The organism is Bacteroides oleiciplenus YIT 12058 (genome assembly GCF_000315485.1).
Lineage (GTDB): Bacteria > Bacteroidota > Bacteroidia > Bacteroidales > Bacteroidaceae > Bacteroides > Bacteroides oleiciplenus.
In genome coordinates this window covers 288,356-403,299 of sequence record NZ_JH992946.1, presented here as the reverse complement: position 1 = coordinate 403,299, position 114,944 = coordinate 288,356, and the positions used below count along the sequence as shown (strand labels likewise).

Here is a 114,944-nt window from a genome sequence, read left to right as displayed (position 1 = left end):
ATCTACACCCTTCAACGGACTATTCCGTCAGTCCGCGGCACTATCACGCCTCCGTCTCCACGTCACTCTTTAAGGTAGTACAGGAATATTAACCTGTTCTGCCATCGGCCTCACCGTTCGGCTGAGCCTTAGGACCCGACTAACCCTGATCCGATTAGCGTTGATCAGGAAACCTTAGTCTTTCGGCGAGGGGGTTTCTCACCCCCTTTATCGTTACTTATACCTACATTTGCTTTTCCACACGCTCCAGCAAAGCTCACGCTTTACCTTCAACGCAGAGTGGAATGCTCCCCTACCGATGTTTACACATCCCATAGCTTCGGTAAATTGCTTATGCCCGATTATTATCCACGCCAAACTCCTCGACTAGTGAGCTGTTACGCACTCTTTAAATGAATGGCTGCTTCCAAGCCAACATCCTAGCTGTCTTAGCAATCTGACTTCGTTAGATCAACTTAGCAATTATTTGGGGACCTTAGCTGATGGTCCGGATTGTTCTCCTTTAGGACATGGACCTTAGCACCCATGCCCTCACTCCTGATATAGAACTAATACGCATTCGGAGTTTGTCAAGACTTGATAGGCGGCGAAGCCCTCGCATCTTATCAGTCGCTCTACCTCATATTAGTATAAATCAAGGCTGCACCTAAATGCATTTCGGGGAGTACGAGCTATCTCCAAGTTTGATTAGCCTTTCACCCCCACCCTCAGCTCATCCGGAAGCTTTTCAACGCTTATCGGTTCGGTCCTCCAGACAGTGTTACCTGTCCTTCAACCTGGCCAAGGGTAGATCACTTGGTTTCGCGTCTACTCCTTCCGACTATCCGCCCTGTTCAGACTCGCTTTCGCTTCGGCTGCAGGTCTCAAGACCCTTAACCTTGCCGGAAAAAGTAACTCGTAGGTTCATTATGCAAAAGGCACGCCGTCACAGTTTAAACTGCTCCGACCGCTTGTAGGCGCATGGTTTCAGGGACTATTTCACTCTTCTATTCGAAGTACTTTTCACCTTTCCTTCACAGTACTGGTTCGCTATCGGTCTCTCGGGAGTATTTAGCCTTACCGGATGGTCCCGGCAGATTCACGCAAGATTCCTCGTGTCCCGCGCTACTCAGGATACCACTAGGGTTAAATTAGCTTAGTATACTGGGTTATCACCGTCTATGACTGAACTTTCCAGATCATTCTACTCACTAACTGTCTTCCCACAACGTGGTCCTACAACCCCATTTATGCCGTAACATAAATGGTTTGGGCTATTCCCCGTTCGCTCGCCACTACTAGGGGAATCATTATTTATTTTCTTTTCCTACAGGTACTAAGATGTTTCAGTTCCCTGTGTTAGCCTCCATCTAAGATGGATGATACGTCTTCAACATACCGGGTTGTCCCATTCGGAAATCCGCGGATCAAAGGTCATTTGCACCTACCCGCAGCTTATCGCAGCTTATCACGTCCTTCATCGCCTCCGAGAGCCAAGGCATCCGCCATGCGCCCTTGCTTACTTTTAGTCTTACCTAGCCGTATGGCTCGATATATACTTTCAGCTTGTTAATAACTTTACTTTTTTTTGTACATCATGTCAAAGAACGGTGCTTCAATTATTAACTATTAATTATAAACTATTAATTAACAATCAAAACGGAGTGGAGAATAACGGATTCGAACCGTTGACCCCCTGCGTGCAAAGCAGGTGCTCTAGCCAGCTGAGCTAATCCCCCGGGAAAGAAGCAAAGCTTCTTCTCGAAGTAGTCCCAGGCAGAGTTGAACTGCCGACCTCTACATTATCAGTGTAGCGCTCTAACCAACTGAGCTATAGGACTGTCGAGTTCAACCTCGCCTTGCGGCTCGGCTTCTTCTTTCTCATTATATCTTTTAAATAAACAATTACGCGTAGTCCAAGAGGTTCTTATGGTAGCATTTATGAAAGAACCAACTTTTAAATCATTTAATTAAGAAAGGACTATTATTTTTAATCCGCAATTCTCAATCTAACAAAGCGTCGCTCCAGAAAGGAGGTGTTCCAGCCGCACCTTCCGGTACGGCTACCTTGTTACGACTTAGCCCCAATTACCAGTTTTACCCTAGGCCGCTCCTTAACGGTTACGGACTTCAGGTACCCCCGGCTTTCATGGCTTGACGGGCGGTGTGTACAAGGCCCGGGAACGTATTCACCGCGCCGTGGCTGATGCGCGATTACTAGCGAATCCAGCTTCATGGAGTCGAGTTGCAGACTCCAATCCGAACTGAGAGAGGTTTTTGGGATTAGCATCACGTCGCCGTGTAGCTGCCTTCTGTACCCCCCATTGTAACACGTGTGTAGCCCCGGACGTAAGGGCCGTGCTGATTTGACGTCATCCCCACCTTCCTCACATCTTACGACGGCAGTCTCTCTAGAGTCCTCAGCATGACCTGTTAGTAACTAAAGATAAGGGTTGCGCTCGTTATGGCACTTAAGCCGACACCTCACGGCACGAGCTGACGACAACCATGCAGCACCTTCACAACTGCCCGAAGGAATAGATGTTTCCACCTACGTCAGTTGCAATTTAAGCCCGGGTAAGGTTCCTCGCGTATCATCGAATTAAACCACATGTTCCTCCGCTTGTGCGGGCCCCCGTCAATTCCTTTGAGTTTCACCGTTGCCGGCGTACTCCCCAGGTGGAATACTTAATGCTTTCGCTTGGCCGCTTGCTGTATATCGCAAACAGCGAGTATTCATCGTTTACTGTGTGGACTACCAGGGTATCTAATCCTGTTTGATACCCACACTTTCGAGCATCAGCGTCAGTTACAGTCCAGTAAGCTGCCTTCGCAATCGGAGTTCTTCGTGATATCTAAGCATTTCACCGCTACACCACGAATTCCGCCTACCTCTACTGCACTCAAGAAACCCAGTATCAACTGCAATTTTACGGTTGAGCCGCAAACTTTCACAACTGACTTAAGCTTCCGCCTACGCTCCCTTTAAACCCAATAAATCCGGATAACGCTCGGATCCTCCGTATTACCGCGGCTGCTGGCACGGAGTTAGCCGATCCTTATTCATATGGTACATACAAAACAGTATACATACTGCACTTTATTCCCATATAAAAGAAGTTTACAACCCATAGGGCAGTCATCCTTCACGCTACTTGGCTGGTTCAGGCTCTCGCCCATTGACCAATATTCCTCACTGCTGCCTCCCGTAGGAGTTTGGACCGTGTCTCAGTTCCAATGTGGGGGACCTTCCTCTCAGAACCCCTATCCATCGAAGTCTTGGTGGGCCGTTACCCCGCCAACAAACTAATGGAACGCATCCCCATCGATTATCGAAATTCTTTAATAACAAAAAGATGCCTTCTCGTTATACTATCCAGTATTAATCTTTCTTTCGAAAGGCTATCCCGGAATAATCGGTAGGTTGGATACGTGTTACTCACCCGTGCGCCGGTCGCCAGCAATGTATTGCTACATCCTGATGCCCCTCGACTTGCATGTGTTAAGCCTGTAGCTAGCGTTCATCCTGAGCCAGGATCAAACTCTTCATTGTAAAAGTATTATTAATCGGTATTACTACCGGTTGTTGCTCTGTTCAGGACGCTCGGTTTATTAAAAGTTTTCAAATCACCTATATATATAAGTTACTTGACGGTTCTTTTTTTATACCCAAGATTAATCATTTGACTGAGTAATCTTGCTCTTGTACTACTTGTATTGTTTATGTAAATTATTCAAAGATCGCTTCTTTTGGAATTGCTTTTCTTTTCAGAAAGCGGATGCAAAGGTAAGAACTTTTAAGTATATCCTCCAAATATTTTCGGAAGTTTTTTTCTTTTTTTCTTTTGCTCGTCGTCTCTCTTTGCGAAAGGGAGGTAAAAGGAAAAGAGAAAGGAGTTCTTAACAACACCGGTTTCTTAATCAAAAAGTCAATCATCGATTGCAGTCCTTTCGGAAAGCGGGTGCAAAGGTAAGAACTTTATTGCATTACTTCCAAATGTTTCCGGAAGTTTTTTTTCTTTTTTCTTTTCCGGAAGCGTAACTCTTGGTTAAAAGAGCAGCAAAAGGAAAGAAAAACGTTAGAGTTCTTACGCCGTTTCTGTCAGAATGTCAATTGCAAGGCTTACCATCTCTTGGAAAGCGGATGCAAAAGTAGTCGATATTATGATTCGCTCCAAATATATCTACCATTTTTTCACTATATTTCGGAAACTAATTTGTAATGCGCTGAGTGATAAGGATGTTGTAGAACATAATTTTAAGGAAGGGCGTGAACGGACACAAGGCACTACACATAATTATATTATGCGCGCGTGCGAAAGGCGGAAGTAGCTACTTCCCCTCATCCGGGGAGAAAGAAAATGAAGATAGACATAAATAGAGAGTGAGAAAAAGAATGCGAAGCCCTAAAAAAAAGGACTCCGCATTCACGAGATGAAAAAAGGATTGAAAAAGAAACGGTATATATATTGGTTAGATGAGGCATTTATTCTTTTTCCAAGTGAACAGACTACAAAGGAAAGACCATATGCCTTCCTTTTCAGAAATCAGACTCTTATAATTGCACATTATTTTGGTATGCATCAAAAGAACCTCATTGGCAAGATCAGTCATTTTCTCCAAATCGGCTATTAACTTCTCTTCCCGTTGAGTATGCACATAGTTTTGTTCCAGCAAATCATCGTTGAATTTCTCCAATCGGGCATTTTCCTGATAAAGCCAATTCACATGCTTTATCGGAAGACGCTCAACTGTGTCATCATCAGGATAAGATTTTATCGAATTAAAAACAAGGGCTCTATCAAGCTCTTCGGTATCCACCATCGGATTGGTGTCATCATAAGGCTCCTTATCTAAAGACGAGTACGTTAGATAACTAAGCCTGATCCATTCAAGGATTCGCTCCTCAGAAATGCCGTATTTTTCGGCTGCTAATTTCATAGATACCCAATTAGCCATATAGTGTTTGATTATTTAGTTTAAAATCAACCCTATACGGCTATAATGGTATATTATAAAGGTACGGGGTCTTACATCCTCCCTACCAGTAGGCATGTGGATACCCGCAACAAAGGAGGAGTAAGCCCGTACCAATAACTGATACAGGCTACGCTCATCCGACAGTTGCCAAAATTTCCACATTTTACTGATATCGGAAGAGGACACATAATATATTATGATACTACATGTCACTTGTTCAGTTGCAAAGATACGTTTTTTCTCTTATTCAACAACAAAAACATTCATTTGTTTTGACTCCCACCCAAAATATATTCTAAATAAGCCTCTTTCAAACTACTTATCAATAGATAAACCACTTCATAATAAAAAGCTCTCTCACCCCTTCCACAACATTGAAACTACTTATTCATCGGCATTAACGGGTGGAAGGGGTTGTAGATAGGGAAACAACTGAATAATAATTACCATAACGGCTGCGCGAACGAGGAAATCCCAATGGGGCAAGCTGTTGCGCAAATGCATTCGGATTTATTCCCCGCATGGCTGCCGGGTTCTGCTTCTTTAAGACTTTAAAAATGTCGGCAGCCGAAAGATGCAACACCACTTCATTTTGATCTTCGGTAGTGGAAGGACGGAAACAGGAACGAAGAAGTTCTTCCATCAAATTGCAACGCTGGAATGCCCGGTTATGCTCCTGCAACTCACATTCTTCCTCTGCCGTAAACCAATAACGACCGCCAGCCAGAAGTTCCTGCTTCAACTGGGCATAGATTTGTTTATGTTCGATATGGGCACAATCTATCTTGTCTTTTACCTCAATGCAGAGAAAACGTCGACTGCCGGTAGGGTCAGAAAGCAGATCGAAGCGATTGCTCGTACCAATGAAAGAGGCGATGCGCGGCAGGTTGCGATAGTTCCGCTGATAGGCTTTACAGAGGTTCAGATTTGCCATCTGCATCAGATTCTTCAGCAAAGGCATTTTCGACGCCGAGTATTTGTCGAACTCGTCCAGGTTCAGCAGTCCCATTTCCGACATCTTACGGGTGACGTTCCCTTTCGAAGTTAGTTCCACTTCGTCAGAATAGTAGCGGGACAGGCAATCGGGCATCAGGCATTTGCAGAAAGTGGATTTCAAAAACCCCTGTTTCGCACTGACAAGAACGGGTGCCACACTATTGGCATGCTTCCCCGTCATCCCCAGCCATTGGGCGGTGAGGGCCAATAGCCATATATGAAAATCTTTCAGCCATAGCGGGTCGGGAGAAACACGACGGGCAAGCGCTTCGAGGCGGTCGATGCCATCCCAGGCGGGAAGTTCATCCATGTAAAGGTGGAAAGGGTGATAACCGGGAACGCAGGTAGAGTAAAGATAACGGCTGATGTCCTTGTCCCAGCAGGCAATGCCTTGCGCATGGGCTTCGAGGCAAAAAGTGTTCAGTTCCCGCTTGCCGACGGGCGAAAAGCCCTCTCCCACTTTACCCGCCGGACGGTATTCGGTTTCTTCCGTGAGCAGGTTATAACGGAAATCATAGGTGGATTGCAGGAAAGTGTTCACATGTTCCGTCAGGCTGACCGGGGCGGGCTTGGTTAGGGCGGGCGACACAGGTTTTGTCTGTTGATCTATGGCGGGCGCGTTCTGCGCCGGGGTAACTTCCGGCCGGTTCTCCGGTAGTTGTTTTTCGTCCCTCCAATTCTCTAAAAGAGAGGCGATGAATTGCATGATTTTTGTCTTCATAATTTCATTGTTTATTTAGTGACTAATGGCACGAATTTACTACATGGGGATAGCGGTTTGCAAGTATTTGGCAGAATTAATCATCAGTTTCTTTCTTAATAAAGAAGGGGCTTTCTTTACGTCTTTAGGACTAAGGGAGAACGTTTTTAAGGGGCAGTATTATAAATGAACGACTGGAGTTGGTCGAAAGAATGACTGGAGTTAATCTATTGGTCAACTTCAGTTGTTCGATTAGCCGATTCCAGTCGTTCTTCAGTAAGAGTTAGGCTAAAGCGCGTTCTCCTTATATATGAAAGGTGATTTCGCTCTATTACTTAATAGAACGTTATTTGCAGGTGGAAACAGGAGTTGAGAACATTGAGAAGGGACAAAAGAGAAGCACAAAGAACCCTTCCACACGTTAAGGCCGATGAATCAGGGGATAGAAGGGTGTGGAAGGGGGTATAGTAATTGTTTATGTATACAAGCAAAGGGATAATTATAAGGTCTGATAAAGGTAAAAAAAACAATGTTATTAAAATGAGAAATATTGATGTATATGCTTCCATATACGGAAAATAATGCCTACCTTTATAGAATAATAACCAACATTTATAACGATGGAAAATAAAGGAGAAATTATCATTTACCAAACACCGGACGGACAAACGGAGATTGATGTAAGAATGGAGAAAGAGACTATATGGCTAACTCAGAAGCAAATAGCCGAATTATTTGGAACAAAGCGTCCAGCTATAACCAAGCATCTGAATAATATATATAGTAGCGGCGAATTGGAAGAAAGTAGCACATGTTCCATTTTGGAACATATGGGTAATGATGGCCAACAGAGATACAGTACTAAGTTCTACAATTTGGATGCAATACTATCAGTTGGTTACCGTGTAAACTCCAGTAATGCGACTAAATTCCGCCAATGGGCAAACAAAGTCCTGAAAAGCTATCTGATAAAAGGATACGCCGTCAACCAGCAAATGAAAGAGCAACAACTGGTAGATTTGAAGAACACCGTCAAGCTACTGTCAAATGTCATTGCCAACAAAGAACTGACTTTAGATGAAGCCAACGGATTGCTACATGTCATAACCGACTATACATATGGGCTGGACACTCTGGATAAATATGATTACCAGCAATTGGAGATAGAAGCAACCACTCCTAAAACTCCATTCAGGGCTACGTATGACGAAGCAATGGCAGCTATCCATTTACTTCAGAAGAAATTCGGAAGCAGTGACTTGTTTGGCAATGAAAAGGATCAGTCTTTCCACAGTTCTATAAATACGATTTATCAGACCTTCGGAGGTGATGAACTCTATCCCAGTATCGAAGAAAAAGCCTCCATGCTGTTTTATCTCGTTGTGAAGAATCATTCTTTCAGTGATGGGAACAAGCGGATTGCAGCTTTCCTGTTTCTCTGGTTTCTTGAAAAGAATGGTATTCTCTATAAAGAAGACGGTTCACGGCTCATTGACAACAATGCCCTGGTAGCTCTCACATTGATGATTGCAGAGAGCCGGACAGAAGAAAAAGACATTATGGTAAAAGTGGTGGTGAATCTGATTAACAAAAACAATTAAACCAAGCTATATCAGCAAGTTGCGTCAAAAGCCAGATAAGTTTATCAGTCTTTTGACGCAACACTTATTTCTATCATCTTCGTGACCTCACGAAAACCATCATAAACATCACCTCTTCTTATCCCTCAAAGTCAAGATCACAATAATCGCCACAGCAGTCATATCCCCTGCCGCCACCGCGAGCCAGATGCCAGTGACTCCGAACAACAAAGGCAACACGAAAAAGAACAGCACTGGCAACATGCCCCGCAGCAAGGTGAGCCTCATCGCACGATTTATCCGTTCGATACTGGTGTAATACCCGATAGCGATGACATTGATTCCGAAGAAAATATAATCGACGGCAAACAGGGGAAGGCCGACCACTGCATACTGCCAGGCATGACTTTCCCTGTCCGGCAAGAACAGCGAAACAATGTCTCCGGAGAAATACACGAACAGTCCGCTTATCATCAAAGCAAAAATAACGGCAGAGGTCACTGATAAACGCAATGCCTTATTGGAACGCGCAATCTGTCCGCAGCCATAATTATAGCTGATAATGGGTTGTGCCGACTGAACCATCGCATTGAACACCATGAAAATAATGGGGAACAGATAGCAGACGATACTATAAGCCGCCACCCCATCAGTGCCCAAGTGACTCATAAACACGTAATTGCCCGCAATAGCCATTACGGCAATGGTGACTTCACTCAAACAAGACGACACGCCGAGTTTCAGCATATACCACGTGTTCCTCAGTGTCAGCCGGATACTCTTGACGCTTACCTTCAAACGGGCAAACCGGACAGCCACAGACGGACGGAACAAATAAACCAGCAACATGAAGGTTCCAACCAACTCACCCAGGTCGGTAGCAATGGCAGCACCGAAAAGCCCCCATCCGAAAATAAAGATGAAGACATAATCGAGCAGGATGTTGACAAATGTAGCCGCCAGCATGGCCCACATGGCAAAATTCGGGTTCGTCAGGCGTACAAAGAAAGGCAGCGCCACCAGCAACACCGTGGACGGAATGGATATGGAGAACCAGAACAGGTATTCCGCCGCCAGTTCCGTCAGATGCCCCTCGGCTCCCAACAAGGCTACTGCCGTTTCCGGAAAAACAGTCAGCAATATTCCCATGGCAACACTAACAATCGTCAGCATGACTACCGCCTGTGTAACATTGATATTAGCTATCAGCCGCTTGCCACGTGAGAGGTTGATGGATGCAAGAATGCCTCCACCCATACCAAACATCAGTCCCAGCCCGGCGGCAATCATAAAAACAGGTGCTGCGATATTCACTGCCGCAATCGCATCGCTGCCTATTCCACGCCCCACGAATATCCCATCGACCACGGTAAACAACGCGGATGACACCATACCCAACAACGTGGGGAAGAGTTGTTTTGTATACAACTTACTCACACTCATGTTTTTGAAATCCAGATTATCCCTTTGCATATCTCATTGTTTTTTAAAAAAGCGGGGCAAAGGTAGGACTCATAAAATTGTTGATACTTAACAAATGGTAATTAAAGCAATTTCTTTATCTTTGTCCTTTAGAATATTATAAATCAACCGGATTATGAAAACTTATCTCAACATTTTCTTTCTGTTCCTGATTCTCTGCACTGCATGCGGGAATCGTAAAGCATCTGACAATCAAGCAGAAGATATAAAAAACGACAGTACAAAGACATTTGCCCTGCCCGTTATACCGGCTATGCTGAATACCCCCGAATCACGTGCAGATTATCTGGTGCGCCACTACTGGGAAAATGTGGATTTCGCTGATACCACCTATCTCGACCATCGGGAAGTGATGGAGCAGGCGTGGGTGGATTATATCGACATTATGAAACTCGTGCCGGAGGAGACTGCTATCAGTGCCATCAAACAGATGTATAAGGATGCGGGAAAGAAGAAGAAGGTTTTCTTCTACTTTACGGATTTAGCCGAAAAATACCTGTACGACCCGAACTCGCCCATGCGGAACGAAGAACTTTATATTCCGGTGCTGGATGCCATGCTGGAAAGCACCGTGCTGGATGATACGGAGAAGATACTTCCGAAAGGACGCCGGGAGCTGGCAGAGCAGAACCGCCCGGGAAGACAGGCGGAAGATTTCACCTACACGCTGGTATCGGGAAAGAGCGGTACGCTATACGGAGTAAAGGCAGACTACACGCTGTTGTTCATCAACAATCCGGGATGCCATGCCTGCGAGGAAGGCATTAAGGAGTTGAAGCAAGCCCCCGCCATCAATAAGGAATTTGAAGCGGGAAACTTAAAGATACTGTCTGTTTATCCGGATGAAGATAAAGAGGAATGGGAAAGACATCTATCCGATTTCCCGAAGGAGTGGATAAACGGGTATGATAAGAAATTAATGATTAAGGAAAAGAACCTGTATGATTTGAAGGCGATACCTACTTTGTATTTGCTGGATAAGAATAAGAAGGTGTTGCTGAAAGATGCGGTTGTGGGACAGATAGAACAGTATTTGCAACAAAGATAGAAATGGGAATCCCCTTTTCCCGATTTGCCGGTGATGAAACCAGCCAAGGAGAAAAGGGGATTGGAAGAATATATAAGCGCTTCAACACCTCATCTGCTACAGCAAAACCGTATTCAAGCTGTTTCCACGTAAAAATACGTATTCATCTTCCATACCAGACCGTGTGATTCTAATCCAACGATCGCGTCCTTCCAGTTCTGCCATGACCACGGCAATCCGCCCGTCCGGATTTAAAAAGGTGAGCGAAAGTGACGTGCCGTCACCCGAAGTTCTAATATAGCGTGCCCCGGGGACAACAAAATGCGAGACATGCTTCATCAGGTAAAACTCCGGTGTCCAACGATAAGAATGATTCACTGAATCAACTACTACAAGGGAGTTTTGTGCCCATCCCCAACGACTCACCCCTCCTTCGAGCAATGCCATATTCCAGTAATCATACACACTTACACCATTATCAATGAAATGTTTCAGCAAATTCCACGAATGTACCAATCCCTTCCGGTCGTTCTTTCCGTCTCCACATTCCTGTTCGGTTTGCAGTAAGCGCATATGGGGATATTGCGTACGTACAGTAGCTATAGCACCGCGTCCGGCCCATTGAAAGCCCACACCTGAAATGTATTTTTTAGCATGCACATCCTGCAATACCGTATCTACAAGCAATGCATTCGCCCGCTCCACTGTACCGAACATAACCTCTACCCCTTCCTGCTCCATCACAGGTCCAAGATATTGTCCGACAAACCGTGCCAGACTCCGCGCTGTCCAGACACAGCTCGGAAAGACCTGTGCACTATTAAACTCATTCTGAGGCATTACGGCAAAAATGTCAATGCCGGCATCCCGATAGGCACGGATAAATTTCTGAAAGTAAGTGGCATATGCTTGTAAGTGAAGCGAATCCATACGAAACATATCAGAACCTTCATGTCCCTCTTGCGACTCAAGCAATCCATTCCGAAACCTATCATCCCGGCAATTACGCTGATAACGCGAAGCATAATGCCCATTAAGCTTCATCCATGCCGGAGGACACCAAGGAGAAGCCCAAATGCTAAGTTGCGGATTCAGTTTTTGGGCACTAAGGATAAATGGTATCAGCGTTTCCCGATCATGGTCGATAGAGAAATGCTGCATGGCAAAGTCACCCGGAGTTTCGGCATACGAGTACCAGTCTCTGGAAAAGTCATTGGCACCAATGGGCATACGGCAAACTGTAAAGTTTGCCCCATGATCAGGAAGGAACAATTCCGACAGAATATTCTGCCGGTCGGTATCAGAAAGCAATGCCAAAGCATCCCATCCCAATTCGTTGAAACAAGCACCAAAACCCTCAATAACCTGGCAAGTATCTCCTGAATCGATATGAAGCGTAAGGACATCAGCGGCCTGAGAATTCTGCAATGTAGTATCGGCAATGGACTGCCACGGAGAGTCTGCTGTAGTACAGATATGTACGCGGGATACTTTAGAGCAGCCAACCAGCATAGAAAGAGTAGTTATACTCACGATAAGTAGACTTTTTCTCATATTTTCAATCAATTAATAGATAACTAAAATCCATTTAATATATGGGCATTCATTTCTTCTCCTCAAGTGACCGGAAATACATGTCTCCCGACTTCATTGCTTGTTCCCAACGGGAGTCATAGGTCTGATGTCCCGGTGTGCTTTTCATAACGTCCACGGCGTAGACGTTCAGATATGAGCAATGAATGCGTCGGGCGGCATCCATTACTCCCTGCAAAGTCCCGGTATTTGCAGTTTCAGCAGCATGTACCATTTCAAAAAACAGTTTCGTAGTTTTCGCCCAACGTTCAAAAAGTTCTTTCCGCTCGTTATCCCCTTTTTCGTAACTACCCTCCTTTATTCCGTTTTGTCCGACATACATGCCGTGGTCAACCGCACACTGCCCGAAATCCGGAAAGTAATTGGTTCCTTTCAAACTGCCCACATTCAGCGTGACCAAACAAGGGAGGTCGCTGACAATCTCAGCCGTCCGGTTAATCCAATCCAGAACGGTCTCACGCCACAACTCATCCGTATATGTGCGCCCGTCACTGGCTTTTGTAGCTTCATAAACAGCCTTGTAGTCGGGGTCTCTACGATGAATCGTTCCAAATCGATAAGGGTTGGTCTCAGCACCGGGAGTTACGTCTATAAATAAAATGTCCTTATTGGCACCAAAGTGCGAATTAATCTCACAAAGCAACTCCATAGCACATGAACGATAAACCGGATCCCAAAATAAGGGGATTTGAGTGTCACTACCTTCATGGTAGGCATATCTGGCCCCCTCATCCCATACCCATTCAGGAGTCGGTCTACGTGCGGCAGGATTATTCCAATAACCGCTGGTACTCCATATAATGCGTAAAGCGGTTTTCTTTCCGGAACGTGCCCAGCGCTCAATAAACGCATCGGCAGCACTCCAATCATACTTCCCTTTTTCCGGTTCAACCTCACTCCAGATAAGTGTATACAACCCTCCTATGATATAAGGATTATCAATAACCTCTTGCGTCGCTTCTTTACCATAACTGGCAAAATAGAGCATCCCCGCACCTTGGGAAGCCATGCCACTGGAAACACAGCAGCTTAAAAGTAGTACAGATAAAATCAGATATTTCATACTATAATTATCGTTTCAGTTTATTACGCTCTTTCAGTGTCAACGGATATAGCTGGTTCTGCACATGAGACTCATCCATATACTTCAATGCCTTCGCTACCAGTTCCGGGTGGTTACCGGCCAAATCATGGTCTTCAGCAGGATCATTCTTCAAATCATATATTTCTATTTTATCCGTATCGATGTATTTGATTACTTTCCAGTGATCAAATACTACCGATTGCTTGAATTCCTTGCGTGGCCGTATCCGGTCAGAGCATTCGTCAAACTCAAAATAGAGATATTCGTGCTTCTTCAACTGCGACTTTCCAAGCAATGTAGGAGCAAACGAGATGCCATCCGTCTGCTGCGGGATAGGAGCTCCGCCCAACTCACAGATAGTAGGCATCACATCCCAAAAAGCACTAAGCAAGTTCGTTTTTGAACCAGCGGGAATTGTTCCTGTCCAACGGGCAAACATGGACGTATGACATCCGCCCTCATACAAATCACGCTTATAACCACGAAAGTCTCCGGTAGAACGGAAGAAACGGTAATCGTGTCCTTCATTGTGTGCTCCATTATCACTTGCAAAGATAATCATGGTTCGCTCTCCCAAACCTTCCCGGTCCACACATTCCATTATTTCACCTACATATTTATCAAGGCTCATCACCATAGAAGCAAAACAACGCTCCGCCTCAGGCCAGTCATTAGCGGGAACCGGAGTATCAGACTGGTACTCCATAGGTGCATGAACCAAGGAGTAGGCAACATAAAGAAAGAAAGGTTTTGCCTTTTCGCGAACAATAAAATCAAGCGCTCTGTTCGTAACGATCCGGTCCATGTTAACCGGGCGTTCCAGTTGATCTTGTTCAGAAAGATTATAATAGTTCCCATTCTCATACATTGGTTCCACATTCTTCTTTGAGTATTCACTATAAGGTATATGTTCTCCTTGTTCATTCCATAGCAAATCAATCATCACTCCGTGCCGGTTGGGAAAGTCAGCGCTCAACTTACCAAAATGATAATCAAATCCGCGGTGAAAGGGAGTCTGATCTGTCAATTCACCCCCTAAATGCCAACGTCCACACATTCCGGTGACATAATCCGTATTCGTTTTTATCGCTTCGGGCAATGTGATATCGCCCGGACTGATGGGAACCACCCCAACTCCGGGAATGGCCTTATTGCCACGAATTGTACTATGCCCGGTATGTTTGCCTGTCATCAAGCAGCCACGTGACGGTCCTGATACAGGTGCACCGGCATAATGATTGGTAAAGATCATTCCCTCAGCAGCTAAACGGTCAATGTTAGGCGTAGGGATTGTTTTTTGTCCCAGGATTCCCAGATCACCGTAGCCTAAATCATCAGCAAGGATATAAATAATATTGGGCTTCGGCGCCTGAGTCACGGCTTGTCCAGAGCAAGCCGTCATTCCCATAGCAGTAGCACAAGAACTTAAAAGTAAAAGCTTATTCATCGTATATTTTATTTTTTATAAATAGTTATCTGAAGATTTTCTTCCGCGGATTTTGAAGTGGCACGCCATAAACCATTCCCAAGAGCAGATAGTTCCGCTTCATCCGAGTAAGGTGTACCTCCACTTATCCAAAAGTCAATCGAGCCACTCTCATGAAGGGTTAATGACAACCTATCCGAGCCATAATTGATATTTGAGACTGTTACCGGAGAGAGGTATTTATCCGTATTTCCCACAACTGCCCAGCCCTCATGGATAGGAAGCAGCAGGAAGTAGCGATCGGCAAATCCATCAATAGAGAAAGTGAAATCAGCAACCAACCTGCACCCCTCTTTATTTGTATAATCATAAAGATACAATCCCTCTTCAGGTACTTTCCATCGCCCCATATAAGGTTGCAGTAGTGTTCCGGTCAGTTCATAATCTTCTACGCACACTTTCCCTTCTACCCTACACGAATCAGCAGTAAGGTTATATGCCACCACTGCCGCCGCATCATTTTCCAAAGGTGCAGACACCATATAGGCCGTCCTGCTTGTCAACGGACAATCGAATGCCGTCCGTTGCAGTACCGTAGCGGGAGCCAAAGGGCGCAGCAGGCTTCCGTCTTGATAGCACAATGGCCAAACCATCTGTGGCGCAATCCTTTCAGGTGCGTCGGAAAGATAAACCGGGCCACCTGACAAGGCTTTGGAAAGCGCCATTATGCGGCCACAAACATCATCGGAACTATGAAACATATCATGATCTCCCCACACCGTCGGGCACATGTATAATGCATTGCCATATGATTGGCGCAAATGTTCTTTCGCCATGAAAAGATTATTCAATTTATAATCGATACTCGTTCGTGTGACATTTACATTATAAGTATTTTGCAATACGACATTATTCATAGCCATACAATTGATAACAGCATCATTAAAGCGTTCATGGGCTATGTTGTCTACCACACGGGAAGTATTAAATGCTCCCCTCGCCCCATTCTCGCTGAAACGTTGCATATAAAGATTTGCCGCCTGCCAGTCCAGTTTTAGAAAATCAAAACCATCATCTGCAGAACGTCCCAAAAAGGCAGAATATACCCGCCGAATTGAGGCCATATCATTCTTGGGCAACACATAGCCTGTTCTCTCGATAGTCCTCAGGCAATTGTTCACATCCGCATCGAAATCATTATCAACTGAAAAGCCGCCCCAATACCCGTTGAAATTGTGCCACACCCCCATCCATCGCAACCGTTCCGGCTCACGCATTTTAAGCAATTCCCTAAAACCTTCCGGAAACTTATCATTAGGAGAAAAACTGGATAAAACACCCTTGGAACGATCGACATCTGAAGTTCTAAAAGACAAATGTCCATCGTCTATAATCGCGTATCGGACAGGCAACGGCACTTGCTTCAGTTTGCGGATTTCAGTAAATAACAGTTCTGCACTAATATCCTTTTTATACTCTTCCCACGTACACCAGCCTAAATACTGAAACATTTCGGGAAAGCACTTCTCATATCTCAAACGAAAAGTTTTAGCATAGGCGGTATCCCGTCTGAGGTTATCAAACAACTGATAGGCAGACTCATTCAGATTTTCACCCAACGCCCATGCAATTACGGGGCACTCAGCGGTAACAGGTTCCGTTCCATAATTAGCAACTTGCAATTCCAGTTCACCTTCCTCATTCACATAAAACCACGCCACAACATCGGGTCCTGCCAGGGGTAAAACGGAAAGATATCGCCCGTCACACAACATCAACTGCAAAAAACATCCATGACGTGAAACAAACCGTGTCTTTCCCCGGAATCCAATATTCTTAAACTGCGGATACAGATTGTCATCCACTCCATAGGCAGGTTGCACAAACAAGTCTGTCAATGTCTCCGGCGTGAAAAACCAAGGTAGAACCCTATTTCCATTCACCTGCCAATAATCATAAAAAGAATCCTGAGCCGAGTAAATTCCCTTTAAATAATCAGGTAACATCACTCGATAGGTACATAGCACACCTGTAGAATCAGGTAGCTGTTCTGTAAGGGTGATTCTAATTACGCCTGAATCTGCGGAATTACGCAAGTCGATCTTATCTAAACCGCCTTTACAGGAAGTCAGCAAACAGAAACTGGTAATCAGAATATTACATATAAACAGATCATATTTCATGCTTTATCAGTATTTTAATGGTTTTTGCCAAGGCACTGAACCGGACACCCGGTAATGATCGATCATGCCTCGATACAACTTCGTGTACATATCATCCTTTTTCATGGAATGTGATTCACACGAGTCTTTTTCTAAATCAAAGTATTCGAGCGCATCAAACGAACGATTCTGCAATAGCTTATAGTTTTTATAACGAACAGCATTCTGTGTTTTACCTCCTAACTCAGCATGTTCGCGTCGCACCCAAAATATCATCCGGTCATCCGTACACTGCTTTTCACCAAGAAATAGAGGTAACAGTGAAATACCGTCAATCCGGTGGTTTACAGGTATACTCACCAAATCACACAACGTTGGAAAGATATCAGACATGATTACTAAATCGTCTATACTCCTCGGTTTCAGATGGTTTCTCCAATAAACTGCACAGGGGACTTTGATACCCCCCTCGTACATATCTCCTTTTGAGCCACGCACAGGACCATTATTAGCTTCTGCACCGGCATCTCCACCGTTGTCAGAACAGAATATAATTAATGTATTATCAAGTTGACCCGACTCTTCAAGCGCCTTGTAAACTCTCCCTATATTATAATCCAGATGTTCTATCAATGCAACCAATTTAGCACGCTTCTCCGATATTCCCGGCTCTCTTTCACGAACCCTTTCCAACCACTCCGTTGGAGGTTGCAAGGGTACATGCGGAGCATTATAAGCCAGATAAAGAAAAAATGGAACTTTACTCTTACGCATAGTATCGAAATAATCCAATGCCCAAGATGAAAACAAATCAGTAGCATGCCCTGTAGGCTCAATCACCTCCTCATTGAGGCGCATATAATTGTGTCCGCGACGCAGATGAGTATAATAATTATCCATCATATCTCCCAAAAAACCATGAAAAAAGTCAAAACCACGACTATTAGGCAGATTAGGTTCTTCAAGTCCTAAGTGCCATTTCCCAATAATAGCAGTGTTATACTCGGCTTTCTTCATCATTTGAGGTAATAATATAGCTTCAGGAGATAAGTATCCCCAGCTTGCTGTTGTTTCCGTACGAATAACACCGGGGACTCCAACCATATCAGGATAACAACCAGTGAGCAACCCTGCCCTGCTCGGTGAAGACACCGAAGAATTCGCATAGAAATTATTTAAACGAACACCATCAGAGAATAACTTATCAATATTAGGAGTTTGAAGATCTCTGGCATATTGACAGGAGAGATCCCCCAAACCTAAATCATCAACCATAATCAATAATATATTCGGCTTCTGTTCATCAAGCTTTTGCGGTGAACTTGCATGGGCTACGGAAGATATGGCAACCCCGCCAACTGCAAATAATAAAGGTATCGACTTCATTGTTTTAATAACCATAGTTTTGAATTATAATACCATTGGAAATAGTCACCTCCCGGGATGGAATAGGTAAGAAGATACTGTATTCTTCAAACATGCGTCTCATATATAGGTATTTAACCTCATCATAATCAGAAACATTCACATTTTCTAAAAGCTCAGCACTCCAACCTGAACGTATCATATCAACTTTACGGATTCCCTCGCCCACAAACTCCAGCATACGTTCTTGTAACAAAGCAAGACGGAATTTTTCAAGTTCTGTTTGTGGCGTGATTCCCAGAATCGGTTTTAGTACTGCAGGATCATCCAAATTTTCCCTATTCAAATCAGGCAAAATATTAGCATCGGCAGCCCGCCGTCTAACGTAGTTTATCATACGGTATGCATCAACAGTGGGACCGTTATTTAACTCTGCATCTGCTTCCGCCCAAATCAAATAAATTTCAGCAAGACGGAGTACTACAAAATTATGAGGATGTTCCTGATTGGGGTAATCCTTTACCTTCTCCACAGCATATTTTCCTATATTATAAGTCTTATCAGTTGCCAGTGGAGGCCACAGCGTTCCATTTCCTTTATATTTGAAACTCGTGATATTTTTGTACTTACGCATATCACAATTAGCTTTCGTTGCCGGTGTTGGAAAGTTCTCTCCTATTGTTTTTCCACCAAACGGCATATAAGTATTAGCAATATTTCCTGTAGGTATAGCCCAGTTCCATGAATCCGGTCCCGAAATTCGTCCAACCCATCCGCCTTCCGATTGTGAAAATCCATATTGGAACTGAACATCAAAAATTACTTCAACCGTATTTTCATAAGGATAGAAGCTCTGTTCATAGGGCATGGATAACAATGCGTCTTCTGAAGAGAAACCTTCCTTTATTACTTTATCAGCATAAGTTTTGGCCTGCGTAAATAACTCTTTTTCCATATTACGGGCCCATTCATAGGAATTAATGCCACCTTCTAATGCCAATTCACCAGTTATTCCGGCATATTTACCCATGGTTGCAGCGGTTAAACTTGCACGAGCCAACAACGCAGCCGCAGCAACACTTGTTGCACGGCCAAACTCCTTCTCGACCGCAAAACTCTTAGGAAGTGTTGCATACGCATCTTTCAAATCCTGAAATATCTGCTCATACACTTTTTCTGTCGATGAACGGGGTAGTACAGTCCCAACTCTCTCAGAACCGGGTAATGTAGTGCAAACCACTCCGCCATAAAGCGATACCAAATTATAATAACACAAGGCACGCAAGAATTTAGCTTCTGCCACATATTGTTTAATTGCTGAATTTGGCTCACTAAGCTTATCTGCATTAAAAATTAGAGCATTAGCCTGATTAATCATAGCATACTGTCCTGCATACACAGATTTCACAATCGTATTCTGTCCGGTTGATTTACATTTATCCAGCTCCTCCAAAAACAGTTGTTTAGATGCTCCTGCCGCAGAAGAACACATTTCATCAGTTGCCAGTTCGCCCAATAAAGGAACACCTCCATTGTAATTGCATAGATAATTCAAAATGCCTCCGTCCATGATTGGCAAACTACGTGCCCCGAGCATATCATATACTCCCATCAGGGCCATTTCATAATCCGCCGTTTTTTTGTAAAGTTGATCTTTACTCAATGAAGTAGTCACTTTCTCATCCAGAAAAGACGTTTCACAAGATACTGACAGTATCAGGAATGTCAGCAATAAAACTTGATTTAATAATTTATTTTTCATAATTCTATTGTGCTTTAAATTAGAAACTAAGTGATATTCCAGTAATAATAGTCCTTGAACTCGGATAAGTGAAACGATAAAAACCGCCCATAATCGGATTGTTGGACGCCACCTCCGGGTCATACCATTTGAATTTGGTAAAAGTGAACAAATTCTGACCAGTCAGATAAATGCGAGCCTTACTAATGCCAACAGAGTTCAACCATTGCGTAGGAATAGTATAGCCAATAGTCAGATCTTTGATTTTCAGATAAGAGCCATCCTCAACCACCATACTGGATGCTACGGACTTATAAGAATCAATGGTATAGTCAGGCCATACATTACTATCCCGGTAGGGTCTCCATGCATTGTCATAAATATCTTGCAGAATATTTCTTGTATCATATCCCTGAAGGGGGAAATAATTGGCTACGAGAAATTTATTCCCATAAGAGAATTGCATAAAAAGATTAATATCAAAACCTTTAAACTCGAATTTATTGACAAATCCTCCAAAGAACTTAGGATCGCTGTTTCCTATATAAGTCCGGTCTTCAGGCGTCACATTATTATCTTCTCCAACAATATCACGAAACTTAGCACTGCCGGGTAATGGGATTCCGCCTGCATATTTGGGTTGTCCATCCATCAATACCGCTTTTTCCGATCCACTCTTAATACGTTCATAGATAGCAGTACATTGTTCTTTAGAAACCAGGCCCTTTGACGGATCCTGATCGATATAGAAGTTTTTATAATCACCGTATGTGTAAACACCATCGTAGATAAAACCATACATTGTACCAACAGGCTGCCCCGGTTGAAGGATAAATGCTTCATTATAGAGATTTCCACCATTAAAGGTTAATGCAGCATTATCACCTAAATTTAAAACTTTATTCCGATTAAAGGAAAGGTTGAAAGAAGATGTCCATGAGAAATTGCGATGTGACACATTGACCGTATTCAGTACAAATTCAATACCTTTATTTTCAAGACTACCGGAATTATACATCATAGAAGCAAATCCCATGCTATAGTCCAGTGGCTTAGAAAGTAACAAATCAAACGTTTTCTTGAAATAAGCATCTACAGACAAAGTTATTCTATTGCGAAGCAAACCCAAATCCAAGCCCACATTGTATTGCTCAGTAGTCTCCCATGTTAAATCCGGGTTAGCTATTGACTGAACAATAATACCAGGTTTTAGTGCAGAAGAGGGTTTCATTCCACCAGACTGATTAAACGAATAATACACATTCGCATAAACTTCCTGGCTGCTATAAGGAGGAATACCTTGATTACCTGTACGCCCATAACTTAACCGAAGTTTCAGATCTTCAATTGCTTCCAGAGATTTCATGAATGATTCTTTTTTCATATTCCAAGCTAATGCAACAGAAGGAAAGTAGGAGAATTTCTTGCCCTTCGGGAATTTACTTGAACCATCAGAACGAACACTGGCCGTGAAAAGATACTTCCCCTTATACGAGTAATTGATACGCCCCAGATAAGACACCAATGTACTGCTGAATTCTGACACAACCGGAGCCATAGTAGACAAGCCATGTCCCACATTACCTCCAGGCAACGAAGCAAAAACATCCATATAATCACGAGTTTCAATAGAAAAGTTCCGCCCTGTTTGTTTTTCCATCGTATAGCCAAGTATCGCATTAATACTATGATCTTTATGAATAACCGTACTGTAAGTTAGTAGGTTCTCCCAAGACCAGTTTCTTCGTTTTGCCCAAGCATTAGTTCCCCGACCATTAGTTGCCGCGCCAGCCGCAATGGAAGCCGGATAAAAAATATTCTTATCTGTTTTGGTGTCATCCAGATTATAAGAAGTTTTAAAAAGCAGCCCCTTCATAAATTCATACTCTGCATACGTATTGATTATCATTCGAGTATTATTTAATGTGTTCCGAACCTGCTGCACATAATCCTTTGGATTTGACTGCATATTATAATCATCACTCAATTCACCACTTTCTGCCAAATCTGTTTCGTTCGAACGATAATTTACCGGACGATAAGTGAGTGCTTGCTGAAACACATCGGCTCCTGCATCTTTTGAGCCCCCAGAAGGTACCCCATCTTGTGTGAAAGCTGCATAACTGAGATTTACACCTACTTTAATACGTTTACCAATATTCTGATCAATGCGGGAACGAATTGTAAAACGATTGAAACCGGAATTGTCAACCGTACCTTGCTGATCGGTATAAGCAGCACTCAACGCGTATTTTGTACTTTCTGTACCACCACGAACACCGACATTATAATCTTGTGTGATTGCAGTCTTAAAAAGAGCATCCTGCCAATTTTGGGAAGGAGTATTCATCAGCGAATCATATTTTTCTATATATGTGTTATCCTTACGTTCATGTGCCATATAATTCAAATAATCCGTTCCATTCAAAACGTCAATCTTCTTAGAAACATTGCTAAAGCCTACACTCGCTCCAAATGTAACTACGGGTTTTCCAACCATTCCCGACTTAGTTGTAATCAAAACAACGCCATTTGCACCACGAGAACCATAAATAGCCGTAGCAGACGCATCCTTCAAAATTTCAATGGAATGAATATCATTAGGATTGATGGAAGAGAGCGGATTCACAACGGCCGAACTAAGCCCGTCAATATTACCAACTCCTGTTCCGGCATCCTTCGTTATGGGCGCCCCATCAATCACATAAAGAGGTTCGCTATCCGAATTAATAGAACCGGTACCACGAATTTGAATACTAATACCAGCACCAGGTTCTCCACTCGTATTGGTTATGTTTACACCAGCCATACGCCCTGCCATGGACTGGTCAAGAGAAAGCATATGGGCATTACCGACATCGCTCCCTTTCATCGTAGAAACAGAGCCCGTCAAATCACTCTTCCGGACTGTCCCATAGCCTATCACAACCACTTCATCTATTTGTGTCTGGTCTTCTTCCAACAGAATATCCAAGTTCACCGGAGTCGAGCTTATGACTTTAACTTCCTTAGTCTTCATCCCCAAAAAAGAAACAGCCAATGTAGCAGGAACAGTATTCAAAGTTAAGGAGAAACGTCCTTCCATATCCGTTACTGTTCCTGTATTCATACCCTTAATAAGAACAGTAGCTCCAGCAATGGGTTCTTTGTCAGATGCCAAACGAACCAAACCTTGTACTTTTACTTGCGCTTGCACAGTAAAGCCACACATCAAGAACAAAAAGCATAGTATTAAGAAACTTCTCATAGCATTTAGAATATAATTTTAAATTAAACAATAGGTTGATTTCTGCACAAAAGTAAGCGCTCCTCCCATAGCACACCCGCTCAAAAGTACCTTTTCTTTGCTCAAATCAACCATCGGATTAAAAATATAAAAAACCGAATATATCTATATAAAATAAATAAGTAACTTGCCCCACATAACCATTAAATCTATCATGTACATGATATCAAAAATACTAAAATTTATCTGGCTATTATCATTTATATCTCTTTCGATTCACATATCTGCAAAAGAGACAGATTTCTATAGCCTAAATTCCCGTTTGCAAATCATCTCTGTAAACGAAGGATTACCACAACAAGCGGTAACTTCCATCACCCAAGATAAAAAAGGATTCATGTGGTTGGGTACCTATGACGGACTATGCCGTTATGACGGATATACCTGTAACAATTATCATCACATCAGTGGAGATACAACATCACTAAGCAACAACAGAGTCATTTCTACATTCGAAGATTCCAAAGGAAACATATGGATAGGAACAGAAGGTACCCCTTGCTTAAATCTATATAACTATGATGATGACACATTCAGTATCCCCGAAGGACAAATATGGACAGACTGCAGAGCTTTGACGGAAGGAACTGACGGGGTCATTTGGATAGGCACTTCCAATGGGCTTTTCTTCTTCAATATCCCAGATAAAAGCAAAAGAATTATTCCACATAAAACAGAAATAGCCAGTCTAAATAATACTATTATAAAGAAGATAGTGCACTCTTCCGATAAGCAATTATGGATACTCACTTCAGAAGAAATAATCTGCCTGGATGAAGATAGGAATTTGGTAGAGCGTCATCAGGATGATTTTATACGTACCGCACAAGACATATATTGCGATTCGACCTCCTCTATCCTAGTTTCACATCCACAAGGGCTATACATAAAAGAACAGAATGAGATGTATTTCTATAAAACGGAAATCGCCAATCCGCTAACCACCATCACCCAATTAAAGGAGAACGTATATATAGCGGGGACAGAAGGTGACGGAATCATTCTCATCAACAAAGACGATGGAGAAAGGAAATACTCAATTCTATCTCCCGCTCTAAATTCTCATTCCTTCTTCAGTTCCAATCTGATTAGAAACTTCTATGTAGATAAATCTAAGTGCTTATGGATAGGATCAGGACATGGCGGAATAGCGATAATGAACCTTAATTCCAAGCATTTCCGTACACTAAAAATGCCCAATCGGGAAGCACGCCCCCTAATCCGTTCTATTTTAAAAGATTCGCAAAACAGATTATGGATTGGCATCAAATTAGGTGGGGTCTATATGTTGGAAAATGATAGTTATACAGAACTTAATATTGATAGAAAACAGAATTTCAATGCCATATTTGAAGATGCGGAATACAATATCTGGATTTGTACCAATCGTAACGTTTACATCTATCGTAATAAACGTTTATACAATTTATTAGATATAAATGGCATTCCACACGACATTTATGAAAAAATACACTCCGCCAGTGCAATTATACAAGATAACCAAGGTGCAATTTGGATAGGTGGCACAGGTCATTTACTTCGTTTAAAGAATTTATTTAAACCAGATTTCCAATTCCACTATTTTGAAACACCCTATACACAAGATATCTTTTGCATGAAAAAAGATATAAAAGGAAATTTATGGTTTGGTTCCCGCTCCAAAGGGATTTATATATTAAACCTTGACAGACAATCCAACATTACTGATTATAAGATAATCACAACCAAAGATTCTCCCATTAAAAGTAATCAAGTGTGGAGTATATGCCCTTCAAGTGAAGGACAATACGTATGGATTGCAACAGATTCCGGGATGAGTTGTATTGATTTAATAAATCGAACGATTTTAAATATAGACACTTCTCCAAAATTATCCAATAGTAAAATAATGAATATTATAGAAGATGACAAAGGAGAATTATGGTTAAACACCAGTCAGGGGTTATTACGTTATAACCCAACAACCAACTATTATCGGGAATATTATTATAATGATGGGCTTTGTAGTAACGCTACAACTGAAGCCAGCTTCTTTGATGATAAAAATAACACTCTATATATCGGCACTATCAATGGCATTACATATTTCAATCCACAAGAAATAAAGGATAATGTTTATACTGCCGCTCCACAAATAACGAGCCTGACAATTAACAATTTCTATGAGAAGTCCCAAAACAGTCAACTGATTTCAAACTCTCATAAAAAGAATCTTCTCACGAAAAACCAAATAACAATTGATCATCATAACAACAACTTCACCCTTAATTTCCTGGCACCTGATTTTCAAAATCCAGCACGAGTTTACTATGCTTACATACTGGAAGGAGCAGATTCTGAATGGCATTATTCCACCGCCCAAAATAGAAGTGCGAGCTATAATCAGTTACGGGCGGGAATTTATACCTTCAGAGTTCGTGCTGCAAATTGTGATGGTATATGGAGTAATACAGAGCGAAGTATTTCAATTAAAGTGGAACCTGCCCCTTGGAATACATGGTGGGCCTATACACTTTACGTTCTAACCATAATTGGTATTATTCTCATTATCTTCAGGTATTATGCAATTCAATACAAACTTAAAAAAGATATTCAAATAGAACATATCCAGCGAGAACATGAACGGATACTAAATGATACCAAACTAAAATTCCACACAAACATTTCACATGAGATACGTACAGCCCTGACTCTCATATCAGCGCCACTAAACGATGTATTACTCAATAATGATCCGTCATCAAATTCTACAAAACTCAATATCATCCAGCGTAATGTAGAACATTTGAATAACCTTGTATACCAATTTCTAGACTTACGCAAAATTGATAAGGAGGCTGTGCCATTGCAGGTAAAGAAGATAAATATTGTCTTCATCATTAAGGATATTTTCATCAGATTTGAAGAAGCTGCCAGCCTACATAAGATTGACTTTAATTTATTATATGAAACATCAGATATTATAGGGTATTTTGATCAGGATAAAGTCATCAAAATTATCAGTAACCTCATATCGAATGCCTTAAAGTTTACTCCGGAAGAAGGTTGCGTCACAGTTTTTGTTACACAAGACAAAGAATGGGTGGAATTGGCGGTAGAAGATACCGGATGTGGAATTGCTCCGGATGAGATTGAACACATCTTTGACCGTTACTATCAAAACAAACAATGGCAAAATTCTGGTATGGGAATCGGGCTTGCACTGGTTCAGCACTTAGTAACGCTACATAAAGGAACCATTTCAGTAAAAAATCTTCCAACCGAAGGTGGTACTATTTTTTCCGTAAAATTACCATTAGGGGAGGAATACTACACAGAAGATGAGCTTATTATCGAAGAGCAGGCATCATCTATACCAGAAGATGTTTTTTATTTTGAAAGCAAATTCACAATTATGATTGTAGAAGATAATCAGGATATGCGTGAGTACCTCTATCTGAATCTGACTAAAAAATATAATGTTATTACCGCTTGCAATGTAGATACCGCCATGGATAAAATTCAAAAACATATCCCCGATTTAATTTTACTTGATATCATGTTACAAGAAAAGAGCGGATTAGAGTTATGCACCATGCTAAAGGGGAATTTAATAACAAACCACATTCCTATTTTAATTTTATCCGCCAAAGCCAGTCAAGAGGATATTGAATTGGGATATAGCAAAGGAGCTGAAGATTATATTCTAAAGCCGTTCTCTATCGAAGTACTTTTAATGAAAATAAGCAATATTATCCTATATCGGCAAAAGCCCAGTATACAAGGCAGTACGCCTACCGAAATTGAGCATTCTCAAATTACAACAAATCCTTTTATGGACAAATTATTGGAAATTATACAAGAGAATATACATAATTCCGAATTTGGAGTCGGAACAATATGCGAAAATCTGAATATCAGCCGTACCCAATTATATCGTAAAATAAAGGCAACAACTAATCTCTCAATCAATGCCTTGATTCGGGACTATAGAATGAAACAAGCTTACAAATTACTTCAAGATAAAAATTACAACATTTCGGAAGTTATGTATCAGGTTGGTATCAACAGCAACTCTTACTTTACTAAAACATTCCGTGAATACTATGGTATATTACCTTCAGAGTACATAAAAAAAAGAAATAACAACTAATACATTAATCAGACTCATCATGAATAAAAAAATCATTTATCTCATTCTTGCACTGGTATTCAGTTTCAATGTCCAAGGACAAACTCTAAACAAGGAAAGCAAACCTTTCATTGGAGCACAGATTTTTATTGAGCCCGGACAAACTGACAAACAAATAGAAGAATGGTTTGCCCTTATGCAAAAGAGCGGAATGGAAGTATGCCGTATCCGCATGTTTGGTCTTTACATGAAAACCAAAGACGGTAACTGGGATTTTTCCCTTTTCGACCGCGCTTTCCGTCTCGCAGAGAAATATAACATCAAGGTTTACGCAACTCTCTTTCCTGAAACAGATTTCTCTGATGTAGGAGGGTTTAAATTCCCCCATACCAATGTGCATCAGATGGAAGTAGCGGAATATATACGTCAGGTAGTGACGCACTTCTCTAAATATTCATGTCTAACCGCATGGGTGCTAATCAATGAACCCGGAACACCTAATTTACCATTTGATGAACCATTTACCCAAGATAAATATGCAAAATGGAAAGAAGAACACTCTTTTTCTGCCTATAACCCTCAAGGATATCCTATTTTGAATTTCGAAAAAGAAAAATTCATTGTGGAATACCACAATTGGTATCTCGGTTGGCTGGCAGAACAAGTACAACGATACGATACACACCATGATTTACATGTAAATCCACATAATATCTTCAAACTTTCGAGTTATTATGACTTCCCGACATGGAGAAAATTCCTTCATTCATTAGGGGGATCGGCACACGCAAGCTGGCATTTCACCTATTTCCCACGAGAACGTTATACAGTAGCCATGTCTGCAAATGCCGAGCTAATCCGTGCAGGGGCAGGAGAACTGCCCTGGCTTATGACTGAATTACAAGGTGGTAATAACATATATAGCGGTGCCATCCCTATGTGTCCTACTGCCGAAGAAATCACACAATGGTTATGGATAAATCTGGCATCCGAAGCTAAAGGTGAGATTTTCTGGAGTTTCAATGCACGGGCAACAGGAGCTGAAGCAGGTGAATGGGCCATGATTAACTTTAATGGTGAAGCATCCGACCGCCTCAAAGCAGCGGCTGATGTAGCAAAATTCATTCATACTCACGAGAAACAAATGGCAAAGATACGCACAGCAGAAAGTGGTATAACAATTTTGTATAATCGCACATCCATGTGGACGGAAGCCATACAAAATCAAGGTAAGCCGGGGTATGCGGGACGTGGTGAGGGAGTAATGTGTTCAGCCATATCATATTTTGAAGTTTTATCGGAAATGGGGCTTCAAAGTAAATTTTGCGAATTTGGTGAATATGATTTCACACATGAAAACTACAAAGACCAAGTTATCATACTATCTCACCAAATTTCATTAAGCGCTAAAGAAATTACTAACTTAGAACAGTTTGTCCAAAAAGGAGGTACATTATTAGTAGATGGACTCACCGGATTTTACGATGATACAGCCCATTGCACAATGGTCAGCGGTTTTACACTCGAAAAATTATTCGGAGCACGCCCACTGGAGTTTAAGATGACAAACAATTCATTCAGTCTGGATATTGATGGGCTTTCACTTCCGGGATATTTATGGCGTGGTACTCTAACATTAAGCAACGCAACCAGTATTGGGACATTTGGCAATGAGATAACAGGAGCAGTCAATCACTTTGGAAATGGTCGAGTCGTGTGGATACCTACTCCATTAGGCTTAGGGGCGCGGCAAACCGGAAGTTATGCAGAATTAGCAAAATGGATTACTCGTCAACTTCCACTTGGCATTTTCAATAAAACTCCGTATTTCACCAAACATGAATCAGGAATGCTAATGAAAAGTTTCCAGATTGAAGAAAAATATTATTCATTAATAATCAATAAAACAGATATTGAACGAACTATATCTATAGAGGGAACAAGCCTAAAAGAAGCAAAAGTCTGGTTTGCCGATAAAGCAGTAAAAGCCGCAGGACAGCAGATAACCATAGCACCGGAAGGAACAGTCGTTGTCTGTTGGAATAGTATTTAAATCACTATTTTTCATGTTGGCGAGAGGAATAGAAAAGAATCTGTCTGATTTCCCAAAAAGTGGATAAACTAAATGACAAGAAGGTGTTGCTGAAAGATGCCACAGCGATGCAGATAGAACAGTATTTGCAACAGCAAAAATAATGAAATCCCCTTTTACCACTTCGCCGGAATCAGTCCGGAAAGGATAAAAGGGGATGATGAAACGAAAGAAGAGAGAGTTTTTTATTCTCTACCGCCTCCCAGAGCCTGATAGAGATTAATAATTCCCTGTATTTCATTGAAACGGTCGGCTATCTGCGTCAATTGGGCAGAAAGCAAAGACTGCTGAGCGGTGAGTACTTCCAGATAAGTGGAGTTACCATGCTTCATCAGTAATTGGGTGCTGCGTACGGCGGTTTCCAGAGAAGTGATCTGTCCGTCACGCAACTCCGTTTTGCCACGGGCCACTTGCACTTGCGTAAGAGCGTTGTTCACCTCACTACCTGCATTCAGCAAAGCTTGCTGGAAAGAAAGTTTAGCTTCTTCCTGCTGAGCTTTGGCTATTTTCAATTGTGCCATGTTCAGACCTTTATTGAATAAAGGTTGCGTCAGCGAACCGACAGCAGACAGCAACAGCTTTCCGGGATTGATAATCATACTTCCAGCAGAGTTGGTCCAGCCGGCCGTGCCTCCCAATGTGATGGACGGATAGAATGCCGAACGGGCAGCATTAGTACCATAGAAAGCCTGTGCCAAAGAAAGTTCCGCACTCTTTACATCGGGACGACGGGAGAGCAACTGCAAAGGAACGCCAACGGCAAGTTCTTCCGGAAAGTCCTGTCCTTCCAATTTTCCCCGTTCAATGGCACCAGGCACATCGCCCAATAGGATGGAAAGAGAGTTCTCTACTTCACGAATCTGCTGCCGGATGTCGAGCAAAGAAGCCTCCACCATGTAGCAATTTGCTTCGGTCTGGGCCACTCCAGCCTCATCCGTCATACCCGCAGCTTTCATGGCACGCATGGTCTTCACGCTTTCGCGCCACTTCACGGCGGTTTCAGCAGAGACGTTGTATTGGGCATCGAGCATTAATAAGGTATAATACATATTGGCCACATTGGCTATCAACGATGTGGTGACGGCTTGTTCATACTCCAGACTCTGGAGATAAAGGGCTTTCGCACGACGTTTCGCATTGGTCAGTTTGCCGAAAATATCGATCTCCCAACTGGCGGATGCAATGCCGGTGTACGTCCAGGAGCCTTTGGATTTATCGAAACTGCTGACACCACCTTGCGGGGTCAGCATAAACGAAGGCAAGTACGCCAGACGGGCGGAAGAAAGAGTGGCTTCCGCCTCTTTGATGCGCCAGTGAGCGGACTGCAAGTCGGTGTTGCCTTGCAGAGCGTGCTCGATGAGAGATTGCAGTTGCGGGTCAGTGAACAACTCGCGCCAGGAGAGGGAGGCGATAGAGGTGGTATCTTCCACCGCTACATCCTGCCCGTAAAGTCCGTCGGTCTTGACTTCGGGACGTTCATATTTGGTATAGATACCGCAGCTACTTAACAGACAGCTTGCGACAGCTAAAGTGATGATTTGTTTCTTCATTATTTATATTGTTTATTTCACTTATGTGATTCCTCTATTTCTTTCTTGCTCACTTCCATCTCCTCTTCAATCTGCCAATCGCGTGTCAGCATAGATTGCGCCGGACGAAGACGTTCCTGCAGCCACTGGAAGGTGACGAACAGAGCCGGGACGATAAAGAGCAATGCCAATGTGCCGATAGTCATACCACCTACTACACCTGTACCCAACGAACGGTTACCGTTAGCACCTACTCCGGTAGCCACTACCAGCGGGAATAAACCGAAAATCATCGTCAGCGCCGTCATCAGGATAGGACGCAGACGAGCCTTGGCCGCACTGACTGCAGAAGCGATCAGCCCCATGCCTGCCTTACGACGTTCAGCAGCATACTCCGTCAACAAAATGGCTGTCTTGGCAAGCAAACCTATCAACATAATCAAACCAGTCTGCAGATAAATATTATTCTCCAATCCCGCCATCTTAGCAAACAGGAACGTACCCATCAACCCCACCGGAACAGCCAGAATCACCGCAAACGGAACAATGAAACTTTCATAGAGCGCACTCAGAATCAGGTAAATCATCAGAATACAGATAGCGAAGATAATCACCGTCGTACCGCTTTGCTGGTTTTCCTCACGTGTGATACCACCGAAATCGTAACCGTAACCTTTCGGCAGGCTTATCTCCGCTGTTTCTTTCACGGCACGGATAGCGTCACCCGTACTATATCCCTCGGCAGGCATGGCATTCACCGCAATGGAGTTGTACATATTGAAACGACTCAGCGTCTCGGCGCCATACGTACGCGTCAGCGTAACGAACTGGCTCAACGGAGCCATCTCACCATTTGCCATGCGCACAAAAGCGTTATCCAATGAGCTTTCATCCATACGATACTGCGGGTCGGCCTGAATCATCACCTTATATACTTTAGAGAAACGGTTGAAATTGGACACATACTGTCCACCGTAGTAGCCCGACAGCGTGGAGAGCACCGCATCGGAAGTGATGCCGGCACGTTTGCACTTGGCAGCGTCCACCTCTACCATCCACTGCGGATAGCGCACGTCGAAAGTAGAATAGGCCATAGAGATTTCGGGACGCTGGTTCAAGGCGCCCAGATATTGCTGGGTGGTCTGGAAGAATGTATTCACATCCGTACCCAACTTATCCTGCACATTCAGGTCGAGAGCGTTACCCATACCGTAACCCGGAATCATACCCGGAGCAATGGCGAATACCGTAGCATCCTTGATGTCCGCCGTGCGGGCATAAATCTGTCCGATGACCGCCTGTACCTGGTCTTCTTTCTTCGTACGTTCATCCCAGGGTTTCAGCTTCACCACAATCATACCGAAAGAGTTTCCCTGTCCGGACAACAAGCCGTAACCGGTCACCTTTTGAATATGCAGTTTCTGCGGAATACCTTCCAAGCGTTCTTCAATGCGGAGCATGATGTCGTCTGTAGTCTTCAGAGAACTACCCGGAGCCGTGCTTACATTGACAAACAGTACCCCCTGGTCCTCATCGGGCACGAGACTGGTCTTTGTAGAGTTCATCAGAACCACCAGCAACACCACCGAGCAAGCCAGCAACGACCACGACAGCCAACGGCGTTTGATAAAGAACAACACCGCACCTTTATACTTCTCAACCACCACATCAAAAGCCGCATTGAATGCCCTGCGGAAACGTGCAGCGAAATTATTCTTCTGTGTGCCGTCTTCATTAATATAAGGTCTCAGCAACAGGGCGCAAAGTGCCGGGCTCAGTGTCAAAGCGTTAATGGCCGAGATACCTACAGCAACCGCCATCGTCAATCCGAACTGAGTGTAGAACGTACCGGACGTGCCACTCATAAACGATACAGGAATAAATACCGCCATAAATACCAGCGAAGAGGTGATAACCGCATTACTGATACCCTTCATTGCGTCGATACTTGCCATATAGGAAGACTTGTAACCTACGTCGAAGCGCGACTGTACCGCCTCGACGACGACTATGGCATCATCTACCACCGTACCAATCACAAGCACCAGGGCGAAGAGCGTTATCAGGTTGATACTAAATCCTGCCACCGCCATAAAAGCAAACGTACCAATCAGCGAAACAACAATACCTACCAGCGGAATCAGCGTAGAACGGATGTCTTGCAAGAAAATATACACCACCAAGATAACGAGAATGATAGCCTCTATCAGCGTTTTTACCACCTCATGGATAGAAGCGAAAAGGAAGTCGTTGGAGCTCATCATCTGCGTGAGTTCTATGCCTTTCGGCAGGTCCTTACGTACTTCATCCAGCAATTTGTCGATGTTCTGGTTCACTTCCGTTGCATTGGAACCGGCCGTCTGGAACACCATACAGGATACACCGTTGTGCCTGTCCATGCCGCCTTTGTAGGCATAGCTGTCCTTACCTAGCTCAATGTCCGCTATATCTTTCAGTTTCAGCACTTCGCCATCTTCAGTAGAACGGATAACAATTTCACCAAATTCCTCCGGCGTGATGAGACGGCCTTTATACTTCATGGTATACTGGTAAGTCTCGTCCGAGTTCTCTCCGAACGAACCGGTAGCCGATTCGATATTCTGCTCGGCAAGCACTGCCGACACATCCGACGGAATCAGTTTGTATTGCGCCATCACATCGGGTTTCATCCAGACACGCATACTGTAGTCACCACCCATAATCATCATATCTCCCACACCGGAAATACGGAGTATCTGCGGTTTCAGGTTGATACTGATATAGTTGGACAGGAAGTTTTCATCGTAAGAGTCATCAGGACTGTGCAGCGAAAACATCTGCAAGATACTGGTCTGGCGCTTCATGGTCGTCACACCCACCTGGGTAACTTCCACCGGGAGCTGTCCCGTAGCTTTGGATACACGGTTTTGCACGTTGACCGCCGCCATATCGGGGTCAGTGCCCTGCTGGAAATAAACGGTGATGGAAACCGTACCGGCATTGGTGGCGCTGGAAGTCATATAAGTCATGTTCTCCACACCGTTGATAGCTTCTTCCAGTGGTGCGATAACGCTCTTCTGCAATGTTTCCGCACTAGCACCGAAATAATTGGTGCTTACCATGACGGTAGGCGGAGCAATATCGGGATATTGTTCTACGGGCAAGGTAAACAGCCCGATGATGCCCAGGATGACAATCGTAATAGATATGACTGCCGAAAATACCGGGCGTTCAATAAATGTTCTCAAATTCATGGATTAATCCTCCTTTGTTTGTTGATTAGCAGTGGGTTGTGCAGCAGAAGATGCTGACTTGGGCTGTACCGGCGTACCTTCACGCAGCAATCCCACTCCTTCGGCCACAATGATGTCGCCCACACTCAAACCGTTATCTACTATATATTCTTTTCCTCCGTTCACACGGGTCACATCTACCGGAGCAGACTGCGCTTTGCCGTCTATCACCTTAAATACAAACACTTTATCCTGCAACTCATAAGTGGCCGCTTGCGGAATAACGATACAATTCCGTTTTTGAACAGGGACTACCACATTGCCCGAACCTCCACTCTGCAGCAATCCGTCCTTATTGGGGAATACGGCACGCAGGCTGACGGTTCCGGTCGATGTATCTATCACACCGCTAATAGTCTCAATCTTTCCCTGTGAGGGGTACGTTGACTTATCATTCAGGATCAGTGAAATGGAAGGCATCTCTTCGAGCGCCTTGTTTTTGGAACCGTAGCGGCGGGTCATATCCAGCAACTGGTTTTCCGTCATCGAGAAGTACACGTACATATCGGAATTATCGGAAACCGTGGTCAACGGTTTAGGCAAACTGGCGCTAACCAAAGCACCCACACGATAAGGCAGAGTACCTACAACTCCGTCAGCAGGACTTTTCACTTCGGTATACGAGAGGTTATTGGCAGCACTCACACGCTGCGCTTCCGTCTGCGCCAACTGCGCCTTTGCTGTCAACAGGTTATTGTAAGACGTCTGTAAGTCGAACTCCGAAATTACATTCTGTGCAAACAATTCTTTCTTACTGTCATACGTCAGTTGCGCAGTAGCCACACTTGCGCGGGCTGCTTCCACATTGGCCTCGGCAGTCTGCAAAGCAGCACGGTAAGGCACTTGGTCTATGATAAACAGCACTTGCCCTTTACGGACGGACTGCCCTTCTTCCACACAAAGTTTAGTCAGAAAACCGGATACCTGCGGATAAATGTCAATGTCCTGTCGTCCACGGATACTCGCTGAGTAGGTAGTTTGCAATTCTCTGTCGGAAGTCGTGATTCCCATCACTTCATACTCTGAATTGGTCTGCACGGTAGGAGCCTGTCCGCATGCTGCCAATGTCACACTACAGATGAGCGTCATCATCTGCTTTGTCAATCTCTTCTTTGTTATCATACTACAATCTTTAAATAAAAAAACTTCTTTTTCTAATGTCGGCGGCAAAGGTATGCCGTTTTTGAACAATAACTTGTTTCATTTGTCGCACTCCATTGTTCATTTTCGGAACAGACCACTTAACGTTTGAAAAAGATATCCTACCTTTGTACCATCAAAATTCTCAAAAAGACAAGTATGAATCCATTATTAACTACCAAAGCAGAAACATTCAGAGCCGGAGAGGACAATCTGGACTTTTACCGCAACCGCCTCATCAAACTGACCAACGGTGCACTCCTGTATTGCACCAAAGGGGAAGCGGATTTTAGTATAGATTTAGAGGAATATCACATCGTTCCCAATACGAATGTAATGTTACTGCCCGGTTCCATTCTTTCATTGAAATCGGCCACTAGGGATTTCCGGGTACATTACTTCGCTTATTCAGGCGAAATGATAAAAGTTGCCTGTTTCCGTCTGGACCCGGCTTTCATGCATTTCATGAAAGAAAATGCGTGCTATACCCATACGGATCCCGAAGCGATAAGGGCCATCACGGGATTGATAGGTGCAAGCGCAGCCGTCTATGGTGACAAAGAAAACAGGTTTCAGGAAAGTATTGCCCAAAACCTGCTTCAGATATTCTTTCTGGATACTTATGATAAGGTGCAGCGGTATTTCACCAAAGAACAACTGGAAGGGAGCAACCGGAAAGGGCAATTATTTAAGAAGTTCATCCACTTGGTACATACGCACTGCACCAGCCAGCGGGATGTGGCTTTCTATGCCGAACAACTTTGCATATCCACCCGCTATCTCTCAGCCATCACCAGGGAAGCAGGCAATATTTCCGCCAAAGAAATCATCGATGAATTCCTGACCCTGGAAATTAAGGTGACGCTGCAATCCACCAACCTGTCGCTGAAAGAGATAGCCGACCGTTATAATTTCCCCGACCAGTCGTTTTTCGGACGATACTTCAAAAAGCATACGGGGATGTCGCCTAAGGAATACAGAATGACGAGGGCATGATAACAACAGAAGGAAAGGAACATCCCGCCTTTATTCTCAACACAAAAGAGGAGAATAAAAGGTGGGAGGAAAAAACTTTAGCTTATCTCTTTTCCGGCATTATCCTGCTAATCTATTTGATATTTATTCTTCCTACTGCTTACTTTAACATCTGCTATACGGAAAGAAAACTCCCAGTTATTTGTCGCTCTTCCCAACTTAAGCAATATCTTATTTTTTCCTGCTTTCAGGTTCAGCTTGCATTGATACTCGTCCGTAATCATAGTCTCACTACCCTGTCTTTTAAAGACAGATACTCCGTTACAGACAATTTCAAGTTTTCCGGTAAAACCAAAGCTGGCGATTACTGTTTGCTCTTTCAGAGATTCTAATGTACAATAAGCATAAGATAGCACTTTACCTTTTGCGTCTAAAGGTGTATCCAACGAAACACGATCAGAAAGTGAAGAGGAATATTTCATCCACTTGATACTCTCCCCTTTCTCATTGAAAAATGAGAACCCAGGAAAAGGAGCAGCAGTGCTCTCCCCACCCATTCCTTTCAATAAGTCCGTATCGAATGTCACCCCATTCTCAAGATTGAAAGCCGGAGATATCAACCAGTAGGTAAAGTATGAACCTTTGAGCTCCCGGATATCCAAGCGAATATCAGCTGGAGCAATTAGAGGCAAGCCTTGTTCAAAATATCCAACTGATGTGTTGAATGAAGTAATTATGTCATCATAATCAGCTAATAATCGATTAAAAGACTCCATTTCAAAGTTATTCCAATACTCACGATTTTCTTTTTTCCAAATAGCATCATAATCCTTTTGAACCTTAGCTAAATCGTTCCGGCATTCAGCTATGTTAGTTAAAGCTTTATCTAACAAAGCTTTAGCTTTCGTCTTGTTCTGACATTGAAATTCAATAGCCTCAGCATATAAAGACGCAGCCTCGGTCAATTTCAGCTTGGCTTTTGCCAAATATTTATATTCGGCAGTCACCATACCAAACGCCTTGTATTCACGTATATAATTCTTAGCGGTCGGTTTACTCAAAATAGAATCGATCTCTAAACAGGCTTCAAACACATCTTCCCAATCTGCCAAGCTATATTGAATGTATTTACCTCTTTCAGGAATCATTGTTTTCCAGAAGACAAGTTCACTCATATTATCAAGAGCTCCGATTTCGCTCATTTCAGTCAGCTTGTGAATGGCAGCGAAAAGCTCCCTCCCTTCGCTCTGGTAAATGGCTTTAGAAAGACGAGCATCAAAATCACTGAGCTCCTTTTCATTCGGATTCCATGAATGTTCTGCGCCATAAGCCACTCCATACCAGTCGCGATCGAAAGTCTGTAAACTTCCTTCATCCCACACTGTATTAAGTACTCCCATAGCTCCTTTCTCAACTCCTTGCTTTATAAACTTCTGGAGGTTAGGAATGGCCATTTTGTAATTTGGAGAGATACGAGATGAATTCAACACCCCAGGGCACACAATAAAATCAAATCCTTTCTCTACAAACGGATCAATCCATTTGCTATAAGAATCATAATCACTGTACTCCCAGGTCATCATCACTGTCCCCTTTGCAAGGATGTCCAAAACTTCCGGATATTGTAGCACAATATCTCCCCACATCATCATGCACTTACCATTATCTTTTAATATTGCAGACAACTGGTTCATATAGTCCGTATATACACGTCCTGCACCAAGCTCTTTCACTTTTTCGGCAGATGGACCACGTCCTATATCAAAGGTTTCATCACAATTCACATGAAAGAACTTTGACTCAAACGCAGGACTCATTTCTGTATAAATATCCCGCATGAATTCTAATGTTTCAGGTTTAGTCAAAGCATACATCGTATTGCTTTCAGCAATATTCTGAAATTTAGGGCTAAGCAACACCTTTCCGGCATGGCCAAGTGATTGAAAATTGGGTATTAACTCTATATAATACTCCTTTGCATACTCAGATAATTCTTTCCACTCGGCTATGGATAACGCACCACCAGGAGGTGCAAACTCAGGATGCTTCTCCGTACGCACTACATGCTCCGTATAGTAAGTCAATGTGTTTATTTTCAATTCAGCAAGTCGTCGAATCTGATATTTCATGTATTCCAAGGTCGGAACAGGCCCACGACTTATATCGTCCATTACCCCACGGAATTTCACTGCCGGCTTGTCTATGATGTGCAATCCTTGAAGCTTATTATTCTTTGCACCACGAATCAGTTGAATTAAAGATTGCTTTCCATAGAAAAGTCCCTGAGGAGTATTTGCAGCCAACACAACCTGATTGTTATCTATATGAAGCTCGTAACCTTCATCACCCAATTCTTCCTTGAAAAAGCCCAATTTCTGAAAAAATCCATCCAGTTCACCTCCACGAATACCCATCTGAAACGACTTGATAGATGCATTTCGTTCCATCAAAAGTTTCTCATAGTCAACACCTGTTTCTAAAGAGAACTTTTTATTTGTAGTTTTCACTTTATAAGGTAATGGTACGATATCCACTGCAGAAAGATTAAATACCACTATTACCATCAATAAGCATATACTTAATATACGTTTCATTTTTAATCTGCTATTTATTAAAAAAGTAATACATTTCCGTTCCCAAGGTTAACACAGCACCCATTCCGCGCGGATCACTTTCAAGCGTTTTCTGACGTTTGTAATAATCGGCATCCTTACCCATATCTGTTCCTTGGCATATGCCATACACTACCCCATTTTCACCAATCTGCGCCGAAACAGCTTCCCATATTTTCATTAATTGTGGAACGTATCGTTGTGAGATCCACTTATGGTTGATCGCTCTTGCCAATGCTAATCCGAACATGGCGCTTCCAGAAGTCTCCAGATAGGAGTCCGGCTCATTTAGGACTTGATGCCACAAACCACTCTCGGATTGATAATTAAGTAAAGCCACCAGACGTTTAGTAAACACCTCTTTTATCTTCTTATAGTCCTTATGGTCTGCAGGCAGCCCAAGTAACGCCTCGGACATCGCCCAGACTACCCAACCGTTTGCCCTTGACCATGCAACAGGTGATAACTCCTTTGTTTGATTGTACCACCCATGCCTGCACAGATTGGTACGTGGATCTGTTAGATAATGATTGATGTGCAATATCTGAAAAGCAGCTTCATCATATAATTTACTATCCTTATTCAATTTAGCCATACGCAACAGGAAAGGAACGGACATAAACATATCATCAGCCCAAACTGTTTGTTCAACTGGCTCGGGACGGCATAATGTACCGTCCGCAAGGCGCGATTGCTTGTTAAGTATATGATCAAGGACCCGATCAAGTATTTCCCGGTGCAAAATTTGCGACTCAGCATTCAAAACGATTTCAGCCAAAGGTAAAGCTGCACCTCCCGTATCATCGAGCATGGTAGCCCTGAATAAACGAAAGTATCCTCCCCGCATTACACGCGATGAAAAATATTGTTCTTTAAAAAAATGATAATGGTCGAATACATGCTTATTAAATTTATCGACAAACGCCTGATAAGTATAGGCATTCGAAGCCGTATACAAATTCAGCATTCCCAGTAAGGTGTTCGAATTCGCATAATGCCAATCAGCATTAAAACCTTTTTTATTGTTTGTAAATGGTGAAACCTTTAAGGCTTGCTGGATGAGAGGTTGTTGCATTTGCCATGTAATCATCCGGCCGTTATATACATAATACCTACGTATCATTTGTTCGGGTCCAAACACAGAATCCATTGGGGTAGCGGAAGTAGTTTCAAAAGGTTCTGTCACCAGCCAATTATTGATATGTGAATTCGCAATATTATTCCTTATTTCAATGGAATCATCGAACAATTGATCCGGTCTTAAAGCGCAACAGACAAATTCAAGTCCCTTACTTCCACCAGATGTCTTGACTAAAAGCTGATTCTCTCCTCTATGCAAATTGACCTTCACTTCATGGCTGAACCGAAAACGGTTATAGGTATATTCCTCAAACTGTTCTTTATCGGATTCTCCAGCATAAATCAGATTTCCGTTCAGGTAGAGTTTGATATTACCACGGAAAGAAAATCCGAGTTTTGTTTCTTTAGCTTCTTTTGTATTCAACCTTATCAATCCATAAGCAATCTGACTTAGACGATTCAGCACCTGTTCATTAATTCGCAATCGGGATATATTAGCATTGAAGGTAACTACCTTAGTTTCAAAATCAAAGAGTGTATTCTGTATCAGATAATCTGCTGCTTTCTTTGTCAGTGCCAATACTTTTTGAGCCTCTGAAACCGGTTTTGTAGGAATAGAGGATGCCCACAAGGTAACATCTTCGCCATCCATACTTTTGGGTTTGGCAATAACCGACAAATAGATATTATTCCAAGGCAATTCTTTATCTGCCGTTAGAATAAGTAAACAACTCTCCTCCTGAAGACAGAAACGTTGAAAAGTTATATCATTCAACATGAAATTTCCGGCGTTAATGGTTTGTTCATTCAAAGGACAGGAGAACCATAGTTTCAAGGTGTTATTTTCCACTTTATGTTTCACAATACGGGGCTTTTCCCGGTCGGGTATTTCTATACCTGGATTTACATACCGAAAGACCGGTCCTTCTACTAACTTGCCGTCATCATAAGCACCAATATCCAGTTTATCTCCGGTATAGTAAATCGAAATATCATCCGGTATTATTCCGGCATCCTTACAAGGTGAACCATCTCTTAACAAAAAGTTTCCATAAGCACCATCCATAAACATCGGGTCGGCCACTATACTCGGACATTTACTTGTCCGGACTACTTTATCCGGAAAAGGGATATTGGCACAATCATTCTCAAACTGGTTGTTTTTTCCTAAATAATAGATACCAACCGTATCAGCATTTGAAAGATGGTAAGCATTGTTGAAATGGTAAATGTGGTCACTATGCCAGTATTCTTCATTTATACGCCCCAATACATCCGAGTCAACCTGCCAGCTATTATTGAATATATATAACGGTTTCGTCAAACGTCTTTCTTTCCCTACAAATTTAAAGATCGTCCAACCATCATTACAACCGGGCAATTTGACACCTGTATTTCCATAGAAATAGATCGGACCGCCTCCTACCTCAGTTATCGAAATAAAGGCATGACTGTTGATCATCGTATTATGATAGAAATGAAGGTTCTTACAATAGACTTCGGGTTCAAAGGCATTATCGGCCGAATTCTCTATTACATTTCGATAGACTTCTCCGTTTGTACAAGCTAAGGTATCACTTTCAGCATCGCCCATTATTGACAACCGTATTCCGTTATATACGTTTTTAATATAGTTGTCGCGAATAACAAAGGAACCTCCGATCATTTTTGCTTGAAAGATACTACCGTTGTAATGTTTAAACTCTCCATGATGTAACTCAGACCACGAGAACTTACCTTCCTTTGTCCAAACATGTTCGCCCTGTTCCCAATAACAGTTCTCTACAAGAAAATGGTGACTTTTCCGTCCCTGAGCAAAAAGCGCGCGCCGTCCACCTTTTATGGTACAGTTTATCAATGATATGTAACTTGATTCATGAACCCGCACAACATCTACCCAACAATTTTTGAAGGATAAGTTATCTATCGTAATCCATGAACTGTTTTCAATGAACACCCCATAATTTTTCAAGTTGCTCCCCGGTTCAGGTGCACCACCATCTATCGTAGTATACGCTCGGTCTTCACCCCTTATCACGATAGGGTTATCCTGAATACCAGTTTTGTTTATCAACTTCAGGTTTACACGATAATAGCCTTTCTTTAATAAAAGCGTATCTCCACCTTCAAGAGCGACAAGCTTATCATTGATTGCCTTGGTCGATATTTTATCGTCAACAACAACAGTCTTGCCTGATGCGCAAATACCTGAGAACAAAAGGACTATAGTAAAAACAAGCTGTAATTTATTCATATATTATTTGTTTTAAAGCCTTTTCAGACCTTTTATTTCTGTTTTATCTGAGACTTCTTTAATGCTGATAGCCACTCCGCCCCCCGGGGCTAAATATTGTTTCAGATTTGATTTATGGGTAACAAGCACTTTCCGTACTTGATAAGACATTGGGTTTGTTTTCCAATGTGCAGTCTTTGAATCTTCATAAATGGTTGCAATGTACTGCTTTCCTACTGGCAGATAATCAAAAGTGATATTTGCCATACGGGCATTCTCGTCAGTGATACCACCAATAAACCATTCGTTTTTGCCTTTAGCTTTACGGGATATTGTGATATAATCACCCGGTTCTGCCTCCAAAATATAAGTATGATCCCAATCTACCGCCACATCTTTGATGAATTGGAAAACGTCAGTAAAGCGTTCATATGTTTCAGGAAGGTCAGCAGCCATTTGCAACGGACTATAAATAGTTACATAATAAGCCAATTGTTTAACAAGTGTAGTACCTGCCTGTTTCGTTTTCTTCGGACTATGGTAGCTGAATATGGTTTGCAAAATGCCCGGTGTATAATCCATCGGTCCACCCATTAAACGGGTAAACGGAAGTATGGTTGTATGTTCGGGAGGCAGTCCAGCCATAGCTTCAAACTCTGTTCCACGGGCAGATTCCTGTGCCAGCCAATTCGGATAAGTACGGTGTAAGCCTGTTGGACGTACCGCCTCATGCGAATTTACCATTATTTTATATTTAGCAGCTGTATTTGCTACGTGTATATAGTGGTTCACCATCCATTGTCCATCATGATGTTCTCCTTTGGGTCTGATCCACCCCACATATCCCGTCTTTACGGCATTATATCCATGTTCCTTCATGAACCGGAAAGCATCGTCTAATCTACGTTCATAGTTGGCTACGGAAGCACCTGTTTCGTGATGCATCATTACTTTTACACCCTTATCGGCAGCATATTGCTGTAACTCTTTCACATTAAAGTCCGGATAAGGGGTTACGAAATCAAATAAGTCGGTTCTTACTTTTCCTCCCCAGTCTTCCCAACCGATGTTCCAACCTTCAACCAGCACCTGTTCAAACCCATGCTTCGCAGCAAAATCAATATAACGTTTCACATTTGCTGTGTTAGCGGAATGCGTAGTATTCGGTTTCAATTTCGAGTAGTCAGTAACACTTAGTTTTATATGCGTATCATCCGTGTAGTTCCATGTTCCTTTGCCTACGAACATTTCCCACCAAACCCCGATATATTTTATAGGCTTGATCCAGGAAACATCTTCAAACCGACAAGGTTCATTCAAATTGAGGATGAGTTTTGAGGCTAGAATATGGCGGGCATCATCGCTTACAATAATAGTACGCCATGGTGTCTTAGCCGGAGTATAGATATCTCCTTTTCCTCCCCAAACATCGGGTACCAGATGAGAACAAAGTTTCCAATCATTTATGTCAACACTTAAATGCATAGCCGGATAATCAACCAATGCTGCTTCATGGATGTTTATATATAGTCCATCATCCGATTTCATCATAAACGGAGTCTGCACAACAGCGCCATCAATGGGTACTTGTGTTTTTATGCGCGTAATTGCCCTTTCCCTATTTACGGCTATTTCCGATATCTTGGTCGTAAGATATACATACTCATTAGTCTCATAATCACCCGGTATCCAGAATGCATTGTGATCTCCTGCCAGATTGAACTCTGTTATTTCTTCTTTTACGATGAAATCATACAGTTTTTCCTGCTTCGGAAACTCGTAACGAAAACCCAGTCCGTCATCGAACAAACGGAAACGGATATTCATAAAACGGTCAGCATTTGACAGTTTCACGAGCATCTCATTATAATGATTGCGAATTTCTTTCTCTTCTCCCCAGACAGGATTCCATACAGAATCCTCTGAATCAGTAGTTATACTGATAACAGTAAAATTCCGGGTTAAATCCAGAACTCCCAGTTTGCTTAAAACGATCTCAAAGCCCAGCTTACTGGACTTTATCACTTCTTTATCCTTATAGTTGAGGGTGTAAACAGGCGTACCTTGCTTGTCAAGCGCAAATGCCAGAGTCATGTTTTGATCCGGTGAATTCAGGATCTGAGCGCGAACAGGCAGGCTAACCCCAAATATCCATAAAACAAAAAGTATGTTACGCATATAAGATTATTCTTTAGAAACAGTTCTGATTTTATTTTCTCACAATGAAACTTTAAATTAATCTATAACTAAACCGGATGGTCTCTCTAAAATCATTCTTCTCACAAATTACGTTCAAAATAATCGGATAAGCCTTCAGAGCAGGATAACTCCATTTATATTTTTCCTCATCCGTTCCTAGTTCGAGATTCACATTATCCGATATTATTTTCATTTCTATTGTCTGATCATTCATCTTTATCCATACCGTTTTAGGGTCTATCTGCTTGAACTCCATGCCTGGATAATAAATGATTGGTTCAATAATACGTACAAAAGATTTAGTATCGTGATAAATAAGTTCAATCTCTTTGCACACGCTATTGTCGCTTATCGTATGCTCCAATCGATAGGCAATACCACCTTCCTGTTGCTTGCTGTTTTTCAGTTCACCAAAGCTTGATACGATATACGCTCCATCTTTTTCGTTGTTGGTCATGATAGCATCAAATTCATATAAATTGGTGAAATAACCTAAGTCACTACTAAATTCAATTCTTGGAGTCAATGGTAACGGAGTCGGAATTTCCGGAAAACTCATTGGCTCCCATCTTTTATAGATGGTTTGCGATGATGCCTGAAAATATCCATGTCCATTTAACCAAAGATTGGTTATTGTACCTCCACCAGGACGATGCATATATTTTGTACGATCTCCCGCCGGATCTTTATATGTATATCCTGATATGGTAGCACACCACTGTGATGTTCTCGACACTGTCAAGTTCAATGTAGGAAAATAATACATACCCTTCCTATCAAGAGGCAACTGCTGTACTTTACCCGCATCAGCTTTCGCAAAAGCTATTGCCATTGCCATATTCTTGGCTTTGGTGAAAGTGGGATAAATGCAAGGCTCGTAATCATACATATCATAGTATAAAGGGCCAAAACCAACGATACCGCCTTTCATACAGGTCCTCAGGAATTGTATGTTCCGGATAGCGGCCGTACGGTACTGATCATTTTTATCCATAAACAGGCTGAAAAGCGCCTGACATCCATCTGAAGTACCACTACCGAAGCAAGTCCATTTATTGGAACGAATTCCCCACGAAGCGTCCATTGATCCGTCAGGATAAATAAAGTACAGATGCCGTGCCAATGACTTTTCTACGATTTGCTTTATTGCGTCATCCTTTGCCAATTGAGCAAATAGTGCCAATCCCCAAAGAGACATCTCAAGGTTATAACCCAAATCTATTCCATATTTCACTCCGAATACACGCCCACCTTCGCCTGTCAGGAAATAATCCTGGTCCATCTTACCAACTACCAGATAGGCCAGTTCCCGTGCTTTATACTGATAGGACTGTTTGTTGACGACTTCGTTCACAACCATAAGACTTGCCGTAGTTGTCGCACAATAATTGATACTGGCAAATTGGGGTGACATTACTTTGACAAGGTAATCGCCTGCTTTCTCAATGGATTGCAGCCACGCTTCCTTCTCTTTCTTCGATAAATGCGGCTTCAGAAAGGGATATGCCAACGCCATCATTAACACCTGATCGGTGGTTGTACCTGTCCATGTCTCTGGTGTTTCGAGCCATGACCCGTTATCCTCCTGCTGCCTAATAAGCCAGTTTCCAGCATTGACCGCTGCTTTCAGATAGGCTCTATTCCCGGTTTTATAATACTCGAACGCAAAAGGGTAAACTGCCTCTGCTGCCCGCGTATGATACAATTTGCAATACGGACAGTAAATGCCACCATAATCCGGAGAGTTTTTATCAGGATTAACATACTTCATGACAGAAGCATTCAACTCCGAGAGCATACGCATTGCATGTACACTCAAGGTATCCACTTCCTTTACCGCATGGTATATTTCCCCTACTGCACAGCGCATGTTTCTACAGGAGAATGCTGCCGGCATCAGAAATATAAAATAGACAAACAATAAAATCAATCTTAACTCGATCATTCTAACTTTTTTATAAATCTGTAATCGGTTTATATTTAGGAACCAATGCTTTCATAACCACCCAACCAATCAAGTGAGAGAAAGCACAAACTGAAAATATAATGAAATACCCGGCTTCTTCTCCTTTGAAGCCCATGAAAACCATTTGCGTTTGGTCCGCATAATCAAATAATACGCCCGAACCTTTATTGATGATAAACGCGCCAATACCTCCGGCCATGCCACCGATCCCGATAATCGTTCCGATCGCTTTTTTTGGAAACATATCACTGACGGTAGTGAATATGTTTGCCGACCAAGCCTGATGACCTGCCATTGCGATACCCACGCATATGATCGGTATCCAATAAGATATGTGTCCTAATGGCTGAGCAAAAAGGGCAATCAGTAAAAAGGATGCAAAAATCAACATCGTTTTCATGCGTCCATCATAAGGATTCATCTTTTTCTTGTCCACAAAATAAGATGGCAACCAGCCGCCTACAATAGATATTAGTGAAATCAGATATAACAAAAATATGGCTAATTGCCCCTTTGGATCGGACGATTTAATATCGTATACGGCACTTAGATAAGCCGGAGTCCAAAATAAGAAGAAAAACCATACACCGTCTGTAAGGAACTTGCCTAAGGCAAATGCCCAGGTTTGCTTATATTTCAGACAAGTCAAATAAGGCACTTTCTCTTCTTCCTTCTTCGTATCCTGTCCATCCTGATGAATATATTGCAACTCACTCTCGTTCACTTTTGAATTCATATGTGGCTTTTTATAAATCAACATCCACGCCCCCATCCAAATAAAGCCAAGTGCACCAATCACAAGGAAAGCCATTTCCCATCCCCAGGCTTCTGCTATGGCCGGGATCGTTACAGGAGCAGCCAAAGCGCCGACAACGGAACCGCAATCAAAAAGGCTTGTAGCCAGTGCCCTATCTTTTTTAGGAAAATATTCGGCCGTTGTTTTTATGGCTGCCGGATAGTTACCAGCCTCGCCAAGTGCCAGAATCATACGGGCGATGATAAATAATGTCACACTCACGGTTACAATGAGAGTGGTATCGCCAATTGCAGCAATCGCTTCCCTAGCACCGGCAAACCCAACAAGCCATTGGTCGGCAACAACTCCTGATGTGATAATACCACAAAAAGCGTGCAAACATGCCCCGATAGACCAGATACCAATGGCCCACAAATAGCCTTTCTTTGTACCTATCTTATCAATAAATTTTCCGGCAAACAGCATACTCACAGCATAAAAGATGGAGAATAAAGCCGTTATTGTTCCATAATGGGTGTTTGTCCAGTGGAACTCCGGAGCAATAAAATCTCTCCAAGTAAGTGAAAGTACCTGACGGTCCAGATAATTAATGGTGGTAGCAAAAAACAGCATAGAACATATTACCCACCGATAATTGGTTCTTTTATTCATTGTTACATGGTTAAGTGTACTATTCATTGTTTTCTATTTTTGATTATTCTTTTCCAATTTCATTATCTCTGATCCAGCTAAGAGGAAAGCGCCTACACCATACACGTCTGTTGTGTTCTCATCAGCAGGCTTCGGGTCATGACCTACGGGTTGAATATAACCCATTTTTCCATCTTCATGTATATAATTGCATAACGTAGCCCATGCCCGAAGCATCGGTTCCATATAGGTCTCGCTATCAAGTAATCCGTTCCTTATACCCCATGCCATGCCATAACAAAAGAATGCTGAAGCACTGTTCTCAGGTGAAGGGTATGAATCACTATCCAATAAACTCGCATGCCATGATCCTCTCTCATCTTGTGTTTTCAAAATACCTTCGGCCAAATCCCTGAACAAATCAACATAATATTGTCTATTGTGATAATCTTTAGGTAGATTATCTAAGATTAGCGGAATGCCGGCTAATACCCATCCGTTGCCACGTGCCCAGAATTGTTTTTCTCCGTTTGCTTCGCGAAGGTTAATCTTCGTACAATCCCGAAAATATAGTTTTGCCCCTTTATCGTAGAGCGAGTCAGTACATTCTTTGAATTCTTTATCCATGAAGTCGGTGTACTTTTTATTACCGGTTAGCCTATACAATCCGGCATAAACAGGCGGAGCCATGAAAAGCGCGTCGCACCATGACCAACGTTCATCTCGACCTTTGGGATGATTCTTTTCCAAAGGTGCTTTCGATGGTTTATTTATCACATAGTCGAGCCGCTCTATGGTATGCGCAATAAAGTTTTTATTACCATATCTATTATATAATTCCAAATACATTTGCGAAACACAAATATCATCGGCATGATAAGGTCTGTAATAAACGTTATAGCCATGACGTTCACCCTGTGCTTTTAAGAAATCAAAATAAGTTTCATTGTACGTTTCTTTTGCCCACTCCGACAAACCTTTATACCAAGCTCCGTTTGTCCAATCCAACGCATGATGTTTTACTGAGGATTGGTTTTTAATCTGCCAAGTAGCAACACGGTCACATATTTCCTGTATTTTATCCATACTTTGAGGAAACAGACGCACTGTCAACGTTTGAGTCGTTTTAGGTGCGAGTTTCATTTTGTAACCAATGATACTTACATTCGGGTTAGGCGCATCAAAGTCTCTAATAGGAGCCGCAGATGTAACAAATGGTTCTGTTCCTGCAGGAACAGATACAAATATAGACTTTCCATCCTGTATCAAAAAGAATCCATCACCCACAACTTTCACTTCAGCTTTAGTAAGCATCCGCCAAGTTAAATCTGCAGTTTCAGTATTAGTTCTTACTTCATCCTTTATTTCAATATACTCTTCATTTACAATGGCAATATAGCGTGAAGCATAAGATAGCTGGCCATCATATAACGATGACAGGTCAATCAGGGTTTCCTTTAACTTCGGTGTATTCTTATGTGATTTGATTTCAGCACGTCCTTTTACATCAAAGAGTTTATCATTTATAGAAAATACATTGTGGGCTAAGTTTGTATACCTGAATATTTTCCACCGATCGCTGTTTTGAGTTGTATCCCAAATGGAAAGCCCGTGCTTTTCAAGTGCTCCATAATCTTGTGGTCCCAAGTCGATAGCCCAACGTACTCCCAATGCATCAATCACAAATGAGCCCTGATCCAAATGGTTATGTGTATTATCAGAAGGCATACCGCCTTTTATACCTATATAAATAGCATCTTTTGTACCCCAAGCTGTACGCATTAATGACACGGGTGTCTCATTCCGGGCAACAAAAGTCAAGGGTAATCTGTCGGTTTTCGCTTTATCTAATTTAAAATTATGTCCGAAAAGAAATATGGAAGGCAACATACGACTATACTGCTCATAGTTATATTTTTTAAGGTTAAGCAGATAATTGACTTCGTAATTTAATAAACCGGGATCGTTCATCTTCTTTGCAAACCAAAACATGGATGTATTAAGACGAATACCCGAATCGGAGTCTCCAAAGTTAAAAGGCTGAAGTGTAGGGCTAATCATATGCATAATGTAATATGCACTTTTTGTAAAGCCGGGAATATCCGATAAACCAAAGTCCGTTCCATACATTTGCTCCAATAAGGCCAAAAGCATCACATTATAGGTAGTACCATAATGCCAATATCCATACCCTTCTGGATAAGCCCCATCCGAACCGTATCGTTTCATAGGTTTACGGATACTTTCAATAGAACGTTTAATGATTTCTTTTGCCAGCCTAGGCTGATCTTCCATTATAGCTATAGCAGCATAGGCCATAGCCGTATTACATACCTGATTCCAATTATTTTCCCTTTCCAGGAATCCGTTGTATTTGCTGTCTAAGGAAGGATTGATTCCTTTTTCTAAAATTGCATTTCTTATTATTTTTCGAGAATCTTTGTCTAATATATTATATAACCAGTCGTAACCTATTGAAACAGCTAACGTCATTTCGGCCACGTCCAGAAAATGACTCGGATTCCAATCCGAATATTGCGAAACGGCCAATAACTCGGCTTTGGCACGTTCAGCATATTTGCTTTCACCCGTTGTACGGTAAGCATACGAAAGCATAAAAATACGATATAAAGCTTCCCTTGATGTCCCAAGTAAACGTATGCCTTCTAACCTTCTTTCAAGAGGTGTAGTAATCAAGAGTTGGTCGCAACCCTTCAATGTATTTTGTTGCAACACATTCCAAACAGAATCGTTTGATATATTTTCAACTAACTGCACCTTTTCCTTTTCGGTTAATAGAATACGAGGATGCGGTATTCTCTTATCGGGTATGTTAACTTGTCCGTATAAAGATTGTACAGACAAAATAAAACTAAGAATGAAGGATATTATAATCGTATTTGCTTTCATAGGTTGATATTTTTTTGAAAATTCGATGCCATATTGATTCAATATGGCATCGAAAAATTAGCAACGGCACTTTCCGCTAGAATCTATAGGTAAATCCTCCACGGCCAGTTACACCATTATATTGAAGTTTATACGCACGTTCTTTGTTGCCGAAATACGCATAACTTTCACTGTCAAGTGCATTTACAACTTCTACCCAGAAAGTTAATCCTTTATATATGTTTACTGATCCGTTCAGGTCTAACTGCCAGCGATCATCTTGCCAAATGTCACGTTCCGAATTAGAACCTAAAGCATTGATGAATGACCCCATGTAATTCATAGAAGCTTGCAGTGTGAAACGCTTGGTTGAGTATGCCAAAGCAAAGTTCGCTGTACTTTCAGCTTGTCCCGGCAAACGAGTAACACCTCTGTCTTTGTCTGTTGTAGCTTGTGAAAACACATATGTATAGTTCGTTGTAAGCACCAAGTTTTTCAAGAATGAAGGTAAGAAAGTCAAGGCTGAATTTAATGTTACTTCAGCACCAAATACTTTTGCCGATTTACCATTCTTGGTTTGTATAACTTGCCATCCATTATAATTACTGGTAGGATCATCCAGAATACCTTCATTCAAGAATTGGAATTTCTGTATATTCTTGTGGAATGCAGCCAACGAGATGAGACCTACACTTGGTAAATATTGCTCGATAAGGATATCGAAATTATTAGCATAAGCTGGTTTTAATTCGGGATTTCCAAGAGTCACACGTTCTAAATCCTGAGAGACGCCTTGACTGGGTACAAGATCAAGAATATTAGGACGTGAATATCCAGTGGTCCAAGATATACGAAGAACTGTATTCTGAGACATATCGGCTTTCATCTGAAGGTTTGGCAAGAATTTAGTATAATTCAATTTTTCACTTACAAGTGTACTTTTATAAGCATTAAACGCATCCGGATTGTCGTTCTGTATCGGAGCATTCGGATCTACATAAGGTTCTATTTTGTTTGCCTTGTAGTTTACGCGGGTATGTTCAACACGTACACCGGCCAACAACATCACATTATCAATTTGTGTCTTATTCATCACATATCCTGAAAATACTTTTTCCTGAGTATCATAATAAGTTCCTTCACGGTTCATATTTGAAAAGTACTCATTCACTGTAACATCACCAGCATTCGCCGGATTGTTCATGTATGCTTTTGTCTTATCAAAGCTGGGCGCTACACCAAAATGAAGTTTATTCTTCAGGAATTTTGTATCCAGTTGTTCAGTGTATAATAAGTTGCTCAAATTATTTGCGTCACTTGCCGTATAGGAATATGTATTTGTTCCTACAGGCACTTCTCCAGTATTATTCATGAATTTACCTTTAACCCCAAATGATAATATTGACGCATAATCTTTTATATAGTAATTTTTCGAAGCGTTGGCTCTTACTGTAAAGTTAGTACCTTCAGTAATTTGATTGTTATTTTCCACTGTATAAAGATTATATCTTGATATAGCATCTGGAGCTTCTGTTCCCATATTTCCCGTTGGTACGTAAGTATACTTTCCACTTAGGTATTTAGTATAAATAGTAGGCATTACTCCAACAACTGTCCCTTTAGGAATAGTAACACCATTCACTTTCTTTCCGGCTCTCCATTCAGGAGTCTGGAATCCCATCATCTCACTTTCATAGTTACGCTTTGACAACGTATAGAATAATCCTCCATCAACTTTCCAACTACCTATTGTAGACTCTCCATCCAGATTAATATTGAAATTACGTATTTTCTCGTTTTGAGTTGAAACCTGCGTGATACTACGCATACGTTCCGAACCAATAGAACCGTCTTCCATTAAATAAAATCCATTTCCATTGTCACGGAAACGAAGTCGGTTTCTATATCTTTCAGCATCATCTTTACGTTCATTATAAACGGTACTCAATGTAAATTTAGTATTTACAGTTGGAGCCCAATCGGCAACAAATGTCATACCGTTACGGGTTGTTGTACTGGTTTGGTAACGGTAACGATAATCCGTAGGAATATATGTTTCATCGGAAACGACCTCACCTGTAGCTTTTTCCGTCAGTTTGTATGGCTCCCATGCTTCAGCCTCTAAACGGTCATATCCGCTATTATTTCTTAAGAAACTGTAGTTTGCAGCAATCCCTAAAACCCCATTTGAGTTCTTGCTGGTCGGGAAGAAGCGTTGTGAATAGCCTGCTTTAGCATTATAGTTAACTTTTTCGCGTATGCCGGAGTATCCACTTCCCAAGTCTACAGAGAATTTAGGTTTCAATGAACGTGCAGTGCCAGTACGCATATTAATAACTCCTGCAATAGCATCTCCATCATTAGAAGGCAACAGCGTTTTCTGAACTTCCATCGAAGCCAACAGGTCGGAAGGAATAACATCTAGCGCTTCATTTCGCTTACCAGATTCCTGACTACTCATTATCTGTTCACCATTCATATTGATATTAGTGAAACTGGCTGGAGTACCACGAAGCTGTACCTCTTTTCCGTCAGTCGTAATACCGCTCAAACGTTTCAAAGCATCGGAGACATTCGGATCGGGGAACTTACCCATCTGGTCAGCCGAAATAACCTGCATCAAATTATCAGCCACCTTTTGCTGATTTAATGCACGTTGTTGCCCGCTAACGGCAGCCGAGATAACAACATCACCCAATTCATAAGAATTCTCTTGCATAATAAAATCCTTTAAAACGGTCTTTTCGGCAGTGATGGTTATGATTTCGGATATTTGTTTGTATCCTAAATAATTAACTTCTATGTTTACTTGTCCCACGGGTATTCCCTGCAATACGTACTCGCCATCCATATTGGATGCTGCTCCAAGTGTACTACCTTTGATTGAAACAGAAGCTCCCGGAAGTGTATTACCGGCATTATCTTTTATTGTTCCACGAAGGTTTCCTTTGTCCTGTGCAAACATTGATACTGGAATCAACATTACAACCAAAAAAACGAAGAATTTCAAAGTATCTTTCATAAAATTTAAGGTATTAAATTGCCAATAAACTTGCAGCATCTTTATCTATAAATAAAGTTGCATCATTGTGTATTCTTAGTATTGATGCCGGACAGGCTTCCGAAACCGGTCCATTCAGTGTTTCGTATACGGCTTTTGCCTTGCGAATATCAGGAACAACTCCAATAACTGTTGTACATGACATTAATGCCGGAATCGTTAGCGTCAGGGCTGTTTCAGGAACTTCGTCAAGATGCGAAAACTCCTTATCATTAACCTGTTGCTGACGGCAAACCACGTCCAAAGATGTTTCTCTTACCCATTGCGGATCGTAAAAACGAGCTTCATGCGGATCATTAAATGCTATATGCCCATTTTCTCCAATACCAAGACTGACGATATCAAGAGGAGCCTCTCTCAATAGCTTTTCATACCGTTTGCATTCGGCACTGATATCCTTTGCACTTGGATTCACATAATTCACCGTATGGAAATTCTTCTTGGAAAAGATTCTGTTTTTCAAGAAGTTGCCAAAGTTCTGAGGAGCATCATCACCCAACCCCATATATTCATCCATGTGGAAAGCATCAATACGGCTAAAATCGATCTCTCTGTCATTGGCTAAAGCTTCAAAAAAATCACTCTGAGAATGGGCAGCAGCATATATTGCCCTGATGTTTTCTTTTCTATCAGCCATCATTTGCAAAACTTTCTGCTTGTACAGTTCATAAGCAGATACCCCCATTGCTGCCCGATTTTCATAAACAAAAACCTTCAGGGAATCTACTTTAAATTCTTTAATCAAATCCATCATTTCTTACTTATTGTATTTTAATTGATAATACGCAGCAATAAAACGCAACCCAAACGATGTACCTACGTCGCGACTAGTAAGCCACACCTTTCCTTTCTTTGAACGGTAGCGCGTATTAACCACGGCCCCACGAAGATTAGGATCAGGATGATCTATTGCATATCGATTTTTAAGCACCCAGTTTATACTTCTTTCATAATAGGGGATAAATTCATCATAACCATATCCGGCTAAACGAATCCAAAGTATTCCGGCAAAGGCAACAGCCGAACCACATATAGAACCTTTATCCGAAGGTTTTCCATCTGTATAATTTACATAATAGATGGTTCCGTCTTTTTGCTGTGCCTTGGCATATGTACGAGCTGTTTTAGCAGCTGCTTCAAGATATTTTTTATCTTTTGTCAGTTCATAAGCTTCGAGTAAAGATTCAGCATACCACAAATTGAAGCGGGGATGAAAAGAAGAAACTTCCATATGATTAGGCATATAACGCATCCATATTCCATCTTTATCTTGTTTTTCTATCAGTGAATTGGATAACAGGATATGTGCATCCCTGAACTTCTCATCTTTCGAAAATTCATAAGCATCTTTAAAAGGAGATCCTTCGGTATTTGGACGGGAAACATCTTCCAGCTTCTGATCTTTCTTATTTTTATAAAAAGGACTATTCTGGGTAAGTACTTCACCGGTTTTCAAATCAGCAAGATCATAGCATACACCTTCTTCGGGATAATACATGTTTTCCAATAACCACTTGGATGCCGATGTAGCAACTTTCGCATACTTCTGATCACCCGTCACACGGCTTAATTCAAAAATACCCGGTGTACCATCGCTCGTTGTAGCAAACACTATTTGATCATTACCAATATCATCGCCATGAGTAGCCGCAACCATGCCTGCAAACCGTGGATTATCTTTTATTTCAAGACTTATCCACCAGTCTCCGGCTCTACGAGCAGCAGCCAAAGCGTCCTTATTTCCGGTGACTTTGTAGGCTTCCAGTAAACCTAATATCACTTGCCCCGTGTGCCAAGGCTCTTCGTACGGATACCATTTGCCTTCAATTACGTTGTAATCACAACGCGATTTCCCTTCTTCATCCAATAATACCTTAGTAGCATACGACGTACACTCATCCAAGGCTTTTATAAGTTCGACTTTTGTCGGTTGTTTAACTACCTGGGCATTCAACACACAGCCGACGCACACGCAGCTAATGAGTAATAAAGAAAATAACTTTGCTTTCATTATGGTCTTATTTTAGTTTTAAATCTCTTTCTGAAAATTATTTCAACTCAACCGTTGAATTATCCAATATTCTGATCTCATTTTTCTTCTTTGCTCCTATTGTGGTTATATTCCGAATGTTTCCATCGGTTACATCATCGCAAACAATCGCAGGACGAGAGTCTGGACTTTTCAGGTCAAATACGATATTATCCAAATTGATCTCATTGACGTGTCTTACATATAAGCCATAAGAGGGTAGTGTTCCGAACATGGTCGATTCGGGATATAGTTCTTCAAGTTCTTTTATAACTACATTATCCATATTTTTGGTTATCCCACCGGGACATACAAAGCGGCTGTTCGATAATGAGATTCCTTCGACCTTGCCTTCTGATATTCCAGTGATGGAACAACCAATAGGAGAAGAAGCATAACCTGTTATACCACTGATATTTACATTCGATATTGAGCCGATAGGAGGCTGAGGAGCCTCATCATAGTGTTTACGTGCTCTGTTTCCAAGGCGAACGAACAGCGGCACATAAGGACCATCGACCACAATATTTGAAATATTGATATTTTCCATAATACCACCATCAACTATTTCAAGTGCTATACCACAAATACCTTCGGGAAGTCCCGTTTTTACCTCCTCAGCAGCAGATTTCCGGATCACACAATTGGTAATGGTTATGTTCCGGAATCCGGTTGTACTTTCCGTACCGAATTTTATAGCATTACAATGACTACTAAGGATGCAATTCGACACAACAATATTCTCGCTAATACGATCTGTAGTGCTTTTGAAGGTAATTCCATCATCATCGGCATCGCCAACAACATTGGTAATGACAACATCCTTACAACCATCAATATCCATCAAATCATTGTTTTTATTAGCATGATTAAATACTCTGATTCCATCAATCCGCAGTTTTTCACATCTTATATAAGATTGTAACCACATCGCCGAGCTTCTCAGTTCAATGTTTTTCACTGTTATATTTTTGCAATCAGCTATCCAGAAAAGATAAGGACGATCACGATAACGATCGGGCTTTACTTTTGTCGTTACAGGAAAAGCCTCACCCTGCCCGTCAATAGTTCCTTCACCTTCTATTGTGATATTATTTACGTTATGAGCAATTATTAAAGACTGATACACCCATGTATCACCAAAGAATCTGAATCCAACCGTTGTTTTCGGGTAATCACTTAACTTTTTTGAGCCTAACAACCGTGCATTTTTCTCAATAACCAATGTTGTATTATCTTTCAGAAATAATGTCCCGGTAACAAAATCGCCAGTCGGAATAATAACTCGACCACCTTTTGCTGAACTTTCATCTATCGCCTTTTGTATGGCCTCAGTAGAGACTGTTACACCATCGGCTTTAGCACCGAAGGATGTAATGTTGTGATCCGCTCCATGGACATAAGTGAAGGGAATAATAGTCAAAAGAAAAATTTTAATCAGTTTCATATAAAATGCATTTTTATTATTCATTTAACCGTGCGAATTACATTTAAAACACACGAAAACCGCATTATTTTCACTAAACTATTGACATCCAATATATTAACAAATCCGTGCAATTCCGTGTCTTTGCAAATATATGGGAATTTACAGAGATAAAACAAATTAAATAACATGTTATACAACACATTAAATACTCACAAAATCAGCGAAGTATATCGTTTTTACCATCAAATACCACTCCGTGTATTTGCACGGAAGAGTATTATTATTATCTTTGCACCCAAATAAGATTGTAGAAGCTATGGCTAAGAAATATAGAATTAAGGATATTGCTGAACTGGCAGGCGTTTCAACTGGAACTGTTGACAGAGTTATACACAATAGAGGTGAAGTATCAGCAGATAGTAGAAAAAAAATTGAAGAAGTGTTAATAAAGATTGACTACTCGAAATCTTTCGGTATTCAAGCTAAGGAAGAGAATAAACGATTTCGAATATTGGCCATTCTTCCACAACACGCAGAGGGAGATTATTGGCATGCTGTGAAGAGAGGAATAGAGCATATGATCTATTACTCGGCTCACATTGAGGTAAAGCTTAATTTCCTTTATTACAACCAGTTTAACATTCACTCGTGTCGTGAGGCTTTTGACAAAGCACTATCTATGAAATCGGATGCTATACTTATAGGACCTTCCTTTTTTGATGAAACTTTCATGTTTGCTAATCAGCTCTTTATAAAGAATATCCCCTATATTTATATTGACACGGCTGTTGAAAATACAAAGCCCTTGGCTTTTTTTGGGCCACATCCGTATCAGACGGGGATTGTACAAGCAAAGCTATTAACAACTATATTAGAAGACGGAAAAGATGCCGTTCTCTTTCAACCCCAAAGAGTTGGAGACAAGACATCAATACAATCACTAAGCAGGTCTTATGGTTTCATAACTTACTTGAAAGAACATTTTCCACACATAAAAGTGCATTCTGGGCAATACAATTATGAAAATAAAAAAGAGAATGATAGGCTTCTCGATTGTTTATTTGATGAATACCATGATATTGGCGGTGCCGCAGTTTTCGATACCAAAGGATATCTTATTGCAGAATACTTTAAAGAACGCAATATCACTAACATCAAATTAATAGGTTTTGGAACAAATAAGAAAAATGTCGATTGTCTGAAAAGTGGTAGTATAGATTTCCTTATAGCCGAGCGTCCGGAATATCAAGGCGAAGCAGCCATGAGAGCTGCCATTGATTATTTACTATATAATGAGACTGGAAATGTTGAAAACTATACTCCAATAGATATATTAATCAAAGAGACCATTGACTTCTATAAATAATCAACGAGGATAGTAAGGTTCTGTACCCAAGTTTAGTGTACACTGACCTTGCTTCCATGCAAATAACCTCCTCAATCATAATCAATAGTTAATGCCAAATTTACGAACTTGAGAATATTGTAACCAATGAAGAATATTGTATGACTTCCTGCTTTAATCAGCTTAACTCCAGTTTGTCTAAACCAAAACAAAGCATGCTTCTATATACATATATTACATAAATTCATACTTCAATCAGAGTTGCAAGGGCGGCTCCCATAATCCGACTCTCCGCCAGCAACTAACTAATCCTGCCATATACCGATATCGAATATCCTTAAATCAATTTGCTCTAACAGCAGTTCATAACTCCAGGCTTCAGCACGCCAGTCATCAACATTTTCCAAAAGATAAGAGAAGTCTTTTTTCTGTGGGTGGAAAAGGCGGAAAGAAAAGAAAGCATCAAAGCCATTTTTTGTATACTACAGTATACAAAAATAGTACGATATTGTATTTTGTCCTATACAAAAACCTTATATTTGCAAGGAACTTACTAATACTAATCAATTTTATGATGAGAAAACTTAACCACGCACTCCTCGCGAGTGCTCTCGCCTTGGCATGCGCTTCGTGTAGTACGGAGAAAGAAGCTAACTACCAAGTAATACCTCTCCCCCAAGAGGTAAGTTTAACCCAAACAACTCCGTTCAAACTGAACGAAAACGTTCTTATCGCCTATCCGGAAAGCAATACCTTATTGCAACGCAATGCTGAGTTTCTGTCGGAATACATCCAACAATCCACAGGCTATGCACCGAAAACAAAAGCTATCGCAGCAGGCGAACAAGTGAAAAATGCAATCACACTGGGACTCGCCCCGGGCATTGCAAACAAAGAAGGTTATGTGCTGACCACCACCCCCGAAGGTATCAGCATCAATGGCCAGACCGAAAACGGAGTATTCTACGGTATTCAGACTTTGCGCAAATCGATTCCTGCCGAAGCAAAAGGAGCAACCATCCTAATACCAGCAGGAGAAATTAAAGATGAACCACGATTCTCGTATCGCGGCATGCACCTCGACGTATCCCGCCACTTCTTCCCCCTTGAATTTATGAAGAAGTACATTGACTTGCTGGCGCTACACAACATGAATACTTTCCATTGGCACCTGACGGATGACCAAGGTTGGCGTATTGAAATCAAGAAGTATCCAAAACTGACAGAAGTGGGTTCTCAACGCAGCCACACCGTAATTGGAAGAAATACACAGGAATACGATAATACGCCATATGGTGGTTTCTTTACACAAGAGGAAGCAAAAGAAATCGTGAAATATGCGCAGGAACGTTACATTACGGTAATTCCGGAAGTAGACCTGCCCGGCCACATGCTTGCTGCATTGGCTGCGTATCCGGAACTGGGGTGTACGGGTGGTCCGTACGAAGTATGCCCGCGCTGGGGTATTTTCGAAGATGTGCTTTGCGTGGGTAATGATGAAACCATGCAGTTCCTGGAAGATGTAATGGCTGAAATCGTAGAAATATTCCCGTCGAAGTATGTACATATCGGTGGAGATGAAGCTCCACGCACCCGTTGGGAAAAATGCCCAAAATGCCAGGCACGTATCAAAGCGGAAGGTTTGAAGGCAGATAAGAACCATACTGCCGAAGACCGTCTGCAAAGTTATTGTATGACACGCATCGAAGAGTTCCTGAACAGCAAGGGGCGCCAGATTATCGGCTGGGATGAAATATTGGATGGTGACGTAGCTCCTAACGCAACAGTAATGTCATGGCGTGGTATGGAAGGCGGCATCAAGGCAGCACAACTGGGACACGATGTTATCATGACACCAACCTCTTTCTGCTATTTCGACTATTACCAGACAGCAGATACACAAGATGAACCTCTTGGTATCGGCGGTTACGTGCCCATTGAGAAAGTATATAGTCTGGAGCCAGTGCCGGCAGCACTTACCGAAGAACAAAGCAGGCATATTCTTGGTGCCCAAGCCAACTTATGGACAGAATATATCCACTCTTCCGAACATGTGGAATACATGATATTGCCACGCATGGCTGCTCTTGCCGAAGTACAATGGACACAGCCCGAAAAGAAAGATTTCAAGGATTTCACCAAACGTCTGGCCCGCCTCATGAAGTTCTATCAAAGAGACGGTTTCAACTATGCCAAGCATGTATTCGATCTGAAAGCTGATTTTACGCCTGATACAGATAAGAAAGCGGTTACAATAACATTAAGCACTATTGATGACGCTCCTATTTATTATACACTGGATGGAACAGAGCCTACTACTGCTTCACTGAAATATACAGAACCTGTTGTCATCACTGAAACAGCAGATTTCCAGGCAGCAGTGATCCGTCCGGAAGGAAAAAGTAAAGTAGTAAGCAAAAAGATTTCTTTCAATAAGGCTACTTATTGTCCTATCGAGCTAACATTCCAGCCATCGGAAAAATATAAATTCAAAGGTGCCATTACTTTGGTGGATGGTATGAAAGGTAATGATAGTTATGCCACAGGAGCCTGGTTAGGCTTCGTAGGCGGCGATGTAGAAGCTATCATCGACTTGGGACAGGAAATGGAAATCAAACGGGTGGCTACGAATGCCATTGTTGATATGAGTGCCTGGATTATGGGTAGCACGGGGCTGGTAGTATCAGTATCAGATGATAATAAGGAGTTCCGCCAGGTAGCTTCAAAAGATATTCCGGCAGAAACAAATATTGATAAGAAAGCTGTGGAAAACTACGACATAACCTTCCACCCAGTGAAAGCACGGTATGTGAAGGTAGTCATCAAACGTAGTCCTGCCCTGCCGAAAGGGCATGCAGGTGAAGGCAAAGCGGCTTATATGTTTATTGACGAAATTGAAATAGATTAAAACTGGAAATAGATGAAGGGCTGAATCTCCGTACTCTTCATCTGAATCACCAGATAAATCAAAGCAAGCATTAGTACCGCCTTTCCCGCAAGGGGGAGGCGGATTACTGTTTTACAGCAAGCACTCTCCCAACGGTCGGGACAGAAATGCAGGATGAATCCTAATGCCATCAGGGCAAACACTTCCCAATATCCTGCAATCAACTGCGGGAAAAGTTGCGGGCGGAAAGTGGTACAGATTTGCTTTATCATATCCAATGAAGTGGAAAAATCTGCATTCCGGAAGAATATCCAGCAGAAACAAACAAAATGGAACGTGATAAGTATGCCGAAGAAGCGGCGGATACCGTGGCTTTCTTCTCCCTTTTTCCGTCCGGTCAACGTCATCCAGAACTTATGTGCAGCCAGGCCCACGCCGTGGAATAATCCCCAAACTACAAAATTCCAGGAAGCGCCATGCCACAAACCACCCAAAAACATGGTAATGATAAGATTAGCATACTGCCGTATTTTTCCTTTCCGGTTTCCCCCCAAAGAGATATAAAGATAATCTTTCAGCCAACTGGAAAGCGAGATATGCCAACGTCGCCAAAACTCCGTTATGGAAGCCGATTTGTAAGGTGAATCGAAGTTTTTATTAAAGTGGAAGCCGAGAAGCAAGGCGATACCGATAGCCATATCACTATAACCAGAGAAATCGCAATAGATTTGCAGGGCATACCCATAAACACCCATCAGGTTCTCCACTCCGGAATAGAGCGTAGGGTTATCAAAGATGCGCTCTACAAAGTTCACGCTGATATAATCTGAAATAATCGCTTTCTTGAAAAGACCGCTTGCTATCAGGAATATTCCCCGGCCGAACATCTCATGGGAGACAAACAGCGGACGACGAATCTGCGGAATAAAGTCACGTGCACGCACAATAGGCCCTGCCACCAACTGCGGGAAGAAAGAAACATAAAAGGCATAATCCAGCAAATTGGTCAGGGGAGTTATATCTTTACGATACACATCAATAGTGTAACTGAGCGACTGAAAAGTGAAGAAGGAGATACCCACAGGAAGGAATATATCATAGTGATGAAACGTGCCTCCCACAAGCGAAGCAAAAACATCTCCCAAGAAATTGGTGTACTTGAAGTAACAAAGCAAACCGAGATTAATGAAAAGGCTCACCACTACCCACATTTTACGTTGCCAGCGCACGGTACCGGCTGCCATAAGACGGGCTATGAAGAAGTCCGCCACCGTGACGAGCGCCAACAGGAAAAAATAAGTGCCGCTACTTTTATAATAGAAATAATAGGAGAACGCGGTAACAAATAGTAACCGTGCAGTCAGACGGCGTTGCAACAGCAAATATATCAGAATAAATGCTGCAAACAACCACAAGAAAATGCCGCTACTGAATATCATCGGTGCTTGCGGATCATAAACAAATACATCACGCAGACGGTCGAAGTCAATATCCCACATAATCATTATAGGCTTTTAAAAGGGCTTGATAAAATAATTCTCCCTGCAATACATATCCCTCAGGAAGATAGTGCACATGGTCCGGACGCATCAGTCCGGCTTCCTGCCAGTTCAGACAAGCACGTTGTCTTCCGCCCACAGCTTCGTACATATCCCACACGGCAAGTCCGTTGTCATCGGCAAAGCGCCGTATGGTTTCTACGGCAATGGAAGTGCGGGGATTAACGCTATACATGCGGCGGCGACTTTTCCGAAAACTGTCGTAAGAACCGGGAGGTGTCGTCATTAGCAGAGGGACGTTGGGCAAGCTATCACGGAGCATACGCACCAATTCGTCCATCTGGCGATAGTGAGCCAAGGTATTGTAACGACGGTTATGGCTCTCATTCGTTCCGAAAGAGAGAATAACGAGGTCGGGATGCAAGGCAGCAATTTCTGAAATACGGTCGGGACGGGTGAAGGTGATACAAAAAGCACCATTAATACCTTTATCGATATAGGAAACAGCACCAAAGGTTTCTGCAAGCAGCGTTCCGGTAGTGCGGGGAAGAATATGTCCACGGATATGACTGTCGCCAACGTGTACGATACGGATGGTATCAGTAGAGAAGCCGGAGTATAACAAGCGCAACTTCTCCCAGAAAGGGTTGAGGATGCCGAGGCTATCTGTCAGTTCATTGGCACCGAGTTGCCGGAAGGCAGTCGGGAAAGCGATTTGAGGAATGGAAACGGTGTCCGTACGCTGGGAATAAGAACGGAGGGTGTCACAATCTGCCGTGATTTCACTGATAAGGGGACAGGAAGGAATAGCATCCTGAGCATGAACAGGCAAAAAGCACAATAGGAAAAGAATCATAATAAAGAAATTATTCCGCCTCATACGCCCGCCTCCTGTCATACTGTTCCTTTCCATACACAAGCGCCTCATAAAGCAAGCCTGCCAGGTACTTGCCACCCCGGAAATTGATGTGTGTATAATCATAATTCGCCAAAGAAGGCTTGGCATGCACCAGATTCGCCATGCTTCCCTCTCCTCCCATCGCTTCAAACATATTCCAGAAAGCAATGTCATTGTCGGCTGCGAGGTTCTGTTGATAGCGTACCAGATTTTTGATGCCGGGCATAGTGCGCAGGGTCCCGTCTTCGGTCTTGTAATCACGGTCGCCCACACTCACAATCAATATGCCCGCCTGTGGAAATGCCTCCTTCAGGTGTTCAATGGTAGTCTGCATGCCGGCGATATATTTATCATAATTCCGCCCGCGCTCGGTAGCAACGTTCAGACCATATTGCAGGATGATTAAATCGTAAGGACGCTGGTCATTAAATTCATGCATCATCCATATAGGAACCGAACGCAATGACAAGCCCGAACTGCCGCGCAGAGAGAAGTTATCCAGGATAATTCCCTGCTTGCCATCCATTGCCAGACCATAGAATAAGGTAGAATCCGCCTCATCCACCGTCCAACGAACGGAACCGATGTGACCGTCCACCTTCATTTCCTGCAAGTCTTCTGTAGAAGAGAAAGTGCGGGTTTGTTTCTCATTCCGGTTGACATTAACGGAAAGAGTAACTTCACCTTTACTATAAAAGAAGATAGAAGCCTGCTGGCAAGTATCCAGATGGGAAGCGTATTTATTCTGTCCTTTCAGTTCCACATAAGCACCGGGACGGGGAACGAAGTAATGTCCGGAAATTCCTTGTTTCTTACGGTCGAAGAAAGTGGAATCCATCACGGAATGACTTTGCCAGCCACTGAAAGAGTGGCGTACCGTAGGGCGGAATCCACTGGTCATGGAAGTAATGGTGACGAAGCCGACTCCACAACCACCGTATTTGCTCTGCAACATATCCCGCAAGTCTGCCGTCAGGATGTCCGCTTCAATAAAAGAGTCTCCGAAAACTGCAATGCGCACTTGACGCGGACGCTGGGTCAGTTCATCCAGTGCCCGATAAAAAGGTGTCATTCCCCGCAAGGTAGAATCACTATAATCTTCAATGCACGTCATACCCGCACGACAGGTATCCACAAAAGCCGGTTTCACCTTGGGCGGCGGGGGAAGAAAACTGTCTACTTCTTCAACGGGAGCGGTAGTCGGTACACGCACATCTCCCAGCAGGTCGACACGCCTCATCACATGTTCGCCTACCGTAAATCCTGGCAGGAAGTACATCAGTAACAGGCCTGTCAGTATCACAAATGCCCAAATGCAGGTATATTTCAGATAATTCTTTTCCATGTTGTCCATAAAGGAGCTGCAAAGATAGGGAAAAGACATAAAAAGAAAGGGAAATCTTCACGTTTTGTAAGATTTCCCTCTCTTCGCTATGTAGGGGGCCTGTCCTTATCTATGTAGGATGCCCATTCAGTACAGTCACACTTATATCGTCTTCTCAATGTTCCAGACAAATGCCCGGAGACCGAGTTGTTGGGTCTCCTCGTCTATCCGGTGAAGCGCATCGAGCAACGGGTCTACTTTTGCATCATCCACTACAGTGATGATGGCGGAACACATACTGGGCCATGCATGGCTACCATAATGCGGTTCCCCCGTCTTGCTGCCACGTCCCTGTACTTGCTGCCAGTAGCTGAATCCACGGCAACCCTGGCGGTCGAGCAACGCCATAATGCGCTCAAAGAACGCTTGGTCGAATGTAATAAATACGGATTTCATATCTTTTTGATTTATTGTTTTCTGGGTTTCGTCATTTTCTCCTTATGAGCCTGATAGTAATCGTTCAGTTCACGGTTTTTCTTGTTCTTACGACGGCTACGCTTGATACCAATACCGGCAAATGAACAGTAAAGCACAGGAACAAGAATCAATGTCAGAATAGTAGATACCGTCAGACCACCGATTACAGCCACACCCAACGGACGCCACATCTCGGCACCTTCACCCTGCCCAACAGCCATCGGCACCATACCGAGGATCGTGGTCAGCGTTGTCATCAATACCGGACGCAGACGGCTACGGCCTGCCGTAACCACAGAGTGGAGCACCGCCATGCCTCGTTCGCGGCAAAGCGTAATATAATCGATAAGCACAATACCATTCTTCACCACAATACCAATCAACATGATGCCACCCAACAAACTCATTACGTTCAGGTTAGTGCCCGTAAAGAAGAGTGCCATCAGCACACCGCTGAATGCAAATGGAATGGAGAACATGATGATGAACGGATAACTCAGAGATTCGAACTGGGCCGCCATCACGATAAATACCAGAATGATAATCAACACAGCCAGCGTACCCAAATCGGAGAACGAATCCTGCTGATCTTCGTAAGAACCCGAAATCTGGATAGAAATTCCACTTGGCAAATCCATCTTCTCAACAATAGCATTACCATCCTTCACCACGTCACCCAATGGAACACCGGAAATAACTGCAGATACGGTAACAATACGTTCACGGTCCTTACGCTCAATGGTGGGAGGAGCCGAACGCTCTACTACTTTACCGAGATCCTTTACACGGATGCCCTCACCTGAAGGCGTATAAATAAGGATATTCTCCAAATCTTCAATCTTAGTACGGAACTCAGGAGCATAGCGCACGCGGATATCGTACTCATCACCGTCTTCACGGTAATAAGAAGCCAAAGCTCCGTTCACACGGTTACGCAAATAAGTAGAGGCCGTCGATAAGTTCAGTCCGTGCAACGCCAGTTTCTCGCGATCAAAGTCCACTTGATATTCAGGCTGATAATCCTGACGACTGATATTCACTTCACTCACACCTTTTACTTTCAGCAATTTTTCTTTCAGCTCGGCCGAAACTTTATCCGTAGCAGTAAAATCATATCCATAAACTTCAAAGTCGGCACTGGCCTGGGCACTCATACCACCGGTACTACCACCTAAAATAACCTGTGCCTTGTCCAACTCAGGATAACCCTTCAAGTCTTCACGCATCTCGTCGCAGACGGCTTCCAACGAAATATCACGGTCGGCAGGGCTCACCAAACTGATGTTGAAGCTAATGATATGGCTGCCATTGTCCTGCATCGAAGCGAAAGTATTATCCGAATCGGCTTGTCCCACAGTATAGTTGCAGACCTTCATTACACCCTCGTAACGCTTCATCCACTTGTCCGTCAGTTCCGAAGCCAACGCCTGAGCACGCTCTACACGTGCACCGATGGGCAATTGCAGGTTGACACCGATACGACTGTTGTCGGCTGCCGGGAAGAATTCCGAGCCGATGTACTTGGCACAGAACAAACTTGCCCCAAAGAATATGGCACAACCCACAATAACGGTAGCACGATGGCGGACAGCCCAGTTCAGACGGTTCTGATACCACACGTCCAGATTATCAAGCCCCCGTTGAATAGGTTTATAAAATGCAATGAACATCTTGCTCTGCTTCTTCTGCAAACGCAAAAGCTGCGCACACATCATCGGAGTGAACGACAAAGCTGAGATTGTGGAAACAGTCATAATCACACACATCATCCAGCCCAACTGACGGAACAGCACACCGGACATACCGCTTACCATAGTCAACGGGAAGAATACCGCAATCATGGTCAGCGTCGAAGCAATTACAGAAATAGCCACCTCATTCGTGGCATGCACTGCCGCTTGTTTCGGTTCGGACCCTCGTTCAATATGGGTGGTCACATTCTCAAGTACCACAATGGCATCGTCCACCACATTACCGATAGCAATGGAGAGACAAGAGAGCGAGATAATATTCAGCGAACCGCCGTCAATGATCCCCAGATAAATGAATGAGGCCACCAATGACATCGGAATTGTGATACAGATAATTACCGTAGCACGCCAGCGTCCCAGGAAGATGAATACCACCAGAATTACAAACAGCATGGCGTACATGATGGTCTCCTCCAAACTATCAATGGTATTCAGAATGTTATCAGAAGTATTGACAATGATGCCCAGCTTCACATCGCTCGGCAACGATTTCTGCAACTGCGGCAACATGTCGATTACCTTCTGCGAAATGGCCACAGAGTTAGCACCGGACTGTTTCTGCACTACAATCATGGCACCCTGCACACCGTTACTGTAAGTCTTCTGCGCACGCTCCTCCACAGAGTCCACTATGGTTGCCACATCACGGAGATAAACAGAAGCGCCGTTGTGCGTGCCCACCACGATGTTCGCCATCTCCTTAGGGTCCTTAAACTCACCTTCTACGCGCAACGAATAGGTGTTGTTTCCCACGTCGAACGTACCGCCAGGAGTGTTGCGGTTTTCAGCGCTGATAATAGAGCTGATGGTTTCCACAGAAAGATTATATGCATCCAGTTTGTTGGGGTCGCAATACACATTGACCTCGCGCTTGGGTGCACCGGAAATAGACACCGTACCCACACCCGGCACACGCGCCAACGGGTTCACGATGTTATCATCCAATATCTTATAGAGTGCCGGCTGACTTTCATCCGCCTGTACGGAGAGCAACAGGATAGGAATCATATCCGTGCTGAACTTGAAGATGATAGGTGTCTCCACCTCATCGGGGAGCTGAGAACTTACCATATCCAGCTTATCGCGCACATCATTTGTCAGCACATCGATGTCATATCCATACTCGAACTCCAGCGTAATTACAGAGATATTCTCCGATGAACGGGAGGTGATATGCTTCAAGTTGCTGACAGAATTCAGCGTATTCTCTAACGGACGGGTCACGTTGTTCTCAATATCCGACGCACTGGCACCGGCATAGGAGGTCATCACCATGATGGTGTTGGTCTCAATATCCGGATAAAGGTCCACCGGTAATTTCGACAAAGAGAACAGACCAAATATCGCTACTGCCAGGAAGCAAAGCGAGGTCATAATCGGTTTTTTAACCGCTCCTTCGTATAAACTCATGTTATTAGTGATTAGTTTGTTAGTGAGCAGTGATTAATCAGAAAGCATCTGGTGCTAACCATTAATCACTAATCGTTAATCATTATTTCTCTACTTCCACTTCCACACCGTCGGCCAGCTTCGACTGTCCGGCAACAACCACCTGTGAATTGTTGTCCACACCTGAAAGTAATTCGTATTCAGTGTCCATCCGACGACCCAGTTCCACCTTGTTATAAGACACTTTGCCATCTTTATACACATAAACATAGCGGTCGCCTGAACCGGCACGCTTCACAATAGCCAAATCGGGCACAACCACGTGATCCTGCGTTCCGAAGTTCAACGTCACACGTGCAAACATACCCGGACGTACCTTCTGGTCGCGGTTAGCCAACTGTACTTCTACGGGGAAGGTACGGGTATTCGCATCAATAGTTGGATAAATAAGGCTGATTTTGCCTTCAAATTCCTCGTCTCCGTAAACATCTACCTTTACGGCTACTGAAGCACCCTTCTTTACCTTCGTGAAGTAGCCTTCGGAAACGTTAATCATAAGTTTCACCGGAGTTATCTGCTCTACGGTCAGTACAGGATTGCCACCACTGTACATATCACCATTGTCATAGTTACGGGCTGTCACCACACCATTGATGGGGCTAAGCAAAGCAGTGTTTTCCAATAAATTCTTATAAGTGGTCTGCTGTACGTCCAGCGCCATCTTGGCTGCATCCCATTCGGATTTGGAAGTACCGCCCACCTTATATAATTCATCAGTACGTTTGAACTCTATTTCCTGGTTATCCAGACGAAACTTCGCCTGCTTCAGACTGGCAGCATCCATCTGTACCAGTTTCTGGCCTTTAGCCACGCGGTCGCCCACTTCTACAAAAATCCGATCGATACGTACGGGAGAAGAAGGAGCAATGTTATTCTTCACCTCAGCCTGCACCGTAGCTGTATACTCTTGTATCTGGTCAACAGGACGTGCGGTCACAGAGGCCAGTTTCACTCTTGGTTTTTCTTCCACTTTTCCAGTCGCAGCCTTGTCTTTCTCTCCACCACTACATGAACTCAGTAGTGCAACGGCCACCAGGGCGATTAATTGAAAACTTTTTTTCATATCGTTGTGATTATATATTTCTACTTGTTAATTTAATAATTACGACCCAAAACCTGGTCAAGATCAGCCTTAGCCACCAGATAGTCGTAAATAGATTGGTTATAAGTCAGTTCAGCCTGGGTCAGAGATACCTGGGAGCTATTCAGTTCCAGCACTGTGCCCTTACCTACTTCGTAGCGCTTACCGGCAATTTCCACCGCCTTCTGAGCTTGCATCACGTTTTCCTTGTTACTCACAACCTGCTCGGAGCTTGCCGCCATGTTGTTTTTGTAGCTGGTTACCTGCATATTCAGCTGGCGTTCCGTATTCGTGCGATTCTCCCGCAACTGGTTCATCTGAATCCGTGTACTTTTCAGTTTCGTAAAGTTACTTGCCTTATAAAGAGGAATATTCAGGGTGAACACCAATGAAGAACTTCCGCCCCAATTGTAGTCAAAAACATTCCAGTTGTCATTATACAATGACTGATACTGGTATTGATAACTCATGCCCAGTGTCGGCATAAAATTCGTCTTCAAAGACTTCAAGTTCTGATTAAGCAATTTCAGATTCAGCTCGAACTGCTTCATCGTAGTATTATTAACCAAACCTTCGTCGGTAGTATTGAGTTGATTGGCAAACAAATCAGTTTCATACCCAGCCAGATTATCGTCTATTTTAATATCAATATCTTCCGTAATTCCCATTAACACCTTCAGTTGAAGTTTGGATAAAGTAACGGCATTGCCCGCCGAAATCACATTCGGCTTAACGCTACGCATCTGCACCTCAGCACTAATCTTATCAAACTCACTGACAGCCCCCTGTTGGTATTTTGCATTGACTACATTATAATTGTCTTCCGCCAATTTATAGCTCTTCTGCAAAACTTCATAAGAGTCTTGTGCCAGCATCATCTGATAATAAGCTTTGGTAACCTGATTTATCAAATCCTGCTTGGAAGCGCGGGATTTCTCTACTGCCAGTTCTATGTCTGTTTTCGTCATAGACATTGCTTTGTAGACCGAAGGAGCAAATAACGGTAAGCTGATATTCAAAGCTCCGCTTACGGTATTCGAATTGTCCTGACCCATTTTGAACGACTGACCGCCAAGATTCATCTGGGCTGCCGTAATCGTATGGTTCCATGTTCCGCCAATACTGGCTTCCGGCAACAAATTCTGCCAAGTTTCCTTGTTAGCCACTTTTTTCAGGGCTATCTCCTCTTCAGCTACTTTTATCGTCGGATTATCGCTGAGTGCAATTTCCAGTGCTTTGTCGAGGGTCAAGGTTAGGGTTTCTTTAGTTTCCTGTGCATGAACGGAGCCGACAGCCCACGCCAAAACCACAGTCAACATCATCTTTTTGCCTACTAAAATTAGTTGTCTGTCCATAAAAAATCAATCTATATGTTTAAAGATTATTTGGTCATTCCGTACTGGCTTGTCGTTTCTGCCGATACTCCTGAATGAATTCTTCCAGCTTTCGAGCCCCTTTTTCTGTAGAAATCCCCCGGAGATAGGTGAACATGATGGACTCATATACCTCAAGGAAAGAATGCTCTTTGCAAAGGTCTGTATTCATCAGCAAGTCGAGCTGTTCGCGTACCAACAAGTTTACAATAGCAAAATTAACGTCGTCGCGAAAGTAACCTTGTTTTATACCCAATTTAAAGAAAGCTATTGTTTCCTCGGAATCCCGGTTGCGACGCTTCACTAATGCATCATATACTTTGGGGTATTTCTTGATGTCTTCAAAAAACTTTTTATTGGTGTTATGGAACTTTTCGATACTCCGTTGATAGAGTTTCAATAAAACTTCCAACACATTCGAAGCTTTATCATAGACATCTTTCACATAAGCGTCTCCCTCACGTTGTGCCTTCAACAGGCATTCCATAAGTAACGTTTCTTTATCAGCAAAAACTTCATACAAAGTACGTTTGGAGATGCCCAGTGCTGCCGCAATGTCATCCATCGTAATGCTTTTGATACCGTGGGTAGCAAAAGATTGCAGAGCCGTATCGATGATACGCTCCCGTAACTCCAACCTCGAAGGGGTCTCTTTCATGTTGTCGCCCGTTTTCATTTCTATTTTCTCTTTAGATTTTTAGATTTCAAGCAGAGGAATGTCCACTTTCGGAATAAAACTGGGCAAATATAGAAAGAAAACTCAATTCGCCAATTGAGTTTCCTGACAAGATAAGCTATATTAATATTTATTATAGATATCGCATATTTATTGGGAAGGAAATCAGTAGTCGAACTTAGTCCGATTCAGAAAAGCTACTGTCTTATGAATCTCTTTGTACATGACGATATCATCTTTAATAAAAGGGACTTCCTTGCGATATTCGTTCAGAAAGCGCTCCAAAGCCGGAGAGGTTTTCAGCGGACGGCGGAACTCAATACCCTGTGCTGCATTCATCAGTTCAATGGAAAGGATGTGCTCCAGATTGTCCATAATGCGATACAACTTGGTAGCGGCATTGGCCCCCATACTGACATGATCTTCTTGTCCGTTGGAGGAGACAATAGAATCGCTGCTGGCGGCATAGCAATACATCTTATTTTGGCTGACCATAGAGGCAGCAGCATATTGCGGTATCATAAAGCCGGAATTCAAACCGGGATTGGCTACCAAGAATTCGGGCAAGCCGCGCAGTCCCATGATAAGTTGTGCCACCCGTCGCTCGGAGATGTTGCCCAATTCGGCAAGGGCAATGCCAAGGAAGTCGTAAGAAATGGCAAGCGGCTGTCCGTGGAAGTTTCCACCGGAAATGATACGGTCTTCATCGGGGAAGATCGTGGGATTATCCGTTACGGAATTGATTTCAGTTAGCAGGACGGAAGATACATAGCGGATGGCATCTTTCGTGGCGCCATGTACTTGGGGAATACAGCGAAAAGAATACGGATCTTGTACGTGTGCTTTGTACTGAGCTATGATTTCACTGCCTTCCAGGAGTTTGCGGAAGTTGTCGCCTGTCTCGATTTGCCCCCGGTGCGGACGGATCTGCTGAATGCAATCCATGAAAGGGTCGATGCGGCCATCGAAAGCTTCAAGAGAAAGAGCGGCAATGAGGTCGGCTTTCTTAGAGAGGCGGAAAGCTTTCAGAATGGCAAACACACCGTTAGCACTCATGAACTGCGTACCATTGAGTAAGGCCAGACCTTCTTTACTCATTAGTTTCACCGGTTCCCAGCCAAATTCATCGAGAACACTGATGGCTTCGCGCTTCTTACCTTTATAATAAACATCGCCTACGCCGATAAGCGGCAGGAAGAGATTGGCAAGAGGAGCCAGATCACCGGATGCACCGAGTGAGCCGCGGTCGTAGACAATAGGCATCACGTCGTTGTTGAAGAAATCGAGAATACGCTGTACAGTAATGACTTGCACACCGCTATGTCCCAGAGAAAGAGCATGAGCTTTGAGCAACATCATCAGTTTAACAATAACGGGACGTATTTCTTCGCCTACACTGCAAGCATGACTTTTAATCAGGTTTTCCTGCAAAGTGCCCAGTTCGTCAGGGGATATATTTTTGCTGCACAGGGAGCCGAAGCCTGTGGTAATACCGTACAGGGGGTCTTTGGACTCGGCTATCTTATGGTCGAGGTAGTCGCGACACTTCTGTATCCGTTCCTTGGCTTCGGGAGCCAGTTCCAGTTTCAGGTTTTCGTTGATGATTCGTTCGATGATGTCGAAAGTGAGTTCACCAGACCCTACATGATAAACATTTTTCATACTCTTAATTCTTGGTTAATAGCATCCAATATTTCTTTTTCGCGTTCACAGGCCAGACGCTCCAATATGTCAGCTTCTCTTTGGAGTTCATCGGCAAAGGTTTTATCCTTAATGGACCCCAAGTTGATACGGACATTCAGCAAAGCCCCCAGTACAGCGGTACGGGCGGACATCAGAGCCACACAAGCATCAGTCACAGCATTTTTGTTTCCGAGGCGAGCGACATCGGTAATGATGGACATCAGTTCATAGGCATTGCGGGCCACCTGCATGGGGACGAGGGCAGCATGCTTGGTGGCTTCCTGGATGGCAGCACTGCGGGCAGCTTTTTCTTCATCAGTGGCTTTGGGCATCTTGAAGCAGGCAAACACAGCATCGTAAGCTTCCGAGTCACGGTCTATATCAGCAATGAAAACATCTTTCGCTTTCATAGCAAGGGAGGCAATGTGTTTCATCAGTTCCTCGTGTTCTTCGTAATTCTTCTTACCGATAGTGAGGTTGCCAACCATGGCGGTGAGTGCCGAAGCTACGGCGCCGTTCAGGGCAGCAATACTTCCACCGCCGGGGACGGGGTCATTGCCCGCCACTTTATTCAAAAAGTCTTTTACAGTTAATTCAACTAACATGGTATTTTTCTTTTAATGGTTATAGCACGGGATAAATCACCCCTTCTTTAATGGTAGTGTTGACACAATTCATACCTATATAATAAGGTAAGAAATGATAGTTATCCGTATTCAGCACCACAAAGTCTCCTTTCTTTCCTACCTCGATACTACCAATGCTATCCGCACGATTCAGGGCGGCAGCACCGTTCAGGGTGAGGGCAGTGATGGCTTCTTCAATAGTAAGCTGCATATAGATGCACGCTAGGGCAAAAGTCAGCGGGATGGAACCGGAGAAGCAACTGCCCGGATTGAGGTCAGTGGCAAGGGCTACAGCACATCCGGCATCTATCATTTCGCGGCCACGGGCGTAGTTTTCTTTCAGGGCGAAAGCTGTCAAAGGAAGCAGGGTTGCTACGGTTCCGGCATCCCTCATGGCACGAATGCCTTCATCGGATGCATGCAGCAGGTGGTCAGCAGAGACGGCGAAGAGTTCCGCAGCCAGTTCGGCACCGCCCAGCTGAACAATTTCATCGGCATGAAGCTTCAATCCCAAGCCACATTCCTTAGCGGCTTGTAACAGTCGGCGGGATTGTTCTACGGAGAAAACACCTTGTTCGCAGAAGATGTCGCAGAACTCGGCGAGTTCATCTTTAGCGACACAGGGCAGAACTTCGCTGATGACGAAATCGAGGTATTCGTCTGTACGTCCCTGGTATTCTTCGGGTACAGCATGTGCGCCCAAGAAAGTGGAGACGATGTCCACCCGTTTATGCTCGTCATTGTTCAGGCTGCGCATGACTTTGAGTTGCAGAAGTTCAGTATCTTTATCCAATCCGTAGCCGCTTTTGCCTTCTACGGTGGTGACGCCCATGGCGCTCATTTGTTTCAGGAAGCTTTCGGCTTTGGAACGAAGCTGAATAAAATGGCATTCACGGGTAGCCTTGACAGTACTCACAATGCCACCGCCACGCTCCATAATGGACATGTAGCTTTCGCCTTTCAACCGCCAGGAGAATTCTTCGGCACGTTCGCCACCAAATACAAAGTGCGTATGTGAGTCGACAAAGCCGGGCAACAGGCATTTACCACGGGCGTTATAGTGCCAGTAGCGTTGGTAATACCCGTCGCGAGTCTCGCCCCGGGAAGGGCCGACATAGGAAATAATGCCGTCAGTCACTTCTATCGTAGCATTATCAATAATGCACAACTCGCCCATTTCTTTGCCACAACGGGCGGAGAAACCGATAGGCGTCACAACACGCGCATTAAAGATTATCAGGTTTTCAGTCATATTAAAACTTTATTTGTGTAATTGTATAATTCGTATTCAGTTATTCCTCCATTATCCGCGCTTCAAGTACTTGCTGCATGGAGAAATTCTCCAAACCAAGATAATAAGAAGCCGTATCAATGAGTGCCTCCATCGGAACCAGACCGATAATCTCACTACCTACAATGCTTACTCCGTAACGACGGGCTTCAATGCGGGTTAGTTCGAAAGCACGGTAGAGGGCAGTGCGGGTGTAGTCTGTCATATTGATGGATACTTGTGTGATACCCCGGTCTTTGAGTTCCACTCCCATAGCCTTGCAATAGCGCAGGCCTCCGCCAATGAAACGGATTTTTTTGGCTATGTCATGGGCAATGTCCAAATTTGAGGTGCTGAGGTTGATGTTATAGGCTACCAATGGCATGCGGGCACCGATAGCAACTGCTCCGGCTGTCGGATGACGTTCGGCAAATCCGAAATCGGGTTGCCATTCGGGGAGTTTTATCTTCTCCTCCATGCCTTCAAATTCGCCTTTACGCACAGCGGCAAGGTTTTCGCGATGAGGGGCGGAAGCAGATTTCTCGTATAGGAAGACAGGGAGATTATAGCGTTTTGCTACTTCGGCACCGACTTCTTTGGAGAGGGCGATGGCTTCTTCCATCGTTACGTTTTTGATGGGGATGAAAGGGACTACGTCTACAGCCCCCATGCGGGGATGTTGTCCGGTATGGTGGTTGAGATCGATAAGCTGCACGGCAATACCGATGGCTTCGAGCACAGCGTCACGAAGGGGCTCAGGTTCACCTACAACAGTTACTACCAGCCGGTTGTGGTCTTCATCATTACTATAATCCAAGAGTTTCACACCTTGTTTTCCACGGAAAGGTGATATGATTTGGTCTATCTTCTGCAAGTCACGTCCCTCGCTGAAATTGGGAACACATTCAATGATTTTATTCATATTGGTTTTATATTTTGAGTATTCTTTTTTTTTAGCAAAGTGCCCAAAGGGCGGGGTGGTAGGTTAGAAAAGTAATCCTTATATATTAAGTAATCTGTGGTTTACCTACCACCTCCCCGCATTGGGGTGTAGCCTATATATATTTATTAACCAGTTCGTCATCCGCCACATACGGCATTGTAATATGATACCCATCAGCATGTGTCTTATTGAATTCTTCGCTCGTCTCCATCGCATGCTCATTTCGTGCCCACGAACGGCGCGCCACACCGCCCATCACATCCCACAGCATCGCCGAACGGAGTATCTCATCCACCCGCTCGCTGCCATCGCATACCATACCGAATCCTCCGTTAATCGCCTTTCCAATGCCAACGCCACCGCCATTATGCAATGCCACGAGGCTCATTCCCCGCGCACAGTTTCCTGCGAAACACTGCACAGCCATATCCGCCATCACATTACTTCCGTCTTTTATATTCGAAGTTTCCCGGAAAGGAGAGTCCGTACCGCTGACATCATGATGGTCGCGTCCCAACATAATGGGTCCGACCTCACCATTGCGCACCATTTCATTAAACTTCAATGCTATATTCATGCGTCCCACCGCATCTTGATAGAGAATGCGTGCCTGCGTACCTACTACAAGATTGTTCTTTTCCGCATCGCGTATCCAGTTGTAGTTATCCAAATCCTGTCCGCGACGATTCGGGTCAATGCAATCCATAGCTGCGTGGTCGGTCTTTATCAAATCCTCGTGTCTGCCACTCAGGCATACCCAACGGAACGGACCGTAACCGTAATCGAAAAGCTGTGGTCCCATAATATCTTCCACATAACTGGGAAAAATAAAGCCATTCTTATCATCTCCTTCTTTAGCAATCTCCCTAACTCCGGCATCGTAAATGGCTTTCATAAAGGAATTGCCATAATCAAAGAAGTAAGTGCCCCGTGCCACAAGCGTTTTCACAGCCCGGAAATGACGAGCCAACGACCCATCTACCAGTCCGCAGAACCTTCGAGGATTTTCATGCAACAGGTTCGTACGTTCTTCAAATGTCAATCCCACCGGACAATAACCACCCTCGTAAACAGCATGGCAGGAAGTCTGATCGGATAGCAAATCGATATGTACAGATTGGTCTACAGCATATTCCAGCAAATCTACAATGTTACCATGATAGGCTATAGAAATAGGTTGCTTGCTATCCATCGCCTCACGGGCCAGCGAGAATGCTTCAGGAATGGAGCCTGTAACGTGCCCCACCCAGCCTTGCCTATGTCGGGTTTCGATGCGGGATATATCCACTTCGGCAATGATAGAAGCCGCTCCCGCCATTTCAGCCGCTTTGGGCTGGGCACCGCTCATGCCTCCTAAACCGGAAGAGATGAATAGATGTCCCCGTAAATCACCTCCCTGAGGAACACCGAGTTTCATGCGTCCGGCATTCAGGAGGGTATTGAAAGTGCCGTGCACAATACCTTGCGGACCAATATACATCCAGCCTCCAGCAGTCATCTGTCCATAGTTGGCAACACCCATCTGCATGGCAACGTGCCAGTCTTTCTGGTTATCATACAGCCCCACCATCATTGCATTCGTGATAATAACGCGCGGCGCCTCAGGCTTGGAGCGGAACAGGCCTAGCGGATGGCCACTCTCGACGACGAGTGTCTGGTCCTGCGTCAACACCTCAAGGTATTGTTTGATAAGGTGGTATTGCATCCAGTTTTGGCACACTTGTCCCGTCTCACCGTAAGTGACGAGTTCGTAAGGATAGAGAGCAATATCAAAGCAAAGATTATTGTCAATCATTACCTGAAATGCCTTGCCCTCAATGCAATTCCCCTTGTACGCATCAATCGGTTTTGCTTTGAGGTCGCCCTGCGGACGGTATCGGTAACCATAGATACGCCCTCGGGTACGGAGTTCTTCCATAAACTCTGGGGCAAGGATCTCATGTAGTTCTTTGGGGATATAACGCAATGCGTTCTTCAACGCCGTGGCAGTCTGTGCAGGCGAAAGGGTGAAGCCACGGTCGGGAGCCCGCCGGATTCCCTCAACGAAAGTGGGGTAAGGGGGCAATGTGTTACTTAAGGTTATTTCCATAACATGCAGAATGAAAGGTTACAAAATGTCATCAGTTTACTTCCGTAAGCTGCCGCAATATATAAATAAATCCCGGCATCAACAAGGAATACCGGGATTTATTTATCATTTCGTCATTTCAATTGCAATAAGTACTTGCCTGTGACTTCCGCTCTCTCACTACTTTCCTGTAGGAAGGCTTCCAGAAGTTCCGGTTCATTCTTTAGAAGAAGAAGCATTTTATCTTTTCCTACGAACTCTACTTTTCCCGTCTCCGGATTCAGTTCATAGTAAACGCGGGCGTTCACCAGTCCCGACGCAGCAATAGCTGTGCCTACATCGCCGCCCAGTTTTGTTGCATCGGCAGGTTGCGTGGTGCTTGCCGCCACAGAGCCCACGGGCTGTGCACAGAAATAAATCTTTCCCTGCACCCACATGGCAGGGGCATACCAGCCGCCAAAACGGAAGCGTTTATAGCGCATTTTTTTGCAGTTGACGTACAGCGCCGTGTCCGACCTCACCGCATAACAACGGGATTTCAAGTATCGGCAGAGACCGGGATTATCGTCTACCGAGATGCGATAGTCAGCGCCACCCATCAGCAAAATCTGATTCTTAGAGCGCTTTTCTACCTTCATAGTGGAAAGTGTGTCGCCACGGTCTTCCACCAATTCCTTCAAGTTGGCATATATCACATGCTGGGCGCTCACATGGAAAGCAACCAACACCCCGAATATGCCCAATAACCACCACCTTTTCATACCGCAAGCTTTTCTTTCTAAAACACTTTTATTTGAGCGAAAGTTACATTATTTATCCAAGAAGAGCAAATAAATGAAAGAAAAAGTGGAGGTAACGGAAATAAATATCCCTAGTGATTGCAGTTTCCCACGCATAGTAACAACAGTTTCCATCCTTGGAAACGATAGTTTCTTCCACTAGGAAACGACAGTTTCCTTTAATGGGAATTGGAGTTTCCTTTAATAGGAACTACAGTTTCTCCTTATGGGAACGAACATTAATATATCAACAGGAGAAAGCCGGATAAGCATTTGGTTATAACCCAGGCTTGTTTTACCTTTGCAAGCAAAGAAAAAGAAGATAATGAACACAATCAATGAGATAACTGCCACTTATCAGCATATTGCCGAAGAGGGGCGCCAGAAACTGAATAAAGTACAAAACGAGATTTACTGCATAGGCACTCTGCGACTTCTATTGTTCGTTGCCGGAGTAGCAGGCATCATATACTTCTGGTCGGCAGGCTGGGGAGTGCTGACGGGCATCATTGCCGTAACACTTCTACCTTTCATTCTATTAATAAAGTATCATAACCGTCTGTTCCACCAGAAAGACTATCTGGAGAAGAAAGTAGAAATCAACGAACAAGAGCTTGCTGCACTGAATTATGACACGGCATCCTTCGAGGATGGAGCAGAGTTTGTAGACCCGGCACATCTGTATAGCTTCGATTTGGATGTCTTCGGTCCTCATTCCCTGTTTCAATACATCAACCGGACATGTACGCAACTTGGGAAAAATCTGTTAGCTGCCTGGCTGGACACACATCTGGAAAAGAAAACAGAAATAGAAGCCCGACAGGAAGCCGTCCGAGAACTGGCTACGGCATTGGAGTTCCGGCAGGAGTTTCGCATTTTAGGGTTGCTGCATAAGGGGAAAGCCGCCGACGAGGATGAACTAAAGGCATGGGCAAAAAGTCCGAGCATCTTCCGGAAAAATATAATATTTCGTATGCTGCCATGGTTAGTCGGAGGAACAAATGCCGTGTGCATCGCACTGGCAATTGCGGGCATCATTCCAACCAGCATTTGTGGCGCCGTATGGGTGTGTTTCGTATTTGCCAGCTTCAGTTTCACCGGTAGAATCACCAAGATGCAAGCTGTTTATGGCAAGAAGCTGCAGATACTGGCAACTTATGCCAACTTACTCCGGCTTATGGAGAACCAACCGATGAAAAGCCAGGTATTGAGCGAAGTGAAAGAGTGGATTGGTGGCGAGAGACAGACGGCCTCTCACTCTATCCAGCGCCTAAGTAAACTAATGGATGAACTCGACCAACGAAACAACGCTTTCATGTATGCCATTCTCAACGGTTTGTTCTTTTGGGAAATCCGCCAGATCATGCGTATTGAAGGTTGGAAAGAACAATATGCTTCGGAACTTCCTCGTTGGCTAACAGCTATTGCACACATGGATGCCCTCTGTTCACTGGCCACTTTCGCCTACAATCATCCGCTATATTCTTATCCCACCATTGCCATTGAACCTTTCTGCCTCCGAGCCGAAGCAATGGGACACCCATTGATGAATCGCGACAAATGTGTATGCAATGATATTGACATCGAGAAACGTCCTTTCTTTATCATCATCACTGGTGCCAATATGGCGGGTAAAAGTACATACCTCCGCACCGTAGGTATCAACTATTTACTGGCCTGTACCGGAGCCCCAACCTGCACCCAACGAATGGAACTATATCCCACCCGTCTCATCACCAGTTTGCGTACCAGTGACTCTCTGACCGACAATGAGTCCTATTTCTTCGCCGAACTCAAACGCCTGAAACTCATCATCGACAAACTGCAAGCTGGCGAGGAACTATTCATCATTCTCGATGAAATATTGAAAGGTACCAACTCAACGGATAAACAGAAAGGTTCCCTCGCCCTCATCAAACAGTTCATGACCTTACAGGCAAACGGCATCATCGCCACCCACGACTTGATGCTCGGTACTCTTGCCGACATTTTTCCCAACGATATCCGCAACTACCGCTTCGAAGCCGACATAACCGATAATGAGCTTACTTTCTCATATCGCTTGCGCGAAGGGGTAGCCCAGAACATGAATGCTTGTTTCCTGATGAAAAAAATGGGGATAGCCGTCACCGACTAATCCCCACTAGCTTAAAGTTAAGTCCAGTAGAACCCTACGGCTTAGCTCACTTTACACTTCGACAAGAAAGCCGATACGGTTGCTGCATCGTTACCCGTGTAATAATGTACAGAAGTCACCGGCGTGTACGTATAAGGTACAAATTGGAACAACTGAACAGCTGCAAATTTATTATCTTGTGAAAGTATAATATCCATACGCACATTACCGCTCCCTTCACTCTTCACACCATCTTCAACCGCAAGATGACCCTTTTCAATCATTTCTTTCAGCTTGCCCATGTGTTTCAAATCAAAGAAGATGCTACGCTCTTTCGTAATGCTTCCAGTTGGGAGGTATACCACTTCTTTAGATTTCCAGAACAAACGGAATATTCCTAGCAGGAAGAATGCCGTCCCCAACACCATCAGCAACATGCTAAGTGTAGATGAGCGGTCGGTTATTTCGAAAGTGGATGCGAATACAAGGACACCCAACAGCAGCATAACGGCTGAGAAAATAAGTCCGGGAATACTTGTACGTTTTACAATATCAGGGTGTGTAGACGCAAAGATTGTTGCGTCAATAGTTTGAGTTGCCATAATTTAAATCGTTTTGAAATGAATAAAAGTTTAACTGATAAAAACATAAGAATAATTACCTTATGTAAGCCTACTGCTACAAAAGGTAAAAAAGAGTTCAATTCATTCAAACGTCTAAATGATAATTCGCCTGAGCGTAAACACATAATATTCACACGCAGGTTGACAACGATAGAAAGCAGTAGTATCGAATAGCTTCGAGCGTTGCAATGATAATGCATCATCACGATGAGCCAATCGCCCTACTACATCTTTCAATGAAAGTATAAATTCGGTTGTATATGAACGCTGTGCACGAGAGAATGTGAGTAACTGGGTAGTTCCACCAGAACTTGCAATCTCTGCATCAGATAAGTATGGCAATTGCGGAGCTGGAATATAGCTTCCTTGACGAACAGCATTTCTCTGAATATTCCCGTCTTCCCCCATAGCAATTTGAGAGACAGAAACCGTTTCATCTACCAATTTGGTAAATGCATCGCTCACACTTCCCCAAAAGGCAGTTGCAAGGACCAGGATTAATATCAATTTCAGAAACTTTGCCATATCTATTTGCAAAGATAACAGTTTGTTTCATTCAATTGTTTAAAATAAGAACCTTTTAATGAATGTTTAGGAAAGATATGCCTCTATTTCCCAAACAGAGTTCCGTAAACATCTCCTACAGAAGATAAAGGAAGTATTATCCTTTATTAGGAGTATCACCTTCAGACACATCGCCCTCTGCCAAATAGTTTAGTAACTGTCGCAAGACTTGAATGGAGAACAAGACATAACAAAGAGAGAAAAAACAAAAAGCCGCCCCCTTATAGGAGACGGCTTTTATATTAAAAAGAATAGTCGATTTATTCAGCTTTTGCCTCTTCCACTGCTGGAGCTTCAGCAGCTGGAACCTCTGTAGGAGCAGCAGCTTCTGTAGCAGCTTTCTTAGAACGGCGAGTACGAGTAGCCTTCTTAGCAACTTTGTCCTTAGCCATGTTTTCGTTGTAATCAACAAGTTCAATAAAGCACATTTCTGCATTATCACCCAGACGGTGTCCTGTCTTGATGATACGAGTATAGCCACCCGGACGGTCAGCAATCTTCACAGAGATTTCTTGGAACAGTTCCGTTACAACATACTTATCTTGCAAATTACTAAACACAACACGACGAGAATTGGTCGTGTCATCCTTTGACTTCGTAATCAAAGGCTCAACAAACTTCTTTAAAGCTTTAGCCTTTGCAACAGTCGTAGTGATTCTTTTGTGCTTAATCAAAGAACATGCCATGTTAGACAACATAGCGTTTCTGTGAGAAGCAGTACGACCTAAATGGTTGAATTTCTTATTATGTCTCATTTTTTATTCTTTATCTAATTTATATTTAGAAATATCGGTTCCAAACGAAAGATTCAGACTTTCCAGCAAATCATCAAGCTCAGTAAGCGATTTCTTTCCGAAGTTTCTGAATTTCAGCAAATCCGTCTTGTTGAACTGTACTAAATCGCCCAAAGTTTCTACATCGGCAGCCTTCAAGCAGTTGAGGGCACGAACCGACAAGTCCATATCAACGAGTTTAGTTTTCAGCAATTGACGCATGTGCAATACTTCTTCATCGAATTCTTCATTACCATCCACGTCATTGCTTTCCAATGTAATCTTCTCATCAGAGAAGAGCATGAAGTGATAAATCAAAATCTTTGCAGCTTCTTTCAGAGCTTCCTTCGGATGGATGGAACCATCGGTAGTAATTTCAAGCACCAGTTTGTCATAGTCCGTCTTTTGTTCAACACGGAACTGCTCAATCTGAAACTTAACATTACGTATCGGAGTATAAATAGAATCGATAGGAATTACGTTAACATCCGTGCAATATTCGCGGTTTTCATCAGCCGGAACATATCCACGACCTTTATTAATCGTAATATCGATCTGCATTGTTGCTTTAGAATCTAAATGACAAATAACTAATTCAGGATTTAACACTTCAAATCCAGTCAAATACTTACCTATGTCACCTGCTTTAAATTCACTAGAATTCTCGATCGTGATACTTACTTTCTCACTCTCAAACTCTTCAACTACTTGCTTGAATCTCACCTGTTTTAGATTCAAGATAATGTTAGTAACATCCTCTTTAACTCCCGGAACACTAGAGAATTCATGCTCAACACCATCTATCTTAATAGTGGTGATAGCAAAACCCTCCAATGACGAAAGAAGGATGCGGCGCAGTGCATTACCAACGGTAATACCGAAACCGGGCTCCAACGGACGAAATTCGAATTTACCGAATCGAGAGTCCGCTTCCAACATTAATACTTTATCAGGTTTTTGAAATGCTAATATCGCCATGAAATTAATTATTTTTATTTAGAATACAATTCTACGATCAAATGTTCTTTAATGTTTTCAGGAATGTCTGCTCTTTCAGGCACATGCAGCAATTTGCCAACCTTTGAGTTATCATCCCATTCCAACCAAGGATACTTGCTATGGTTAAAACCAGCCAGTGAATTAGCAACTACTTCCAAAGACTTAGATCTTTCGCGAACACCAATCACCTGACCTGGTTTTACTGCAAATGAAGGTATATTTACCACTTCACCATCCACAGTAATATGCTTGTGACTCACCAACTGACGAGCAGCTGCACGAGTAGGAGCAATACCCAAACGGAATACTACATTATCAAGACGACCTTCCAACAATTGAAGAAGTACCTCACCGGTAATACCCTTTGCAGTAGCTGCCTTTTCAAACAAGTTACGGAATTGTTTTTCTAAAACTCCATAGGTGTATTTGGCCTTCTGTTTCTCACGAAGTTGAACACCATACTCTGAAGTTTTTCTTTTTCTTGAATTGCCGTGCTGTCCGGGAGGATAATTTTTCTTAGACAAAACTTTATCTGCTCCAAAGATACCTTCACCGAATTTACGGGCTATTCTTGATTTTGGTCCAGTATATCTAGCCATTTCTTTTAAATTTTAATTGTTTATTCATGAACTCAATTTGTTGCAGCCGCGATTACAGAGAGAAATTAATGTAATCCAATAACAAAATCAAGATCATTTTTATTAAAGGTAAATCTTAAACTCTACGTCTTTTCGGCGGACGACAACCATTATGTGGAAGCGGAGTTACATCTATGATTTCAGTAACTTCGATACCAGCACCGTGGATAGTTCTAATAGCAGACTCACGTCCGTTACCTGGGCCCTTCACATATGCTTTTACCTTTCTCAGGCCAAGATCAAATGCAATCTTTGCACAATCCTGGGCAGCCATCTGTGCTGCATAAGGAGTATTCTTTTTAGAACCTCTAAATCCCATTTTACCAGCAGATGACCAAGAAATAATCTGCCCTTCACTATTTGCGAGAGAAACAATAATATTGTTGAAAGATGAATGAACATGCAACTGTCCATTAGCGTCAACTTTCACATTTCTCTTCTTTGCTGCAACTGTTTTTTTTGCCATATCAACAATTATTATTTAGTAGCTTTTTTCTTATTTGCAACGGTTTTCTTTCTACCCTTACGAGTACGAGCATTATTCTTTGTGCTCTGGCCTCTTACAGGCAAACCGATACGATGACGTACACCACGGTAGCAACCAATATCCATCAAACGTTTGATATTCAATTGAACTTCCGAGCGAAGATCACCTTCTACTTTAAATTCTGCACCAATGATCTCACGAATCTTGGCAGCTTGATCGTCCGTCCAGTCTTTCACTTTCAGGTCTTTATCTACACCAGCTTTATCCAAAATCTTTGCTGAACTACTACGACCTATTCCATAGATATAGGTCAACGCAACTTCACCTCTCTTGTTCTGAGGCAAATCGACACCAACTATTCTTATAGCCATATACTAAATTATTTTTTTTGCAAAAATAATAATATTATCCTTGACGTTGTTTATACTTAGGATTTTTCTTGTTAATAACATACAAACGGCCATTGCGTCTAACGATCTTACATTCTGGCGTACGTTTCTTTAAAGATGCTCTTACTTTCATATCTTAATTTTATTTATATCTAAATACAATTCTTCCTTTCGATAAATCGTAAGGAGACATTTCGACTCTTACTTTATCACCCGGCAGGATTTTTATGTAATGCATTCGCATCTTACCGGAAATATGTGCAGTAATCTCATGTCCGTTTTCTAATTCAACACGAAACATTGCATTAGACAATGCTTCAACTATAACTCCATCTTGTTCTATTGCAGATTGCTTAGCCATATTAAATTTTTAAATTGCTTTATCTCCTAATACTTCTTCTATGAATTCAAACGATGATAAAATATCAGCTTTGCCAGCTCCTACAGCTACTGTATGTTCAAAATGAGCTGCGCACTTCCAATCTTTCGTTCTCACCGTCCAGCCATCACGCTCCATTACTATTTGGCGACCACCTTGCGTTATCATTGGTTCAATAGCTATACAAAGACCTTTCTTTAAAACTGTTCCATAACCACGTTTTCCATAATTAGGAACCTGAGGATCTTCATGCATCTCCTTGCCAATGCCATGACCAACAAATTCACGCACTACACCGTAGGAATTGGACTCACAATGTTGTTGTATTGCATATCCGATATCACCCAACCGCTTTCCTTGAACGGCATTTTCTATTCCGATGTATAATGCTTCTTTAGTAACCTTCAATAATTTGCGAACTTCCTCATCTACTTCTCCTACACAAAACGTATAGGCAGAATCACCGCAAAACCCATTCAAATAAGTACCACAATCAACCGACACAATATCACCCTCTTTCAGTACTATATTTCCAGGAATACCATGTACCACCTGCTCATTTACCGATGTACATAACGAAGCTGGAAATGGATCACCATATTGATTAGGGAACCCCTTAAAAGTAGGAACAGCACCATGATCTCTAATGAACTCTTCCGCTACTTTATCCAGCTCTTTTGTAGTAACTCCTGGCTTTACTAGTTTTGCAACTTCAGCCAATGTCTTCCCAACAAGCAAATTACTCTCACGGAGCAGCTCTATTTCATCTTCCGTTTTAAGAAATATCATCTTCTAAAAGATTAATATGCAGCTACGTTACTACGCCCTTTAATACGACCAGACTTTAATAAACCATCATAATGTCTCATCAACAAATGACTTTCAATCTGCTGGAGTGTATCAAGAACTACACCTACAAGAATTAACAAAGATGTACCACCGAAGAATTGAGCAAATTCAGCTTTCACACCAAAAATACCAGCAAAAGCAGGCATAATAGCTACCAAAGCCAAGAAAAAAGAACCAGGCAATGTAATACGAGACATGATATCATCGATATACTCTGCTGTTTTCTTTCCCGGTTTGATACCCGGAATGAAACCATTATTTCTCTTCATATCCTCAGCCATCTGAGTCGGGTTAATCGTAATTGCAGTATAAAAATACGTAAAGAGTATAATCATTATTGCAAATACGAAATTATACCAGAAGCTTGTATGATCAGTAAATGCACGAACAAAACCGCTCACATGATCTACATTTGAAAAACCAATAAAGGTGATAGGAATAAACATAATTGCCTGAGCAAATATAATAGGCATTACACCAGCTGCATTCACTTTCAACGGAATGTACTGTCTTGCACCGCCATATTGCTTGTTACCAACAATTCTTTTAGCGTACTGTACAGGAATTTTTCTTGTACCTTGCACCAACAAAATTGCAGCTGCAATTACCAGCAACAGGAATACGATTTCAATTAAAAACATAACCAAACCACCTGTCTTATCAGTCATACGGGAAATTAATTCCTGAAATAAAGACTGAGGTAAACGAGCGATAATACCGATTAAGATAATAAATGAAATACCATTACCGATACCCTTATCAGTGATTCTCTCACCAAGCCACAAAATAAACATACTACCAGCTGCCAAGATAATGGTAGAGGTAACCATGAACAGAGTCCAATCTAATGAAGCATTTAAGGAAGGACCGGCCTGCATTTTAAGATTGAGCAAATAAGAAGGAGCCTGAACTAACAGAATGATAATCGTCAAATAACGAGTATACTGGTTCATTTTTCTTCTACCACTCTCACCTTCACGTTGAAGTTTCTGGAAATACGGAACCGCAATTCCCAACAACTGAATAACAATTGAAGCAGAGATATAAGGCATAATTCCTAATGCAAAAATAGATGCATTAGAGAATGCTCCTCCCGAAAACATGTTTAATAAGGCTAAGAGGCCCTCGCTTGTTTGTTGATGCAATTGTGTCAGCATAGCCGGATTAATACCAGGCAATACAACATATGAGCCGAAACGGTAGATTGCCACAAACAATATGGTAATGAGGATCCGTTGTCTCAGATCCTCAATTTTCCATATATTCTTTAATGTTTCAATAGCTTTTCTCATCGAATTAGAGTTTTACTACACTTCCACCAGCAGCTTCAATGGCAGCAACAGCAGTCTTAGAGAATGCATGAGCTTGCACATCCAACTTTGTAGTCAAAGTTCCATTACCTAATACTTTTACCAACTGATTTGAAGAAATAAAGCCAGCAGCGATAAAGTCATTAATACTAACTGATTCTAACTTCTTAGCTTCAGCAAGTTTCTGAATTGTATCCAAATTGATAGCCTTATACTCTACACGATTAATGTTCTTAAAACCGAATTTAGGAACACGACGTTGGAGAGGCATCTGACCACCTTCAAAACCGATCTTCTTAGAATAACCTGATCTTGATTTAGCTCCCTTATGACCTCTGGTAGAAGTACCTCCTAAGCCAGAGCCTGGACCACGTCCAATTCTCTTTCTTGTTTTAGTAGATCCTTCTGCAGGTTTTAAATTACTTAAGTTCATATTGTAATTCGTTTTATATTCAACAAATAATTACTTAACAATGGTAACCAAGTGTTTAACCTTATCCACCATTCCAAGAATTGAAGGAGTACACTCGTGTTCAACCACACGATTCAACTTACGAAGTCCCAGTGCATCGAGAGTTCTTTTCTGATCAGCCGGAGCACCAATTCTACTTTTAATTTGTTTAACCTTTATAGTCGACATATATTCCTCCTTATCCTCTAAATACTTTTTCAATACTAATTCCTCTGTTTTGAGCAACCATACGTGCATCACGCATTTCACCCAACGCCAAAATAGTAGCTTTCACCAGGTTGTGCGGATTAGAAGATCCTTTTGACTTAGCCAAAACATCTGTAATACCAACACTTTCAAGTACAGCACGCATTGCACCACCTGCAACCACGCCAGTACCATGAGAAGCCGGTTTGATAAATACTTCCGCACCACCGAACTTAGCAGACTGTTCGTGAGGAACAGTACCTTTCAACACAGGTACCTTTGTCAGGTTCTTCTTAGCTGACTCAACACCTTTAGCGATAGCTGCAGTAACTTCACCAGCTTTACCAAGACCCCAACCGATAATTCCTTCTTCGTTACCTACAACAACAATTGCAGAGAAACTAAAAGTTCTACCACCCTTGGTCACTTTGGTTACACGATTAATAGCAACCAAACGGTCTTTCAGTTCTATATCGTTTGTAATCTTAACTCTATTATTAATTGCCATAATGATTAAAATTTAAGTCCACCGTTACGAGCAGCATCAGCTACTTCTTTTACTCTCCCATGATACAAGTAACCATTACGGTCGAAAACAACAGTAGTAATACCTGCTTCCTGAGCCTTCTTAGCAATCAACTCACCAACCTTTGCAGCTTGTTCCTTCTTCGGCAACTTCTCAGTCATACCCAAAGAAGAAGCAGCAGCCAAAGTCTTACCGCTCAAATCGTCGATAAGCTGAACATAGATTTGCTTATTGCTTCTAAATACACTCATACGCGGACGTTCAGCAGTACCTGAAATTCTGTTGCGTACTCTATATTTGATCTTAATTCGTCTTTCTATTTTTGTTGTCATAACATTCTAATTTTATGTAAATTACTTAGCGCCGGCAGATTTACCAGACTTTCTACGAATTTCTTCACCAACAAACTTAATACCTTTACCTTTATACGGTTCGGGCTTACGGAAAGAACGTATCTTAGAGCAAACTTGACCCAGCAATTGTTTATCGCAAGACTCCAAAATAATAAGAGGATTCTTATTTCTTTCAGATTTTGTCTCTACTTTTACTTCAGAAGGCAACTGTATGAAGATATTGTGCGTGTAACCTAAAGATAATTCAATGATATTACCTTGGTTAGAAGCACGGTAACCTACACCGACAAGCTCCAACTCCTTTTTATATCCTTCAGATACACCAACAACCATGTTGTGAACCAAAGAGCGGTATAAGCCATGGAATGCATGCTTTTGCTTAGAATTATCCAGCATTGCATTTTCATTTTCACTCAAAGTCACATGACCATCTTCGATGACAACATTGATAGCAGGATCTACATATTGGCTAAGTTCGCCTTTTGGTCCCTTCACGGTAACCACATTTTCTTTTAGAGTAACTGTTACTCCAGCGGGAATACTAATGGGTAATTTTCCTATTCTTGACATTGCTAATTCCTCCTATTAATATACATAACACAATACTTCACCACCAATCTTCAGTTCAGCGGCTTCTTTGTTAGTCATTACACCTTTGGAAGTAGATATTATAGCAATACCCAAACCATTAATAACTCGCGGCATGTCCTTATAACCGGTATACTGACGCAAACCCGGAGAAGATATTCTCTCCAGTTTCTTTATTGCGTTTACTTTGTTAACCGGATCATACTTCAAGGCAACTTTAATTGTACCTTGAGGACCATCTTCTACAAACTTATAATTAAGAATGTAGCCTTTCTCAAAAAGAATCTTAGTGATTTCTTTTTTCAAATTTGAAGCGGGAACTTCCACTACTCTGTGCTTTGCTTGAATAGCGTTCCGCAACCTCGTCAAATAATCTGCTATTGGATCAGTCATATAATAAAAATTAAATTAATCAGGACTACCCTGACAATATTTAAAACAAAAAATTACCAGCTTGCTTTCTTAATACCGGGAATAAGACCGTTAGAAGCCATCTCACGGAATTGAATTCTAGAGATGCCGAACTGACGGATATATCCTTTCGGACGACCAGTCAATTTACAACGGTTATGCATACGAATCGGGTTAGAATTCTTTGGCAGATCTTGCAATTTTTGTGCAGCTTCAAAAGCTTCTGCAGGATCACCTGTTCTAACGATTTGCTTCAATGCAGCTCTCTTCTCGGCATATTTGGCTACTAATTTAGCACGTCTTACTTCACGTGCTTTCATTGATTCCTTTGCCATAACTTATCAATCTTTTTTAGCGTTTTTAAACGGTAAACCGAATTCTTTCAACAAGGCATAACCTTCTTCATCTGTTTCTGCAGAGGTTACAAAGGTAATATTCATTCCGAGAATTCTAGTAATACTATCGATATTAATTTCAGGGAAAATGATTTGTTCCTGAATACCAAGAGTATAATTACCCTTTCCATCAAACTTACTCTCAATACCCTTGAAGTCACGGATACGAGGAAGAGCTACACGAACTAATTTTTCAAGGAATTCGTACATTCTTTCACGACGCAAAGTTACCATAACACCAATAGGCATTTTCTTACGCAACTTAAAGTTCGCGATATCTTTACGAGAAATCGTTGCTACAGCTTTTTGACCTGTAATAGCAGTCATCTCATTAATTGCAACCTCAATAATCTTCTTGTCGGCAACCGCCATACCTAAACCCTGATTGATAACAATCTTCTTAAGTACGGGTATCTGCATTGCAGAAGAATACTGGAACTGTGATTTCAACGCAGGCGCAATACGCTCTGCATATTCTTTCTTAAGACTAGCAGTATTACTCATTACTTAATCTCCTCTCCTGATTTTTTAGAATAACGCACTAAAGTTCCATCAGAACTTTCTTTTCTACCAACACGCGTTGCTTTACCAGTTTTTGGATCAACCGGATTCAAGTTAGAAATGTGGATAGAAGCTTCCTGCTTCACAATACCACCTTGTGGGTTCTTTGCATTCGGTTTAGTGCTCTTAGATACCATGTTGATACCTTCAACAATTGCACGGCCCTCTTTAACTAGAACCTTCAATACGCGACCAGTTTTACCTTTGTCTTCACCAGCGTTTACGTAAACTGTATCGCCTTTTTTAATATGTAGTTTACTCATTACTTAAATCTTTTACAAAATTAAAGTACTTCAGGGGCGAGTGACACAACTTTCATGTTAGTAGCACGAAGTTCTCTTGCTACCGGACCGAAAATACGACTACCTCTAATCTCGCCTGCGTTGTTCAACAACACACAAGCATTATCATCAAAACGTATATAAGAGCCATCGGGACGACGGATTTCTTTCTTAGTACGTACGATCAAAGCTTTAGACACTGCACCTTTTTTAATATCACTTGAAGGGATAACGCTCTTTACTGAAACAACAATCACGTCTCCTACTGAAGCATAACGACGACCTGTACCGCCCAAAACACGAATACAGAGAGCTTCTTTTGCTCCACTATTATCACATACTATAAGTCTGGATTCTACTTGTATCATAATTACTTCGCTCTTTCAATTATTTCTACTAATCTCCATCTCTTAGTCTTGCTCAAAGGACGAGTTTCCATGATGTGTACAGTATCGCCGATATTGCACTCATTCTTTTCATCATGAGCATGGTACTTCTTCGTTTTGCTAACGAACTTGCCATATATGGGGTGCTTTTCCTTAAATTTAGCTGCTACTGTGATGGTTTTATCCATTTTATTGCTCAGCACAACCCCAGTTCTTTCTTTTCTTAAATTTCTTGCTTCCATCAAACTCATCATTTATTGTTAAGTTCTCTTTGGCGTAATTCTGTTTTCATACGCGCAATAGTCCTGCGTAATTGTTTGATCTGAGCAGGATTATCCAAAGGAGAAATAGAATGATTTAAAACCATCTGGTTATAATTCGTCACTTCTGCCTCTACTCTTTCTACCAAGTCATTGGTAGGCATCTCTTTAATTTCTGCTATTTTCATATCCACTACGCATTTTGATTTTGAATATCATAATCACGTCTTACAACAAACTTCGTTGTAATAGGAAGCTTTTGTGCAGCCAAGCGCAAAGCTTCTTTTGCGATTTCATAAGATACTCCTTCAGCTTCGATAATAATTCTTCCCGGCGTTACAGGAGCAACAAAGCCCTCTGGAGCACCCTTACCTTTACCCATACGTACATCGGCAGGCTTTCTGGTAATAGGTTTATCCGGGAAAATACGAATCCAAATTTGTCCTTGACGTTGCATATATCTTGTCACTGCAATACGAGCAGCTTCGATTTGACGGCCTGTAATCCATTTTGTTTCCAAAGCCTTAATTCCAAAAGAGCCGAAAGCCAATTGGTTACCTCTTTGGGCAATACCTTTTTGACGGCCTTTTTGTTGTCTTCTGAATTTTGTCTTTTTCGGTTGTAACATAATTCCTAAAATTCAAATTCGTTTAGCGATTATTTTTCTTTCTTTTGAAGTTCTTTCCGCTATTGTTTCCGCTATTGCTTCCACGACCACCTTCTTTGCTTTGAGTAAAGTTCGGAGCTAATTCTCTCTTACCAAATACTTCACCTCTACAAATCCAAACTTTAATACCGAGAAGACCAACCTTAGTCAATGCTTCTGCATGACAATAGTCGATATCTGCTCTGAAAGTGTGCAACGGAGTTCTTCCTTCCTTATACATTTCAGAACGAGCCATTTCAGCTCCATTCAAACGTCCTGAAATCTGAACCTTGATACCTTCAGCACCCATACGCATAGTGTTAGCGATAGCCATCTTAATGGCACGGCGATAGGCAATCTTTCCCTCTACCTGACGAGCGATGTTATTTGCAACAATAACAGCATCCAACTCAGGCCTTTTCACTTCGAAGATATTGATCTGAATATCCTTATCGGTAACCTTCTTCAACTCCTCTTTCAACTTATCAACTTCCTGGCCACCCTTACCGATAATAATACCCGGACGTGCAGTGCAAACGGTAATAGTCACGAGTTTCAGTGTACGTTCAATTACGATTCTTGACACACTGGCTTTTGCAAGTCTAGCGTTCAAATATTTACGAATCTTGCTATCTTCCAGCAAAGAATCGCCGTAATTATTTCCACCATACCAATTGGAATCCCATCCTCTGATAATTCCTAAACGGTTGCTTATTGGATTAACTTTTTGTCCCATTTACCTTAATTTTGATCTTCGTTATTACTTTTAGAACCAACGAACAACGTCACGTGATTTGAACGTTTACGAATTCTGTAACCTCTTCCCTGCGGAGCTGGTCTCATTCTTTTGAGTGTAGCACCACCATCAACAAAAATCTTAGTTACAAATAACTCACCACTTTCAGCTTTACGTTCGTTTTTCTGCTCCCAGTTAGCAATTGCAGAGCGCAGTAATTTCTCAACTCTGGCAGCTGCTTCTTTTGAAGAAAACTTCAAAACGCCAAGTGCTCTGTTCACTTCCATCCCGCGGATCATGTCAGCCACGAGACGCATCTTGCGAGGGGAAGTAGGAACATTCTGCAACTTTGCAAAATACATGGTTTTAAGGGCTTCTTTTCTTTTATCAGCCGATATTTTTTTTCTTGCTCCCATTATATTTATACTTTATTATTTCAGATAAATCCTGTTATCTTTTCTTGTTACCGGCGTGTCCTCTGAAAGTACGAGTTGGAGCAAATTCGCCCAACTTGTGACCTACCATATTCTCGGTAACGTATACAGGAATAAATTTATTTCCGTTATGAACTGCAACGGTATGGCCTACGAAATCAGGCGAAATCATTGAAGCTCTGGCCCAAGTCTTAACAACAATTTTCTTGCCAGATTCATTCATAGCAAGAACTCTCTTCTCAAGCTTAACGTTAATATACGGACCTTTTTTTAATGAACGACTCATAGTTTACTCAATTAATCAGATTACTTCTTTCTTCTCTCAATAATATACTTAGACGATTGTTTCTTCGGAGCTCTAGTCTTAAGTCCCTTAGCATACAATCCCTTACGAGATCTTGGGTGTCCTCCTGAAGCACGTCCTTCACCACCACCCATCGGGTGATCAACCGGGTTCATTACAACACCACGGTTACGCGGGCGACGGCCCATCCAACGAGAGCGTCCAGCTTTACCTGAACTCTCCAATCCATGATCTGAGTTACCAACACTACCGATAGTAGCTTTACAAGTGCTAAGTATTTGTCTAACTTCACCTGAAGGCAATTTGATTACACAATATTTACCCTCTCTTGAAGTTAACTGAGCAAAATTACCTGCTGAGCGAACCAAAGCTGCACCCTGGCCCGGACGTAATTCAATATTGTGAATTACAGTACCAACCGGAATATTCTGAAGAGGAAGTGCATTTCCGATTTCCGGAGCTGCAGTTTCACCTGACATTAAAGTCGCACCTACTTGCAATCCATTGGGAGCAATTATATATCTTTTCTCTCCATCTGCATAAAACAACAAAGCAATACGAGCCGAACGATTCGGATCGTATTCAATTGTTTTAACCACTGCAGGCACACCGTCCTTATTTCTCTTGAAATCTACAATTCTGATAATCTTCTTGTGACCGCCACCAATGTAGCGCATAGTCATCTTACCTTCGTTGTTACGACCACCTGAAGACTTCTTGCCAAAAACAAGAGATTTTTCTGGTACCCGCGCAGTAATTTCCTCATAGGTACCAATAACTTTATGTCTCTGCCCCGGTGTTGTGGGCTTAAATTTACGTACTGCCATTTCTTTTAAATATTGCTATAAAAATCAATAGTATCTCCTTCTTTCAACGTAACGACTGCTTTCTTATAAGCATTCGTACGACCATTGATGATACCTGCTTTTGTATAACGGCTCTTATTTTTGCCAGCATACTTAACTGTATTCACATCAACTACCGTAACGTTATATAAGGCTTCAACTTCACTCTTAATTTCCAGTTTGTTAGCTTCAGGACGCACGATAAAGCCGAAACGATTGTTCGTCTTATCTGTAATCGCTGTCATTTTCTCTGTTACTAACGGTTTAATAATAATTCCCATTATTTAAGCCTCCTTTTTACATTAAGATATTGTCAATAGCCGAAAGAGCGCTTTCAGTAAACACAACAACCCCAGCATTCAATACTCTGTAAGTATTTAATCCTGAGATAGTCTGTACATTTGCACTTTCCACATTACGAGCCGACAAATATACGTTTTTATTTGCTTCCGGTAAAATCACAAGCAGCTTTTTGTCAGAAACTTTAAGGTTTTTTGTCATTGCAACGAATTCTTTCGTTTTCGGAGCTTCAAAATTGAAGTCTTCTACAATAACAACCGCATTATTCTGAGCTTTATATGCTAAAGCCGACTTACGAGCTAATGTCTTTACTTTTTTATTCAACTTGAAGTAGTAATCTCTCGGTTTAGGCCCGAAAACACGAGCACCGCCAACAAGAACCGGAGAGTTCATATCACCACGCCGTGCACCACCGCCACCTTTCTGACGACCGATCTTACGGGTAGAACCACTAATCTCACTTCTTTCTTTTGATTTATGTGTACCCTGACGCTGATTAGCCATAAATTGCTTTACGTCCAAATAGATAGCGTGGTCGTTGGGCTCAATTCCGAAGATAGATTCGTTTAACGTAATCTTTCTCCCAGTGTCTTCACCTTTAATGTTATATACGTTAACTTCCATTATTTCTCAATTATTACGATTGAACCTTTGCAACCGGGAACAGAACCCTTAATCAAAAGAAGGTTGTGATCCGGAAGAACCTTTAATACCTGTAAGTTTTGAACAGTCACCCTATCACCACCAAGTTGACCACCCATACGCATTCCTTTGAATACTTTTGCAGGGTATGAACAGGCACCAATAGAACCCGGCTTACGAGCGCGGTTGTGCTGACCGTGAGTAGCTTGACCTACACCACCAAAACCATGTCTTTTAACTACACCTTGGAAACCTTTACCTTTAGAAGTTCCAATAACATCAACAAAAGTTGCGTCATTAAACAGCTCTACGGTAACAGCATCACCCAGATTCAATTCTGTTTCAAATTCTTTGAACTCAGCCAAGTGTTTCTTGGGTGTTACTCCGGCTCTCTTAAAGTGACCCATCAACGGTTTCGTTGTGTGCTTTTCCTTCTTTTCTTGGAAGCCCAACTGAACAGCTGCATAGCCATCTTTCTCTACAGTCTTAACTTGAGTAACAACACAAGGACCTGCTTCGATAACAGTGCATGGTACATTTTTACCCTCGGCACTGAAAACGGATGTCATTCCGATTTTTTTTCCTAATAATCCTGGCATTTCACTTAAAATTTAAAATACTAAACTTTGATTTCTACTTCCACACCACTCGGTAACTCCAACTTCATCAGAGCGTCTACAGTCTTAGCAGTTGAGCTATAGATGTCGATCAATCTCTTATAAGAAGAGAGTTCAAACTGTTCACGTGACTTCTTATTAACAAAAGTCGAACGGTTCACGGTAAAGATACGCTTGTGCGTAGGGAGAGGAATCGGACCGCTAACGATGGCGCCCGTTGCCTTCACCGTTCTTACAATCTTCTCAGCAGACTTGTCAACCAAGTTGTGGTCGTAAGATTTCAATTTAATTCTAATTTTCTGACTCATTAGTTTTATTAATTATTAAAGTTATAATAAGATAAATTTCCGTAGGCTAAGAGTCATTCGCTAGCCTACGGATTTTTAATGTTTTTAGATCAGATCAGCACGACCTTTCACTTCTTCCAATACTGCCTTTGCAATAGAGTTGGAAAGTTGAGCATGATGAGAATATACCATTGATGAAGTAGCACGACCTGAAGTAATAGTACGCAAAGCTGTTACATATCCGAACATTTCTGCCAACGGAACCATAGCCTTCACAATACGAGCACCTGAACGACTAGACTCCATACCTTCTACTTGACCACGGCGTTTATTCAAGTCACCAATTACATCACCCATGTTTTCTTCCGGAGTTACAACTTCCAGTTTCATGATAGGTTCCATAAGCACAGGACCCGCTTTAGCACAAGCACTCTTATATGCCTGAATAGCACAAATTTCGAATGACAACTGGTCAGAGTCAACCGGATGGAAAGAACCATCAAGCAATGTTACCTTCAATGAATCCAAAGGATAACCAGCCAACACACCATTTTTCATAGCAGTTGTGAAACCCTTCTGTACAGATGGAATAAACTCCTTAGGAATATTACCGCCCTTCACTTCATCAACAAACTGCAGACCACCTTGAGTAAAGTCTTCATCAGCCGGACCAATATTCACAATAATATCAGCAAATTTACCACGTCCACCAGACTGTTTCTTATAAACCTCACGCAAATTAACGGTCTTCGTAATAGCCTCTTTGTAGTTAACCTGGGGTTTACCTTGGTTACATTCTACTTTAAACTCACGTTTCAGACGGTCAATAATGATATCCAAATGAAGCTCACCCATACCCGAAATAACTGTCTGACCAGTCTGTTCGTCAGTCTTCACTGTGAACGTCGGATCTTCTTCAGCCAACTTAGCCAAACCATTAGACAGCTTATCCATATCTTTTTGAGTCTTCGGCTCTACTGCGATACCAATAACCGGTTCCGGGAAGTCCATAGATTCCAATACAATCGGTGCAGTTTCATCACACAAAGTATCTCCAGTATGAATATCTTTGAAACCAACGCCAGCACCAATATCACCAGCCCCGATAACCTCCACCGGATTCTGTTTATTTGAGTGCATCTGGAACAAACGAGATACGCGTTCTTTCTTACCAGAGCGAGAATTATAGATATAAGAGCCAGCTTCAATCTTGCCTGAGTAAACACGGAAGAAAGTCAAACGACCTACATACGGGTCAGTAGCAATCTTAAATGCCAAAGCTGAAGTCTTCTCATCATCACTTGGTTTACGGTCTTCTTCGGCACCCGTATCAGGGTTAGTACCGATTACATTTTCCGTATCTAGCGGAGATGGCAAAAATGCACAAACATAGTCCAACAACGTCTGTACGCCCTTATTCTTAAATGAAGAACCACACAACATTGGAACGACAGCCATCTGCACAGTAGCATTACGAAGAGCTCTCAATACTTCTTCTTCTGTGATAGTAGAAGGATCATCGAAATATTTCTCCATCAAAGCGTCGTCAAATTCTGCTACCTTTTCAAGCATTTTATCTCTCCACTCATTGGCTTCTTCAACCAAATTAGCAGGGATCTCCTCTACTGTGTAGTCAGCACCCATTGTTTCATCATGCCAATAAATAGCTTTCATCTTTACAAGATCTACCAGACCTTTAAAAGATTCTTCAGCACCTATAGGAATAACGATCGGACACGGATTAGCTCCCAAAACAGCTTTCATCTGGCGAACAACCTCAAAGAAGTCAGCACCAGAACGGTCCATTTTGTTCACATAAGCGATACGGGGCACATTATATTTATCAGCTTGACGCCATACAGTCTCAGACTGCGGTTCAACACCACCTACTGCACAATATGCAGCAACGGCACCGTCCAAGATACGCAATGAACGCTCTACTTCAGCAGTAAAGTCAACGTGTCCCGGAGTATCAATCAAGTTGATTTTATAAGTATCACCTGCATATTTCCAACGAGTTGTAGTAGCAGCAGAAGTGATAGTAATACCACGCTCCTGCTCCTGCGCCATCCAGTCCATTGTAGCAGCACCATCATGTACTTCTCCAATTTTGTGAGTCAAACCCGTGTAAAACAGGATACGTTCAGAAGTTGTTGTTTTTCCGGCATCGATGTGAGCCATGATACCAATATTACGCGTCAAATGTAAATCTTGCTTAGCCATTTTTTAATTCCTTTTACTTTAAGTTTTTAATCTATCGGTTATTCTTATAGTATTAGAATCTGAAATGAGCAAATGCACGGTTAGCTTCAGCCATTCTATGCATATCTTCTTTACGTTTGTAAGCGCCACCTTGTTCATTGTATGCATCCATGATCTCAGCAGCCAATTTATCAGCCATTGATTTACCACCACGTTTACGAGCAAAAATAATCAGGTTCTTCATAGAAACTGATTCCTTACGATCCGGACGGATTTCAGTCGGAACCTGGAATGTCGCACCACCTACACGGCGGGACTTTACTTCAACTTGCGGAGTTACATTATCCAGCGCCTTTTTCCAAATTTCTAGGGCAGACTTTTCTTCGTTAGGAAGTTTTGCTTTTACTGTTTCCAAAGCGGCATAGAAGATTTCATAAGAGGTATTCTTCTTTCCGTCATACATCAGATGGTTTACGAATTTTGAAACCTTTTGATCATTAAACACGGGATCCGGCAGGATAACGCGTTTTTTTGGTTTTGCTTTTCTCATTTGTTTGAAAGAATAATGTTTTCGTTCTTGGTTGTTTACTTCTTGACTTCTTCAACTCCCCCTCCGGAGAATTTACTCAACCTTTAGCATTTCCAATAAACTAAAACGTAAGTTATTACTTTTAATTTAACTGTTTACAGTGTAAGGCTACTTAATTACTTTTTCTTAGCCGGCGCAGCCTGCTGTCCCGGTTTCGGACGCTTAGAGCCATATTTGGAACGTCTTTGAGTACGACCTGCAACACCTGCAGTATCCAATGTTCCACGAACGATGTGATAACGTACACCCGGAAGATCTTTCACACGACCACCGCGTACTAATACGATAGAGTGCTCCTGCAAGTTATGTCCTTCTCCCGGAATGTAAGAGTTCACTTCTTTACCATTGGTCAAACGTACACGTGCAACTTTACGCATTGCAGAATTCGGTTTTTTCGGAGTGGTTGTATACACTCTCACGCAAACGCCACGTCTTTGAGGACATGAATCAAGAGCCGGTGACTTACTTTTCTCCACCAACACCTCGCGTCCTTTTCTTACTAATTGCTGAATTGTAGGCATTTTAATTGTTTTTAATTATATATTATTGTTATATTAATTTCGTAGCTATACACTTTTGGGCTGCAAAAATACGAATAATATTTGAATAATCAATGCACTACAAGTTTTTTTTTGATTTTATGCCTCCCCTTTGAGATTCACCATAGGCGGAATTGATTGTTCATCCAGCAACCGGATAGGTCCGAATGTACGTTCATATTTACCTATATTTTCTTCCAAAGCGCGCAATAATCTCTTTGCATGCTCCGGAGCCAGCACAATACGGGATTTTACACCAGCTTTGGGCATTCCCGGCATTACACGTATAAAATCTACAATAAACTCAGAACTAGAATGTGTGATAACAGCTAAATTTGCATATGTTCCTTGTGCTACATCTTCTTTCAATTCTATTTGTAACTGATTATTCATTTCCTTGTTTTCCATTTTCTTTCTATGATTAAACTTTAAAACATCCAAAGGTAAGAATAATATTTCATTCTAAAAACAAAAGGGGAGACATCCTATAAAAGACATCTCCCCTTCCCTATTTAATAATCAACTGATTGTATTTATTACATCTTATTCTTCAACATCCATTGAGTTGTAATCCAGCACCGTCTTCTTATTAGCAAGAATACGATCATACTCTTCTTTGGAGCCAACAATAATCTTTTCAAATTCACGCTGACCAGTACCAGCAGGTATCAAGTGACCACAGATGACATTCTCCTTCATACCTTCCAATTTGTCCACCTTACCATTGATAGCAGCTTCATTCAAAACCTTAGTAGTCTCCTGGAATGAAGCAGCTGACATAAAGCTTGAAGTTTGCAGAGCTGCACGAGTAATACCCTGAAGAATCTGAGTAGAAGTCGCAGGAACAGCATCACGTACTTCAACAGGTTTCAAGTCACGACGTTTCAGCATACTATTCTCATCACGCAACTTACGGGCAGTAACAATCTGTCCCGGTTGCATATTTTGAGAATCACCAGCATCAACGACAACCTTCTTACCCCAGATGCGATCATTTTCTTCCATGAAATCCAGTTTGTCCACAACCTGCTGTTCCAGGAAGCGAGTATCACCCGGCTCATCGATTTCAACTTTACGCATCATCTGACGAACAATGATCTCAAAGTGCTTATCATTAATCTTCACACCTTGCAGACGATATACATCCTGTACTTCGTTCACAATATATTCCTGAACGGCCGTAGGACCTTTAATAGCAAGAATATCCGCAGGAGTAGTAGCTCCGTCAGACAACGGAGTACCAGCACGTACATAGTCATTTTCCTGCACCAGAATCTGTTTTGACAGTGGCACTAGGTACTTCTTAACTTCACCAGTTTTAGAAGTAACAACAATTTCGCGGTTACCACGTTTCACCTTACCCATTGTAACCTCACCATCAATTTCAGAAACAACAGCAGGATTAGACGGATTACGAGCTTCAAATAACTCTGTTACACGCGGAAGACCACCCGTGATATCACCAGCCTTACCAACAGCACGAGGTATCTTCACGATAACTTCACCGCCTTTTACCTTTTGTTTATTTTCTACCACTACGTGACCACCCACAGGGAGGTTATATGTACGAATAAGGTCACCGTCTTCTGTCATAATATGAGCCATCGGAACTTTCGTCTTATCCTTAGACTCAATGATGATGATTTCGCGCAGACCAGTAGATTCATCAGATTCTACCTTATAAGTAACGTTCTCAATAACGCCCTCAAATTCAATCTTACCAGTAGCTTCTGTTATAATAACAGCATTGAACGGGTCCCAACGGGCAATCATCTTACCTTTTTCTACCACCTCGCCATCAGCAGCATAGAGAGTAGAGCCATAAGGCACATTATGAGTAGAAAGAACAATACCAGTATTTACGTCTACAAAGCGCACTTCAGCCAAACGACCAACCACAACTTTTGCAGGTTCACCAGCTTCATCGACAACATCTACCGTACGAAGTTCTTCGAATTCCAGACGTGCCGGATTCTTAGCTACAATACTTGCATTGGCTGCAATATTGGCAGCCGTACCACCGGCATGGAATGTACGCAATGTCAACTGTGTACCCGGCTCACCGATAGACTGTGCAGCGATAACACCAACAGCCTCACCTCTCTGAACCATCTGACTCGTTGCAAGGTTACGTCCATAACATTTAGCACAAACACCTTTCTTCGATTCACAAGTCAATACTGAACGTATTTCAACACTTTCAATCGGAGAATCCTGAATCTTCTTTGCTACTTCTTCTGTTATTTCTTCACCACCGGCAACCAGCAATTCACCAGTTGTAGGGTGCACAATATCATGTACGGAAACACGGCCAAGAATACGTTCATACAACGTAGCAATAACTTCATCGTTATTCTTCAAGTCTGTACAAACTAATCCACGGAGCGTACCGCAGTCTTCTTCATTAATAATTACATCATGAGAAACGTCTACCAGACGACGCGTCAAGTATCCGGCATCAGCCGTCTTCAATGCCGTATCTGCCAAACCTTTACGGGCACCGTGGGTAGAGATAAAGTACTCCAACACCGAAAGACCTTCTTTAAAGTTCGAAAGAATCGGGTTTTCAATAATCTGTCCACCTTCTGCACCTGCCTTCTGCGGTTTTGCCATCAAACCACGCATACCAGACAACTGACGAATCTGTTCTTTAGAACCACGAGCACCGGAATCCAACATCATATATACAGAGTTGAAACCTTGATCATCGCTCGAAATAGTCTTCATCAAGATGTTAGACAACTCAGAGTTAACATGTGTCCAAATGTCAATTACCTGATTATAACGTTCGTTGTTGGTAATGAAACCCATGTTATAGTTGTTGATAACTTGCTCAACTTCATCATAACCTTTCTGTACCAACGTTTCTTTTTGTTCCGGAATGATAATATCACCCAAGTTGAATGACAAACCACCCTTGAAAGCCATCTGGTAACCTAAGTTCTTGATACCATCAAGGAAATCGGCAGCTTTTGCCACACCACATACCTTGATAACATCACTAATGATATCGCGAAGTGATTTTTTAGAGATAATGGTATTGATGTAACCAGCTTCAGGAGGAACAATCTCATTAACAATTACACGTCCTACTGAAGTATCATGCATCATTGTATCAATAACATTGCCATTCTCATCCACATCCTTCACAACAACACTAATCGGAGCATGGATATCTACCTTTCCTTCATTGTAGGCAATCAGAGCTTCTTCCGGACCATAGAATATCAATCCTTCACCCTTAGCACCCTTACGTAGCTTTGTGATATAATACAAACCGAGTACCATATCCTGAGAAGGTACAGTGATAGGCGCACCATTAGCAGGATTGAGGATATTATGAGATTGGAGCATCAACATTTGAGCTTCCAGAACTGCTTCATGACTCAAAGGCAAGTGAACAGCCATCTGGTCACCGTCGAAGTCGGCATTGAAAGCCGTACATGCCAACGGGTGCAACTGAATAGCCTTTCCTTCAATCATCTTAGGCTGGAATGCCTGAATACCCAAACGGTGCAATGTCGGCGCACGGTTCAATAGCACCGGATGGCCTTTCATTACATGTTCCAGAATATCCCAGATAACAGCTTCCTTACGGTCTACAATCTTCTTGGCACTCTTCACTGTCTTCACAATACCACGTTCAATCAACTTACGTATAATGAACGGTTTGTACAGTTCGGCAGCCATCAATTTAGGAATACCGCATTCACCCATTTTCAATTCCGGACCAACAACAATTACCGAACGTGCAGAGTAGTCAACACGTTTACCCAACAAGTTCTGACGAAAACGACCTTGCTTACCTTTCAAACTATCAGAAAGAGATTTCAAAGGACGGTTAGCATCCGTTTTCACTGCGCTGGATTTGCGTGAGTTATCGAACAATGAGTCAACAGCTTCCTGCAACATACGCTTTTCATTACGCAAAATCACTTCAGGAGCCTTAATCTCAATCAGTCTCTTCAAACGGTTGTTACGGATAATCACACGACGATAAAGGTCATTCAAGTCAGACGTAGCAAAACGACCACCATCCAACGGAACCAACGGACGAAGTTCAGGCGGAATAACCGGCACGATACGCACAATCATCCACTCTGGCTTATTACGTCCGCGAGATGCACGGAATGACTCAACAACCTGAAGACGCTTCAAAGCCTCATTCTTACGTTGTTGAGAAGCATCATTACCTGCACGGTGACGCAATTCATAAGACAATGCATCCAAGTCCAGACGGGCCAACAAGTCATAAATGGCTTCCGCACCCATTCTAGCAATAAATTTATTAGGATCTGAATCTTCCAGAAACTGATTGTCTTTCGGCAATTTTTCCATCAAGTCCAGATATTCTTCTTCTGAGAGCAGATCATATTCAGCAATTTCACCCGACATCACACCGGCCTGAATCACCACATAGCGTTCATAATAAATAATAGAATCAAGTTTCTTTGTAGGCAAGCCCAGCAAATAACCGATCTTATTAGGAAGTGAACGGAAATACCAGATATGAGCTACCGGCACCACCAACTGGATGTGTCCCATACGCTCACGACGTACTTTCTTCTCAGTCACTTCTACACCACAACGGTCGCAAACAATACCTTTATAACGAATACGCTTGTATTTACCGCAATGGCATTCATAGTCCTTGATCGGACCAAAAATACGCTCACAGAACAAACCGTCACGTTCAGGCTTATACGTACGATAGTTGATGGTTTCAGGCTTTAAAACTTCACCACTCGAATTCTCAAGAATTTCTTCCGGGGAAGCCAAACCAATAGAGATCTTCGAGAAATTACTCTTTATCTTGTTATCTTTTCTAAAAGCCATACTTTTATATTAATTGAGAATTGAAAATTAAAAAATGAATGTTGAGAAAATAAGGATTGAGAACTATTATTTTTTAGTTCTCAATTCTCTATTTTTTCAAATTATTCCAGGTTGATGCTAAGGCCCAGACCTCTCAACTCATGCAGTAATACATTGAGTGATTCCGGAATGCCAGGTTGCGGCATCGGTTCACCCTTCACAATTGCTTCATAAGCTTTAGAACGGCCAACAACGTCATCGGATTTGATAGTCAGGATTTCCTGTAGAATGTGCGCAGCACCAAATGCTTCAAGCGCCCAAACCTCCATTTCTCCGAAACGCTGACCACCAAATTGCGCCTTACCACCTAACGGCTGCTGAGTAATCAGAGAGTACGGACCGATAGAACGTGCATGCATCTTATCCTCAACCATGTGGCCCAACTTCAACATGTAAGTAACCCCCACCGTAGCATGTTGGTCAAACGGTTCACCCGTACCGCCATCATACAACTTAGTCTTACCATAACGTGGCAAACCAGCCTTGTCAGTCCACTCATTCAGGTTATCCAATGTAGCACCATCAAAGATAGGAGTAGCAAACTTCACACCTAACTTTCTACCGGCACTACCCAATACAGCCTCGAATATCTGACCGATGTTCATACGAGAAGGCACACCTAACGGATTCAATACGATATCTACCGGAGTACCATCAGCAAGGAACGGCATATCTTCCTGACGAACAACGCGGGAAACAATACCCTTGTTACCATGACGACCTGCCATCTTATCACCTACACCAATCTTACGTTTTTTAGCAATATAAACTTTTGCCATCTGAATAATACCAGCAGGAAGTTCGTCACCAATAGTAATAGCAAACTTCTTACGTTTCAGTTCAGCATCCAGTTCTTTATATTTCTTAATGAAGTTCATCACCAGGTCACGAATCATACCGTTAATACGGGCATCATTCGTCCAGTTACTTAACTGGATTGAAGTGAAGTCCAAATCACCAAAATCAGAAGGAGAGAATTTAGCGCCTTTTGAGATAACCTCAGCACCCATGTAATCCTTCACACCTTCAGATACATAATTCTCCGTCAACTTCAATAGTTTTCTGATCAGAATGCCTCTCAAATCAGCAACCTTTGCATCAAACTCATCATCAATCTTCGGCAACAAAGCCTTGTCAGCCAACTTGGAGCTACGGCTCTTGATTACACGTGAAAACAAACGCTTGTCGATAACCACACCCTTCAAAGAAGGAGAAGCTTTCAGAGAAGCATCTTTCACATCTCCTGCCTTGTCACCAAAAATAGCACGAAGCAACTTCTCTTCCGGTGACGGATCAGACTCACCCTTCGGCGTAATCTTACCAATCAATATATCACCCGGCTGGATGCGAGCCCCCACACGTACTATACCGTTTTCATCCAAATCTTTGGTAGCTTCTTCACTCACGTTCGGAATATCGGAAGTCAATTCCTCCATACCACGTTTCGTTTCACGAACCTCCAATGAATATTCTTCTACGTGAATAGAAGTCAATATATCTTCACGAACCACACGTTCGTTCAATACGATAGCATCCTCATAGTTGTAACCCTTCCACGGCATGTAAGCTACCAACAGGTTTTTACCCAAAGCCAACTCACCCTTTTCCGTAGAATAACCTTCAGTCAGAATCTGACCTTTCGTTACACGCTGACCTTTTTCACAAATAGGACGAAGGTCAATCGTCATATTCTGATTCGTACGACGCCACTTCGGAATGCGATATTCCTTCAATGCCGGTTCGAAGCTTACAAATTCTTCATCTTCCGTACGATCATACAATATACGGATAGCAGTAGCATCAACAAACTCAATTACACCATCACCTTCAGCCGTGATTTGCGTACGAGAGTCGCGAACCAACTGACGTTCAATACCTGTACCTACAATAGGAGCTTCGCTCTTCAGCAAAGGAACTGCCTGGCGCATCATGTTTGACCCCATCAACGCACGATTGGCATCATCATGTTCCAGGAACGGAATCAAAGATGCGGCAATTGAAGCAATCTGCTGAGGAGAAACATCCATCAACTCTACTTCATCCGGAGTTACCACCGGATAGTCAGCATCCTGACGAGCTTTTACTTTATCACGAATAAAAGTACCATCATCATTCAATGGCGCATTACCCTGAGCAATAATCTTAGCTTCTTCTTCTTCCGCAGTCAAATATGCCAAACCTTCATCAGAAAGATCTACCTTACCGTTTTCAACTTTACGATATGGAGTTTCGATGAAACCAAGCACATTAATCTTAGCAAACACGCACAAAGAAGAAATCAAACCGATGTTTGGACCTTCCGGTGTTTCAATCGGACAAAGACGACCATAGTGCGTATAGTGAACGTCACGTACCTCAAATCCGGCACGCTCACGAGACAAACCACCAGGACCGAGGGCAGACATACGACGCTTGTGCGTAATTTCAGCCAGCGGATTCGTCTGGTCCATAAACTGAGACAAAGCATTCGTTCCGAAGAATGAATTGATTACGGAAGAAATAGTCTTTGCATTAATCAAGTCAATCGGAGTAAACACTTCATTGTCACGTACATTCATACGCTCACGAATTGTACGCGACATACGAGCCAAACCAACTGCAAACTGATTAGACAATTGCTCGCCTACAGTACGCACACGACGGTTGCTCAAGTGGTCAATATCATCCACATCAGCCTTTGAGTTAATCAACTCAATCAGGTACTTGATGATTTCAATAATATCTTCCTTTGTCAGAACACGCACATCCATATCAGTCGTCAGATTCAACTTCTTGTTGATCCTGTAACGACCTACATTACCCAAGTCATATCTCTTTTCAGAGAAGAACAAGTTGTTGATGACCTCACGTGCACTGGCATCATCGGCAGGGTCAGCATTACGCAACTGACGATAGATGTACAGTACAGCTTCTTTTTCCGAATTACTCGGGTCTTTCTGAAGCGTGTTATATATGATAGAGTAGTCAGACTGATTCGGCTCTTCCTTGTGAACAAGAATATTCTGAACGCCTGACTCTAAGATAATATCAACATGTTCCGGTTCGATAACTGTTTCACGGTCAATAACCACTTCGTTACGTTCAATGGAAACAACTTCACCGGTATCTTCGTCTACAAAATCCTCAATCCATGTTTTCAAAACACGAGCCGCCAACTTACGTCCCAACACTCTTTTGAGATTAGTCTTATTGACTTTAATATCCTCGGCCAAATTGAAAATTTCAAGGATGTCCTTATCATTTTCAAAACCGATAGCTCTCAACAAAGTAGTAACGGGTAACTTCTTCTTACGGTCGATGTACGCATACATGACATTGTTAATATCAGTAGCAAACTCAATCCAAGAACCTTTGAACGGAATGATACGGGCAGAATAAAGTTTGGTACCATTAGCATGCACGCTCTGACCGAAGAATACGCCCGGAGAACGGTGAAGCTGAGATACAACCACACGTTCCGCACCGTTAATGACGAAAGTCGCCTTATCCGTCATATAAGGAATAGGACCGAGGAATACATCCTGAATAACCGTATCAAAATCCTCATGATCGGGATCAGTACAGTATAATTTCAATTTTGCTTTCAAGGGCACGCTATAAGTAAGCCCTCGCTCTATACAATCATCGATAGTATAGCGCGGCGGATCAATATAGTAGTCCAAAAACTCAAGAACAAAATTGTTTCTTGTATCGGCAATGGGGAAGTTTTCAGCAAATACTTTATACAGTCCCTCGTTCTTACGCTTTTCGGGTGGGGTATCCAGTTGTAAAAAGTCTTTGAATGACTTCAATTGTACTTCCAAAAAATCCGGATATTCAAGTGGATTTTTAGTCGAAGCAAAATTAATTCTTTGGTTTACAGTATTTGAAGACATCTGTTAATGGATTTGTAGAACTTAATTTTAAATATATACACAAAAAGGTTAAGAACCCTCTTCTGAAGGGTTCTTAACCGAATTACCTGATATACAGGCTAATGTTATTTAAGTTCAACTTCAGCTCCAGCTTCTTCCAATGTTTTCTTCAATGATTCTGCTTCGTCTTTAGCCAAACCTTCTTTAACTACGCTAGGAGCACCGTCTACCAAGTCCTTAGCTTCCTTCAAACCAAGACCGCAAGCTTCCTTAACGGCTTTAACAACCTGAAGTTTAGCTGAGCCAGCGCTCTTCAATACTACATCAAAAGAAGTTTTTTCTTCAGCGGCAGCAGCACCACCAGCTGCAGGACCAGCAGCAACAGCTACAGCTGCAGCAGCAGGTTCAATACCATATTCTTCTTTAAGGATAGTTGCAAGTTCATTAACTTCTTTTACTGTCAAGTTAACTAATTGTTCTGCAAAAGCTTTCAAATCTGCCATTTTTGTATGATTTTAATTGTTTAAATACTTATTTGTTTATAAAAAAATTGTTCGGGACGTTACTCCCAAGGTTGTAACACCTTTCCCATTTTTACGCTTCGGTACGTTCACCAAGAGTCTTAAGAACTCCGTGAATGGTGTTTCCACCTGATTGAAGAGCAGAAATAACATTCTTGGCCGGCGATTGCAGCAAGGCAACGATATCGGCAATAACTTCATTCTTACTCTTGATACTAACGAGAGCATCCAACTGGTCAGCACCAACATAGAAGCTTTCTTCTGCATATGCAGCTTTCAGTCCGGGAATACCGTCTTTAGCCTTTGCTTTGATCAACTTAGCAGGTAAGTTAGCAGTATTACAGAACATAATCGCTGTAGTACCTTTCAAGCAACCATAAAGCGGAGAATAATCTTCTTCCAGACTTTCCAATGCTTTGTGAAGCAACGTATTCTTAATCAACATCAACTTGATGTCAGATTTGAAACATTCTCTTCTCAACGCGCTTGTAGCAGCAGCGTTCATCGCAGTGATATCAATCAAATAGAAGTGACTATATTCCTTTACTGTAGCAGCAATCTGCTCAATAATCGTACTTTTATCTTCCTTTCTCATTATTACTCCGTTTTATTAGATTTCTTCTATTGATTTCGGGTCAATCTTGATACCTGCACTCATAGTGCTAGAAAGATAAATACTCTTAATATATGTACCCTTGGCTGCGGTCGGTTTCAACTTATTCAAAGTAGCCATGAATTCCTTCGCATTGTCGCGAATTTGATCAACGCCAAATGAAACTTTACCGATAGAAGTATGAACAATACCGCTCTTATCAACTTTAAAGTCAATCTTGCCTTGTTTTACTTCTTTCACAGCTTTAGCAACATCCATAGTTACAGTACCACTCTTCGGGTTAGGCATCAATCCACGAGGACCGAGCACACGACCGAGTGCACCAATTTTACCCATGATAGACGGCATAGTGATGATTACATCCACATCAGTCCATCCACCTTTGATCTTTTCAATATATTCGTCAAGACCAACGTAGTCAGCTCCGGCTTCTTTTGCAGCAGCTTCAGCATCCGGTGTACAAAGCACCAAAACGCGTACAACCTTACCAGTACCGTGAGGAAGTGATACAACACCTCTCACCATCTGGTTCGCCTTACGCGGGTCAACGCCCAAACGCACGTCGATATCCAGTGAAGCATCAAACTTGGTATAAGTGATTTCCTTTACCAAAGATGCAGCTTCTTTCAGTGAGTATGCTTTCCCTGCTTCAATTTTCTCTGCAGCCAACTTTTGTTTTTTTGTCAGTTTACCCATTCTAATTGAAGTTTATTAGTTATTAACCGGGAACTCCCCTTTTACAGTGATACCCATACTTCTAGCAGTACCAGCAACCATCTTCATGGCAGCTTCTACAGTGAAACAGTTCAAGTCCACCAATTTGTCCTGAGCAATCGTACGAACCTGTTCCCAAGTTAACTCAGCAACTTTCTTACGGTTAGGCTCAGCAGAACCACTCTTTACCTTAGCTACTTCAAGTAATTGAATAGCAACGGGAGGAGTCTTGATTACAAAATCGAAAGACTTATCTGCGTAGTAAGTGATAATCACAGGAAGAATTTTTCCTGCTTTGTCCTGGGTTCTGGCGTTGAATTGCTTGCAAAACTCCATGATGTTAATACCCTTAGAACCTAAAGCAGGTCCTACGGGAGGTGATGGGTTTGCCGCGCCTCCTTTAATCTGTAATTTGATTAGTCCAGCAACTTCTTTAGCCATTTTTTTATTGATTTATATATAAACATTAATAAAGAATACTACAGCGTAACACCTGCATTATTCTTTTTCAACTTGCATAAAGCCCAACTCGAGCGGAGTTTTCCGTCCGAATATCTTTACCATGACCTTAAGCTTCTTCTTCTCGGTGTTCACTTCTTCAATGATGCCACTGAATCCGCTGAACGGTCCGTAATTTACTTTTACAGTTTCGCCGACTATATACGGGGTACTCAGTTCCTCACTGGCATCCTGCAATTCGTCCACCGTACCAAGTATACGATTCACTTCCGATTGTCTCAAGGGAACCGGTTTATCCGATCCTCCCAAAAATCCAATCACATTAGGAGTATTTCTCAAGTGGTGAGAAACCTCACCTACCAAAGCAGCCTCCACCAAAACGTAACCAGGGAGATAACTTCTCTCTTTCACAATTTTTTTTCCATTGCGAACCTGATAAACCTTTTCGGTAGGAATCAATACCTGAGATACGTAATCACCAAGGTCGCTGTTTTTAATATCAGCTTCAAGGTATTCCTTCACCTTAGCTTCTTTTCCGCTAATAGCACGCAGGACGTACCATTTCTTTTCAATCTCAGACATTTTCCCTCGTTTTTAGTGTGGATAAATAATTTTCTCCATTACGTTCTGGAAACAGAAGTCCATCGCAAATACCACCAATGCAATAAGCAGGGAAGCATATAAAACAACTACTGCACTGTTAGTAAGTTCAGAATACGTAGGCCACGACACTTTATGTACAAGTTCGTCGTAGGTTTCTTTAATATAAGATACAATCTTCTTCATTTCAAAAATATTAGCACGGGAGGAGAGGCTCGAACTCCCGACACCCGGTTTTGGAGACCGGTGCTCTACCAACTGAGCTACTCCCGTGTGAACATAATCAGTTCCCGGCATTTACCGAGAACTGATTAAGATATTTGGTAATTAGTCAAGAATTTCAGTAATCTGACCAGAACCTACCGTACGACCACCTTCACGAATAGCGAAACGCAAACCTACGTTCAAAGCTACCGGATAGATCAGTTCTACGTTGATTGAAACGTTATCACCAGGCATTACCATTTCAGTTCCTTCCGGAAGAGTAATTTCACCTGTACAGTCCATAGTACGCAGATAGAATTGAGGACGGTATTTATTGTGGAACGGAGTATGACGACCACCTTCTTCTTTCTTCAAAACATAGATAGAAGCTTTGAATTTAGAGTGAGGTTTAATCTGACCAGGTTTACAAAGAACCATACCACGTTTGATTTCATTCTTATCAACACCACGAAGCAACAAACCTACGTTATCACCAGCTTCACCCTGATCCAGCAATTTGCGGAACATTTCAACGCCAGTTACAACAGACTTCTTGTCTTCACCCAAGCCGAGGATCTCAACTTCATCACCTACGTGAATAATACCAGTTTCGATACGACCTGTAGCAACAGTACCACGACCAGTAATAGAGAATACATCTTCAACCGGCATCAAGAACGGTTTATCAACATCACGCGGAGGCAGCGGAATCCAAGTATCAACTGCATCCATCAGTTCCATTACTTTGTCTTCCCATTTTTCTACACCATTCAATGCACCAAGAGCAGAGCCACGGATAATAGGAGTATTGTCACCGTCGAATTCATAAGCAGCGAGCAATTCGCGCATTTCCATTTCAACGAGCTCCAACATTTCTTCGTCATCAACCATATCGCACTTGTTCATAAATACAACAAGCTTCGGTACGTTTACCTGACGAGCCAACAGGATGTGTTCACGAGTTTGAGGCATCGGACCATCAGTAGCAGCAACTACAATGATAGCACCATCCATCTGAGCAGCACCAGTTACCATGTTCTTTACGTAGTCGGCGTGACCCGGGCAGTCTACGTGTGCATAGTGACGGTTAGCTGTTTCATACTCTACATGAGAAGTATTAATAGTGATACCTCTTTCCTTTTCTTCAGGAGCATTGTCAATCTGGTCGAAAGACTTAACTTCTGAAAGACCTTTCTTTGCCAACACAGTAGTGATAGCAGCTGTCAACGTGGTTTTACCGTGGTCAACGTGACCGATTGTACCGATGTTTACATGCGGTTTTTTACGTTCGAATTTCTCTTTAGCCATAGCTTTACTTGTTATTTATTTGATTAATAATCAGCATTTACATATTCATGAGCTGTTACCGGGATTTGAACCCGGGACCTCTTCCTTACCAAGGAAGTGCTCTACCGCTGAGCTATAACAGCAAGAAGAAAAAGAGGTGTGGGCAAAGATGGATTCGAACCACCGAAGTCGAAAGACAGCAGATTTACAGTCTGCCCCATTTGGCCACTCTGGTATTTGCCCTTACATTTAAATAAAGAACTCTTTTTTCCTTATTGTTTTTTTTGAGCCTCTTGTCGGATTCGAACCAACGACCCCGAGATTACAAATCACGTGCTCTGGCCAGCTGAGCTAAAGAGGCAATTACTCAAAAAATGCAACCGTTACGTTCTATCGTGAGCGAAACGGCTGCAAATTTAGGCATTTATTTCTTTTCCGCAAAATTTTAGCGAAAATTTATTTGCTCCGTTGTTTTTCCTTGTGTTTTACCAGCTGTTTTTCCAAGGCTTCGACACTTAAATCAACCGACTCTTCAAACGTATTGCAGATTTTGCTTGCATAAAACTCACCATTAGGAATGATCACTTTCACACCGG

The 114,944-nt window shown here is 42.4% G+C and carries 91 protein-coding genes, 6 tRNA genes and 2 rRNA genes (1 of these 99 cut by a window edge); 8 read left to right on the top strand and 91 right to left on the bottom strand.

Annotation, left to right across the window (positions count from 1 at the left end; genetic code table 11):
- The 6 genes from HMPREF9447_RS26150 to HMPREF9447_RS26115 all read right to left on the bottom strand — a co-directional run.
- Positions 1 to 1,508: ribosomal RNA gene (locus HMPREF9447_RS26150) — 23S ribosomal RNA — on the bottom strand; the annotation flags it as partial.
- 136 nt (positions 1,509 to 1,644) lie between these two features.
- Positions 1,645 to 1,718, bottom strand: a tRNA-Ala gene (locus HMPREF9447_RS26145).
- A 28-nt stretch (positions 1,719 to 1,746) separates the two neighbouring features.
- Positions 1,747 to 1,820 (bottom strand) — tRNA-Ile (locus HMPREF9447_RS26140).
- A gap of 188 nt (positions 1,821 to 2,008) precedes the next feature.
- Positions 2,009 to 3,532 (bottom strand): 16S ribosomal RNA (locus tag HMPREF9447_RS26135).
- Between the two features lie 920 nt (positions 3,533 to 4,452).
- Positions 4,453 to 4,938, bottom strand: a complete 486-nt coding sequence (locus HMPREF9447_RS26120; protein ID WP_009132657.1) for a hypothetical protein — start codon at positions 4,936 to 4,938, stop codon at positions 4,453 to 4,455.
- 418 nt (positions 4,939 to 5,356) lie between these two features.
- Entirely contained in the window at positions 5,357 to 6,676 is a 1,320-nt protein-coding gene (locus HMPREF9447_RS26115) for a VapE domain-containing protein (protein WP_009132656.1), read from the bottom strand.
- Between the two features lie 599 nt (positions 6,677 to 7,275).
- Here HMPREF9447_RS26115 and rhuM point away from each other — a divergent pair.
- Positions 7,276 to 8,256, top strand: a complete 981-nt coding sequence (gene rhuM / locus HMPREF9447_RS26110; RefSeq protein ID WP_009132655.1) for a virulence protein RhuM/Fic/DOC family protein — start codon at positions 7,276 to 7,278, stop codon at positions 8,254 to 8,256.
- Between the two features lie 108 nt (positions 8,257 to 8,364).
- Here rhuM and HMPREF9447_RS26105 read toward each other — a convergent pair whose 3' ends face one another.
- On the bottom strand, positions 8,365 to 9,708 hold the full coding sequence (locus tag HMPREF9447_RS26105) for an MATE family efflux transporter (RefSeq protein ID WP_009132654.1): 1,344 nt from the start codon (positions 9,706 to 9,708) through the stop codon (positions 8,365 to 8,367).
- A gap of 124 nt (positions 9,709 to 9,832) precedes the next feature.
- Here HMPREF9447_RS26105 and HMPREF9447_RS26100 point away from each other — a divergent pair, with 124 nt between their 5' ends.
- A complete protein-coding gene (locus HMPREF9447_RS26100; protein WP_009132653.1) occupies positions 9,833 to 10,765 on the top strand; it encodes a DUF5106 domain-containing protein in 933 nt (310 codons plus the stop codon).
- A 96-nt stretch (positions 10,766 to 10,861) separates the two neighbouring features.
- Here HMPREF9447_RS26100 and HMPREF9447_RS26095 read toward each other — a convergent pair whose 3' ends face one another.
- The 7 genes from HMPREF9447_RS26095 to HMPREF9447_RS26065 are packed head-to-tail and all read right to left on the bottom strand — an operon-like array spanning position 10,862 to position 23,362.
- Positions 10,862 to 12,298 (bottom strand): glycoside hydrolase family 30 protein, encoded by a 1,437-nt coding sequence (locus HMPREF9447_RS26095; RefSeq protein WP_009132652.1) that lies wholly within the window; start codon positions 12,296 to 12,298, stop codon positions 10,862 to 10,864.
- Between the two features lie 49 nt (positions 12,299 to 12,347).
- Complete coding sequence (locus tag HMPREF9447_RS26090) at positions 12,348 to 13,400, bottom strand: beta-galactosidase (RefSeq protein ID WP_009132651.1); 1,053 nt, start codon at positions 13,398 to 13,400, stop codon at positions 12,348 to 12,350.
- Between the two features lie 7 nt (positions 13,401 to 13,407).
- Complete coding sequence (locus tag HMPREF9447_RS26085; protein ID WP_009132650.1) at positions 13,408 to 14,868, bottom strand: arylsulfatase; 1,461 nt, start codon at positions 14,866 to 14,868, stop codon at positions 13,408 to 13,410.
- 8 nt (positions 14,869 to 14,876) lie between these two features.
- Positions 14,877 to 17,030, bottom strand: coding sequence for a Sip1-related alpha-galactosidase (locus HMPREF9447_RS26080; protein WP_009132649.1), 2,154 nt, complete (start codon positions 17,028 to 17,030; stop codon positions 14,877 to 14,879).
- A gap of 6 nt (positions 17,031 to 17,036) precedes the next feature.
- Positions 17,037 to 18,395: a sulfatase family protein gene (locus tag HMPREF9447_RS26075; protein WP_244267672.1), complete on the bottom strand. Its 1,359-nt coding sequence runs from the start codon at positions 18,393 to 18,395 to the stop codon at positions 17,037 to 17,039.
- A 4-nt stretch (positions 18,396 to 18,399) separates the two neighbouring features.
- Positions 18,400 to 20,136 (bottom strand): RagB/SusD family nutrient uptake outer membrane protein, encoded by a 1,737-nt coding sequence (locus tag HMPREF9447_RS26070; RefSeq protein WP_009132647.1) that lies wholly within the window; start codon positions 20,134 to 20,136, stop codon positions 18,400 to 18,402.
- Between the two features lie 19 nt (positions 20,137 to 20,155).
- The gene (locus HMPREF9447_RS26065) at positions 20,156 to 23,362 is read right to left on the bottom strand and encodes a SusC/RagA family TonB-linked outer membrane protein (RefSeq protein WP_009132646.1); all 3,207 of its coding nucleotides are present in this window, start codon (positions 23,360 to 23,362) and stop codon (positions 20,156 to 20,158) included.
- Between the two features lie 199 nt (positions 23,363 to 23,561).
- On the opposite strand from HMPREF9447_RS26065, the gene HMPREF9447_RS26060 reads away from it, so the two are divergent.
- Entirely contained in the window at positions 23,562 to 27,533 is a 3,972-nt protein-coding gene (locus HMPREF9447_RS26060) for a hybrid sensor histidine kinase/response regulator transcription factor (protein WP_009132645.1), read from the top strand.
- Positions 27,534 to 27,552: 19 nt separating this feature from the next.
- On the top strand, positions 27,553 to 29,565 hold the full coding sequence (locus HMPREF9447_RS26055) for a beta-galactosidase trimerization domain-containing protein (RefSeq protein WP_009132644.1): 2,013 nt from the start codon (positions 27,553 to 27,555) through the stop codon (positions 29,563 to 29,565).
- Positions 29,566 to 29,789: 224 nt separating this feature from the next.
- On the opposite strand, the gene HMPREF9447_RS26050 is transcribed toward HMPREF9447_RS26055, so the two are convergent.
- From HMPREF9447_RS26050 to HMPREF9447_RS26040, 3 genes are read right to left on the bottom strand one after another with little or no spacing between them, the layout of a single operon-like run.
- On the bottom strand, positions 29,790 to 31,154 hold the full coding sequence (locus tag HMPREF9447_RS26050; protein ID WP_009132643.1) for an efflux transporter outer membrane subunit: 1,365 nt from the start codon (positions 31,152 to 31,154) through the stop codon (positions 29,790 to 29,792).
- Positions 31,155 to 31,171: 17 nt separating this feature from the next.
- Positions 31,172 to 34,366, bottom strand: coding sequence for an efflux RND transporter permease subunit (locus HMPREF9447_RS26045; protein WP_009132642.1), 3,195 nt, complete (start codon positions 34,364 to 34,366; stop codon positions 31,172 to 31,174).
- Between the two features lie 3 nt (positions 34,367 to 34,369).
- On the bottom strand, positions 34,370 to 35,527 hold the full coding sequence (locus HMPREF9447_RS26040; RefSeq protein ID WP_044138707.1) for an efflux RND transporter periplasmic adaptor subunit: 1,158 nt from the start codon (positions 35,525 to 35,527) through the stop codon (positions 34,370 to 34,372).
- A gap of 177 nt (positions 35,528 to 35,704) precedes the next feature.
- Between HMPREF9447_RS26040 and HMPREF9447_RS26035 the strand changes: the two genes are divergently transcribed.
- Complete coding sequence (locus tag HMPREF9447_RS26035) at positions 35,705 to 36,541, top strand: helix-turn-helix domain-containing protein (protein ID WP_009132640.1); 837 nt, start codon at positions 35,705 to 35,707, stop codon at positions 36,539 to 36,541.
- A 107-nt stretch (positions 36,542 to 36,648) separates the two neighbouring features.
- Here the strand turns inward: HMPREF9447_RS26035 and HMPREF9447_RS26030 are convergent, their stop codons facing one another.
- The 10 genes from HMPREF9447_RS26030 to HMPREF9447_RS25985 all read right to left on the bottom strand — a co-directional run bounded on the left by HMPREF9447_RS26030 (position 36,649) and on the right by HMPREF9447_RS25985 (position 57,423).
- Entirely contained in the window at positions 36,649 to 39,114 is a 2,466-nt protein-coding gene (locus tag HMPREF9447_RS26030) for a family 20 glycosylhydrolase (RefSeq protein WP_009132639.1), read from the bottom strand.
- Between the two features lie 10 nt (positions 39,115 to 39,124).
- Positions 39,125 to 42,466, bottom strand: a complete 3,342-nt coding sequence (locus HMPREF9447_RS27535; RefSeq protein ID WP_009132638.1) for a glycoside hydrolase family 88 protein — start codon at positions 42,464 to 42,466, stop codon at positions 39,125 to 39,127.
- Between the two features lie 12 nt (positions 42,467 to 42,478).
- Positions 42,479 to 44,623: a glycoside hydrolase family 97 protein gene (locus HMPREF9447_RS26020; RefSeq protein WP_009132637.1), complete on the bottom strand. Its 2,145-nt coding sequence runs from the start codon at positions 44,621 to 44,623 to the stop codon at positions 42,479 to 42,481.
- A 52-nt stretch (positions 44,624 to 44,675) separates the two neighbouring features.
- Positions 44,676 to 46,589, bottom strand: coding sequence for a hypothetical protein (locus tag HMPREF9447_RS26015; protein ID WP_009132636.1), 1,914 nt, complete (start codon positions 46,587 to 46,589; stop codon positions 44,676 to 44,678).
- A 10-nt stretch (positions 46,590 to 46,599) separates the two neighbouring features.
- On the bottom strand, positions 46,600 to 48,045 hold the full coding sequence (locus tag HMPREF9447_RS26010; protein ID WP_009132635.1) for an MFS transporter: 1,446 nt from the start codon (positions 48,043 to 48,045) through the stop codon (positions 46,600 to 46,602).
- A 6-nt stretch (positions 48,046 to 48,051) separates the two neighbouring features.
- Complete coding sequence (locus HMPREF9447_RS26005) at positions 48,052 to 50,907, bottom strand: glycoside hydrolase family 88 protein (RefSeq protein WP_009132634.1); 2,856 nt, start codon at positions 50,905 to 50,907, stop codon at positions 48,052 to 48,054.
- 76 nt (positions 50,908 to 50,983) lie between these two features.
- Positions 50,984 to 53,908: a TonB-dependent receptor gene (locus tag HMPREF9447_RS26000; protein WP_009132633.1), complete on the bottom strand. Its 2,925-nt coding sequence runs from the start codon at positions 53,906 to 53,908 to the stop codon at positions 50,984 to 50,986.
- Positions 53,909 to 53,921: 13 nt separating this feature from the next.
- Positions 53,922 to 54,701 (bottom strand): 6-phosphogluconolactonase, encoded by a 780-nt coding sequence (locus tag HMPREF9447_RS25995; protein ID WP_009132632.1) that lies wholly within the window; start codon positions 54,699 to 54,701, stop codon positions 53,922 to 53,924.
- 3 nt (positions 54,702 to 54,704) lie between these two features.
- Entirely contained in the window at positions 54,705 to 55,958 is a 1,254-nt protein-coding gene (locus HMPREF9447_RS25990) for a beta-L-arabinofuranosidase domain-containing protein (protein WP_009132631.1), read from the bottom strand.
- Between the two features lie 37 nt (positions 55,959 to 55,995).
- Positions 55,996 to 57,423 (bottom strand): glycoside hydrolase family 28 protein, encoded by a 1,428-nt coding sequence (locus HMPREF9447_RS25985; protein WP_009132630.1) that lies wholly within the window; start codon positions 57,421 to 57,423, stop codon positions 55,996 to 55,998.
- A 298-nt stretch (positions 57,424 to 57,721) separates the two neighbouring features.
- Between HMPREF9447_RS25985 and HMPREF9447_RS25980 the strand changes: the two genes are divergently transcribed.
- Entirely contained in the window at positions 57,722 to 58,771 is a 1,050-nt protein-coding gene (locus HMPREF9447_RS25980) for a LacI family DNA-binding transcriptional regulator (RefSeq protein WP_009132629.1), read from the top strand.
- 553 nt (positions 58,772 to 59,324) lie between these two features.
- The gene (locus HMPREF9447_RS25975; RefSeq protein ID WP_009132628.1) at positions 59,325 to 61,658 is read left to right on the top strand and encodes a glycoside hydrolase family 20 protein; all 2,334 of its coding nucleotides are present in this window, start codon (positions 59,325 to 59,327) and stop codon (positions 61,656 to 61,658) included.
- Here HMPREF9447_RS25975 and HMPREF9447_RS25970 read toward each other — a convergent pair.
- The 14 genes from HMPREF9447_RS25970 to HMPREF9447_RS25905 form a co-directional block, all read right to left on the bottom strand.
- The gene (locus HMPREF9447_RS25970; RefSeq protein ID WP_044138703.1) at positions 61,655 to 63,142 is read right to left on the bottom strand and encodes an MBOAT family O-acyltransferase; all 1,488 of its coding nucleotides are present in this window, start codon (positions 63,140 to 63,142) and stop codon (positions 61,655 to 61,657) included. The genes HMPREF9447_RS25975 and HMPREF9447_RS25970 overlap by 4 nt on opposite strands.
- The gene (locus HMPREF9447_RS25965) at positions 63,123 to 64,016 is read right to left on the bottom strand and encodes an SGNH/GDSL hydrolase family protein (RefSeq protein ID WP_374937433.1); all 894 of its coding nucleotides are present in this window, start codon (positions 64,014 to 64,016) and stop codon (positions 63,123 to 63,125) included. The genes HMPREF9447_RS25970 and HMPREF9447_RS25965 overlap by 20 nt, the downstream gene beginning before the upstream one ends.
- Positions 64,003 to 65,379 carry an SGNH/GDSL hydrolase family protein gene (locus HMPREF9447_RS25960; RefSeq protein ID WP_044138749.1) on the bottom strand — a complete coding sequence of 459 codons (1,377 nt, stop codon included), beginning with the start codon at positions 65,377 to 65,379 and terminating at the stop codon, positions 64,003 to 64,005. The genes HMPREF9447_RS25965 and HMPREF9447_RS25960 overlap by 14 nt, the downstream gene beginning before the upstream one ends.
- Positions 65,380 to 65,520: 141 nt before the next feature.
- Positions 65,521 to 65,814, bottom strand: coding sequence for a PG0541 family transporter-associated protein (locus HMPREF9447_RS25955; protein WP_009132624.1), 294 nt, complete (start codon positions 65,812 to 65,814; stop codon positions 65,521 to 65,523).
- 11 nt (positions 65,815 to 65,825) lie between these two features.
- The gene (locus HMPREF9447_RS25950) at positions 65,826 to 68,996 is read right to left on the bottom strand and encodes an efflux RND transporter permease subunit (protein ID WP_009132623.1); all 3,171 of its coding nucleotides are present in this window, start codon (positions 68,994 to 68,996) and stop codon (positions 65,826 to 65,828) included.
- Between the two features lie 82 nt (positions 68,997 to 69,078).
- Positions 69,079 to 70,098, bottom strand: coding sequence for an efflux RND transporter periplasmic adaptor subunit (locus tag HMPREF9447_RS25945; RefSeq protein ID WP_009132622.1), 1,020 nt, complete (start codon positions 70,096 to 70,098; stop codon positions 69,079 to 69,081).
- A 32-nt stretch (positions 70,099 to 70,130) separates the two neighbouring features.
- Positions 70,131 to 71,471, bottom strand: a complete 1,341-nt coding sequence (locus HMPREF9447_RS25940) for a TolC family protein (protein WP_044138701.1) — start codon at positions 71,469 to 71,471, stop codon at positions 70,131 to 70,133.
- 34 nt (positions 71,472 to 71,505) lie between these two features.
- Positions 71,506 to 72,165: a TetR/AcrR family transcriptional regulator gene (locus HMPREF9447_RS25935; RefSeq protein WP_009132620.1), complete on the bottom strand. Its 660-nt coding sequence runs from the start codon at positions 72,163 to 72,165 to the stop codon at positions 71,506 to 71,508.
- A 165-nt stretch (positions 72,166 to 72,330) separates the two neighbouring features.
- The gene (gene hutH, locus HMPREF9447_RS25930; RefSeq protein WP_009132619.1) at positions 72,331 to 73,827 is read right to left on the bottom strand and encodes a histidine ammonia-lyase; all 1,497 of its coding nucleotides are present in this window, start codon (positions 73,825 to 73,827) and stop codon (positions 72,331 to 72,333) included.
- Positions 73,824 to 74,453 carry a cyclodeaminase/cyclohydrolase family protein gene (locus HMPREF9447_RS25925; protein WP_009132618.1) on the bottom strand — a complete coding sequence of 210 codons (630 nt, stop codon included), beginning with the start codon at positions 74,451 to 74,453 and terminating at the stop codon, positions 73,824 to 73,826. Before HMPREF9447_RS25925 ends, hutH begins: the two co-directional genes overlap by 4 nt.
- Positions 74,454 to 74,472: 19 nt before the next feature.
- Complete coding sequence (gene hutI / locus HMPREF9447_RS25920) at positions 74,473 to 75,726, bottom strand: imidazolonepropionase (protein WP_009132617.1); 1,254 nt, start codon at positions 75,724 to 75,726, stop codon at positions 74,473 to 74,475.
- A 40-nt stretch (positions 75,727 to 75,766) separates the two neighbouring features.
- Complete coding sequence (ftcD, locus tag HMPREF9447_RS25915) at positions 75,767 to 76,666, bottom strand: glutamate formimidoyltransferase (RefSeq protein ID WP_009132616.1); 900 nt, start codon at positions 76,664 to 76,666, stop codon at positions 75,767 to 75,769.
- A gap of 133 nt (positions 76,667 to 76,799) precedes the next feature.
- Entirely contained in the window at positions 76,800 to 78,776 is a 1,977-nt protein-coding gene (locus HMPREF9447_RS25910) for a urocanate hydratase (RefSeq protein ID WP_009132615.1), read from the bottom strand.
- Between the two features lie 113 nt (positions 78,777 to 78,889).
- Complete coding sequence (locus HMPREF9447_RS25905) at positions 78,890 to 79,516, bottom strand: DUF6563 family protein (RefSeq protein WP_009132614.1); 627 nt, start codon at positions 79,514 to 79,516, stop codon at positions 78,890 to 78,892.
- Positions 79,517 to 79,859: 343 nt separating this feature from the next.
- Between HMPREF9447_RS25905 and HMPREF9447_RS25900 the strand changes: the two genes are divergently transcribed.
- The gene (locus tag HMPREF9447_RS25900) at positions 79,860 to 81,671 is read left to right on the top strand and encodes a MutS family DNA mismatch repair protein (protein ID WP_009132613.1); all 1,812 of its coding nucleotides are present in this window, start codon (positions 79,860 to 79,862) and stop codon (positions 81,669 to 81,671) included.
- 41 nt (positions 81,672 to 81,712) lie between these two features.
- On the opposite strand, the gene HMPREF9447_RS25895 is transcribed toward HMPREF9447_RS25900, so the two are convergent.
- The 50 genes from HMPREF9447_RS25895 to hpf all read right to left on the bottom strand — a co-directional run.
- The gene (locus tag HMPREF9447_RS25895; protein ID WP_009132612.1) at positions 81,713 to 82,252 is read right to left on the bottom strand and encodes a hypothetical protein; all 540 of its coding nucleotides are present in this window, start codon (positions 82,250 to 82,252) and stop codon (positions 81,713 to 81,715) included.
- A gap of 114 nt (positions 82,253 to 82,366) precedes the next feature.
- A complete protein-coding gene (locus HMPREF9447_RS25890) occupies positions 82,367 to 82,798 on the bottom strand; it encodes a hypothetical protein (protein ID WP_009132610.1) in 432 nt (143 codons plus the stop codon).
- A gap of 299 nt (positions 82,799 to 83,097) precedes the next feature.
- Positions 83,098 to 83,592 (bottom strand): 50S ribosomal protein L17, encoded by a 495-nt coding sequence (gene rplQ / locus HMPREF9447_RS25885; protein ID WP_009132609.1) that lies wholly within the window; start codon positions 83,590 to 83,592, stop codon positions 83,098 to 83,100.
- Positions 83,593 to 83,595: 3 nt separating this feature from the next.
- Entirely contained in the window at positions 83,596 to 84,588 is a 993-nt protein-coding gene (locus HMPREF9447_RS25880; RefSeq protein WP_009132608.1) for a DNA-directed RNA polymerase subunit alpha, read from the bottom strand.
- Positions 84,589 to 84,602: 14 nt separating this feature from the next.
- Complete coding sequence (gene rpsD, locus HMPREF9447_RS25875) at positions 84,603 to 85,208, bottom strand: 30S ribosomal protein S4 (RefSeq protein WP_009132607.1); 606 nt, start codon at positions 85,206 to 85,208, stop codon at positions 84,603 to 84,605.
- A 115-nt stretch (positions 85,209 to 85,323) separates the two neighbouring features.
- Positions 85,324 to 85,713 carry a 30S ribosomal protein S11 gene (gene rpsK / locus HMPREF9447_RS25870; RefSeq protein ID WP_004296327.1) on the bottom strand — a complete coding sequence of 130 codons (390 nt, stop codon included), beginning with the start codon at positions 85,711 to 85,713 and terminating at the stop codon, positions 85,324 to 85,326.
- An 11-nt stretch (positions 85,714 to 85,724) separates the two neighbouring features.
- Positions 85,725 to 86,105: a 30S ribosomal protein S13 gene (gene rpsM, locus HMPREF9447_RS25865; protein WP_007212087.1), complete on the bottom strand. Its 381-nt coding sequence runs from the start codon at positions 86,103 to 86,105 to the stop codon at positions 85,725 to 85,727.
- Between the two features lie 34 nt (positions 86,106 to 86,139).
- Positions 86,140 to 86,256, bottom strand: coding sequence for a type B 50S ribosomal protein L36 (gene ykgO, locus HMPREF9447_RS28050; protein ID WP_002558051.1), 117 nt, complete (start codon positions 86,254 to 86,256; stop codon positions 86,140 to 86,142).
- 9 nt (positions 86,257 to 86,265) lie between these two features.
- A complete protein-coding gene (gene infA, locus HMPREF9447_RS25860) occupies positions 86,266 to 86,484 on the bottom strand; it encodes a translation initiation factor IF-1 (protein ID WP_002558052.1) in 219 nt (72 codons plus the stop codon).
- Positions 86,485 to 86,493: 9 nt separating this feature from the next.
- A complete protein-coding gene (gene map, locus HMPREF9447_RS25855) occupies positions 86,494 to 87,291 on the bottom strand; it encodes a type I methionyl aminopeptidase (protein ID WP_009132606.1) in 798 nt (265 codons plus the stop codon).
- A gap of 11 nt (positions 87,292 to 87,302) precedes the next feature.
- Positions 87,303 to 88,643, bottom strand: a complete 1,341-nt coding sequence (gene secY, locus HMPREF9447_RS25850) for a preprotein translocase subunit SecY (RefSeq protein ID WP_009132605.1) — start codon at positions 88,641 to 88,643, stop codon at positions 87,303 to 87,305.
- A gap of 4 nt (positions 88,644 to 88,647) precedes the next feature.
- Positions 88,648 to 89,094, bottom strand: a complete 447-nt coding sequence (gene rplO, locus HMPREF9447_RS25845) for a 50S ribosomal protein L15 (RefSeq protein ID WP_009132604.1) — start codon at positions 89,092 to 89,094, stop codon at positions 88,648 to 88,650.
- 30 nt (positions 89,095 to 89,124) lie between these two features.
- A complete protein-coding gene (rpmD, locus tag HMPREF9447_RS25840) occupies positions 89,125 to 89,301 on the bottom strand; it encodes a 50S ribosomal protein L30 (RefSeq protein ID WP_007662165.1) in 177 nt (58 codons plus the stop codon).
- A 10-nt stretch (positions 89,302 to 89,311) separates the two neighbouring features.
- Positions 89,312 to 89,827 (bottom strand): 30S ribosomal protein S5, encoded by a 516-nt coding sequence (gene rpsE / locus HMPREF9447_RS25835; protein ID WP_007212082.1) that lies wholly within the window; start codon positions 89,825 to 89,827, stop codon positions 89,312 to 89,314.
- 5 nt (positions 89,828 to 89,832) lie between these two features.
- The gene (gene rplR, locus HMPREF9447_RS25830) at positions 89,833 to 90,177 is read right to left on the bottom strand and encodes a 50S ribosomal protein L18 (protein WP_009132602.1); all 345 of its coding nucleotides are present in this window, start codon (positions 90,175 to 90,177) and stop codon (positions 89,833 to 89,835) included.
- Between the two features lie 21 nt (positions 90,178 to 90,198).
- On the bottom strand, positions 90,199 to 90,768 hold the full coding sequence (gene rplF, locus HMPREF9447_RS25825; RefSeq protein ID WP_009132601.1) for a 50S ribosomal protein L6: 570 nt from the start codon (positions 90,766 to 90,768) through the stop codon (positions 90,199 to 90,201).
- 15 nt (positions 90,769 to 90,783) lie between these two features.
- Positions 90,784 to 91,179, bottom strand: coding sequence for a 30S ribosomal protein S8 (gene rpsH / locus HMPREF9447_RS25820; protein ID WP_004291226.1), 396 nt, complete (start codon positions 91,177 to 91,179; stop codon positions 90,784 to 90,786).
- A 53-nt stretch (positions 91,180 to 91,232) separates the two neighbouring features.
- The gene (rpsN, locus tag HMPREF9447_RS25815; protein WP_009132600.1) at positions 91,233 to 91,532 is read right to left on the bottom strand and encodes a 30S ribosomal protein S14; all 300 of its coding nucleotides are present in this window, start codon (positions 91,530 to 91,532) and stop codon (positions 91,233 to 91,235) included.
- A gap of 6 nt (positions 91,533 to 91,538) precedes the next feature.
- Positions 91,539 to 92,096, bottom strand: a complete 558-nt coding sequence (gene rplE, locus HMPREF9447_RS25810) for a 50S ribosomal protein L5 (RefSeq protein WP_009132599.1) — start codon at positions 92,094 to 92,096, stop codon at positions 91,539 to 91,541.
- The gene (gene rplX / locus HMPREF9447_RS25805) at positions 92,096 to 92,416 is read right to left on the bottom strand and encodes a 50S ribosomal protein L24 (RefSeq protein ID WP_009132598.1); all 321 of its coding nucleotides are present in this window, start codon (positions 92,414 to 92,416) and stop codon (positions 92,096 to 92,098) included. Before rplX ends, rplE begins: the two co-directional genes overlap by 1 nt.
- Positions 92,417 to 92,436: 20 nt before the next feature.
- Positions 92,437 to 92,802, bottom strand: coding sequence for a 50S ribosomal protein L14 (rplN, locus tag HMPREF9447_RS25800; protein ID WP_009132597.1), 366 nt, complete (start codon positions 92,800 to 92,802; stop codon positions 92,437 to 92,439).
- A gap of 2 nt (positions 92,803 to 92,804) precedes the next feature.
- On the bottom strand, positions 92,805 to 93,074 hold the full coding sequence (rpsQ, locus tag HMPREF9447_RS25795) for a 30S ribosomal protein S17 (protein ID WP_005825701.1): 270 nt from the start codon (positions 93,072 to 93,074) through the stop codon (positions 92,805 to 92,807).
- On the bottom strand, positions 93,071 to 93,268 hold the full coding sequence (gene rpmC, locus HMPREF9447_RS25790) for a 50S ribosomal protein L29 (protein ID WP_009132596.1): 198 nt from the start codon (positions 93,266 to 93,268) through the stop codon (positions 93,071 to 93,073). The genes rpsQ and rpmC overlap by 4 nt, the downstream gene beginning before the upstream one ends.
- A 5-nt stretch (positions 93,269 to 93,273) precedes the next feature.
- Entirely contained in the window at positions 93,274 to 93,708 is a 435-nt protein-coding gene (rplP, locus tag HMPREF9447_RS25785) for a 50S ribosomal protein L16 (RefSeq protein ID WP_007212073.1), read from the bottom strand.
- A gap of 22 nt (positions 93,709 to 93,730) precedes the next feature.
- Entirely contained in the window at positions 93,731 to 94,462 is a 732-nt protein-coding gene (gene rpsC, locus HMPREF9447_RS25780; protein ID WP_009132595.1) for a 30S ribosomal protein S3, read from the bottom strand.
- Positions 94,463 to 94,467: 5 nt separating this feature from the next.
- Positions 94,468 to 94,878, bottom strand: a complete 411-nt coding sequence (gene rplV, locus HMPREF9447_RS25775) for a 50S ribosomal protein L22 (protein ID WP_009125136.1) — start codon at positions 94,876 to 94,878, stop codon at positions 94,468 to 94,470.
- Positions 94,879 to 94,912: 34 nt separating this feature from the next.
- Positions 94,913 to 95,182, bottom strand: coding sequence for a 30S ribosomal protein S19 (gene rpsS / locus HMPREF9447_RS25770; protein WP_009132594.1), 270 nt, complete (start codon positions 95,180 to 95,182; stop codon positions 94,913 to 94,915).
- Between the two features lie 20 nt (positions 95,183 to 95,202).
- Entirely contained in the window at positions 95,203 to 96,027 is an 825-nt protein-coding gene (gene rplB / locus HMPREF9447_RS25765) for a 50S ribosomal protein L2 (protein ID WP_009132593.1), read from the bottom strand.
- Between the two features lie 5 nt (positions 96,028 to 96,032).
- Positions 96,033 to 96,326 (bottom strand): 50S ribosomal protein L23, encoded by a 294-nt coding sequence (rplW, locus tag HMPREF9447_RS25760; RefSeq protein ID WP_009132592.1) that lies wholly within the window; start codon positions 96,324 to 96,326, stop codon positions 96,033 to 96,035.
- Positions 96,327 to 96,342: 16 nt separating this feature from the next.
- Positions 96,343 to 96,969, bottom strand: a complete 627-nt coding sequence (gene rplD, locus HMPREF9447_RS25755; RefSeq protein WP_009132591.1) for a 50S ribosomal protein L4 — start codon at positions 96,967 to 96,969, stop codon at positions 96,343 to 96,345.
- The gene (gene rplC, locus HMPREF9447_RS25750; RefSeq protein WP_009132590.1) at positions 96,969 to 97,586 is read right to left on the bottom strand and encodes a 50S ribosomal protein L3; all 618 of its coding nucleotides are present in this window, start codon (positions 97,584 to 97,586) and stop codon (positions 96,969 to 96,971) included. The genes rplD and rplC overlap by 1 nt, the downstream gene beginning before the upstream one ends.
- A 20-nt stretch (positions 97,587 to 97,606) precedes the next feature.
- Positions 97,607 to 97,912, bottom strand: coding sequence for a 30S ribosomal protein S10 (gene rpsJ / locus HMPREF9447_RS25745; RefSeq protein WP_002558075.1), 306 nt, complete (start codon positions 97,910 to 97,912; stop codon positions 97,607 to 97,609).
- An 84-nt stretch (positions 97,913 to 97,996) separates the two neighbouring features.
- Positions 97,997 to 100,114: an elongation factor G gene (fusA, locus tag HMPREF9447_RS25740; RefSeq protein ID WP_009132589.1), complete on the bottom strand. Its 2,118-nt coding sequence runs from the start codon at positions 100,112 to 100,114 to the stop codon at positions 97,997 to 97,999.
- Between the two features lie 52 nt (positions 100,115 to 100,166).
- The gene (gene rpsG, locus HMPREF9447_RS25735; RefSeq protein WP_007662138.1) at positions 100,167 to 100,643 is read right to left on the bottom strand and encodes a 30S ribosomal protein S7; all 477 of its coding nucleotides are present in this window, start codon (positions 100,641 to 100,643) and stop codon (positions 100,167 to 100,169) included.
- Between the two features lie 155 nt (positions 100,644 to 100,798).
- Entirely contained in the window at positions 100,799 to 101,203 is a 405-nt protein-coding gene (gene rpsL / locus HMPREF9447_RS25730) for a 30S ribosomal protein S12 (protein WP_009132588.1), read from the bottom strand.
- A gap of 117 nt (positions 101,204 to 101,320) precedes the next feature.
- Positions 101,321 to 101,629, bottom strand: coding sequence for a DUF3467 domain-containing protein (locus HMPREF9447_RS25725; RefSeq protein WP_009132587.1), 309 nt, complete (start codon positions 101,627 to 101,629; stop codon positions 101,321 to 101,323).
- Between the two features lie 135 nt (positions 101,630 to 101,764).
- On the bottom strand, positions 101,765 to 106,057 hold the full coding sequence (rpoC, locus tag HMPREF9447_RS25720; RefSeq protein ID WP_009132586.1) for a DNA-directed RNA polymerase subunit beta': 4,293 nt from the start codon (positions 106,055 to 106,057) through the stop codon (positions 101,765 to 101,767).
- A gap of 101 nt (positions 106,058 to 106,158) precedes the next feature.
- On the bottom strand, positions 106,159 to 109,971 hold the full coding sequence (gene rpoB / locus HMPREF9447_RS25715) for a DNA-directed RNA polymerase subunit beta (RefSeq protein ID WP_009132585.1): 3,813 nt from the start codon (positions 109,969 to 109,971) through the stop codon (positions 106,159 to 106,161).
- 104 nt (positions 109,972 to 110,075) lie between these two features.
- Positions 110,076 to 110,453, bottom strand: a complete 378-nt coding sequence (gene rplL, locus HMPREF9447_RS25710) for a 50S ribosomal protein L7/L12 (RefSeq protein WP_007212059.1) — start codon at positions 110,451 to 110,453, stop codon at positions 110,076 to 110,078.
- Positions 110,454 to 110,544: 91 nt separating this feature from the next.
- Entirely contained in the window at positions 110,545 to 111,066 is a 522-nt protein-coding gene (gene rplJ / locus HMPREF9447_RS25705) for a 50S ribosomal protein L10 (protein WP_009132584.1), read from the bottom strand.
- 15 nt (positions 111,067 to 111,081) lie between these two features.
- Complete coding sequence (gene rplA / locus HMPREF9447_RS25700) at positions 111,082 to 111,780, bottom strand: 50S ribosomal protein L1 (protein ID WP_009132583.1); 699 nt, start codon at positions 111,778 to 111,780, stop codon at positions 111,082 to 111,084.
- A gap of 15 nt (positions 111,781 to 111,795) precedes the next feature.
- Positions 111,796 to 112,239, bottom strand: a complete 444-nt coding sequence (rplK, locus tag HMPREF9447_RS25695; RefSeq protein ID WP_009132582.1) for a 50S ribosomal protein L11 — start codon at positions 112,237 to 112,239, stop codon at positions 111,796 to 111,798.
- 57 nt (positions 112,240 to 112,296) lie between these two features.
- On the bottom strand, positions 112,297 to 112,839 hold the full coding sequence (gene nusG, locus HMPREF9447_RS25690) for a transcription termination/antitermination protein NusG (protein ID WP_009132581.1): 543 nt from the start codon (positions 112,837 to 112,839) through the stop codon (positions 112,297 to 112,299).
- A 12-nt stretch (positions 112,840 to 112,851) separates the two neighbouring features.
- Positions 112,852 to 113,043, bottom strand: a complete 192-nt coding sequence (gene secE / locus HMPREF9447_RS28045; protein ID WP_044138748.1) for a preprotein translocase subunit SecE — start codon at positions 113,041 to 113,043, stop codon at positions 112,852 to 112,854.
- Between the two features lie 14 nt (positions 113,044 to 113,057).
- Positions 113,058 to 113,130 (bottom strand) — tRNA-Trp (locus HMPREF9447_RS25680).
- Between the two features lie 54 nt (positions 113,131 to 113,184).
- On the bottom strand, positions 113,185 to 114,369 hold the full coding sequence (tuf, locus tag HMPREF9447_RS25675) for an elongation factor Tu (RefSeq protein ID WP_009132580.1): 1,185 nt from the start codon (positions 114,367 to 114,369) through the stop codon (positions 113,185 to 113,187).
- A 50-nt stretch (positions 114,370 to 114,419) separates the two neighbouring features.
- A tRNA-Thr gene (locus HMPREF9447_RS25670) sits at positions 114,420 to 114,491 on the bottom strand.
- 17 nt (positions 114,492 to 114,508) lie between these two features.
- Positions 114,509 to 114,591 (bottom strand) — tRNA-Tyr (locus tag HMPREF9447_RS25665).
- A 44-nt stretch (positions 114,592 to 114,635) separates the two neighbouring features.
- Positions 114,636 to 114,709: transfer RNA gene (locus HMPREF9447_RS25660), tRNA-Thr, on the bottom strand.
- A gap of 95 nt (positions 114,710 to 114,804) precedes the next feature.
- On the bottom strand, positions 114,805 to 114,944 hold the 3' portion of the coding sequence (gene hpf, locus HMPREF9447_RS25655; RefSeq protein WP_009132579.1) for a ribosome hibernation-promoting factor, HPF/YfiA family. It continues 160 nt past the right edge of the window; the window shows 140 of its 300 coding nt (coding positions 161-300); its start codon lies beyond the right edge, outside the window — the gene reads right to left on this strand; it ends in the stop codon at positions 114,805 to 114,807.

Bases quoted from the DNA above. Each gene is read 5' to 3' on its own strand.
- HMPREF9447_RS26120 (WP_009132657.1), bottom strand. From the start codon at position 4,938: ATGGCTAATTGGGTATCTATGAAATTAGCAGCCGAAAAATACGGCATT.
- HMPREF9447_RS26115 (WP_009132656.1), bottom strand. From the start codon at position 6,676: ATGAAGACAAAAATCATGCAATTCATCGCCTCTCTTTTAGAGAATTGG.
- rhuM (WP_009132655.1), top strand. From the start codon at position 7,276: ATGGAAAATAAAGGAGAAATTATCATTTACCAAACACCGGACGGACAA.
- HMPREF9447_RS26105 (WP_009132654.1), bottom strand. From the start codon at position 9,708: ATGCAAAGGGATAATCTGGATTTCAAAAACATGAGTGTGAGTAAGTTG.
- HMPREF9447_RS26100 (WP_009132653.1), top strand. From the start codon at position 9,833: ATGAAAACTTATCTCAACATTTTCTTTCTGTTCCTGATTCTCTGCACT.
- HMPREF9447_RS26095 (WP_009132652.1), bottom strand. From the start codon at position 12,298: ATGAGAAAAAGTCTACTTATCGTGAGTATAACTACTCTTTCTATGCTG.
- HMPREF9447_RS26090 (WP_009132651.1), bottom strand. From the start codon at position 13,400: ATGAAATATCTGATTTTATCTGTACTACTTTTAAGCTGCTGTGTTTCC.
- HMPREF9447_RS26085 (WP_009132650.1), bottom strand. From the start codon at position 14,868: ATGAATAAGCTTTTACTTTTAAGTTCTTGTGCTACTGCTATGGGAATG.
- HMPREF9447_RS26080 (WP_009132649.1), bottom strand. From the start codon at position 17,030: ATGAAATATGATCTGTTTATATGTAATATTCTGATTACCAGTTTCTGT.
- HMPREF9447_RS26075 (WP_244267672.1), bottom strand. From the start codon at position 18,395: ATGAAGTCGATACCTTTATTATTTGCAGTTGGCGGGGTTGCCATATCT.
- HMPREF9447_RS26070 (WP_009132647.1), bottom strand. From the start codon at position 20,136: ATGAAAAATAAATTATTAAATCAAGTTTTATTGCTGACATTCCTGATA.
- HMPREF9447_RS26065 (WP_009132646.1), bottom strand. From the start codon at position 23,362: ATGAGAAGTTTCTTAATACTATGCTTTTTGTTCTTGATGTGTGGCTTT.
- HMPREF9447_RS26060 (WP_009132645.1), top strand. From the start codon at position 23,562: ATGATATCAAAAATACTAAAATTTATCTGGCTATTATCATTTATATCT.
- HMPREF9447_RS26055 (WP_009132644.1), top strand. From the start codon at position 27,553: ATGAATAAAAAAATCATTTATCTCATTCTTGCACTGGTATTCAGTTTC.
- HMPREF9447_RS26050 (WP_009132643.1), bottom strand. From the start codon at position 31,154: ATGAAGAAACAAATCATCACTTTAGCTGTCGCAAGCTGTCTGTTAAGT.
- HMPREF9447_RS26045 (WP_009132642.1), bottom strand. From the start codon at position 34,366: ATGAATTTGAGAACATTTATTGAACGCCCGGTATTTTCGGCAGTCATA.
- HMPREF9447_RS26040 (WP_044138707.1), bottom strand. From the start codon at position 35,527: ATGATAACAAAGAAGAGATTGACAAAGCAGATGATGACGCTCATCTGT.
- HMPREF9447_RS26035 (WP_009132640.1), top strand. From the start codon at position 35,705: ATGAATCCATTATTAACTACCAAAGCAGAAACATTCAGAGCCGGAGAG.
- HMPREF9447_RS26030 (WP_009132639.1), bottom strand. From the start codon at position 39,114: ATGAAACGTATATTAAGTATATGCTTATTGATGGTAATAGTGGTATTT.
- HMPREF9447_RS27535 (WP_009132638.1), bottom strand. From the start codon at position 42,466: ATGAATAAATTACAGCTTGTTTTTACTATAGTCCTTTTGTTCTCAGGT.
- HMPREF9447_RS26020 (WP_009132637.1), bottom strand. From the start codon at position 44,623: ATGCGTAACATACTTTTTGTTTTATGGATATTTGGGGTTAGCCTGCCT.
- HMPREF9447_RS26015 (WP_009132636.1), bottom strand. From the start codon at position 46,589: ATGATCGAGTTAAGATTGATTTTATTGTTTGTCTATTTTATATTTCTG.
- HMPREF9447_RS26010 (WP_009132635.1), bottom strand. From the start codon at position 48,045: ATGAATAGTACACTTAACCATGTAACAATGAATAAAAGAACCAATTAT.
- HMPREF9447_RS26005 (WP_009132634.1), bottom strand. From the start codon at position 50,907: ATGAAAGCAAATACGATTATAATATCCTTCATTCTTAGTTTTATTTTG.
- HMPREF9447_RS26000 (WP_009132633.1), bottom strand. From the start codon at position 53,908: ATGAAAGATACTTTGAAATTCTTCGTTTTTTTGGTTGTAATGTTGATT.
- HMPREF9447_RS25995 (WP_009132632.1), bottom strand. From the start codon at position 54,701: ATGATGGATTTGATTAAAGAATTTAAAGTAGATTCCCTGAAGGTTTTT.
- HMPREF9447_RS25990 (WP_009132631.1), bottom strand. From the start codon at position 55,958: ATGAAAGCAAAGTTATTTTCTTTATTACTCATTAGCTGCGTGTGCGTC.
- HMPREF9447_RS25985 (WP_009132630.1), bottom strand. From the start codon at position 57,423: ATGAAACTGATTAAAATTTTTCTTTTGACTATTATTCCCTTCACTTAT.
- HMPREF9447_RS25980 (WP_009132629.1), top strand. From the start codon at position 57,722: ATGGCTAAGAAATATAGAATTAAGGATATTGCTGAACTGGCAGGCGTT.
- HMPREF9447_RS25975 (WP_009132628.1), top strand. From the start codon at position 59,325: ATGAGAAAACTTAACCACGCACTCCTCGCGAGTGCTCTCGCCTTGGCA.
- HMPREF9447_RS25970 (WP_044138703.1), bottom strand. From the start codon at position 63,142: ATGATTATGTGGGATATTGACTTCGACCGTCTGCGTGATGTATTTGTT.
- HMPREF9447_RS25965 (WP_374937433.1), bottom strand. From the start codon at position 64,016: ATGAGGCGGAATAATTTCTTTATTATGATTCTTTTCCTATTGTGCTTT.
- HMPREF9447_RS25960 (WP_044138749.1), bottom strand. From the start codon at position 65,379: ATGGAAAAGAATTATCTGAAATATACCTGCATTTGGGCATTTGTGATA.
- HMPREF9447_RS25955 (WP_009132624.1), bottom strand. From the start codon at position 65,814: ATGAAATCCGTATTTATTACATTCGACCAAGCGTTCTTTGAGCGCATT.
- HMPREF9447_RS25950 (WP_009132623.1), bottom strand. From the start codon at position 68,996: ATGAGTTTATACGAAGGAGCGGTTAAAAAACCGATTATGACCTCGCTT.
- HMPREF9447_RS25945 (WP_009132622.1), bottom strand. From the start codon at position 70,098: ATGAAAAAAAGTTTTCAATTAATCGCCCTGGTGGCCGTTGCACTACTG.
- HMPREF9447_RS25940 (WP_044138701.1), bottom strand. From the start codon at position 71,471: ATGGACAGACAACTAATTTTAGTAGGCAAAAAGATGATGTTGACTGTG.
- HMPREF9447_RS25935 (WP_009132620.1), bottom strand. From the start codon at position 72,165: ATGAAAACGGGCGACAACATGAAAGAGACCCCTTCGAGGTTGGAGTTA.
- hutH (WP_009132619.1), bottom strand. From the start codon at position 73,827: ATGAAAAATGTTTATCATGTAGGGTCTGGTGAACTCACTTTCGACATC.
- HMPREF9447_RS25925 (WP_009132618.1), bottom strand. From the start codon at position 74,453: ATGTTAGTTGAATTAACTGTAAAAGACTTTTTGAATAAAGTGGCGGGC.
- hutI (WP_009132617.1), bottom strand. From the start codon at position 75,726: ATGACTGAAAACCTGATAATCTTTAATGCGCGTGTTGTGACGCCTATC.
- ftcD (WP_009132616.1), bottom strand. From the start codon at position 76,666: ATGAATAAAATCATTGAATGTGTTCCCAATTTCAGCGAGGGACGTGAC.
- HMPREF9447_RS25910 (WP_009132615.1), bottom strand. From the start codon at position 78,776: ATGGAAATAACCTTAAGTAACACATTGCCCCCTTACCCCACTTTCGTT.
- HMPREF9447_RS25905 (WP_009132614.1), bottom strand. From the start codon at position 79,516: ATGAAAAGGTGGTGGTTATTGGGCATATTCGGGGTGTTGGTTGCTTTC.
- HMPREF9447_RS25900 (WP_009132613.1), top strand. From the start codon at position 79,860: ATGAACACAATCAATGAGATAACTGCCACTTATCAGCATATTGCCGAA.
- HMPREF9447_RS25895 (WP_009132612.1), bottom strand. From the start codon at position 82,252: ATGGCAACTCAAACTATTGACGCAACAATCTTTGCGTCTACACACCCT.
- HMPREF9447_RS25890 (WP_009132610.1), bottom strand. From the start codon at position 82,798: ATGGCAAAGTTTCTGAAATTGATATTAATCCTGGTCCTTGCAACTGCC.
- rplQ (WP_009132609.1), bottom strand. From the start codon at position 83,592: ATGAGACATAATAAGAAATTCAACCATTTAGGTCGTACTGCTTCTCAC.
- HMPREF9447_RS25880 (WP_009132608.1), bottom strand. From the start codon at position 84,588: ATGGCGATATTAGCATTTCAAAAACCTGATAAAGTATTAATGTTGGAA.
- rpsD (WP_009132607.1), bottom strand. From the start codon at position 85,208: ATGGCTAGATATACTGGACCAAAATCAAGAATAGCCCGTAAATTCGGT.
- rpsK (WP_004296327.1), bottom strand. From the start codon at position 85,713: ATGGCAAAAAAAACAGTTGCAGCAAAGAAGAGAAATGTGAAAGTTGAC.
- rpsM (WP_007212087.1), bottom strand. From the start codon at position 86,105: ATGGCTATAAGAATAGTTGGTGTCGATTTGCCTCAGAACAAGAGAGGT.
- ykgO (WP_002558051.1), bottom strand. From the start codon at position 86,256: ATGAAAGTAAGAGCATCTTTAAAGAAACGTACGCCAGAATGTAAGATC.
- infA (WP_002558052.1), bottom strand. From the start codon at position 86,484: ATGGCTAAGCAATCTGCAATAGAACAAGATGGAGTTATAGTTGAAGCA.
- map (WP_009132606.1), bottom strand. From the start codon at position 87,291: ATGATATTTCTTAAAACGGAAGATGAAATAGAGCTGCTCCGTGAGAGT.
- secY (WP_009132605.1), bottom strand. From the start codon at position 88,643: ATGAGAAAAGCTATTGAAACATTAAAGAATATATGGAAAATTGAGGAT.
- rplO (WP_009132604.1), bottom strand. From the start codon at position 89,094: ATGAACTTAAGTAATTTAAAACCTGCAGAAGGATCTACTAAAACAAGA.
- rpmD (WP_007662165.1), bottom strand. From the start codon at position 89,301: ATGTCGACTATAAAGGTTAAACAAATTAAAAGTAGAATTGGTGCTCCG.
- rpsE (WP_007212082.1), bottom strand. From the start codon at position 89,827: ATGGCAATTAATAATAGAGTTAAGATTACAAACGATATAGAACTGAAA.
- rplR (WP_009132602.1), bottom strand. From the start codon at position 90,177: ATGACAACAAAAATAGAAAGACGAATTAAGATCAAATATAGAGTACGC.
- rplF (WP_009132601.1), bottom strand. From the start codon at position 90,768: ATGTCAAGAATAGGAAAATTACCCATTAGTATTCCCGCTGGAGTAACA.
- rpsH (WP_004291226.1), bottom strand. From the start codon at position 91,179: ATGACTGATCCAATAGCAGATTATTTGACGAGGTTGCGGAACGCTATT.
- rpsN (WP_009132600.1), bottom strand. From the start codon at position 91,532: ATGGCAAAGGAATCAATGAAAGCACGTGAAGTAAGACGTGCTAAATTA.
- rplE (WP_009132599.1), bottom strand. From the start codon at position 92,096: ATGAGTAATACTGCTAGTCTTAAGAAAGAATATGCAGAGCGTATTGCG.
- rplX (WP_009132598.1), bottom strand. From the start codon at position 92,416: ATGAGTAAACTACATATTAAAAAAGGCGATACAGTTTACGTAAACGCT.
- rplN (WP_009132597.1), bottom strand. From the start codon at position 92,802: ATGATACAAGTAGAATCCAGACTTATAGTATGTGATAATAGTGGAGCA.
- rpsQ (WP_005825701.1), bottom strand. From the start codon at position 93,074: ATGATGAGTTTGATGGAAGCAAGAAATTTAAGAAAAGAAAGAACTGGG.
- rpmC (WP_009132596.1), bottom strand. From the start codon at position 93,268: ATGAAAATAGCAGAAATTAAAGAGATGCCTACCAATGACTTGGTAGAA.
- rplP (WP_007212073.1), bottom strand. From the start codon at position 93,708: ATGTTACAACCGAAAAAGACAAAATTCAGAAGACAACAAAAAGGCCGT.
- rpsC (WP_009132595.1), bottom strand. From the start codon at position 94,462: ATGGGACAAAAAGTTAATCCAATAAGCAACCGTTTAGGAATTATCAGA.
- rplV (WP_009125136.1), bottom strand. From the start codon at position 94,878: ATGGGAGCAAGAAAAAAAATATCGGCTGATAAAAGAAAAGAAGCCCTT.
- rpsS (WP_009132594.1), bottom strand. From the start codon at position 95,182: ATGAGTCGTTCATTAAAAAAAGGTCCGTATATTAACGTTAAGCTTGAG.
- rplB (WP_009132593.1), bottom strand. From the start codon at position 96,027: ATGGCAGTACGTAAATTTAAGCCCACAACACCGGGGCAGAGACATAAA.
- rplW (WP_009132592.1), bottom strand. From the start codon at position 96,326: ATGGGAATTATTATTAAACCGTTAGTAACAGAGAAAATGACAGCGATT.
- rplD (WP_009132591.1), bottom strand. From the start codon at position 96,969: ATGGAAGTTAACGTATATAACATTAAAGGTGAAGACACTGGGAGAAAG.
- rplC (WP_009132590.1), bottom strand. From the start codon at position 97,586: ATGCCAGGATTATTAGGAAAAAAAATCGGAATGACATCCGTTTTCAGT.
- rpsJ (WP_002558075.1), bottom strand. From the start codon at position 97,912: ATGAGTCAGAAAATTAGAATTAAATTGAAATCTTACGACCACAACTTG.
- fusA (WP_009132589.1), bottom strand. From the start codon at position 100,114: ATGGCTAAGCAAGATTTACATTTGACGCGTAATATTGGTATCATGGCT.
- rpsG (WP_007662138.1), bottom strand. From the start codon at position 100,643: ATGAGAAAAGCAAAACCAAAAAAACGCGTTATCCTGCCGGATCCCGTG.
- rpsL (WP_009132588.1), bottom strand. From the start codon at position 101,203: ATGCCTACAATTCAGCAATTAGTAAGAAAAGGACGCGAGGTGTTGGTG.
- HMPREF9447_RS25725 (WP_009132587.1), bottom strand. From the start codon at position 101,629: ATGGAAAACAAGGAAATGAATAATCAGTTACAAATAGAATTGAAAGAA.
- rpoC (WP_009132586.1), bottom strand. From the start codon at position 106,057: ATGGCTTTTAGAAAAGATAACAAGATAAAGAGTAATTTCTCGAAGATC.
- rpoB (WP_009132585.1), bottom strand. From the start codon at position 109,971: ATGTCTTCAAATACTGTAAACCAAAGAATTAATTTTGCTTCGACTAAA.
- rplL (WP_007212059.1), bottom strand. From the start codon at position 110,453: ATGGCAGATTTGAAAGCTTTTGCAGAACAATTAGTTAACTTGACAGTA.
- rplJ (WP_009132584.1), bottom strand. From the start codon at position 111,066: ATGAGAAAGGAAGATAAAAGTACGATTATTGAGCAGATTGCTGCTACA.
- rplA (WP_009132583.1), bottom strand. From the start codon at position 111,780: ATGGGTAAACTGACAAAAAAACAAAAGTTGGCTGCAGAGAAAATTGAA.
- rplK (WP_009132582.1), bottom strand. From the start codon at position 112,239: ATGGCTAAAGAAGTTGCTGGACTAATCAAATTACAGATTAAAGGAGGC.
- nusG (WP_009132581.1), bottom strand. From the start codon at position 112,839: ATGTCTGAGATTGAAAAGAAATGGTACGTCCTGCGTGCTATTAGCGGA.
- secE (WP_044138748.1), bottom strand. From the start codon at position 113,043: ATGAAGAAGATTGTATCTTATATTAAAGAAACCTACGACGAACTTGTA.
- tuf (WP_009132580.1), bottom strand. From the start codon at position 114,369: ATGGCTAAAGAGAAATTCGAACGTAAAAAACCGCATGTAAACATCGGT.